General features: G+C 64.8%; 102 protein-coding genes (1 of these 102 only partly in view). 46 read left to right on the top strand and 56 right to left on the bottom strand.

Going from position 1 to position 113,895, the window contains the following annotated elements:
* From XI05_RS36450 to XI05_RS36430, 5 genes are all read left to right on the top strand, one after another.
* A protein-coding gene (locus XI05_RS36450) for a LysR family transcriptional regulator (RefSeq protein ID WP_271510767.1) crosses the window boundary here: on the top strand, nt 1-909 show its 3' portion. It extends 9 nt beyond the left edge of the window; only the last 909 of its 918 coding nucleotides appear in the window; its start codon lies beyond the left edge, outside the window; the stop codon is at nt 907-909.
* A 33-nt stretch (nt 910-942) separates the two neighbouring features.
* Nucleotides 943-2,193 (top strand): Zn-dependent hydrolase, encoded by a 1,251-nt coding sequence (locus tag XI05_RS36445; protein WP_271510765.1) that lies wholly within the window; start codon nt 943-945, stop codon nt 2,191-2,193.
* A 12-nt stretch (nt 2,194-2,205) separates the two neighbouring features.
* Nucleotides 2,206-3,117 carry an NAD(P)-dependent oxidoreductase gene (locus XI05_RS36440; protein WP_271510764.1) on the top strand — a complete coding sequence of 304 codons (912 nt, stop codon included), beginning with the start codon at nt 2,206-2,208 and terminating at the stop codon, nt 3,115-3,117.
* An 11-nt stretch (nt 3,118-3,128) separates the two neighbouring features.
* Complete coding sequence (locus XI05_RS36435; RefSeq protein ID WP_271510762.1) at nt 3,129-4,202, top strand: malate/lactate/ureidoglycolate dehydrogenase; 1,074 nt, start codon at nt 3,129-3,131, stop codon at nt 4,200-4,202.
* A gap of 167 nt (nt 4,203-4,369) precedes the next feature.
* Nucleotides 4,370-5,011 (top strand): suppressor of fused domain protein, encoded by a 642-nt coding sequence (locus tag XI05_RS36430; RefSeq protein WP_271510760.1) that lies wholly within the window; start codon nt 4,370-4,372, stop codon nt 5,009-5,011.
* 165 nt (nt 5,012-5,176) lie between these two features.
* Here the strand turns inward: XI05_RS36430 and XI05_RS36425 are convergent, their stop codons facing one another.
* Nucleotides 5,177-6,250 (bottom strand): tartrate dehydrogenase, encoded by a 1,074-nt coding sequence (locus XI05_RS36425; RefSeq protein WP_172784053.1) that lies wholly within the window; start codon nt 6,248-6,250, stop codon nt 5,177-5,179.
* 153 nt (nt 6,251-6,403) lie between these two features.
* Between XI05_RS36425 and XI05_RS36420 the strand changes: the two genes are divergently transcribed.
* Nucleotides 6,404-7,180: an SDR family oxidoreductase gene (locus XI05_RS36420; protein WP_271510758.1), complete on the top strand. Its 777-nt coding sequence runs from the start codon at nt 6,404-6,406 to the stop codon at nt 7,178-7,180.
* Nucleotides 7,181-7,307: 127 nt separating this feature from the next.
* Nucleotides 7,308-8,726: an amidase gene (locus tag XI05_RS36415; RefSeq protein ID WP_271510756.1), complete on the top strand. Its 1,419-nt coding sequence runs from the start codon at nt 7,308-7,310 to the stop codon at nt 8,724-8,726.
* A 175-nt stretch (nt 8,727-8,901) separates the two neighbouring features.
* Here the strand turns inward: XI05_RS36415 and XI05_RS36410 are convergent, their stop codons facing one another.
* Nucleotides 8,902-10,008: an amino acid ABC transporter permease gene (locus tag XI05_RS36410; protein ID WP_271510754.1), complete on the bottom strand. Its 1,107-nt coding sequence runs from the start codon at nt 10,006-10,008 to the stop codon at nt 8,902-8,904.
* 2 nt (nt 10,009-10,010) lie between these two features.
* Complete coding sequence (locus tag XI05_RS36405; RefSeq protein WP_271510752.1) at nt 10,011-11,192, bottom strand: amino acid ABC transporter permease; 1,182 nt, start codon at nt 11,190-11,192, stop codon at nt 10,011-10,013.
* A gap of 88 nt (nt 11,193-11,280) precedes the next feature.
* Here XI05_RS36405 and XI05_RS36400 point away from each other — a divergent pair, with 88 nt between their 5' ends.
* The 4 genes from XI05_RS36400 to XI05_RS36385 all read left to right on the top strand — a co-directional run bounded on the left by XI05_RS36400 (nt 11,281) and on the right by XI05_RS36385 (nt 15,329).
* A complete protein-coding gene (locus tag XI05_RS36400) occupies nt 11,281-12,153 on the top strand; it encodes a MurR/RpiR family transcriptional regulator (protein WP_271510750.1) in 873 nt (290 codons plus the stop codon).
* Nucleotides 12,154-12,156: 3 nt separating this feature from the next.
* A complete protein-coding gene (locus tag XI05_RS36395; RefSeq protein ID WP_271510748.1) occupies nt 12,157-13,506 on the top strand; it encodes an aspartate aminotransferase family protein in 1,350 nt (449 codons plus the stop codon).
* Between the two features lie 12 nt (nt 13,507-13,518).
* Nucleotides 13,519-14,529, top strand: coding sequence for an amino acid ABC transporter substrate-binding protein (locus XI05_RS36390; protein WP_271510746.1), 1,011 nt, complete (start codon nt 13,519-13,521; stop codon nt 14,527-14,529).
* Between the two features lie 149 nt (nt 14,530-14,678).
* Entirely contained in the window at nt 14,679-15,329 is a 651-nt protein-coding gene (locus XI05_RS36385) for an aspartate/glutamate racemase family protein (protein ID WP_271510744.1), read from the top strand.
* 95 nt (nt 15,330-15,424) lie between these two features.
* Here XI05_RS36385 and XI05_RS36380 read toward each other — a convergent pair whose 3' ends face one another.
* On the bottom strand, nt 15,425-16,072 hold the full coding sequence (locus XI05_RS36380) for a TetR/AcrR family transcriptional regulator (RefSeq protein WP_271510741.1): 648 nt from the start codon (nt 16,070-16,072) through the stop codon (nt 15,425-15,427).
* A gap of 139 nt (nt 16,073-16,211) precedes the next feature.
* Between XI05_RS36380 and XI05_RS36375 the strand changes: the two genes are divergently transcribed.
* The 4 genes from XI05_RS36375 (at nt 16,212) to XI05_RS36360 (ending at nt 19,700) form a co-directional block, all read left to right on the top strand.
* On the top strand, nt 16,212-16,421 hold the full coding sequence (locus tag XI05_RS36375) for a ferredoxin (RefSeq protein ID WP_018648108.1): 210 nt from the start codon (nt 16,212-16,214) through the stop codon (nt 16,419-16,421).
* 57 nt (nt 16,422-16,478) lie between these two features.
* Nucleotides 16,479-17,702, top strand: a complete 1,224-nt coding sequence (locus tag XI05_RS36370) for a cytochrome P450 (RefSeq protein WP_271510739.1) — start codon at nt 16,479-16,481, stop codon at nt 17,700-17,702.
* 89 nt (nt 17,703-17,791) lie between these two features.
* Nucleotides 17,792-18,451, top strand: a complete 660-nt coding sequence (locus tag XI05_RS36365) for a sulfite oxidase-like oxidoreductase (protein WP_271511920.1) — start codon at nt 17,792-17,794, stop codon at nt 18,449-18,451.
* A gap of 25 nt (nt 18,452-18,476) precedes the next feature.
* A complete protein-coding gene (locus XI05_RS36360; protein WP_271510737.1) occupies nt 18,477-19,700 on the top strand; it encodes a bifunctional alpha/beta hydrolase/OsmC family protein in 1,224 nt (407 codons plus the stop codon).
* A 1-nt stretch (nt 19,701) separates the two neighbouring features.
* Here the strand turns inward: XI05_RS36360 and XI05_RS36355 are convergent, their stop codons facing one another.
* The 16 genes from XI05_RS36355 to XI05_RS36280 form a co-directional block, all read right to left on the bottom strand.
* The gene (locus XI05_RS36355; protein ID WP_271510734.1) at nt 19,702-20,778 is read right to left on the bottom strand and encodes a YeeE/YedE family protein; all 1,077 of its coding nucleotides are present in this window, start codon (nt 20,776-20,778) and stop codon (nt 19,702-19,704) included.
* Between the two features lie 115 nt (nt 20,779-20,893).
* Complete coding sequence (locus XI05_RS36350; protein ID WP_271510731.1) at nt 20,894-21,895, bottom strand: quinone oxidoreductase family protein; 1,002 nt, start codon at nt 21,893-21,895, stop codon at nt 20,894-20,896.
* Between the two features lie 64 nt (nt 21,896-21,959).
* Nucleotides 21,960-23,291 (bottom strand): phenylacetate--CoA ligase PaaK, encoded by a 1,332-nt coding sequence (gene paaK / locus XI05_RS36345; RefSeq protein WP_271510729.1) that lies wholly within the window; start codon nt 23,289-23,291, stop codon nt 21,960-21,962.
* 40 nt (nt 23,292-23,331) lie between these two features.
* Nucleotides 23,332-23,781, bottom strand: coding sequence for a hydroxyphenylacetyl-CoA thioesterase PaaI (gene paaI, locus XI05_RS36340; RefSeq protein ID WP_271510727.1), 450 nt, complete (start codon nt 23,779-23,781; stop codon nt 23,332-23,334).
* A 51-nt stretch (nt 23,782-23,832) separates the two neighbouring features.
* Nucleotides 23,833-24,915: a 1,2-phenylacetyl-CoA epoxidase subunit PaaE gene (gene paaE, locus XI05_RS36335; RefSeq protein WP_271510725.1), complete on the bottom strand. Its 1,083-nt coding sequence runs from the start codon at nt 24,913-24,915 to the stop codon at nt 23,833-23,835.
* Between the two features lie 136 nt (nt 24,916-25,051).
* Entirely contained in the window at nt 25,052-25,555 is a 504-nt protein-coding gene (paaD, locus tag XI05_RS36330; RefSeq protein WP_271510723.1) for a 1,2-phenylacetyl-CoA epoxidase subunit PaaD, read from the bottom strand.
* Nucleotides 25,549-26,325, bottom strand: coding sequence for a 1,2-phenylacetyl-CoA epoxidase subunit PaaC (paaC, locus tag XI05_RS36325; RefSeq protein ID WP_271510719.1), 777 nt, complete (start codon nt 26,323-26,325; stop codon nt 25,549-25,551). The genes paaD and paaC overlap by 7 nt, the downstream gene beginning before the upstream one ends.
* Complete coding sequence (gene paaB, locus XI05_RS36320) at nt 26,325-26,612, bottom strand: 1,2-phenylacetyl-CoA epoxidase subunit PaaB (protein WP_015687593.1); 288 nt, start codon at nt 26,610-26,612, stop codon at nt 26,325-26,327. The genes paaC and paaB overlap by 1 nt, the downstream gene beginning before the upstream one ends.
* 9 nt (nt 26,613-26,621) lie before the next feature.
* Nucleotides 26,622-27,614 (bottom strand): 1,2-phenylacetyl-CoA epoxidase subunit PaaA, encoded by a 993-nt coding sequence (gene paaA / locus XI05_RS36315; RefSeq protein WP_271510716.1) that lies wholly within the window; start codon nt 27,612-27,614, stop codon nt 26,622-26,624.
* Nucleotides 27,615-27,690: 76 nt separating this feature from the next.
* A complete protein-coding gene (paaX, locus tag XI05_RS36310) occupies nt 27,691-28,557 on the bottom strand; it encodes a phenylacetic acid degradation operon negative regulatory protein PaaX (RefSeq protein WP_271510713.1) in 867 nt (288 codons plus the stop codon).
* A 201-nt stretch (nt 28,558-28,758) separates the two neighbouring features.
* Nucleotides 28,759-29,529, bottom strand: a complete 771-nt coding sequence (locus tag XI05_RS36305; protein ID WP_271510710.1) for an esterase/lipase family protein — start codon at nt 29,527-29,529, stop codon at nt 28,759-28,761.
* 202 nt (nt 29,530-29,731) lie between these two features.
* Nucleotides 29,732-31,018, bottom strand: coding sequence for a DUF445 domain-containing protein (locus XI05_RS36300; protein WP_271510707.1), 1,287 nt, complete (start codon nt 31,016-31,018; stop codon nt 29,732-29,734).
* 199 nt (nt 31,019-31,217) lie between these two features.
* Nucleotides 31,218-31,673, bottom strand: coding sequence for a phasin (locus tag XI05_RS36295; RefSeq protein WP_036043136.1), 456 nt, complete (start codon nt 31,671-31,673; stop codon nt 31,218-31,220).
* 215 nt (nt 31,674-31,888) lie between these two features.
* Complete coding sequence (locus tag XI05_RS36290) at nt 31,889-32,482, bottom strand: GNAT family N-acetyltransferase (RefSeq protein WP_271510704.1); 594 nt, start codon at nt 32,480-32,482, stop codon at nt 31,889-31,891.
* On the bottom strand, nt 32,479-33,561 hold the full coding sequence (locus tag XI05_RS36285) for a PHA/PHB synthase family protein (protein WP_271510701.1): 1,083 nt from the start codon (nt 33,559-33,561) through the stop codon (nt 32,479-32,481). The genes XI05_RS36290 and XI05_RS36285 overlap by 4 nt, the downstream gene beginning before the upstream one ends.
* Nucleotides 33,558-33,938, bottom strand: coding sequence for a hypothetical protein (locus XI05_RS36280; protein ID WP_212254843.1), 381 nt, complete (start codon nt 33,936-33,938; stop codon nt 33,558-33,560). Before XI05_RS36280 ends, XI05_RS36285 begins: the two co-directional genes overlap by 4 nt.
* Nucleotides 33,939-34,100: 162 nt before the next feature.
* On the opposite strand from XI05_RS36280, the gene XI05_RS36275 reads away from it, so the two are divergent.
* Nucleotides 34,101-35,015, top strand: a complete 915-nt coding sequence (locus XI05_RS36275) for an alpha/beta fold hydrolase (RefSeq protein WP_271510698.1) — start codon at nt 34,101-34,103, stop codon at nt 35,013-35,015.
* A gap of 122 nt (nt 35,016-35,137) precedes the next feature.
* Nucleotides 35,138-35,602 carry a nuclear transport factor 2 family protein gene (locus tag XI05_RS36270; protein ID WP_271510694.1) on the top strand — a complete coding sequence of 155 codons (465 nt, stop codon included), beginning with the start codon at nt 35,138-35,140 and terminating at the stop codon, nt 35,600-35,602.
* 138 nt (nt 35,603-35,740) lie between these two features.
* Here the strand turns inward: XI05_RS36270 and XI05_RS36265 are convergent, their stop codons facing one another.
* The 6 genes from XI05_RS36265 to XI05_RS36240 all read right to left on the bottom strand — a co-directional run bounded on the left by XI05_RS36265 (nt 35,741) and on the right by XI05_RS36240 (nt 43,471).
* On the bottom strand, nt 35,741-36,415 hold the full coding sequence (locus tag XI05_RS36265; protein ID WP_271510692.1) for a spermidine synthase: 675 nt from the start codon (nt 36,413-36,415) through the stop codon (nt 35,741-35,743).
* 30 nt (nt 36,416-36,445) lie between these two features.
* A complete protein-coding gene (locus XI05_RS36260; protein WP_271510689.1) occupies nt 36,446-39,685 on the bottom strand; it encodes a bifunctional cytochrome P450/NADPH--P450 reductase in 3,240 nt (1,079 codons plus the stop codon).
* 126 nt (nt 39,686-39,811) lie between these two features.
* Nucleotides 39,812-40,807 carry an alpha/beta fold hydrolase gene (locus XI05_RS36255; protein ID WP_271510686.1) on the bottom strand — a complete coding sequence of 332 codons (996 nt, stop codon included), beginning with the start codon at nt 40,805-40,807 and terminating at the stop codon, nt 39,812-39,814.
* A 10-nt stretch (nt 40,808-40,817) separates the two neighbouring features.
* A complete protein-coding gene (locus XI05_RS36250; protein WP_271510683.1) occupies nt 40,818-42,368 on the bottom strand; it encodes a WS/DGAT/MGAT family O-acyltransferase in 1,551 nt (516 codons plus the stop codon).
* Between the two features lie 45 nt (nt 42,369-42,413).
* On the bottom strand, nt 42,414-43,214 hold the full coding sequence (locus XI05_RS36245) for an esterase/lipase family protein (protein WP_271510681.1): 801 nt from the start codon (nt 43,212-43,214) through the stop codon (nt 42,414-42,416).
* On the bottom strand, nt 43,214-43,471 hold the full coding sequence (locus XI05_RS36240; RefSeq protein WP_172784021.1) for a DUF6489 family protein: 258 nt from the start codon (nt 43,469-43,471) through the stop codon (nt 43,214-43,216). Before XI05_RS36240 ends, XI05_RS36245 begins: the two co-directional genes overlap by 1 nt.
* Nucleotides 43,472-43,795: 324 nt before the next feature.
* Here XI05_RS36240 and XI05_RS36235 point away from each other — a divergent pair, with 324 nt between their 5' ends.
* The 12 genes from XI05_RS36235 (at nt 43,796) to XI05_RS36180 (ending at nt 57,821) form a co-directional block, all read left to right on the top strand.
* Nucleotides 43,796-45,391: an ABC transporter substrate-binding protein gene (locus XI05_RS36235; protein WP_271510677.1), complete on the top strand. Its 1,596-nt coding sequence runs from the start codon at nt 43,796-43,798 to the stop codon at nt 45,389-45,391.
* Nucleotides 45,392-45,495: 104 nt separating this feature from the next.
* Nucleotides 45,496-46,476 carry an ABC transporter permease gene (locus tag XI05_RS36230; RefSeq protein WP_271510672.1) on the top strand — a complete coding sequence of 327 codons (981 nt, stop codon included), beginning with the start codon at nt 45,496-45,498 and terminating at the stop codon, nt 46,474-46,476.
* 10 nt (nt 46,477-46,486) lie between these two features.
* The gene (locus XI05_RS36225; RefSeq protein ID WP_212254837.1) at nt 46,487-47,458 is read left to right on the top strand and encodes an ABC transporter permease; all 972 of its coding nucleotides are present in this window, start codon (nt 46,487-46,489) and stop codon (nt 47,456-47,458) included.
* Nucleotides 47,459-47,471: 13 nt separating this feature from the next.
* The gene (locus XI05_RS36220) at nt 47,472-48,458 is read left to right on the top strand and encodes an ABC transporter ATP-binding protein (protein ID WP_271510671.1); all 987 of its coding nucleotides are present in this window, start codon (nt 47,472-47,474) and stop codon (nt 48,456-48,458) included.
* Entirely contained in the window at nt 48,455-49,444 is a 990-nt protein-coding gene (locus XI05_RS36215; RefSeq protein WP_271510669.1) for an ABC transporter ATP-binding protein, read from the top strand. The genes XI05_RS36220 and XI05_RS36215 overlap by 4 nt, the downstream gene beginning before the upstream one ends.
* Before the next feature lie 87 nt (nt 49,445-49,531).
* Nucleotides 49,532-51,337, top strand: coding sequence for a gamma-glutamyltransferase family protein (locus XI05_RS36210; RefSeq protein ID WP_271510667.1), 1,806 nt, complete (start codon nt 49,532-49,534; stop codon nt 51,335-51,337).
* Nucleotides 51,338-51,346: 9 nt separating this feature from the next.
* The gene (locus XI05_RS36205) at nt 51,347-52,057 is read left to right on the top strand and encodes a DUF1028 domain-containing protein (protein ID WP_271510665.1); all 711 of its coding nucleotides are present in this window, start codon (nt 51,347-51,349) and stop codon (nt 52,055-52,057) included.
* Complete coding sequence (locus tag XI05_RS36200) at nt 52,054-53,043, top strand: ABC transporter ATP-binding protein (protein WP_271510663.1); 990 nt, start codon at nt 52,054-52,056, stop codon at nt 53,041-53,043. The genes XI05_RS36205 and XI05_RS36200 overlap by 4 nt, the downstream gene beginning before the upstream one ends.
* 142 nt (nt 53,044-53,185) lie before the next feature.
* Nucleotides 53,186-54,289, top strand: a complete 1,104-nt coding sequence (locus tag XI05_RS36195; protein ID WP_271510660.1) for an ABC transporter ATP-binding protein — start codon at nt 53,186-53,188, stop codon at nt 54,287-54,289.
* A 23-nt stretch (nt 54,290-54,312) separates the two neighbouring features.
* A complete protein-coding gene (locus XI05_RS36190; protein WP_271510658.1) occupies nt 54,313-55,824 on the top strand; it encodes an ABC transporter substrate-binding protein in 1,512 nt (503 codons plus the stop codon).
* Nucleotides 55,825-55,984: 160 nt separating this feature from the next.
* Nucleotides 55,985-56,926: an ABC transporter permease gene (locus XI05_RS36185; protein ID WP_271510655.1), complete on the top strand. Its 942-nt coding sequence runs from the start codon at nt 55,985-55,987 to the stop codon at nt 56,924-56,926.
* 4 nt (nt 56,927-56,930) lie between these two features.
* Nucleotides 56,931-57,821 carry an ABC transporter permease gene (locus XI05_RS36180; protein WP_271510652.1) on the top strand — a complete coding sequence of 297 codons (891 nt, stop codon included), beginning with the start codon at nt 56,931-56,933 and terminating at the stop codon, nt 57,819-57,821.
* 120 nt (nt 57,822-57,941) lie between these two features.
* Here the strand turns inward: XI05_RS36180 and cnbZ are convergent, their stop codons facing one another.
* The 9 genes from cnbZ to XI05_RS36135 all read right to left on the bottom strand — a co-directional run bounded on the left by cnbZ (nt 57,942) and on the right by XI05_RS36135 (nt 69,392).
* Entirely contained in the window at nt 57,942-58,688 is a 747-nt protein-coding gene (gene cnbZ / locus XI05_RS36175) for a 2-amino-5-chloromuconate deaminase CnbZ (protein ID WP_271510650.1), read from the bottom strand.
* Nucleotides 58,689-58,697: 9 nt separating this feature from the next.
* The gene (locus XI05_RS36170) at nt 58,698-59,948 is read right to left on the bottom strand and encodes an adenylate/guanylate cyclase domain-containing protein (RefSeq protein ID WP_271510647.1); all 1,251 of its coding nucleotides are present in this window, start codon (nt 59,946-59,948) and stop codon (nt 58,698-58,700) included.
* Complete coding sequence (locus tag XI05_RS36165) at nt 59,945-60,334, bottom strand: response regulator (RefSeq protein WP_025034870.1); 390 nt, start codon at nt 60,332-60,334, stop codon at nt 59,945-59,947. The genes XI05_RS36170 and XI05_RS36165 overlap by 4 nt, the downstream gene beginning before the upstream one ends.
* Nucleotides 60,331-62,934, bottom strand: coding sequence for an ATP-binding protein (locus XI05_RS36160; RefSeq protein WP_271510644.1), 2,604 nt, complete (start codon nt 62,932-62,934; stop codon nt 60,331-60,333). Before XI05_RS36160 ends, XI05_RS36165 begins: the two co-directional genes overlap by 4 nt.
* A gap of 128 nt (nt 62,935-63,062) precedes the next feature.
* Nucleotides 63,063-66,158 (bottom strand): MexW/MexI family multidrug efflux RND transporter permease subunit, encoded by a 3,096-nt coding sequence (locus tag XI05_RS36155; RefSeq protein ID WP_271510642.1) that lies wholly within the window; start codon nt 66,156-66,158, stop codon nt 63,063-63,065.
* Nucleotides 66,159-66,226: 68 nt separating this feature from the next.
* Nucleotides 66,227-67,420 (bottom strand): efflux RND transporter periplasmic adaptor subunit, encoded by a 1,194-nt coding sequence (locus XI05_RS36150; RefSeq protein WP_271510640.1) that lies wholly within the window; start codon nt 67,418-67,420, stop codon nt 66,227-66,229.
* A 1-nt stretch (nt 67,421) separates the two neighbouring features.
* Entirely contained in the window at nt 67,422-68,123 is a 702-nt protein-coding gene (locus XI05_RS36145; RefSeq protein WP_172784004.1) for a TetR/AcrR family transcriptional regulator, read from the bottom strand.
* Nucleotides 68,124-68,262: 139 nt separating this feature from the next.
* Complete coding sequence (locus XI05_RS36140) at nt 68,263-68,853, bottom strand: thiamine pyrophosphate-dependent enzyme (protein WP_271510638.1); 591 nt, start codon at nt 68,851-68,853, stop codon at nt 68,263-68,265.
* On the bottom strand, nt 68,850-69,392 hold the full coding sequence (locus tag XI05_RS36135; RefSeq protein ID WP_271510635.1) for a phosphonopyruvate decarboxylase: 543 nt from the start codon (nt 69,390-69,392) through the stop codon (nt 68,850-68,852). Before XI05_RS36135 ends, XI05_RS36140 begins: the two co-directional genes overlap by 4 nt.
* Before the next feature lie 105 nt (nt 69,393-69,497).
* Here XI05_RS36135 and XI05_RS36130 point away from each other — a divergent pair, with 105 nt between their 5' ends.
* Nucleotides 69,498-70,718: a cytochrome P450 gene (locus tag XI05_RS36130; protein ID WP_271510634.1), complete on the top strand. Its 1,221-nt coding sequence runs from the start codon at nt 69,498-69,500 to the stop codon at nt 70,716-70,718.
* Nucleotides 70,719-70,945: 227 nt separating this feature from the next.
* Nucleotides 70,946-72,160, top strand: coding sequence for an ornithine--oxo-acid transaminase (gene rocD / locus XI05_RS36125; protein ID WP_271510632.1), 1,215 nt, complete (start codon nt 70,946-70,948; stop codon nt 72,158-72,160).
* Between the two features lie 105 nt (nt 72,161-72,265).
* Here the strand turns inward: rocD and XI05_RS36120 are convergent, their stop codons facing one another.
* Entirely contained in the window at nt 72,266-72,607 is a 342-nt protein-coding gene (locus XI05_RS36120; RefSeq protein ID WP_271510630.1) for a hypothetical protein, read from the bottom strand.
* A 242-nt stretch (nt 72,608-72,849) separates the two neighbouring features.
* Between XI05_RS36120 and XI05_RS36115 the strand changes: the two genes are divergently transcribed.
* The 3 genes from XI05_RS36115 to XI05_RS36105 all read left to right on the top strand — a co-directional run bounded on the left by XI05_RS36115 (nt 72,850) and on the right by XI05_RS36105 (nt 78,202).
* Nucleotides 72,850-74,304, top strand: a complete 1,455-nt coding sequence (locus XI05_RS36115) for a Spy/CpxP family protein refolding chaperone (RefSeq protein ID WP_271510628.1) — start codon at nt 72,850-72,852, stop codon at nt 74,302-74,304.
* A 102-nt stretch (nt 74,305-74,406) separates the two neighbouring features.
* Nucleotides 74,407-74,793, top strand: a complete 387-nt coding sequence (locus XI05_RS36110) for a YybH family protein (protein WP_271510627.1) — start codon at nt 74,407-74,409, stop codon at nt 74,791-74,793.
* Between the two features lie 37 nt (nt 74,794-74,830).
* The gene (locus XI05_RS36105) at nt 74,831-78,202 is read left to right on the top strand and encodes an AAA family ATPase (protein WP_271510626.1); all 3,372 of its coding nucleotides are present in this window, start codon (nt 74,831-74,833) and stop codon (nt 78,200-78,202) included.
* 183 nt (nt 78,203-78,385) lie between these two features.
* On the opposite strand, the gene XI05_RS36100 is transcribed toward XI05_RS36105, so the two are convergent.
* Entirely contained in the window at nt 78,386-78,622 is a 237-nt protein-coding gene (locus XI05_RS36100) for a hypothetical protein (RefSeq protein WP_271510624.1), read from the bottom strand.
* 780 nt (nt 78,623-79,402) lie between these two features.
* On the opposite strand from XI05_RS36100, the gene XI05_RS36095 reads away from it, so the two are divergent.
* Nucleotides 79,403-80,788, top strand: a complete 1,386-nt coding sequence (locus XI05_RS36095; protein ID WP_271510622.1) for an FAD-binding oxidoreductase — start codon at nt 79,403-79,405, stop codon at nt 80,786-80,788.
* A gap of 96 nt (nt 80,789-80,884) precedes the next feature.
* Here XI05_RS36095 and XI05_RS36090 read toward each other — a convergent pair whose 3' ends face one another.
* The 9 genes from XI05_RS36090 to XI05_RS36050 form a co-directional block, all read right to left on the bottom strand.
* Entirely contained in the window at nt 80,885-81,748 is an 864-nt protein-coding gene (locus tag XI05_RS36090) for a sugar phosphate isomerase/epimerase family protein (protein WP_271510621.1), read from the bottom strand.
* A complete protein-coding gene (locus XI05_RS36085) occupies nt 81,748-82,938 on the bottom strand; it encodes a dihydrodipicolinate synthase family protein (protein WP_271510619.1) in 1,191 nt (396 codons plus the stop codon). The genes XI05_RS36090 and XI05_RS36085 overlap by 1 nt, the downstream gene beginning before the upstream one ends.
* A gap of 136 nt (nt 82,939-83,074) precedes the next feature.
* Nucleotides 83,075-84,226, bottom strand: a complete 1,152-nt coding sequence (locus XI05_RS36080; protein WP_271510617.1) for a Gfo/Idh/MocA family protein — start codon at nt 84,224-84,226, stop codon at nt 83,075-83,077.
* Entirely contained in the window at nt 84,223-85,620 is a 1,398-nt protein-coding gene (locus tag XI05_RS36075; protein WP_271510615.1) for a hypothetical protein, read from the bottom strand. The genes XI05_RS36080 and XI05_RS36075 overlap by 4 nt, the downstream gene beginning before the upstream one ends.
* Before the next feature lie 236 nt (nt 85,621-85,856).
* Nucleotides 85,857-86,699, bottom strand: coding sequence for an ABC transporter ATP-binding protein (locus XI05_RS36070; RefSeq protein ID WP_271510613.1), 843 nt, complete (start codon nt 86,697-86,699; stop codon nt 85,857-85,859).
* A 151-nt stretch (nt 86,700-86,850) separates the two neighbouring features.
* On the bottom strand, nt 86,851-87,843 hold the full coding sequence (locus XI05_RS36065; protein WP_172783986.1) for an ABC transporter substrate-binding protein: 993 nt from the start codon (nt 87,841-87,843) through the stop codon (nt 86,851-86,853).
* Nucleotides 87,844-87,900: 57 nt separating this feature from the next.
* Nucleotides 87,901-88,710: an ABC transporter permease gene (locus tag XI05_RS36060; RefSeq protein ID WP_271510611.1), complete on the bottom strand. Its 810-nt coding sequence runs from the start codon at nt 88,708-88,710 to the stop codon at nt 87,901-87,903.
* A gap of 326 nt (nt 88,711-89,036) precedes the next feature.
* Nucleotides 89,037-89,744 (bottom strand): TetR/AcrR family transcriptional regulator, encoded by a 708-nt coding sequence (locus XI05_RS36055; protein WP_271510609.1) that lies wholly within the window; start codon nt 89,742-89,744, stop codon nt 89,037-89,039.
* Nucleotides 89,745-89,919: 175 nt separating this feature from the next.
* Nucleotides 89,920-90,768 (bottom strand): VOC family protein, encoded by an 849-nt coding sequence (locus XI05_RS36050; RefSeq protein ID WP_271510607.1) that lies wholly within the window; start codon nt 90,766-90,768, stop codon nt 89,920-89,922.
* Nucleotides 90,769-90,981: 213 nt separating this feature from the next.
* Here XI05_RS36050 and XI05_RS36045 point away from each other — a divergent pair, with 213 nt between their 5' ends.
* A complete protein-coding gene (locus tag XI05_RS36045; RefSeq protein ID WP_157281072.1) occupies nt 90,982-91,875 on the top strand; it encodes a sugar kinase in 894 nt (297 codons plus the stop codon).
* A gap of 6 nt (nt 91,876-91,881) precedes the next feature.
* On the top strand, nt 91,882-92,790 hold the full coding sequence (locus XI05_RS36040; RefSeq protein ID WP_271510606.1) for a ribokinase: 909 nt from the start codon (nt 91,882-91,884) through the stop codon (nt 92,788-92,790).
* A 163-nt stretch (nt 92,791-92,953) separates the two neighbouring features.
* On the opposite strand, the gene XI05_RS36035 is transcribed toward XI05_RS36040, so the two are convergent.
* Nucleotides 92,954-94,174 (bottom strand): NAD(P)/FAD-dependent oxidoreductase, encoded by a 1,221-nt coding sequence (locus tag XI05_RS36035; RefSeq protein ID WP_271510603.1) that lies wholly within the window; start codon nt 94,172-94,174, stop codon nt 92,954-92,956.
* Between the two features lie 225 nt (nt 94,175-94,399).
* Between XI05_RS36035 and XI05_RS36030 the strand changes: the two genes are divergently transcribed.
* Nucleotides 94,400-95,194: an enoyl-CoA hydratase/isomerase family protein gene (locus tag XI05_RS36030; protein ID WP_271510602.1), complete on the top strand. Its 795-nt coding sequence runs from the start codon at nt 94,400-94,402 to the stop codon at nt 95,192-95,194.
* A 12-nt stretch (nt 95,195-95,206) separates the two neighbouring features.
* On the opposite strand, the gene XI05_RS36025 is transcribed toward XI05_RS36030, so the two are convergent.
* Nucleotides 95,207-96,919, bottom strand: coding sequence for an IlvD/Edd family dehydratase (locus XI05_RS36025; protein WP_271510601.1), 1,713 nt, complete (start codon nt 96,917-96,919; stop codon nt 95,207-95,209).
* 306 nt (nt 96,920-97,225) lie between these two features.
* Here XI05_RS36025 and XI05_RS36020 point away from each other — a divergent pair, with 306 nt between their 5' ends.
* Together XI05_RS36020 and XI05_RS36015 are read left to right on the top strand one after the other, a co-directional pair.
* The gene (locus XI05_RS36020; protein ID WP_271510599.1) at nt 97,226-98,401 is read left to right on the top strand and encodes a TAXI family TRAP transporter solute-binding subunit; all 1,176 of its coding nucleotides are present in this window, start codon (nt 97,226-97,228) and stop codon (nt 98,399-98,401) included.
* A gap of 34 nt (nt 98,402-98,435) precedes the next feature.
* Nucleotides 98,436-98,987, top strand: a complete 552-nt coding sequence (locus XI05_RS36015; RefSeq protein ID WP_271510598.1) for a hypothetical protein — start codon at nt 98,436-98,438, stop codon at nt 98,985-98,987.
* Between the two features lie 49 nt (nt 98,988-99,036).
* Here the strand turns inward: XI05_RS36015 and XI05_RS36010 are convergent, their stop codons facing one another.
* Nucleotides 99,037-100,830 carry a winged helix-turn-helix domain-containing protein gene (locus XI05_RS36010; protein WP_271510596.1) on the bottom strand — a complete coding sequence of 598 codons (1,794 nt, stop codon included), beginning with the start codon at nt 100,828-100,830 and terminating at the stop codon, nt 99,037-99,039.
* Between the two features lie 158 nt (nt 100,831-100,988).
* Between XI05_RS36010 and XI05_RS36005 the strand changes: the two genes are divergently transcribed.
* The 4 genes from XI05_RS36005 (at nt 100,989) to mddA (ending at nt 102,698) form a co-directional block, all read left to right on the top strand.
* Nucleotides 100,989-101,294: a nickel-binding protein gene (locus XI05_RS36005; protein WP_271510594.1), complete on the top strand. Its 306-nt coding sequence runs from the start codon at nt 100,989-100,991 to the stop codon at nt 101,292-101,294.
* 52 nt (nt 101,295-101,346) lie between these two features.
* The gene (locus XI05_RS36000) at nt 101,347-101,520 is read left to right on the top strand and encodes a hypothetical protein (protein WP_271510592.1); all 174 of its coding nucleotides are present in this window, start codon (nt 101,347-101,349) and stop codon (nt 101,518-101,520) included.
* Between the two features lie 74 nt (nt 101,521-101,594).
* Nucleotides 101,595-101,852: a hypothetical protein gene (locus XI05_RS35995; protein ID WP_271510590.1), complete on the top strand. Its 258-nt coding sequence runs from the start codon at nt 101,595-101,597 to the stop codon at nt 101,850-101,852.
* Nucleotides 101,853-101,936: 84 nt separating this feature from the next.
* Entirely contained in the window at nt 101,937-102,698 is a 762-nt protein-coding gene (gene mddA / locus XI05_RS35990) for a methanethiol S-methyltransferase (RefSeq protein ID WP_271511918.1), read from the top strand.
* A gap of 68 nt (nt 102,699-102,766) precedes the next feature.
* Here mddA and XI05_RS35985 read toward each other — a convergent pair whose 3' ends face one another.
* On the bottom strand, nt 102,767-103,591 hold the full coding sequence (locus tag XI05_RS35985) for an NAD-dependent epimerase/dehydratase family protein (protein ID WP_271510588.1): 825 nt from the start codon (nt 103,589-103,591) through the stop codon (nt 102,767-102,769).
* A gap of 90 nt (nt 103,592-103,681) precedes the next feature.
* On the opposite strand from XI05_RS35985, the gene XI05_RS35980 reads away from it, so the two are divergent.
* Nucleotides 103,682-104,659, top strand: a complete 978-nt coding sequence (locus XI05_RS35980; protein ID WP_271510587.1) for an SMP-30/gluconolactonase/LRE family protein — start codon at nt 103,682-103,684, stop codon at nt 104,657-104,659.
* A gap of 184 nt (nt 104,660-104,843) precedes the next feature.
* Here XI05_RS35980 and XI05_RS35975 read toward each other — a convergent pair whose 3' ends face one another.
* Nucleotides 104,844-106,274, bottom strand: a complete 1,431-nt coding sequence (locus XI05_RS35975; protein ID WP_271510585.1) for an aldehyde dehydrogenase family protein — start codon at nt 106,272-106,274, stop codon at nt 104,844-104,846.
* 312 nt (nt 106,275-106,586) lie between these two features.
* On the bottom strand, nt 106,587-108,950 hold the full coding sequence (locus XI05_RS35970; RefSeq protein ID WP_271510583.1) for a transketolase: 2,364 nt from the start codon (nt 108,948-108,950) through the stop codon (nt 106,587-106,589).
* A 131-nt stretch (nt 108,951-109,081) separates the two neighbouring features.
* Between XI05_RS35970 and XI05_RS35965 the strand changes: the two genes are divergently transcribed.
* Nucleotides 109,082-109,543 (top strand): Lrp/AsnC family transcriptional regulator, encoded by a 462-nt coding sequence (locus XI05_RS35965; protein WP_027571162.1) that lies wholly within the window; start codon nt 109,082-109,084, stop codon nt 109,541-109,543.
* A gap of 136 nt (nt 109,544-109,679) precedes the next feature.
* Here the strand turns inward: XI05_RS35965 and XI05_RS35960 are convergent, their stop codons facing one another.
* The 4 genes from XI05_RS35960 to XI05_RS35945 all read right to left on the bottom strand — a co-directional run bounded on the left by XI05_RS35960 (nt 109,680) and on the right by XI05_RS35945 (nt 113,703).
* Nucleotides 109,680-110,759: a zinc-binding dehydrogenase gene (locus XI05_RS35960; RefSeq protein ID WP_271510579.1), complete on the bottom strand. Its 1,080-nt coding sequence runs from the start codon at nt 110,757-110,759 to the stop codon at nt 109,680-109,682.
* Between the two features lie 60 nt (nt 110,760-110,819).
* A complete protein-coding gene (locus XI05_RS35955) occupies nt 110,820-111,761 on the bottom strand; it encodes a DMT family transporter (RefSeq protein ID WP_172784617.1) in 942 nt (313 codons plus the stop codon).
* A 186-nt stretch (nt 111,762-111,947) separates the two neighbouring features.
* Nucleotides 111,948-112,787 carry an aldo/keto reductase gene (locus XI05_RS35950; protein ID WP_271510577.1) on the bottom strand — a complete coding sequence of 280 codons (840 nt, stop codon included), beginning with the start codon at nt 112,785-112,787 and terminating at the stop codon, nt 111,948-111,950.
* Nucleotides 112,788-112,806: 19 nt separating this feature from the next.
* Nucleotides 112,807-113,703: an SMP-30/gluconolactonase/LRE family protein gene (locus XI05_RS35945; protein ID WP_271511916.1), complete on the bottom strand. Its 897-nt coding sequence runs from the start codon at nt 113,701-113,703 to the stop codon at nt 112,807-112,809.
* Nucleotides 113,704-113,895: the final 192 nt, after the last annotated feature.

The following is a 113,895-nucleotide window of genomic DNA, read 5'->3' as shown; positions in this document are numbered from 1 at the left end:
TTCAGGTCGATCGAGACGTTCCTGTGGGTTGTGAAGCTCGGCAGCTTCCGCGGCGCCGCGCAACGGCTCAACACCACCCAGCCGGCGATCTCCCAGCGCATCGCCCAGCTCGAGCGCGAGATGGGCGTGAAGCTGCTGAACCGCGATCATCGCGTGGCGTCACCGACACCGAGCGGCCGGCAGATGATGGTCTACGCGGAGAAGCTGATCGGCCTGCGCGCTGCGATGATGGCGGAGATCGGCGACCGCTCGGCGATGCGCGGCGTGATGCGGCTCGGCGTCGCCGAGACCATCGTGCACACCTGGCTGCCGCGGCTCGTCAAGAGCGTGAACGAAGTCTATCCGAACCTGTCGCTGGAGATCGAGGTCGACATCACGCCGAACCTCACCGCGCGCCTGCTCGCGCAGGAGATCGAGCTCGCTTTCGTCGTCGGACCGCTGTCCGCCTCCGGCGTGCACAACCGCGTGCTCGCCGATTATCCGATCGGCTTCCTCGCAAGTCCCTCGCTCGGGCTCGGCAAAGGCCCGCTGACGCCGGCGGAGCTCGCGCGGTTTCCGATCATCACCTTCCCGCGCAAGACCAAGCCTTACGAGGTCGTGCGCGAGGTGTTCGACCGGCCCGAGCTGCCGCCGATCCGCCTGCACGCGTCCGCCTCGCTGGCGACCGTCATCCACATGGCGGTCGAGGGACTCGGCATCGCCGTGATTCCCGACGCCATCGTCGAGAACGAGCTCGCCGACGGGCGCCTGCAGCTGCTCGACACCGACCTCGCCATCGCACCGCTGACCTTCACCGCGAGCTGGCTCGCCTCTCCCGACGTCGTCGCCGTGGAGCGCGTCGCCGAGCTTGCACGGCAAATTGCGCAGAGCAGCCTCGCGGTTGACGCGCCCGCACAGGCGCGTCATTGAAAAAGGCGCCGGACAAAAAGAGAGAACGACCGCATGAGCCGAGCCGCCACCAACCTGCAAATCGATTCCGCCCGCCTGTGGGGCTCCATCCACGAGACCGCGCAATTCGGCGCGACGGCTAAAGGCGGCGTGCGGCGGCTGACGCTGAGCAGCGAAGACAAGCAGGTGCGCGATTGGTTCCGCAAGGCCTGCGAGGATGCCGGACTGGAAGTCCACGTCGACGCGCTCGGATCACAGTTCGGCCTGCGCAAGGGCCGCGACATGTCGAAGCTGCCCGTCGGCATCGGCTCGCACCTCGATACCCAGCCGACCGGCGGCAAGTATGACGGCATCCTGGGAACGCTCGGCGCGCTGGAGGTGATCCGCACGCTGAACGATGCCGGCATCGAGACCGAGGCGCCGATCTGCGTCGTCAACTGGACCAACGAGGAAGGCTCGCGCTTCGCACCTGCGATGATGGCCTCCGCCGCCTATGTCGGCGACTTCACCACCGACGACATTTTGTCGCGCAAGGATATCGATGGCACCACCGTCGGCCAGGCGCTCGACAGCATCGGCTATCGCGGCGACAAGCCGGTCGGCTTCCAGAAGCTCGGCTGCTTCGTCGAGCTGCACATCGAGCAGGGTCCAATTCTGGAAGCGGAAGGCAAGACCATCGGCGTGGTCGATTCCGGCCAGGGCGTGCTCTGGTACGACGGCAAGATCTCCGGCTTCGAGAGTCATGCGGGCTCGACGCCGATGCCGCTGCGGCGCGATGCGCTGGCGACCTTGTCCGAAATCGTGCTGGCGATGGAGTCGATTGCGAAGAAGCACGGACCGAACGCGGTCGGCACCATCGGCGAGGCCGTGATCGCCAATCCCTCGCGCAACGTCATTCCCGGGGAGATCGCCTTCACCATGGATTGCCGCAGTGCCGACGGCGCCATCATGGATGCGCTCGATCGCGATCTGCGTGCGACAATCGCCGAGATCGGCGCGCGCCGCAAGGTCGAGGTCAAGATCGATCTCGTCTGGCGCAAGCCGCCGACGCATTTCGATCCGAAGCTGATTGCTGCCGTCGAGAATGCCGCGACGACGCTCGGCTATTCCTCGCGCCGCATCACCTCCGGCGCCGGCCACGACGCCTGCAACCTCAACACGGTCATGCCGGCCGCGATGGTGTTCGTGCCCTGCAAGGACGGCATCAGCCACAACGAGCTGGAGGATGCGACGCAAGGCGACTGCGCCGCGGGCACCAACGTCCTCATGCATACCGTGCTGGCGATCGCCGGCGTCGCGTCCTGACCGGAGAGAATTATGCGCGGAGTTTTCGTCGACGCCAATGAATCGCTGGCCGTGATCATGGAGCGGCTGGAGAAGCCCGGTGATCCCAAAGTGCGGATCAACAGGAACCCCGACATCACACCCGAGCAATATCCGGAAGTTCTCGACGGCGCCGAGATCGCGATCGTCGACCACACCGCACTGCCGACCGAGGTCGCGAAGAAATGCACCGGGCTGAAGCACGTCGTGTTCCTCGGCACTGGCGCGCGCAGCTACATGAATCCGGAAGAGCTCGCCGAGCTCGGCATCTCCGTGCATCTGATCAAGGGCTACGGCGACACGGCAGTTGCGGAATCCGCGATCGCGCTGATGTGGGCGTCGGCCCGCGTCATCGCGATGATGGACCGCGAGATGCGCGCCGGGAACTGGCTGCGCGAGGACGGCATGCAGCTCACCGGCAAGACGCTCGGCCTGATCGGCTTCGGCGGCATCGCCGCGGAGGTCGCGCGCATTGCGTCCGGTAGCGGCATGAAGGTGATCGCCTGGAACCGCTCGCCGAAGAGCCATCCCGCCGTCGAATTCACCGACCTCGACAGCGTGCTTGCCAGAAGCGACGTGGTGTCGTTGCACCTGCTGCTCAACGACGAGACGCGCGGCATGATCACGCGCGAGAAGATCTCTGCGATGAAACGCGGCGTCATCCTCATCAACACCGCCCGCGCCGCTGTGGTCGACGAGGCCGCCATGATCGACGCGCTGAAGTCGGGCCATATCCGCCACGCCGGCCTCGATGTCTTCAACATCGAGCCGCTGCCCGGCGATCATCCGCTGACGAAGCTGCCGAACGTGACGCTGTCGGCGCATTCGGCCTTCCGCACGCCGGAGGCGAGCGAGAACCTGATTGAAGCGGCGCTGGTTCACTGCCGCCGGATCGTGAAGGGATAAGAGCAACAACAATGGCCGACTATCGCATCGTCAAGGCTGAGCCGCTCACCAATGTGGTCCGTGCCATCGTCAAGGCCGGCGGCTCCTCGGAGCGCGAGGCCGAGCTCGTATCGACCAATCTGGTCGAGGCCAATCTGAGGGGACATGACTCCCACGGCGTCGGCATGATCCCGCGCTATGTCCAGAGCGTCACCAATGGCGGCCTCGCCGTGAACCAGCACGTCAAGATCGTGCTCGACACGGGTCCGCTTCTCACGCTCGACGGCCTCACCGGCTATGGCCAGGTGATCGGTCATGAGGCGATGGAGTTGGCGGCTGAGCGCGCCAAGCGCGACGGTGTGTGTCTCGTCGGCCTCTCCAACTCGCACCACATCGGCCGCATCGGCCACTGGGCCGAGCAGTGCATCGACCACGGGCTGGTCTCGATCCACTTCGTCAACGTGATCTCGCGTCCGATCGTGGCGCCCTGGGGCGGCAGCGACGCGCGTCACGGCACCAACCCGTTCTGCGTCGGCATCCCGCGCGCCGGCAAGGACCCCATCGTGCTCGACTTCGCCACCAGCAGGATCGCGCAAGGCAAGACCCGCGTTGCCCACAACAGGGGCGTCGAACTCGAGCCCGGCACCATCATCGACAACGAAGGCAAGCCCACGGTCAACCCGCGCTACACCGTGATCCCGCCGTACGGCGCCATCCTGCCCTTCGGCGAGCACAAGGGCTCGGGACTCGCGCTCGTGTGCGAGATCCTCGGCGGTGCGCTCTCCGGCGGACAGGTGGTCAAGGGCCCGTCCGACGGCAAGTACAACGTCCTCAACGGCATGCTGTCGATCGTCATCGACCCGACGAAGCTCGGGACCGCCGAAAACCTCGCGCGCGAGGTCGAAAGTTTCGTCGCCTGGCACACCGGCTCACCGCCCGCGCCCGGGGTCGACAAGGTGCTGATCGCCGGCGACCCGGAACGCGAGACCAGGAAGAAGCGCCTTGCCGAAGGCATTCCGGTCGATCCAACGACGTGGCAGGAGATTCTGGAGGCCGGGAAGAAGTTCGGGCTGGATCAGGCTGCGATCGAGAAGATCGCAGGCTAGTTGCGACCGCAGCGCATCCGCAGCGTCGTTACGACCTCATGGATGATTGCGCACGGGAGTGTGGACGACGGCGAAGCATCGGTTCGCCCGCGGGGCGAATTTGAACCGGCCCGCGTTGCCTCGCGACAACGCGGATATCCCGGCTCATATCCGCTTTCGAGGTTCACATGCTCTCCCGTCTCGCAAAGTTCATGTCCGGCTCCGCAGAGCCATCACCCGCAGCCGACCTCTACCGGCAACGGCTCGCCATCTATGAGAGCGAGCTTGGCGAGCCCGAGCACACGTTCGCGGACAACGCAGAGCGCCGGATCGACATCCACGCCTTCGGCCGCGATTTCGTCCCGGTCTGCCGGGAGGGCTCCGACGAAGGCTATGTCCTTCTCACCAACGGCATGAGCGAGCAACGGATGCACGGCGTCCCAGGGGACGCGAAGCCACGAGCCGAGCTGATGTGGTACGTCCGCGAGCCGACCGAGGAGGTCTGGGCCAATCTGCGCTGGCTGGCCAATCTGCCGTTCATCGACACGACCTGGTTCGGCTTCGGCCATCGCGTCGCGCTTCCGTGGCCGCCGGTTGCAGGAACAGACTTCCAGACGTTCCTGCTTCTCACACCGATCATCGGCCCCGACAAGGAGATCGCCGAGGCGCTGGAGATCGCGGGCGATCCCGTGGAGATTTTGACCGTGAACCTGATCTCGCATCAGGAGCTCGGGCTGATCAAGACCAGTGGGCTCGACCCGTTTCTCGACCTGCTCGATGACAACGACTACCCGCCGATCTTCGATCCGGCGCGGAAGTCGTATGTGTAATCGTAAGGTGGGCTAGCCGAGCGGATGCGCGAAGCGCAACCGCTTGGCGTAACCCACCACCGTTCGCATCCGCGGAGACAGAAGAGGCGGGTTACGCCCAGCGGACCACGCTTCGCGCGGCCGCAGGGCTAACCCAACCCACCCTACGGCAGGATCACTCCCGCCTCAGTCCACCATCTCGGCGACCGCCTTGCCGCACGCCGTCGTGTCGGCGTTGCCGCCGAGGTCCTTGGTGCGCAGCGTGCGCTCTGCCAGCGTGCGCTCGATCGCCTCGACGATCGACTTGCCGGCTTCCTTCTCGCCGAGATGCTCGAACATCATCGCGCCGGACCAGATCGCGCCGATCGGGTTGGCGATGCCCTGACCTGCGATGTCGGGCGCCGAGCCGTGCACCGGCTCGAACACCGAGGGGAAATCCCCCTCCGGGTTGATGTTGCCTGACGGCGCGATGCCGATCGTGCCGGTGCAGGCCGGGCCGAGATCGGAGAGGATGTCACCGAACAAATTCGAGCCGACCACGACGTCGAACCAGTCCGGATGCAGCACGAAGTTCGCCGTCAAGATGTCGATGTGGTACTTGTCCCACTTCACGCCGGGAAACTTCTTGGCCATCGCCTCCACGCGCTCGTCCCAATAGGGCATGGTGATGGAGATGCCGTTGGACTTGGTCGCCGAGGTCAGGTGCTTCTTGGGCCGCGACTGCGCGAGCTCGAAGGCGAATTTCAGGATGCGGTCGACGCCGGTGCGGGTCATCACCGTCTGCTGCGTCACGAACTCGCGGTCGGTGTCCGGGAACATGCGGCCGCCGACCGAGGAATATTCGCCTTCGGTGTTCTCCCGCACCACCCAGAAATCGATGTCGCCGGGCTTGCGCCCCGCCAGCGGCGACGGCACGCCGGGCATCAGCCGCACCGGGCGCAGGTTGACGTACTGGTCGAACTCGCGGCGGAACTTGATCAGCGAGCCCCACAGCGAGACGTGGTCCGGGATCTTGGCCGGCCAGCCGACCGCGCCGAAATAGATCGCATCGTGCTTGCCGATCTTCTCCTTCCAGTCGTCCGGCATCATCTGCCCGTGCTTCTCGTAATAGTCCCAGGACGAGAAGTCGAAATGGTCGAAATGCAGCGAGACGTTGTGCTTCTTCGCCGCCGCCTCCAAAACGCGCAGGCCCTCCGGCATCACCTCCTTGCCGATGCCGTCGCCGGGAATGACCGCGATCCGGTATTGTTTCTTGCTCATCGAGAACGTCCTTGGTTGGTCCGGCAGTCGCCGCCTTCTGACTGCACTGCAATGGACCAAACGCGGCGGCAGTGCAACGCTGCACTGCAATGTTGACCATGGCGCGGGCGAGCGCCTACTGATTTGATCCTGTTCCCACGAACGAGTACCCCCATGGATCTGCATCTGCGCGGCAAGCGCGTCCTGATCACCGGCGCGTCCAAGGGCATTGGCGCAGCCGCCGCCGAGGCCTTCGCCGAGGAAGGCGCGCATCTCCTCCTCGCGGCGCGCAGCGGCGATCAGCTCAAGGCGCTGGCCGACCGCTTGCGCGCCGCGCACCAGATCGACGCCGCAACGAGCATCGTCGATCTGCGCAAGGAGGACGACGTGGCCCGGCTGGCGAAAGAAGCCGCCGACATCGACGTGCTCGTCAACAATGCCGGCGACATCCCCGGCGGCTCGATCGACAAGATCGACGAGGCGGCCTGGCGGCACGCCTGGGAATTGAAGGTGTTCGGCTATATCAACCTGACGCGCTACATCTACGCGCAGATGAAAGCCAGGGGCGGCGGCGTCATCGTCAACGACATCGGCGCGGCCGGCGAAAAGTTCGACGCCAACTACATCTGCGGCAGCGCCGGCAATGCGGCGCTGATGGCGTTCACCCGTGCGCTCGGCGGCAAGAGCCTCGCCGACAACATCCGCGTCGTCGGCATCAATCCCGGCCCCGTCGGCACCGACCGTCACGTCACCCTTTTGAAGACGCGGGCCAGGCACCAATTCGGCGACGAGAGCCGCTACAAGGAATTCCAGAAGAGCCTGCCGCTCGGCAGGCCCGCGCATGCGCGCGAGATCGGCGACCTCATGGCGTTCCTCGCCTCGGATCGCGCCGGCTATACCTCGGGCGTGATCTACACGGTCGACGGCGGCATCAGCGCGGGGTGGGGTTAACTCTATCCTCGTCATTGCGAGCGCAGCGAAGCAATCCAGGAATGCCTCTGTAGCAACCAGTCTGGATTGCTTCGTCGCTTCGCTCCTCGCAATGACGAGCTTCGAAATAAGCACAGGAGTAAGCTAATTGTCCCAAGATCTGATCCGCGAAACCGCCTGCACCGTCGTCGACAAGCTGCGCTCCGGCGACGTCTCGCCGCTCGAGCTCTTGGACGTGCTGGAGAAGCGCATCAAGGAGGTCGACGGCAAGGTCAACGCGCTGCCGACGCTGTGCTTCGATCGCGCGCGGGAGAGCGCGAAGACACTTATGCAGAAGCCGGCGGGTGCGCGCGGACTGCTCGCCGGGCTGCCGGTGCCGATCAAGGATTTGACCGATGTCGCGGGCGTGTTGAACACGCAGGGCTCGCCGATCTTCAAGGACAACATCCCCGCGAAGTCCGACCTCATGGTCGAGAACCTCGAAGCCAACGGCGCGGTCGTCTACGCCAAGTCGAACACGCCGGAATTCGGCGCCGGCGCCAACACGTTCAACGAGGTGTTCGGCGCGACGCTCAATCCCTGGGATACGAGGAAATCGGCCGCGGGCTCCTCCGGCGGCGCAGCGGTGGCGCTTGCCACCGGCATGGCCTGGCTCGCGCAGGGCTCCGACATGGGCGGATCCTTGCGCAGCCCGGCGGCCTTCTGCGGCGTCGTCGGCATGCGGCCGAGCATCGGCCGCGTCGCACATACCCCGAAGTCGGGCATCGATCGCAATCTCGGCGTGGTCGGACCGATGGCGCGCAACGTCGAGGATCTCGCGCTGCTGCTGGATGCAATGAGCGGCGACTATGCCGACGATCCGCTGTCGCTGCCGGCTCCGGCAACCTCGTTCCTGTCGGCGGCCCAGGCGGGCAAGAGGCCGAAGCGCATCGCCTATTCGCCCGATCTCGGCATCACCCCGGTCGATCCCGAGGTGAAGGCGATCACGCGCAAGGCCGCCGAACGTTTCGCGGAGGCTGGCGCCATCGTCGAGGAGGCGCATCCGGACTGGCGCGAGGCGCATGAATGCTTCCACGTGCTGCGCGCCTTCGATTTCGCGATCACCAAGGCCAATCTGCTGCGCACCAAGCGCGACCTGCTCAAGCCCGAAGTGATCTGGAACATCGAGGAGGGCCTCAAGCTCAGGGTCGAGCAGCTCGCGCGCGCCGAGGCGCAGCGCGTCGGCATGACGGCGCGGGCGGTCGAGTTCTTCAAGAGCTACGATCTGCTGCTGACGCCGACCACGATCGTGCCGCCCTTTCCGATCGAGCATCGCTATGTCGCCGAATGCGCCGGCAAGAGGTTCGACAACTACATCGAATGGCTCGGCATCGTCTATGCCATCACGCTGGCCTGCTGCCCGTCTCTCTCCTTGCCCTGCGGCTTCACGGCCTCCGGCCTGCCGATCGGCATCCAGGTGGTCGGCGCGCCGCGTGCCGATGCGCAGGTGATTGCCGGGGCGAAGGTGCTGGAGGATATTCTGGGCCTGCGCGCGACGACGCCGATCGATCCGAAGGTGAAGAACTAGCTGCGCTCTCGTGCCCCGGACGCAGCGCAGCGCTATCCCGGCGATGCGAAGCATCGTCCGGTCAGCGTTGCGCTGCAGAGCCGGGGCCCATCTCTCCGCGACCTCCACTGCAGCCCTGGGTCCCGGCTCTGCGGCGCAGCGCTGAAGCGCTGCACCTTTTCCGGGACACGAGGCCTCACCTCCCGCGCGTCGCCTCCAGGCTCCGGCTGTAGCGCGACATCGCAAAGCAGAAGACGAAGTAGATCGCGGCAACGAAGATATAGACTTCGACGGAAAACTGCTGCCAGGCGGGATCGATGATCGCGGTCTTGGCCGTCGTCAGCAGGTCGAAGATGCCGATGATCAGCACCAGGCTGGTGTCCTTGAAGAAGGCGATGAAGGTGTTGACCAGCGGTGGGATGACGTGGCGGATCGCCTGCGGCAGCACGATCAAGCGGTGCTTACGCCAGTAGGACAGGCCGAGCGCGTCGGCGGCCTCATATTGCCCGCGCGGCACCGCCTGAAGCCCGCCGCGGATCACTTCGGCGAGGTAGGCGCCGGCGAACAGGATGATCGCGATCTGGGCGCGCAACAGCTTGTCGATGTTGAATCCGGCCGGCATGAACAGCGGGAACATCACGCTGGCCATGAACAGCAGGCTCACCAACGGCACGCCACGGATCAGCTCGACATAGAGCACGCTGAGCGAGCGGATCGCCGGCAGTTTTGAGCGCCGGCCGAGCGCGATCAGGATGCCGAGCGGGAAACCGAACGCCAATCCGAACGTCGCCAGGATCAGCGTCACGGGCAAGCCGCCCCAGCGGTCCTGCGAGACGAAGGACAGGCCGAACACGCCGCCCCACATCAGCACGCTGATCAGCGCAAGCGCACCGATCCAGAGATAAACCAACTCGCGTCGCCACAGCGCGCGGCGGGTCGAGAGGTAGTACAGCGCGATGAACAGCACGACCGACAGCGCCGGCCGCCACTGCTCGTCGAACGGATAGGTGCCGAACAGGATGAAGCGGTACTTTTCGGGGATGATGGCCCAGCAGGCGCCGAGGCCGCGCGCGGCGCGACAGGCGCTGGAATCGTTCGTGGGCGTCAGCCAGACCGCGTTGGCAATGCCCCATTGCACGAAGCTGAAAATGCCCTTGCCGAGCAGCGCCAGCAGCAGGACGGTGAGGATCCCATTCGGGATCGAGGAGAACAGGTTCTTGCGCAGCCAGTGCAGCACCGGATTGCCGGGCTGCGGACGGCGGGCAGCTCGGGGCGTCTCCGGCATGTCGGTGATTGCCGTCATGATCAGCGCTCCACCAGCGCGATACGCGAATTGTACCAGTTCATGAAGAAGCTGATGGACAGGCTGATGGTCAGGAACACCGCCATGATCAGCGCGATTGCTTCGATCGCCTGCCCGGTCTGGTTCAGCGTGGTGTTGGCGATCGAGACGACGTCCTGGTAGCCGATCGCGACCGCGAGCGAGGAGTTCTTGGTCAGGTTGAGATACTGGCTCGTCATCGGCGGCACGATCACGCGCAGCGCCTGCGGCAGGATGATCTGCCGCAGCATGAAGCTGCGGCGCAGGCCAAGCGCGTTGGCGGCATCCCACTGGCCGCGCGGCACGGACTGGATGCCGCTGCGCACGATCTCGGCGATGAAGGCCGAGGTGTAGGTCACCAGTGCGATCAGCAGCGCGAAATATTCCGGCGCGAGCGTCAACCCGCCGACGAAATTGAAGCCGCGCAGCTGCGGCCACTCGATGGTCCAGGACACGCCGAGCACCAGCGAGACCGCGGCCGGCACCACGACGATGAGGCCGAGCGCAGACGGCCAGACCGGCCGCGGCTTGCCGTCGCGCATCTGCTGCGCGACCAGCCACCGACGGAAGAGGAAGAACACCGCGCAGCCCAGCAACGCGGTGCCGAGCACCGTGAGCTGCGGCGGCCCGAACGGGATCGCCGGCAGGATCAGACCGCGATTCGACAGGAATACACCCTCGATCGGCCGCCACGCAGCGCGCGCGGCCGGCAGCGCCTGCATCAGCACGTACCAGAACAGCAACTGCAGCAGCAGCGGGATGTCGCGGAGCGTTTCGACATAGACCGCCGCAAGCCGCGACAACAGCCAGTTGGCCGACAGCCTGGAGATCCCGATCAGCGTGCCCAGGATCGTCGCGAGCACGATGCCGATAACGGCGACGCGCAAGGTGTTGGCGACGCCGACGACGAAGGCCCACAGATAACTATCCCTCGGATTGTAGGCGAGCAGGCTGTCGGCAATCGGCATGCCGGCCTCGCGGCCGAGAAAGGCGAAGCCGGTGGTGATGCGCCGCGCCGAGAGATTGGTGACGGTGTTGGACCAGAGGAAGGCGATCACCCCGACCGCGATGCCGACCACCAGGACCTGCCAGAACAGGCCCTTCAATTCGTTGCGCCCGAGCACAAAGCGGCGACGCGGCGGTGCTCTGGGATGATCGGCGGTCACAGCACAAAAATCCTTCTTCAAATGCAGCGATTTCCGGCGACGCACGTCAAGTGTTGCACCGAACTGTAATTCATGCAACAAATGTTTCATGGCCGAGCCCGCGAAATCCTCGCCCCTGAGCGAACTGCGCATCGCATTGCCATCGCTCCCCCTGCGCTTGCAGGAGGTCGGCCGTTTCGTCGCCGCCAATGATTACGACGCCACCACCCGTTCGATGCGCGATCTCGCGGCGGAAGCCGGCGCCGATCCCGCCGCGTTCACGCGGCTTGCGAAGGCGATCGGCTATTCCGGATGGGACGAGCTGCGCGCGGCGCTGACCGAGGCGCGCCGGCCGTCGCAGACCGCGCCCTTCTCCGGCCGCACAAGAGGCCGCCGTCACGGGCCGAACGCCGATGTTACGCTCGTCATCGACAAGCTCGAGGCCGAGGCCGCCGGGCTTCCGCGCATCCCGGCCCAGCCGATCGCGGAAGCGGCGCGCGCGCTGCACGAGGCCAAGCGGATCTGGATCGCGGGCTACCGCAGCTGCCGCAGCGTCGCGGAGCTCCTGAATTACGAGCTGCGCCTGTTCCGGCCCGAACAGGTGCAGCTCGTCGGCACGTCCGGGCCGGACGACCTCGATCTCGGCGCGTTCCGGCCCGGCGAAGCCGTCATCGTCATCGGTTTCCTGCCCTACACCCACGCCAGCGTCCGCGTCGCGCAGGCCGCTCATCGCAGCGGCGCAACGCTGATCGCGATCGCGGACAGCCTCGCGGCACCGATGGCCGAGGGCGCCGACCACGTGCTGCTGTTCGAGGCAGCGTCCTCGCCCGGCTTTTTCCCCAGCCTCACCGGTGCGATCGCGATCGCGCAGTCGCTCGCGGCGGTCACGTTCTCGCTCGGCGGCGCCGCCGCGAAAAAGCGTCTGGAAAATACCGAGGCGCGGCTCAGTGCTGTCTCCACCTACGTTTCGGAGAAAGGTTGACCCATGAGCACTCGCACCAGCCGCGTGCTGCATCGCTCGCTGCGCGAAACGCCGCCCAAGGCGATCGGCGGGGAAGGCGTTTATCTCTTCGCCGAGGACGGGCGTCGCATCATCGACGCCTCCGGCGGCGCGGCGGTGTCCTGCCTCGGCCACCAGCATCCGCGCGTGATCGCGGCGATGGCCAAACAGGCGTCCACCCTCGCCTATGCGCATACTGCTTTCTTCTCCTCGGAGCCGGCGGAAGCACTTGCTGAAACACTGGTCGGGCACGAGCCCGGCGGGCTCGCCTACGCCTATTTCGTCAGCGGCGGATCAGAGGCGATCGAAGCCAGCATCAAGCTGGCGCGGCAATATTTCATCGAGCGCGGCGAGCCGCAGCGGCAGCACTTCATCGCGCGGCGGCAAAGCTATCACGGCAACACGCTCGGCGCGCTCGCCGCCGGCGGCAATGCCTGGCGTCGCGCGCCCTATGCGCCGCTGCTGTCGACTGCTTTCAGCCACGTCACGCCGGCCTTCGCCTATCGCGAGAAGCGCGAGGGCGAGTCGGACGCACGGTTCGTCGCGCGCCTCGCCGCCGAGCTCGAAGCCGAATTCCAGCGGCTCGGGCCCGACACCGTCGCGGCGTTCCTCGCCGAGCCCGTCGTCGGCGCCACCGCCGGCGCGGTGACCGCCCCGGAGGGCTACTTCAAGGCGGTGCGCGAGATCTGCGACCGGCACGGTGCGTTGCTCATTCTCGACGAGGTCATGTCCGGCATGGGTCGCACCGGCACGACGCATGCCTGGGAGCAGGAGGGGGTCGCACCCGACATCCAGGCGATCGCAAAGGGGCTCGGCGGCGGCTACCAGCCGATCGGGGCCATGCTCGCAAGCGGCAAGATCATCGACATCATCCGCTCGGGCTCGGGCGCCTTCCAGCACGGCCACACTTATCTGGCACATCCCCTCGCCTGCGCCGCCGCGCTCGCGGTGCAGGACGTGATCCGCGAGGACGGCCTGCTCGACCAGGTCAAGGAGCGTGGCAGGCAGCTCGAGCAGCGCCTGATCGAGCGCTTCGGCAATCACCGCCATGTCGGCGACATCAGGGGCCGCGGCCTGTTCTGGGCGATCGAGCTCGTCGCCGATCGCGCTAGCCGCGCCTCGTTCGATCCGGCGCTCAAGCTGCACCAGAAGATCAAGGCGGAGGCCTTCGCAAACGGCCTCGGATGTTATCCTGGCGGCGGCACCGTGGACGGGGTGCGCGGCGACCATGTGCTGCTGGCGCCGCCCTATATCGCCTCGGCGGACGAAATCGACCTGATCGTCGACAAGCTCGGCACGGCCGTCGACAACGTGTTGCGTAGTGTCAATCACTGAGGGGAGAGTCATATGAGGAAAGTGGTTATCGCAGCGGGCCTGCTCACTGCATCGACGGTGATCGCATCGGCCGCGACGCTCGATACGGTGAAGAGCCGCGGCACGCTGGTGTGCGGCGTCAGCGCCGGCTTTGCCGGCTTCTCGGCACCGGACTCGCAGGGCAATTACAAGGGTCTCGACGTCGACTATTGCCGCGCGCTCGCGGCCGGCGTGCTCGGCGATCCCACCAAGGTGCGTTACGTCTCGCTGACGGCACAGAACCGCTTCACCGCCCTGCAATCGGGCGAGATCGACGTGCTCTACCGCAACTCGACGCAGACCTATTTGCGCGGCGTGACGCTGGGCCTGCGGCAGGGCCCGATCAACTTCTACGACGGCCAGGGTTTCGTCGTGAAGAAGGACCTCGGCGTGAAGGAGCTGAAGGACCTCAAGGGCGCCACCGTCTGCGTCGCGCAAGGCACCACGCACGAGGTCACGCTCGGCGATTACGGCCGTGCGAACGGCATCGATTGGAAGCCGCTGGTGTTCGACCGCATCGACACCATGTACCAGACGTTCTTCGGCGGCCGCTGCGATGCCATGACCCAGGACGCGTCCGCCCTCGCCGGCGCGGTGACCACGGCGGCGCCGAACGCGGCCGACTATGTCGTGCTGCCGCAGACCATCAGCAAGGAGCCGCTCGGACCCTTCACCCGCAACGGCGACGAGGTCTGGACCGACATCATCACCTGGCTGCATTACGGCCTGATCGAGGCCGAGGAGCTTGGCGTGACTCAAGCCAATGTCGAGGAGATGATGAAGTCGCAGACGCCCGCGATCCAGCGGCTGCTGGGCGCCAGCGGCGATCTCGGCTCGCGGCTCGGGCTCGACAACAAATGGCTGGTCACGGCGATCAAGGCCGGCGGCAATTACGGCGAGATCTTCGAGCGCAATGTCGGCAAGGCAAGCCCGCTCAAGCTCGATCGCGGCCTCAACGGCCTCTGGAGCAAGGGCGGCCTGATGTACGCCATTCCGTTCAAGTAAAGGTGCTCCGTGTCCCGGACGCGCTGCAGCGTGCAACGCTGCTGCGCAGAGCCGCGACCCAGCAACGACAATGGGCCCCCGCTCTGCAGCTCAATACTGCGCATTGCGCTGCGTCCGGGGCACGAGACCTCCCAAGGTAGTCACCTTCCATGACGACGTCCCCTCGCATCGCCCTGATCCACGCCCTCAAGCATTCCATCGCCCCGATCGAGGCGGCGTTTGCGCAGGCCTGGCCCGAGGCGCGGCTGATGAACCTGCTCGACGACAGCCTGTCTGCAGACCTGGCGCGCGACGGCACGCTCACTGATGCCATGACCGAACGCTTCCTGGCGCTCGGCGATTACGCGGCGGCGACGGGAGCGGATGGCATCCTGTTCACCTGCTCCGCCTTCGGCCCTTGCATCGAGGCCGTCGCGCGCGCGCATGCGCCGATGCCGGTGCTGAAGCCGAACGAGGCCATGATCGAGAGGGCGGTGACCATGGGCCAGCGCATCGGCCTGCTCTCGACCTTTCCGCCGACGCTGGCATCGATGCCGCCCGAATTTCCCGCTTCGGTCGAGGTCGTGCCGAAACTTGCCGAAGGCGCACTGGCCGCGCTCGACCGCGGCGACCGCGCCACGCATGACCGGCTGATCGCTGACGCCTCAAGGAGCTTGCGCGATTGCGACGTCATCGCGCTGGCGCAATTCAGCATCGCCGCGACCGCGCCGCTGGTCGCGGAGGCCACGGGCCGCCCCGTCGTGACCACGCCGAACAGCGCAGTCGAGAAGCTGATGAGGCTGTTGAAGGCGAAGCCCTAAAGCGCGATGCGATTGGGATGGATCGTCATCGCGCTTTAGGTTATGCTTGAGCATATCTTTTCGGAAAACCGCTACACACTTTTCCGGATCATGCCCTAAGCGCCGGCCTTGGTCCGACGCCGTGCATCCTTGATCGCGACCGCAAGCGCAGCCTTGGTCTCGTTGACGAAATCTTCGACCAGCTCCTCGCGCGTGGCGTGCGCCGCCTCGCCGGTGAACAGGCCCTGCTCGGCCAGCATCACCACCCCGTGCAGCGCCGCCCAGATCTTCAGCGCCTGCCGCTCGCGCAAATAACCCACGGCGGGCGCTTCCAAAGCTTCGATGACGAGCGCAAAGGTCTCCCGCGTCGCTGCGTGCAACTCGCTGCCCTTGGCCGCGCAGGACACCGTGCGTGAGGCGAACATCAAGCGGTAAATGCCATTCCGGCGCAGACCGAAATCGAGCGTCGCCTGTGCGAGCCGCGAGAGCTTCGATTGCTTCGACGGCTTTGCCATCGCTTCGCGCAACAGCGCTGAGAGCTGCCGGAATGCTTCCGCGGTGACGGCGGCGAGCAGCGCCTCGCGGTCGGCAAAATGCCGGTACGGCGCCGGCTGCGAGACGCCGAGCTTCTTGGCAAGCGCCTTGATGCTGATCGCCTCGGCGCCGCCCTGCTCCGCCTCGTGCAGCGCGGCCTCGATCAACGCATCGCGGAGATCGCCATGGTGGTAGGTCTTCTCGGGCTTGCGGGCTGGTCGTGAACGCATGTCGGGGCGGAGCCTATAAGTTTGCGCTTGACAGGGGAAGCCCGCCGCGAATGTAATAGCATATAACTTAAACAAAGCCGGGATGAGGAAACGCGCCGCCCTTCGGGCCCTCGCGCGCACACGACCAAGGAAGCCGAAAATGGCAGAGCGACTGAAGGTTCACGTCGATCCGGACAAATGCCAGGGCCATGCCCGCTGCAAGGCGCTCGCGCCGGAGCTTTTCGAGCTCGACGAATACGGCAACGCGCACGAAGCCGGTGACGGCACCGTCCCGCCGGGGCTCGAGGACAAGGCCTGGCTTGCGAAGTCCAACTGTCCGGAAATCGCAATCGATGTGATCGAGGAATAACGCGGCCGCGGCCGCCCCGCGTGCTTTCAGCGAACACGAGCCAAGGGATTCCCTGCCATGTCCGATGTCGACCAGCCCGCCGCCCATCCGCCCGTGACCGACTGGGTCCATGATTTCGACCACACCGATCCGCAATGGACGGAGGACCCCTTCCCGATCTGGGACGAGCTGCGAGCCGCAAGCCCCGTGGTGCACACGAAACGCTTCCTCGGCTGCTACCTTCCGACGACCTATGAGGCCGTGCGCGAGATCGCCAACGACTCCGAGCACTTCTCCTCACGCCGCATCATCGTCCGTGACGTGCGGCCGGAAATCACCAGCCGGAACGCGGCCCCGCCGATCACCTCCGATCCGCCCGAGCACAAGCCGGCCAAGCAATTGTTGCTGCCACCCTTCACGCCGGATGCGATGAAGAAGCTCGAGCCGCGGGTCCGCGCCATCTGCAACGAGCTGATCGACGACTTCATCGCCGAGCGGCGAGTGGACGCTGCGGCGCGCTACACCAAGCACATTCCGGTTCGGGCGATCGCGCACATGCTCGGCATTCCCGAGAGCGACAGCGACCTTTTCATCAATTGGATCCACATGATCCTCGAGCTCGGCATCAGGGACGAGAGCAAGCTGCTCCAGGCCGTGCAGGAGATGACGGCCTATTTCGGCGGCCACATCGAAGCGCGCAGGAACGAGCCCACCGACGACCTGATCTCCTACCTGATGAACGCCAGGGACAAGAACGGCAATCCGCTCGAGGACAGCCATGTGATGGGCTCGCTGCGCCTGCTGCTGATCGCCGGCATCGACACCACCTGGAGCGCGATCGGCTCCTCGCTCTGGCATCTTGCGAAGACGCCGGCCGACCGCGAGCGGCTGATCGCCGAGCCCGGGCTGATCCCGACCGCCGTGGAGGAGCTGCTGCGCGCCTATTCACCGGTGACGATGGCGCGCGAGGTGGTCAAGGAGACCACGGTGTCCGGCTGTCCGGTCAAGCCGGGCAACATGGTGCTGCTGTCGTTCCCGGCAGCCAACCGCGACCCCAAGATGTTTCCGGACGCTGACAAAGTCGTGATCGATCGGCGTGAGAATCGCCACGCCGCCTTCGGCCTCGGCATCCACCGCTGTGTCGGTTCCAACCTCGCGCGCATGGAAATGCAGGTGGCGCTGGAGGAATGGCTGAAGCGGATTCCCGACTTCCGGCTCGATCCGGCAGGCACCGTGACCTGGTCACAGGGAACGGTGCGAGGCCCGCGCCAGTTGCCATTTTTGCTCGGAAAGGCGATGTAAAGCCTTCCCGAAGCGAAGGAAGCGGACAGGCCTGTCATGGCATGCGCGACACCAAGCACGCCTCCGCCATGCATCGCCACGAGCTGGCCATGACCGACGAGACGCCATCCGACAGCAAGCTGACGCGCACCAAGGAGAAATGGGCGCGCGAGGGCCGCTTTCTCACCGGTAAGATCACACGGCCGGAGGATCAACGGCTTCCACCCGGGCAGCACCTCACCAAGGACTGGCCGGTGCTCGATCTCGGGGTCACCCCGCCGGTCTCGCGCGAGCGCTGGCGGCTCGACGTCTATGGCGCGGTCGAGGTGCCCGTGTTCTGGAGCTTTGCCGAGTTCGCCGCGCAGAAGCAGTCCCGGTTCACCTCGGACATCCATTGCGTCACGACCTGGTCGCGCTATGACAACGAGTGGGAAGGGCTCGCCACGCGTGAGCTGCTGGCGGCCTGCCAGCCGCGCGAGGATGCCCGCTTCGTCGTGCTGCATTCCTACGACGGTTACACCACCAACCTCGCGCTGGAGGATTTTGCCGCCGAGGACGCGCTGCTCGCCCACAGCTGGTCCGGCCAGCCGCTGACGGAGGAGCATGGTGGCCCGGTGCGGCTGGTGGTGCCGCACCTCTATTTCTGGAAGAGCGCGAAATGGCTCCAGGCCATCGAATTCCTGACCGAGGACGCGCCGGGCTTCTGGGAAGTCCGCGGCTACCATAACCGCGGCGATCCCTGGGCCGAGCAGCGCTATTCGGGCGATTAAATTCGAGCAAGAACGGGGGAAGCCCATGCCGACGGAACGCTTTCAATTCACTGGCGAAGGCGGCCATCAGCTCGCGGCCGCGCTGGAGCTGCCCGACGGCGAGCCCGCGGCTTTCGCGCTGTTCGCGCACTGCTTCACCTGCGGCAAGGACACACTGGCGGCCAAGCGGATTTCCGTGGCTCTGGCGGCCAGGGGCATCGCGGTGCTGCGCTTCGACTTCACCGGGCTCGGCTCCAGCGAAGGCGATTTCGCCAATTCGACGTTCTCCTCCAACGTCGCCGATCTCTTGCGCGCGGCCGATCATTTGCGTGACACCCGCAAAGCACCCTCGATCCTGATCGGCCATAGCCTCGGTGGCGCCGCGATCCTCGCCGCCGCCGAAAAAATTCCCGAGGCAAGAGCGGTGGCCACCATCGCGGCGCCCTCGGATCCCGCCCACGTCACCGGGCTGTTCAGGGAGCATCTCGACGACATCCGCGCGCAGGGCGAGGTCGAAGTCTCGCTCGCGGGACGGCCGTTCCGGATCAAGCGCGAATTCCTCGACGACATCGCCGAGCACGCGCTGATGAAGGACGTCACCGGCCTGCACAAGGCGCTGCTGGTGATGCATTCGCCTGTCGACGACACCGTCGGCATCGACAACGCGACGAAGATCTTCGTTGCGGCAAGACACCCCAAGAGCTTCGTCTCGCTCGACCATGCCGATCATCTTCTGACCAAGCCTGCCGACGCGCTCTATGCGGCCGACGTGATCGTGGCCTGGGCGAGCCGTTATGTCGATGCAGCGAAGCCCGCGAAGGCGATGGATCTACCGGAGGAGCCGCGGAAGGTCGTGGTGCAGGAGACCCGCAAGAGCAAGTTCAACCAGGCCATCACGGTCGGCCCACATCATCTGGTGGCTGACGAGCCGCTCGCGGCCGGCGGCGCCGATGCCGGACCCGGCCCGTACGATTTCCTGCTCGCCGGCTTGGGTGCCTGCACCTCCATGACCATGCGCCTTTATGCCGACCGCAAGTCGCTGCCGCTCGACCGCGTCACGGTTACGCTGAAGCATTCCAAGATCTACGCCAAGGATTGTGCGGAATGCGAAACCCGCGAGGGCATGCTCGACCAGATCGAGCGCGACATCGCGATCGACGGCGCGCTCGATGCCGAGCAGCGCAAGAAGCTGATGGAGATCGCGGACAAGTGCCCGGTGCACCGCACCCTGACATCGGAGATCCGCATCGTGACGAAGGCGGTGGAGTAGCTCAAGCGGCCCGCGAGTCGGCTTCGGCGGCCTGGAGCGGTTGAACCCGCAGCGCACCGCGCAGCCCTGCCGCGGTGCCGAGCAGGATGCCGGCAACCGCGACGAACGAGCCGAGCGCGAGCGTAGATACGCCCGTGAGGCCCTGCCCGATCGAGCAGCCGAATGCCATCACGCCGCCGATGCCCATCAGCGCAGCACCGGTCGCTGAGCGCAGCATGTGGCGTGGCGACGAATAGCCCTCGAGCTTGAAGCGGCGAGTTGCGACTGCCGTCACCAGACTGCCGGTGAAGACGCCGGCCACCGTCGCGATGCCGAAGTTGAGCGTCAGCCCGGTCGAGAGCATGGCGTATTGTAGGCTATCGGCGATCGGCGCGATGAAGGTGAGCGAAGTCACAGGGACCGGATTGAAGTCGTCGGCGCCGAGATAGCCGGTGACCAACCAGCCACCGGCGACGAGGAGGCCCACGATGATGCCCGCTGCGATCTGGCCGGGCGAGCGGCGGAACGCCGGATGCGCGAAAGCAAACAGGATCAACGCGAGGATTGTCGCGGCTGCGGCGAGCGCGCGCGAAAGCGATTCCGTGAAGCCGTGCGTCGTCAGCAACGACGGCAGCGAATTCACGGCGGCCGTGGTTTGCGTCGCCTGGACCAGCGCGATACGCCCCGGCGCGATCAAGCCCTTCAGCGTCATCTGCGCGGCGATCGCCAGCACGATCACGACCACGAAAGAGCGGAGATTGCCGCGGCCGAGCAGCACCAGCGCCCGCGAGCCGCAGCCGTTCGACAGCACCATGCCGTAACCGAACAGCAGGCCGCCGAGGAACAGCACCGCCGGCGAAAACGACGGCTGCAGATAGATCGACTTGCCGAGATCGACCGTGCCGCTGCCGGCAAGGAGCTGGCTGGCGGCGATCGCAACCGCAATCGCCAGCGCATAGCTCCGCACCAGTCGCCCATCACCCTCCGCGAGCCACCCGCGCATGCTGCTCATCAGGCAGAAGCCGCTGAGCAGGCCGACAGCGCCGTAGACGAGGCCGATGACGAGACCCGCGAGGATGACGAGTTGCGTGGATTCCATCGGTTGTTCTCAGACCTCTCGCCCTTCTCCGTCATTGCGAGCGCAGCGAAGCAATCCAGTCGGTCTCCGCGGATCCATTTCTGGATTGCTTCGCTGCGCTCGCAATGACGGTGGATTACGGCTTCAGTATCACCCTGTCGCGCGAAGAACCGGCGACGGCGACGTACGCCTCCTTCGCGCGCTCCAGCGGATAGATCGCGTTCGCCTTGATCGGAAACGGCTTCAGATGGCCGCTCGCAAAGCCCGGCCCAAGGTCGCGCAGCACCGCGCCCGTTGCGGCCGAGGATAGACCCAGCGTGTCGATGCCGACATAGGTGTGCTGGCCCCGATAGAACTCGAGGATGTTGAACTGCACGATGCGATCGATCGCGGCGATCAGGATCTGGCGGCCGCGAAGCGCAAGCGACTTGTGCGCGGCCTGAAAATAGGGATCGCCGACCGTGTTGAAGACGATGTCGGCGCCCTTGCCGCCGGTCAATTCGCGCACGCGCGCGGCGACGTCGGTGGCGGATGCGTCGATCACCTCGATGGGCGCTTTGGCGTGGCCCTCATAGGCTTCCGCCTTGCGCACCACGCCGATCACGCGCGCGCCCTGCCAGGTCGCGATCTGTACGGCGGCCTGGCCGACCTTGCCGTTGACGCCGAACACCAGGACGGTCTCGCCGCTCTTCGGCACGCCGGCGCGGCGAAAACCTTCCATCGCGGTAACGAAGGGCACGCCGATGCCGGCGGCCTCCTCCCAGGACACCGTCTTCGGCTTCTCCACGACCGCATCGGCTTCGACCACGAGATGGCTCGCATGGGTGCCGTCGCGGCGGATGCCGAGATCGCCGGAGGAGCCGAACACTTCGCGCTCCATTGTGCCCGTGGGCCCGTCGATCACCACGCCGGCATAGTCGCGGCCAGGGGTCCGCGGGAACACGGCATAGGGCATCAGCCCGGTCGCAGCCTTGACGTCGGACGGATTGACGGCGGCGGCCTTCACCTCGATCAGCAGATCGTTCGGCCCGCGCGCGAGCATCCGGCGCTCGACGATTGGCGCAAGCGCAGCGGGATTTTCAGCTTTGGCGCTGAGGCGCACGCAGCGCGCTTCGACGGTTTTGACATCGGCTGACATGAAAAGACCCGCGATTTCTCGCGGGCCTTGTCGCCTCTGGGGCGGGTCGAGTCAATCCGTCCCGTCAGTCCTTCGGACGCTTGTCGAAGAGCCGCTTGGCCTTGCCGAGCGAGCGCTCCAGCGTCGCGGGCGCAACCACCTGCACCCTGGAGCTGACGCCGATCGTGTTCTTGAGGTGGGTCGAAATCCGGTCCGCATGATCGAGGAGCCCGCGGCCGTCCCAGCTCTCGGGCCGCGCCTCCGCGATGATGGTCAGCTCGTCCATGCGGCCCTCGCGGGTGAGTTCCAGGATGAAGTGGCCGCCGCACCAGTCGGTCGCGAGCAGCACCTCCTCGATCTGGGTCGGGAACAGGTTGACACCGCGCAGGATGATCATGTCATCCGAGCGGCCCGTCACCTTCTCCATGCGCCGCATGCCCGGCCGTGCCGTGCCCGGCAGCAGCCGCGTCAGGTCGCGGGTGCGATAGCGGATCACCGGAAAGGCTTCCTTGGTGAGCGAGGTGAAGACCAACTCGCCCTTCTCGCCGTCGGGCAGCACCGCGCCGGTCTCGGGGTCGATCACTTCCGGGTAGAAATGATCCTCCCAGATGTGCAGGCCGTCTTTGGTCTCGATGCACTCCTGCGCGACGCCGGGGCCGATCACCTCGGACAGGCCGTAGATGTCGGTGGCGTCCATGTCGAAAGCGTCCTCGATCTCGGCGCGCATCGCGTTGGTCCAGGGCTCGGCGCCGAAGATGCCGATCTTGAGCGAGCACTGGCGCGGATCCAGCTTCTGGCGCTTGAACTCGTCGAGGATCGCGAGCATGTAGCTCGGCGTTACCGTGATGATGTCGGGCCGGAAATCGTTGATGAGCTGCACCTGCCGCTCGGTCATGCCACCGGAAATCGGCACCACCGTGCAGCCGAGCTTCTCAGCGCCGTAATGCACGCCGAGACCGCCGGTGAAGAGGCCATAGCCGTAGGCATTGTGGATGATCATGCCGGTGCGGCCGCCAGCGGCGCGGATCGAGCGCGCCATCACCTCGGACCAGGTGTCGATGTCGCGTTGCGTATAGCCCACCACGATCGGCTTGCCGGTCGTGCCCGATGAGGCATGCACCCGCACCAACTTCTCGCGCGGCACGGCGAACATGTTGAAGGGATAATTGTCGCGCAGATCCGTCTTCACCGTGAACGGAAATTTGGCAAGATCGGACAACTCGCGAAAGTCGGACGGATGCACGCCCGCCTTGTCGAAGACTTTACGATAATGCGCGACATTGTCGTAAGCGTGCTTCAGCGACCAGGCCAGCCGCTGCTTCTGCAGCGCCATGATCTCGTCGCGCGAGGCGCGCTCGTGCGCGTCCATCTCGGCGCTATAGGTGCTGGCACCTTCCTTGTGCCTCGTCAGAGCCATCCTCGTTTCCCCACATTGTTTGTTCTTTTCTTCGTTGGTCTTATTGATCTTGCGCCGGCAGCCATTTGCCGGGAATGACGCGCGAATGACCGCGGAATTCGGCGATGACGACCTCGCCCGCCGTGACACGCACGTCGTAGATGCCGGAACGGCCGCCGCGGGTGATTTCCCGCGCCTTGGCGATGAGACGATCCCCAAGCTTGCCCGGCTTGATGAAGGTGATCTGCCCCTGCGCGGCGACCACGCGCTCATTGTGCGAGTTGCAGGCGAACGCGAAGGCGGAATCGGCGAGCGTGAAGATGAAGCCGCCATGGGCAATGCGCTGGCCGTTGACCATGTCCGGCCGCACCATCATTGCGAGCGTCGCAAAGCCCGGGCCGATCTCGACGATCTCCATGCCGAGACCCTTGGAAGCATCGTCCTCGGCCCACATCGCATCGGCGCAGGCGCGGGCGATATCCTCAGGCGACAGGGCGGCTTTGACGTTCACGCGCTTCTCCCGGCTGTTTGCACGCAATGTTCTGCTGGTTGGACAACACTGTCAAACATGGTCGTAATCGACGACGACCCGCTCCGTGGATGGCTTGGCCTGGCAGGTGAGAACAAAACCGGCCTTCAGCTCCCACGGTTCCAGCGAATAGTTGATGTCCATCGGCGCCTCACCCTCGACCAGCTTGGCGCGGCAGGTCGAGCACATGCCGCCCTTGCAGGCGAAGGGCAGATCGACGCCGGCGCGCAGCGCAGCATCGAGGATCGCCTCGTCCTCGGCGACCGGCACGTCGCGGCGCTTGCCATCGATGATCAACGAGGCGATCGCCTTCGGCGGCGCGTCGGGCGCAACCGCCTTTCTCGGCCGCGGCTTGCCGCCGAATTCGGACACGAAGCGCTCGACATGGATACGCTCGTCGGCGATGCCGAGATCACGGCAGGTCGCCTCGATGTCCTCGCTCATGCCAAGGGGACCGCAGATGAAGACATGATCGACGCTTCCCGCCGGCACCAGCGAGCGGAGCAGCACCCTCACCTTCTCGCCGTCGAGTCGGCCATGCAGGATTGGGATGTCCTGCTCCTCGCCGGAGATGACGTGAAAGATCGAGAGACGATCGATGAAGCGGTCCTTGAGTTCCTCGAGCGCTTCGAGGAACATGATGTTGTCGGTGGTGCGGTTGCCGTAGAACAGAAAGAAGCGGCTGCCCGGCTCGCGCGCCAGCACGCCCTTGACGATCGACAGGATCGGCGTGATGCCGGAGCCGGCAGCGAAACCGACATGAACGCGCGCCCGATCTGCCGGCGGGACCACGCCGAAACGGCCGGTCGGCGTCATCACGTCGAGCTCGTCGCCGCATTTGAGATCGTCGGCTGCCCAGCTCGAAAACGCGCCGCCATCGACCTTCTTCACGGCGATGCGGATCTCGCCGTCATCGGGACCGGAACAGATCGAATAGGAGCGGCGCACCTCTTCGCCGTCGAGCATGGTGCGCAGCGTCAGGTACTGGCCGGGCGTGAAGGCGTAATCGCCGGCGAGTTCGCCCGGGATTGCGAAGGTCATCGACACGGCGTCCGTGGCCTCGCGGCGGAGGTCGCTGACGGCGAGGCGATGGAAGCGCGGTGCGGCTGCGGACATCACGGGCACCCTCGTTCGGTCTCTAAGTCGTCATTGCGAGCGAAGCGAAGCAATCCAGAGTCTTTCCGCGGAAGCAGTCTGGATTGCTTCGTCGCAAGAGCTCCTCGCAATGACGGCGGGGCGGGCATCGTGAGCCTCAATGACACTTGAAATAGTCGAAGGGTTCGCGGCAGGCCTTGCAGCGCCAGAGCGCCTTGCAGGAGGTCGAGCCGAACTCGGACAGCAGCTCGGTCTTGTCCGAGCCGCATTGCGGGCACGCCACCGTCTGCGCGCCGAACAGCGCGCGGCGCGAGCTCGAGGCTTGCGGCGGCGCGATGCCGTAGGCGCGCAGCTTCTCGCGCCCCTCCTCGCTCATCCAGTCCGTGGTCCAGGCCGGCGACAGCACGGTTCGTACCTTTGGATGATGGAAACCGGCGCGCTCCAGCGCAACCTCGATTTCGAGCGCGATCATGTTCATGGCCGGGCAGCCTGAATAAGTCGGTGTGATCGCGACCTCGACATGATCACCGTCGAGAACGACGTCGCGGAGAACGCCGAGATCGGCGATGGTCAACACCGGGATTTCGGGATCGACCACGCTAGCCGCAGCGTTCCAGGCACGCTGGCGCAGCTCGCCATCACGCTCCAGCACCGTCACCATGTCAGCCCCGGAAACGTTCGCTGCATCGATTGCAGCTCCGACAGGAGATGGCCGAGATGCTCGCTGTGGCGGCCGGAGCGGCCGCCCTGCTGCATCCAATCGTTCTGCGGCAGCGCGAGCGTTGCTTCGCGGGTGACATCGGTGAGCGTCGTCAACCAGCGCCCGCGCAAGCTCCCGGGATCGACAGCAATGCCGGCATCGATCAGGGCGCGCTCGCCGTCATCGACGGCAAACATCTCGCCGGTAAAAGCCCAGAGATGTTCGATGGCTCCTTGCCCGCGTCGATGGCTCTCGTCAGTGCCGTCGCCGAGCCGGATGATCCATTCCGAGGCATGGCGCAGATGGTAGGCACTCTCCTTCTCCGATTTCGCTGCGATCGCCGCCAGCGTCGCATCGCGCGAGCTCATCATCGCGCGCCAATAGAGATCGGCGAAGGCGGAATAGAAGAATTGCCGCACCAGGGTCTGGGCAAAGTCGCCGTTGGGCTGCTCGACCAGGAGCAGATTGCGGTACTGCCGCACGTCGCGCAAGTAAGCGAGCTTGTCCTCGTCGTTATCCCTGCCTTCGACCTTGGCGGCAAAGCTGTAGAGCTCCCGCGCCTGACCAATGAGGTCCAGCGCGATGTTGGAGAGCGCCATGTCCTCTTCCAGCATCGGCGCGTGCCCGCACCATTCCGACAGCCTGTGACCGAGGATCAGCGCATCGTCGGCGCGGCGCAGCACGTAGAGCACCAGCGGCGTTTCCGAGACCTGAATGTTGGCGACCGCCATCACATGTGCCCCACTTCTTCCGGCACTTCGTAGAACGTCGGGTGCCGGTAGATCTTGGATTCCGCCGGCTCGAACATCATGCCCTTCTCCGCGGGATCGCTCGCGGTGATCGCGCTCGAGGGCACGACCCAGATCGACAGGCCCTCGCCGCGGCGGGTGTAGATATCGCGGGCGGCCTGCAGCGCCATCGTCGCATCGCTCGCGTGCAGCGATCCCACATGCTTGTGCGCGAGCCCGTTGCGGCTGCGAATGAAGACTTCCCACAGCGGCGTGTTCGGCGTGGCCATATCGATCTCCTATTCGGCAGCTTGGGCGGTCCGACGCCGGGCGCGCTTGGCGGCATGGCTAGCTGCCGCCTCGCGCACCCAGGCGCCCTCCTCATGCGCCTTGCGGCGCGCGGCGATGCGGTCGCGGTTGCAGGGGCCGTTGCCGGCGAGCACCTGCTTGAATTCGGTCCAGTCGATCTCGCTGTAGCGCCAGTGCCCGTCGGCGTCCTGCGTCATGCCGGGATCGGGAATGGTGAGGCCGAGATATTGCGCCTGCGGCACGGTGGCGTCGACGAACTTCTGGCGCAGCTCGTCATTGGAGAAGCGCTTGATCTTCCACTTCGTCGAGGTGTCGCTGTGCTGGCTCGTCGCATCCGGGGGACCGAACATCATCAGCACCGGCCACCACCAGCGGTCCAATGCGTCTTGCGCCATCGCCTTCTGCTCGTCCGAGCCGCGGCACAGCGTCACCATGATCTCGTAACCCTGGCGCTGGTGGAACGATTCCTCCTTGCAGACGCGGATCATCGCACGCGCATAGGGTCCGTAGGAACAGCGGCACAGCGGGATCTGGTTCATGATCGCGGCGCCGTCGACCAGCCAGCCGATCGTGCCGATGTCCGCCCAAGTCAGCGTCGGATAGTTGAAGATCGAGGAGTACTTTGCTTTCCCCGCGAGCATAGCGTCGACCAGCGCCTCACGCGAGGAGCCGAGCGTCTCGGCGGCGGCGTAGAGATAGAGGCCGTGGCCGCATTCATCCTGCACCTTGGCGAGCAGCGCGGCCTTGCGGCGCAAGGTCGGCGCGCGCGTGATCCAGTTGCCTTCGGGCAGCATGCCGACGATTTCGGAATGGGCGTGCTGGGAGATCTGGCGGGTGAGCGTCTTGCGATAAGCCGCCGGCATCCAGTCGTTCGGCTCGATGCGCTCCTCGGCATCGATGCGGGCCTGGAATTGCGCAGCCTTGCCGGCGTCCTCCAGATCGCGGTCAGCGGTCTCGGCCGTGTTCAGCGCCTGGGTGTACATGCGCATCCTCCCGTTTTATTGGGAGATAATATATAACAAGATTTACGTCATGCAAGATATTTCTGTAACATAACGCTCAGGCGCCGAACCTCCGTTCCAGCAGCTTTCGCGCCGCCGGCAACGCCCCTTTTTCATTGGTTCCATGGCCGTCGAGCCATTGTTCGGACGGAGCAAGCAGCGCACGGTAGATCGCGCCGCAGAGTTCGCGGGCAGCCCTGCCCGGCCAATCCGGCGGCAGCAGGCTGTCGGGCAGCAGCGGATCGCGCAGCACGACGCGGCGGTAATAGTGGATCAAGAGGATCCGCGCGGTGAAGGCGTCGGCGTCGGACAAATCGGTGCCGCGCGCAATCGCGGCGCGCAGCGGCTCGAAGGTCTTCATGAATTTCAGGTAGGCATCGGCGGTGCGATCGAGCGGCCAGCTCGCGCTGAGCAGACGGCGGCCGCTGTCATCCTCCGCGGAGACCTCGAGGCGGATCGCGCCCGCTGCCTCCTCCGGCATCGGCACACCTGACGGCGCCACCCACACGCCCGGCAGCGGGCTGCCGAAGCCAGCATTGCGCAGCGCTTCGCGCGAGGCGTCGCGGTCCTCGCCATTGCCGATCAGTAGCAGCTCGAAGCGCCCGCTCCAGTCGGACGGCGGCGGATCGTAGATGTGGCGCGTCGCGGCCTCGAACGTCTGGCGGCCCTTGTCCGCCAGGCGATAGAAACTGTTGCGGCCGACCTTCTCGCGCGCCAGCCAGCCGTCGGCCGCAAGCCGCGACATCGCGGTGCGCACCACGCCGCTGTCGATATCCAGGCTTTCGAAGAATTCCAGCAGCGTGCCGAGCCACACCGAACCACCGCGCGGCACGATGGCGTCGCCGAATACGGTGATGACGATCGAGCCGGTGCGCGAGGGCTCGCGCTTGAGCTGGTCGATGATGCGGGAGAGCGGATGCGCCATGCGGCAGGCATAGCGCGTTTGGTGCGGCTGCGACAATGGAGGGAGGCGACCATCGAAGCAGGGGCCGGGCTCGATCTCTTCGAGACGGCGCTTCGCGCCTCCTCAGGATGAGGTCTGTCTGTCTTTGCGCGGCATCACTTGTTTCGACCCTCATGGTGAGGAGCGCGGCAAAGCCGCGCGTCTCGAACCATGCAGGCCCGACTATCGATGCGGGTCGGGATAGGCCAGGCTGCGCCAGCCGCTGCGATCGAACGGGCGCCACTGGCCTTCCTTCTGCGCGAGGCGATCGGCCACCGCATAGACGGCGGCGGGATGATGGCCCATGCCGCAATGGCTGCTTTCGACCTCGATGCTCTCGGTCTGTGCGCCCGACTTCTCCATGCAGCCCTGCCAGGCGCAGACGCCGTCGGAGCGGCTGAAGATGGCGGTGGTCGGCACCGGCGGCGGCACGGCGAGCTCGCCGCCAAAGCGCGGATCGACCTCGTCGGCCTTGCGTCCGCTCGCCCATTCATAGACGCGCCAGGCGTTGGTCGAGCGCGGATCGCCGGCAAAGGGGCTGCCGAGCGTGATCACCTGGCGCACACGCTCCGGCATCATCTTGGCGAGCTGGCGCGCGTAGAGGCCGCCAAGGCTCCAGCCGACCAGGCTGATCTTGCGGCCGTGCCTGTCGCTGAACTCATGAACCAGATCGACCATGGCGTCCTGAACGCCCTCGCGCAGACCATAGTTGCGCCCCTGACGCCAGCCGCTGACCGCATATCCCTTGCTGGTCAGAAACGCGCGTAGCGCGCGTGTCGAGACATCGGAAGCCACGAGGCCGGGCAGCACCAGCACCGGATGCCCGTCGCCGCGCGGCGCGAGGCTCAACAGCGGCAGCGCGCCGAGGAATGCGCCGAACTCGTGTATCGCGCGCCCCTCCAGAAACATCAAGGTGCGGGACGGCGGGCGCAGCATCTGGGCAGTTGCGGTCATCAATGTTTCCCCTGGGAAGAATTCCTGGAAAGGCCGCCGGCGCTGGGACCGGCAAATCGGCATGAATTCCAATGCACCGGCTTCTTGATCGTTCCGCAGCGCAACATGAATCAGCTAGGCGGCCGGTTCCCGATATTCAAGCGGGAGAGATGCGAGGCGACAATAGGCCCGCGCGTTAAAGCTAACGGCCGTGACGCAAAAGTCACAACAATCGGAGCAGGGATTCTACGGTGTAGAGCACGAGCCCGGCGAGCCCACCAATCAACGAGCCATTGAAGCGGATGTATTGCAGGTCGCGGCCGATGTTGATCTCGATCAGCGAAATCAGCTGCGCCATATTCCACGCCTTGACCTGATCGGAGATGAAGGTCGAGACGCCGCTCTTCTGGTCCGCGACGAAGCTGCGCAGCACGGTCACGAGACCCTTGTTGATCTCGCCGCGCAGCTCGGCATCGCTGGCGAGCGCCTCGCCAGCCGAGACGAACATCCCGGCGAGGTGATGTTGCAGCACCTGCGTCTCGCCGCTCGCGCTGCGCTCGATGAAGGAGCGCGTATTGGCCCAGACGGTGCGCGCGAGATCGGCAAGCTCCGGCCGCGCCAGCAGATCGCGCTTCAGGCCGTCTATGCGGTCGATATAGGCCTGGTCGGTGCCGAGCCGGTCGACGAAACTCAGCACCATGCGGTCGAACTCGCCGCGGAACGGATGCTTGGGATCGCTACGCACCTCATTGAAGAACGCGGTGGCGGAGGCCACGATCTTGTTCACCAGAAACTTGTCGGCGCGATAGAGCTTGAGCAGGGTCGGCAATTCCGCGCGCACCTTCTCGCGGATCATCGCCATCGTCTCTGTCTGGTTCAAGGTCTCGTGCATCACGCGCAGGAGATCGTCGAACAGGATCTGGTGCCGTCCCTCCGCGACGAAGCCGCGCAGCGTGCCGGCCGCGAGCGGAGCAAGGTCGATCGCCTGGAGCTGCGAGGACATGCGGCGGACGATGAAGGTCATCAAGCCGGAGCTTTCGGTTGCGGACACGGCTTCCGGCAACAGGCGCAGCGCAAAGCGCGCGAGGTCATCGCTGCGCTTGCGGTCGCGCAGCCAGTCGGCGACGAAGGAACCGAAATCGATCTCCTTCAGCTTGGCCTCGACGGGACCGGCCTCGAGGAAATGCACCTGGATGAATTCGCCGAGCTTGTCGGCGATGCGGGCCTGGTTGCTCTGGATGATTGCGGTGTGCGGGATCGGCAGGCCGAGCGGCCGCTTGAACAGCGCCACCACGGCATACCAATCGGCGAGCCCGCCGATGGTCGCGGCTTCGGCGAAGGCGGCAATGAAGCCGAACACGGGATGCACGGGCAGCAGCCACTTTGCGAGGACAAACAGCGCCAGCGTCGAGGCCAGCACCAATGTCGCCAGCGCCTTGACGCGGCGGAGCTCAGCCGCGCGTTCAGCATCGCCGGGGGCGTCGAAGGAGAAGGTGACAGACGAGTCCATGACTGCATCACAGTACTCGTCATTGCGAGCGAAGCGAAGCAATCCAGTCTGCCTCCGTGGAAAGGCTCTGGATTGCTTCGTCGCATCAGCGCAAAATTGCTACGCAATTTTGTCGCGAGCTCCTCGCAATGACGGCGTCGCAGAAAAACAAAGGCCCGCCGAAGCGGGCCTCAAATTCAGTTTGTGCTCAGGCGCCAGATCAGGCGGTCTTGCTGTAGACCTTGGCAAAGTTGTCCTGAGCGGACTTCGCACCGTTGGCGGCGAGCTTGCCGAGATAGTCGGCGGTCGCCTTGGCGCGCGAGACGAACACTTCGCCGCGGGAGCGGAGCAGGCTCGACTGGATCTCGACGGCTTCGCTGACCGACTTGGCGGACGCGAGCTTGTCGATGCCCGAGAAGAACGCCTCGGCGTCCTCGTAGATCGCCTGCTGGATGTTGCGGCTGATCTTGCCGGCTTCAGTGACGGACTCAGTCACCGCGTTCTCGACAGCGGCGGTCACGCGCTCGGAGCCAGCGAACACCTCGGCAGCACGGTCCTTGGCGGTGTTGGCGGTCTTCTTGACGAATTCGCGGGCGGCCTCGGGAACTTCCAGATTCTGGATGTTCTTGAAAGCGTCCTTGAAGCCCTCGAAAGCAGTGTTGGTTTCAGTGGTCATGGGGTTCTCTCCATCCTCAATGGTCTGAGCTATGGGCTCACCCCGTCCGCATTGGCCCGGGGCACGGCTTATATGGCACGGTTAATTGTGCGGCGCAATATTCGTGTTGCACCGCGATATCACGAAATCGTGAAGAGCGTTATCGGGAGGCATCGTGATGCCTCGGTAGCCATGGAGGCTGAGGATAGGATCGATCCGGCCCTAATGCCGGACGGCTAGTGCTGGACGGCGCCGGGCAGCCCATAGGCCTCCATCTGTGCCTGCACCTGCGAAATGTTATGGCCGAGCACAACGATGTCGTGGGTCTTGCCCCCAACGTCCCGGACATGATCGCGCAGCAGGGCCTCGGCCTTGAAGCCGAGGCTCTCGAACAGGGCGATCGCCGCCTGCTGGTCGACCGTCATCTGAACCGAGAGCTTTTCCAGGCCCGCCCCGAGCGCGAGGGCAAAGGTCTCCTGCGACAGCGCCTTGCCCACGCCCTTGCCGCGGACATCGGGCGACACCACCATGCGGATCTCACCGACATGGGGCGACCAGGAATGGGGATCGCGCACCAGCGTGCCGCAGCCGACGACCCTGCCCTCTCTGACCGCGAGCAGGCTCTGAATCGCGCCCCGCTCGATCTCCTTGACCCAGGCCGACAGCACCTTCGGTTCGCTGATGTTGCGCGGCAGGAACAACAGGTCGTGGGTCGGCAGGGCCTTGCCAAAGACCAGCACCGCGGCTTCGTCGGCGGGCGACATCAGGCGGATCTCGATAGCGCCGGCGTCGGTCTTGACGTGGCGCGGATAGGAACGCTGCTCGCTCATATCGATCTCTTTCCCAGCCAGGAATCCAGTTTCGGCCACAGCCGCTTCACCGCGTTGGCGCCGGCGACGAGCGAGACGTGACCGCCCTTCAGGATCACCTCTTCCTTGTCAGTCGAGCCGATCTTGGCGATCAGGTGTTTTGCGGCGTCATAGGGCACGATGTGGTCGTGCTCGGCGACCGCATGCAGGATCGGCACCTTGATGTCTTCGAGCTTGGCCGCACGGCCGCCGACCGACATGGTGTCGTTGAACAGCTTGTTGTCCCACATCAGGTCCTTGGTGATGGTGCGGAAATATTCGCCGGCCAGCGGCAGCGTGTCGGTCGCCCAGCGGTCGAACATGCGGTACGACTTCACGAACTCGTCGTTCCAGATGTTTTCCCAGAGCTGGATCTGGCTCACCGTGCGCGAGGCCGGGCGCAGCATCTCGAACGAGGACAGGATCATCTCCGGCGGCACGTTGCCGACGCTGTCGACCAGGTGGTCGACGTCGAAATAGCGGCGGTCGGAGAAATTCGAGAACAGCTTCATCTCGCGGAAGTCGATCGGCGTGGTGAAGCAGATCAGGTTCTTCATCGGCCCGTCCTGGTGGATCGAGCCGTAGAGCAGCGACAGCACGCCGCCAAAGCAATAGCCGACGACGGAGACGTCCTGCTCGCCGGAATCGGCCTGCACGCGGCGGACGCAGTCGGGGATGAAGTCGAGGACATAGTCCTCCATGCGCAGGCTCTTCTCCTCCGGCCGCGGCGCGCTCCAGTCCAGCATGTAGACGTCGTAGCCACGCCTCAGCAGGAATTCGATGAAGCTCTGGCCGGGCACGAGATCGAGGATGTAGCCGCGGTTGGTCGTGGCCATCACGATCAGCACCGGCACGCGGTAGATCTCGTCCGTCATCGGCCGGTAGTGATAGAGGTTCATGGTGCCGCGCGAGTGCAGCACGTCCTTTGGCGTCGAGCCGAGCGCGGGGCCTGAGGTCGAGAAATATTCGACGCCCTTGATGCTGCGCTGAATCGCGCGCTGCACCTCGGACTGGATGCGCTCCGGGATCGACGCAATATCAAGTCCCGCCGGCGCGTTCATTTTTGGTCTCCGCCTTCGGACGGCGGACGTTTGGTGCGCGGCGGCCGCGGTGCGGCGCCGGGTTGCTGCGCGCCCGAATTGGCCGACATCTGGCTCAGCATCGACTTGATCTCGCCGAGCTGGCCCTCGATCGACTGGAGCCGCTCCGCGATGCCGGTCATCTGCTCGCGGCTCGGCAGGTTCATCGAGAGCAGGTATCTCTCCATGAGATCGCCGAACTGCTTCTGAGCACCTGCAGCAACGCCGCCGGCGCGGTTCATGGCCTGCGAGAATTCGGGCGTCTCCATCGCCTTGGTCGCGAAGGAGTTGAAACCCTTCTCCATTTCGCCAACCATCTTCTGCCACAAGGCGACCGGATCGGTGATCTTGTCGGTCATCAGCGTCCTCCCAATGCGGAGGGCTTTGCACCCTTCTTGTCCCGCCATACCACACCGTTGCGCGGTGCCGGTCAACCGGCAAGCAGCAGGCGCGGCGTCGGACACGCCGCTTCTTCGCGGAACGAAACCGTGCGATACAGCATCGGTCAGCAGGAGGGACCCGTGACCGCCCATCAGCCGCCCCAGACCGTCCGCGCCAACGGCATCGACATCTGCTACGAAATCTTCGGCAACGACAATGCCGAGCCGCTGCTGCTGATCATGGGCCTCGGCGCGCAGATGATCCATTGGGACGATGCGTTCTGCGAGCAGCTCGCCGCCCGCGGCTTCCGTGTGATCCGTTTCGACAACCGCGACATCGGCAAGTCGAGCCATCTCAGCGGCGGCAAGCGCCTGACGCCGTTCGAGCTGCTGAAGCTGCGCTTCTTGCGGATCCCCGTGGCCGCCACCTACAAGCTGATCGACATGGCCAGGGACACGGTCGGCCTGATGGATGCGCTCGGCATCAAGTCGGCGCATCTCGTCGGGGCGTCCATGGGCGGCATGATCGCGCAGGAGGTGACGCTGTCGTTTCCGCACCGCGTGCGCTCGCTGACCTCGATCATGTCGACGACGGGCAATCCGCGCGTGCCGCCCCCGACCCGCGAGGCCGCCGCGATGCTGATGGCGCCGCCGCCGCGCAGCAAGGAGGAATTCATCGTCCGCTACGGCCAGACCTGGAACGTGTTGCGCGCCGGGCACTTCCCGGAAGAGGAAGCGCTCGACCCTGGCCGCGCCGAGCGCGTGTTCGCACGCGGGCTCAACCCGGCCGGCGTCGGCCGCCAGCTCCGCGCCGTGCTTGCCTCCGGCAGCCGCAAGGAGCGGCTGCACGCCGTGAAGGTTCCGACGCTCGTGATTCACGGTACCGTCGATCCGCTGGTCCGCCCCGAAGGCGGCAAGGACACGGCCGCGTCGATCCCGAACGCAAAGCTGCTGATGATCGAGGGCATGGGCCACGCGCTGCCCATGCGCTTCTGGCCGGAAATCATCGACGCGATCGACAAGCACGCGCACGGCGCGGCGGCGCAGGCGGCTTAGGCCGGCCGGTCTCCTCTCGGTGACCATGTGAGCTGCCGGTGCCTGTCTTAACGGGGGTTCCGATGAAGGCTATACAAGCCGTCTCAGACGCCAAACAGAGGCCGCGGCCTCTCGGAGCTCACATGCATTTCATCTTCCGATCCGCGGCAATGATGGCCGCTTCCATTCTCATGTTGTCTCTCGCCGGCGGCGCCGCGATGGCCGCCAGCGCGCAGGAAGAAGCCAACCGCCAAACCGTGCTGGCCTTCTATGAGAAAGGCCTCAATCAGAAGGACGCCGACGCCGCCCTCGCCTATGTCGGCAACCGCTACGTCCAGCACAATCCGACCGCTCCCGATGGCCCGGACGGCTTCCGGAAATTCATCGGCTTCCTGCGTGAGAAGTTTCCGAACTCGCGCAGCGAGATCAAGCGCAGTTTTGCGGAGGGTGACTTCGTCATCTTGCACGTTCATTCCGTGCGCGAGCCCGGCACCAGGGGCCGCGCGATCGTGGACATCTTCAAGCTGGAGAACGGCAAGATCGTCGAGCACTGGGACGTCGTTCAGGAGATTCCTGAAAACCCCGCGAACGGCAACACGATGTTCTGAGGCCGCAGCTGCGTAGGGTGGGCAAAGGCGCGCTCTTCGCGCGCCGTGCCCACGATACCTCCACATCGACGATAGGAATCGTGGGCACGCTTCCGCCTTCGCACTTCGAGCTACGGCGGACAAGTCGCTTTGCCCACCCTACGGTTTCCGCGCGATCCAGATCATGTGGCGCGCGCCGCCGCCTCTGCCGGTGGCGCGAACATTGACTTCGTTGACGTCGAAGCCGGCGCGCTTGAGGCGCCCTGTGAAGGCCGAATTGGGTCCCGACGACCAGACGGCCAGCACGCCTCCCGGCCGCAGCGCCGTCTTCGCGACCTGCAGCCCGCTCGCATCGTAGAGCGCGTCATTGCCCTTCCGGGTCAATCCCTCGGGCCCATTGTCGACGTCGAGCAGGATGGCGTCGAAGGCCGAACGCTTCGCCCGGATGACTTCGCCGACGTCGATCTCGCAAATGCTCACCCTGGCATCATCGAGGCTGTCGCCGAAGACCTCCGCCATCGGACCGCGCGCCCAGGCGACGACCGACGGGACCAACTCGGAGACGACGATCTTCGCCTGGGCTCCGAGCACGGCCAGCGCCGCACGTAGCGTGAAACCCATGCCGAGACCGCCGATGAGAACGACGGGTTTTGCGACTTTCTCGATCTGCTTCGCGGCAAGCGTGGCGAGCGCCGCTTCCGACCCCGACAGGCGGCTGTTCATCAGCTCGTTGGTGCCGAGCTTGATGGAGAACTCCTTGCCCCGCCGCATCAGGCGGAGCTCCTCGTCGGAACCGGGGATTTTGGCGGTGTCGAGCTTTTCCCAGGGAATCATGGGAGTGCTTTAGCACGAAAGGGCGAGCAATCACCCGCCCGCCCAGACGTCCAGCACATAGCGGTTGTTCGCGCCCATCTCCTCGATCCAGCGCGCGCTTGCCGCGGCATCGCTGCCGCTCTTCTCGCGGTGGATCGCGACCAACGCCGCCTTCACGTCGGGCTCCATCTTGCTGCCATCGCCGCAGACATAGATGATCGCGCCCTGCTCGATCAGCGGCCAGACCTTGTCCTTCTGCGCCGCGAGCACGTGCTGCACATAGGTCTTCGGTCCGTCCGCGCGCGAGAACGCCGTGAACAGCTCGGAGATGCCGCTCGCCGCCAATGCCTTCAATTCGTCAGCATAGAGAAAATCCTGGTCGGGATGGCGGCAGCCGAAGAACAGCACGGCCGGGCCGAGCGCCGCCCCTTTCGCCTTGCGCGCGGCGCGCTCCTGGAGAAAGCCGCGGAACGGCGCAAGTCCCGTGCCCGGACCGATCATGATGATCGGCACGGATGGATCATCCGGCAGGCGGAAGCCCGCCTTGGTCTCGCGCACGGTGGCATAGATCGTATCGCCCGGCCGCCGGTTGGCGAGATAGTTCGAGCAGATGCCCTTGTAGGTACCGCGGCCGGAGGCCGCCGGCCCCTCGACCACGCCGACCGTGACGCTGCAACGCGCCGGGTCGACCGACGGCGAGGACGAGATCGAGTAATAGCGCGGCGCCAGCAGCGAGAGCATTTCCAGATAGACGTGGAACGGCAATTCGCAGGCCGGATACTCGAGCAGCAGGTCGAACACCGATTTGCGCTTGGCCAGGATCTCGGTGCGATAACGCTCGAGCGGCTCCGCCTCCTCGCCGACGAAGGCCACCAGCTTCGGCTTGGTGACGGGGCAGCGGGTGTGCTCGGCCATGATTTGAATCTGCTTGCGCGTCGCCACCTGCTGCAGCTCGACGAACTCGCTGAGCAGGCGGCCGACCGACACGGCCGCGCCGACCGGCAACTGCGCGCGCCGGCCTTCAGCCACCTGGAGCCTGATCTGATCGGCCGGCAGGAAGCCGAAGCGGCGGGCAACCGAATCCACCAGCGTCGGATCGTTGCGCGGGACCACGCTCAAATGGTCGCCGACGCGATAGCCGACGTTGGCCGGCAGCTCCACCTCGATGTGGCGCGTCGAGCGCTCCGATGGATGGGGTCCGGCCTTGTTCTGGAGCTCGTCGTTGACCAGCACCTTCATCGCCACCGCACCACCCTGGGCGACGATGGTGTTGACCGCGGTCACCGCGACAGGCTCGATCGCGTAGAGCGGATCGTCCTCGGCGGTGCGGGTGAAGTTCCAGTCGATGCCGAATTCCTTGGTCGCGACTTGCGCGGCTGCGGGGAACCATTTCTGGAACTGGCCGTCGAGATCGCTGCGCGCATCTCCCTCGCCGCGCGGATAGACCGCGCGCGCGCCATGCTTCGACAATTGCTCGTCGATGAAGCGCGGCACCGATTGATAGGTCGCGGCCCAGTCGCTGTTGCCGCAGCCGAACACGGCGTAGCGCACGCCAGCGAAAGCGTCCTTCGGCAAATCGCCACCGAGCCATTTGACGAATTGCGTTGCGTTGTCGGGCGGCGCCCCGTTGTAGGAGGCGCAGATGATCAGCACGCCGCCCTCCTGCGGCAGCTTGCCGACATAGTCGTCGAGCGCGCCGAGATGCACGGCGAAGCCGTTGATCTCGGCAAGATCGGCCATGCGCGTCGCGAGCTCCTCGGCGGTGCCGAGATTGGAACCGTAGAGCACCAGCATCGGCGTGTTGTGGCCGGGCCGCGTGGTGGGCTTGCGCTGCGCCATTGGCGCCGAGGACGCAGCCGCAACCGGCCCGCCATAGGCGCCGCGCTCGCGATCGGCACGCGGCCGCACCTTGATCTTGAAGCCTTCCGGCTTGATCGTCAGCGTCTCCTTCAGATGCATCTGGTAGCGCTGGTGGTCGATCAGCTTGAAGCGCTGCAGGATCATGCCGAGCGCGAGCGCGGCCTCGTGCATGGCGAAGCCACGGCCGATGCAGGCGCGCTGGCCGTTGCCGAACGGCTTCCAGGCATTGATCGGCCGCTTCGCCTCCGCCTCGCGGCTGAAATTCCCGGGGTCGAACGCGTCGGGGTTGGGGCCCCACACGCTGGGATCACGATGCAGCGCCGTCACCAGGATGGTGACGAACGTCCCCTTCCTGAGCTTGTACTTGCCGCCGCCGATGGTCTCGTCGTTCAGCGGCGAGATGCCGTAGGCCGGCGCCGGCGGCCACAGCCGCAGCGACTCTTTCAGGATCTGCGTGATGTAGGTGAGCTGCGTCACCTGCTGATAGGTCGGCTTGGCGTTGACATCGGGGCCGAAGACGCGGTCGACCTCGTCATAGGCCTTCTTGAGGATCTCCGGATGCTTGAGCAGCGCATAGAGCGTATAGGACAACAGGCCGCTGGTGGTCTCGTGCCCTGCGATCAGAAACGTGTTGATCTGGTAGCGGATGTTGACGTCGTCGAGCTGCTCGCCGGTGGAACGGTCGACGCCGGTCATCATCGCGGCGAGCATGTCCTTCTTGTCGTCGATGCCTTCCGCGCTCTTGCGCCGCTCGGCGATGATCTCGTCGACCATCTTGTTCATGAAGGCGACGTCTTCGGCCAGCGTCTTGCGGCGCTTCTGCATCCAGAGCTGCTCGAACGGCAGGCCGCGCGTCATCATGATGGTTTCGAGCGAGCGCACCAGCGACTCGACGAAGGGATGGTAGTCGCGCCGATAGAACGAATTGAAGCGGTACTCGAAGCCGCACAGGCCGATCGTGTCCAGCGTCAGCGCGGTCATGTCGTGGACGACGTCGATCTCGTCGTCGGCGTTGAGCCGCTCCCATTTCTGGACGAGCTGCTCGGCGATGTCGACCATGCTCGGGTGATAGGACTGCATGGCGCGGTTGCCGAAGGGCTGCAGCAGGATGTTGTGCGCCTTGCTCCAGTTCGGCTCGCGGGTGTCGGCGGTGAACAGGCCGTCGCCGCCGACCGCACGTACACGCCGCAGCGCGCCGCGCACCGTCTTGTCGAACCGCTTCTCGTCCGAGAGCTCGTCGACGAGATCGTGGCCGGAGACGACGACGATCGGCGAGCCCATCATGTCGAGCCAGAAGATCGGACCGAGCTCCTTGGCCAGCCGCGTCAGGTGCTGCACGGGAGCGGCCGCGTCCAGCGACAGCATGTTGCCGACCACCGGTTTGGTCGGCGGCTGCGGAATCGGGTCCAGACGGTTCTTGGATGACGACATTAAATGCGCTTCCCCCTGCCTCGATATTCAACGTCGTCATTGCGAGGAGCCCTTGCGACGAAGCAATCCAGCGTGTCTCCGCGGAGGCATTCCTGGATTGCTTCGCTTCGCTCGCAATGACGAGCGCTAGCCAAACCGCCTTCTACGCCATTCGATCAGCTTGGCGCTGACCTCTTCCGGCTTCTCCTGCTGCGTCCAATGGCCGCTGTCCTTCACCAGATACTTCTCGAGGTCATCGACCAGCTTCTCCATGCCGTCGGCCGCCGATGGCGGCAGCACCGCATCGTTCTCGGCCATGATCATCAAGGAGGGCACGTGGATGTGGTGGTCCAGCCCGTTCGCGCGCTCCCAGTTGCGGGTGAAATTGCGGTACCAGTTGATGCCGCCGGTGAAGCCGGTCTTCGCGAACGTGTCGACGAACACCTTCTTCTCGTCGGCTGACAGGATCGGCGTGCGCGGATCATGTCTGGCGTCGTAATTCGCGATCATCTGCGGGAATGCCAGGTTGATGCGGGGCGAAGCACCAATGCCGGCAATCGGCTGTTCCTCAGGCGCACCCGGAGGGCGCGCGGCCGGCTTGCGCATGAAGGCGTCAAAAGTCTGCTCGACACGGCTGCTGAAGATCTTGTCCGGTCCGCGCGCGGGGTCCTGGAACTGGACGATGTACATCTGGTCGCCAAAACGTTGGCGAAACAGCGCGATCGGGTCGATCGGCGCGCGGTCCCAATGCGGCGTGTTGACGCCCACCACACCGGCGACGCGCGTGGGATGCCGCAGCGGCATCTGCCAGACGACGAAGCCGCCCCAGTCGTGGCCGACAAAGATCGCCTTGTCGATTCCGAGATGATCGAGCAAACCGACGAGATCGCCGGTCAAGTGCTCCATGTCATAGGCTTCGACCGGCTCGGGCCGGTCGGTCGCGCCGTAGCCGCGCTGGTCGGGCGCGATCACGCGGATGCCGGCCTCGCTCAGCGCCTTGATCTGATGGCGCCAGGAGAAGGCGAGCTCGGGCCAGCCGTGGCACAGCACGACCGGCGGCTTGTCGTCGGCCGGGCCTGCCTCGTAATAGCCCATGCGGATTCCGTTCGTCGTCGCGAACTTGAGCGGGGGCATTTCAATCATTGCAAATTCCTTACTCCGCAGCGCCCTTGATATCGGTGGCCGGCGGCATGTAGGCCGCCTCCAGCGCGGCGAACTCCTCGGGCAGCATGTCGCACATCACCTGGACGTGCGGAATGATGTTGGCGCCGACGATGAAGCCGAAATCGAGCTGGTCGCGATAGCTCTGCACGGTGATGTTGAGCGCCTGCCCGTGGGTCGAGATCGAAACCGGGAAGATGTGCAAGAGCTCGGCGCCGGCGGCATAGAGCGTCTGCCGCGGCCCGGGCACGTTGGACACGGTGACGTTGGCCGCGGGCGGCAGCACGTCGGAAAGGTTCGAGCGGCTGTAGAGCAACGCCAGGATCTGCACCATGATCGGCGCGCCCAGCATGGAGATGTTGGAGACCTGCGGCATCAAGGCGCGCAAGGGATGCGACATCTCCTTGGACTTGGTCGATTGCGCGATGATCGCCTCCAGCCGCGCCTTGGGATCCTCGATGTTGGTGGCGATCGAGCAGATCATGCCGAACACCTGGTTGTTGGCCTCGGTGTTGCCCTCCTCACGCAGCGAGATCGGCACGGCGGCGGTCAGGGATTTCGCCGGCAGCGTGCCATATTGCAGGAGATAGCGGCGAACCACGCCGGAGGCGAGCGCCAGCACGACGTCGTTGAGCTTGCCGCCGGCCTGCTTGGCCAACGCCTTGGCCCGCGACAGCGGGATCGACACGCCGGCAAAGCTCCGCTCCGAGGAGATCGTCTTGTTGAGCATGGTCGGCGGCGACACCATGCTGGCGAGGCTCTCGCGCGATTTGGGATCGGCGATCTTGCCGAGCACATCGGAGACGCTCTTGAGCACGGTCGGGATGTTGCCGGCGAAGCGCACAGCGCTCTCGATCTGGTACATCGCGTTGTCGAACAGGATCGAGCCGATATCGCTCTTGCCGGTGCGCGGCAGCTGCAGGTTCTTCGCCGCTTGCGAAGCCTCCAGCGGCTGGCTGAACAGCTGCTGATAGGAATCGAGCAGGTTCGCCGCGATATCGCGCGGCTCCTGTCCGGGCTTGCTGCCCGCGGTTGGCGGATCGACCTTCCGCGGGATCGGCGAGATGTCGTAGATCATGTTGGTCAGCGCCGCACCGGCGCCGCCGTCGATCGCGGCATGGTGCATCTTGGAATAGAGCCCGACCTCGTTGTCCTTCATGCCCTCGAACACGTAGAACTCCCAGAGCGGGCGGGCGCGGTTGAGCAGCTTGGCATGCATCCAGCCGACGATGCGCTCGAGCGTGGCGCGATCGCGCGGCTGCGGCAGGCTCGCGCGGAAGATGTGGCGGTCGATGTCGAACTGGTCGTCCTCGACCCAGGAGGGATGATCGATGTCGAGCGGCGCCTTCTCCAGCCGCGCCTTGAGAATCGGCGCGATGTGCAAGCGCGAGACGATCATCGCCTTGAAGTCTTCGAAGAAATCCCCCTTGTAGTCGTCAGGCAGGCGGAAGATCGCCATGCTGCCGACATGCATCGGCATCTCCGGTGTTTCCAGATAGAGAAACGACGCGTCAAGCGACGACAGCTTCTTACCGTCAGCCATGGTTCCCTCCCGTATATTCGACGGGCGCCTTGGCGGCGCTTCTCGTCAGGCCGATACTGCCCGCTCCGGCGGGGCATATGCAATGGCAAAGGGCCCCGCCCGGCCAAATGGCCAGAAGTCTCCCTCCGGTTGCGCCAGGCGGTCCGCCACGGCCCACAGCACCGCCGGGTTCACGCCGAGCCCGATATGGCTCGCCAGCAGCACCTCGATGTTCTCGGCACGCTCGGAAGGGCGGAGCAGACAGGTCCGCCAGTTCACAACACCGTCGGCGCGCGAATAGATCGACGTCGCCGGCACCGGCAGATCGCCGGCGATAGCCTCGCGCGCTTCCACAAAATCATCGACCCGCTCGCCGGACAGCGTCTCGTAGAGCCGCGTCGCGTTGGTCGCCCGTACGTCGCTGGCAAAAGGGCTGCCGAGCGTGACGACGTAACGGACCTTGTCCGGTGCCCAAAGCGCGAGATCGCGGGCATAGACGCCGCCGAGGCTCCACCCGACCAGGCTGACCTTGCGTCCCGTGGCGGCATGGATTTCGGCCAGGCGCATGCGCAGCGAATCCCGCATGCGCCCGAGCCCGCCGAGATTGCGGCCCATCCGCCAGGCATGCGCCTCATAACCGAGCTCGCTGAGATAGCGCCGTATCGGCACCATCGAGAGGTCGCTGGCGAGAAAGCCCGGCAGCGCCAGCACCGGATGGCCGTCGCCCCGCGGCGCCCGCATCAGGAGCGGCGACAGCAAGAGGCTCGCATTCAACTCGAACAGCCCACGGGCCTCGGCGAGCAGCAGGCCGAGACCCGGCGGACGAAGCCGGCCTTCTTGCAGCGCCCCGTCCGGTCCGGGCGACACTATTTTTTCTTGTCGCCGCTGCGCGGGCCGCCGAGGCCGGCCATCGCGACGAACATGTCCTGAAACCGCTCGGCGATCTTGGGATCGAAGGTGAACCAGCTCTGGATCAGCGATTCCGGCGAGACCTTCTCGATGTTACTGAGCACCTGCTGCTGCAACTTGTCCATCACCGCCGTCTGCATCGGCCCCACGTCAGGCAGACCGAAGAACTGGCGGGCCTCGAGGGGGGTGCAGTCGATTTCGATGTTAACCTTCATGTCCCCTCCAGATGAGATTCGAGCGGCCTGTCGGAGTATCACCGCGAGAAGGTCTGCAACGCAAGCGACCTGTGGGGAAGCCGTCAGGACCGGCTCCCCCGAACGACGGGTATGGTCAATCAAATTGTCCGGCCCGCGCCCCCGCGCTGAAGCTCGCCGGCCTGGCCGGGATTGGCGGGCAGCATTGCTGCACAGCGGTGCAACTTGGCGCGTTCCTTTGCTGGAATGACGCTTGCACGGGTCGAGAACTCTGGGCAACATGGATCGGTAAGCCCCGCCGAACAATCAAAAATCACCGGCGCGGCAGTGTGGAGAGGGTCAAGAATGTCAGTCGGTCAAAGTCTGTTTGCGGCGGCGCTCGCCGGTACGCTTGCGTTGGCGATCTCGCCAGCAGCCAGCCAGACGCTACGTTATGCCAATCAGGGTGACCTGAAGTCGCTCGATCCCTATACCCTGAACGAGAGCACCACCCACGCCCATCTCGGCCACGTCTATCAGGGCCTCACCGCGCGCGACAAGGACCTCAAGATCATTCCGGCACTGGCGGAAAGCTGGGAAACTCCGGAGCCGACCCGCTGGCGCTTTCATCTGCGCAAGGGCGTGAAATTCCACAACGGCGATCCCTTCACCGCCGACGACGTGGTGTTCTCGGCCGATCGTGTCCGCAAGAAGGGGTCCAACATGCAGACCCGTCTTGCGCCCGACGTCAAGGTCGTCAAGGTCGACGACTACACCGTCGATTTCGTCCTGCCCTCGCCCAATCCCATCCTGCATAATTCGTGGGATGTCTGGTACATCATGGACAAGAAATGGGCCGAGGAGAACAACGTCGTCGACCCGACACCGGTGGCGGCGACCACGCCGAGCTACGCCTCGCTGCACGAGAACGGCACCGGCCCCTTCATCATCGAAAGCCACCAGCCCGGCGTGAAGACGGTGTTCAAGGCCAATCCCAATTACTGGGGCAAGGTCGAAGGCAATTTGAAGGAGATCATCTTCACCCCGATCTCCTCCGACGCCACCCGCGTCGCGGCGCTGCTCTCGGGCGAGGTCGACGTCATCGAGCCGGTGCCGATCCAGGACATCTCCCGCGTCGATTCCAGCCCGAATGCCCAGGTGCTGAAGGGACCGGAGCTGCGCACCATCTTCATCGGCTTCGACCAGATGCGCGATGAGCTGCTCTACTCCAACATCAAGGGCAAGAACCCGTTCAAGGACGCCCGCGTCCGTGAGGCCTTCTACAAGGCGATCGACATCGAGCTGATCAAGACGCGCGTGATGCGTGGCCTGTCGACGCCGTCCGCGCTGATGATCGCGCCGGAGCTGTTCGCACTGTCCAAGAGCTTCACGCGGCCGAAATTCGATCCTGATGGAGCCAAGAAGCTGCTGACCGAAGCCGGCTACCCCGACGGCTTCGAGGTCACCATGGACTGCCCGAACGACCGCTACGTCAACGACGCCGCGATCTGCCAGGCCGTGGTCGGCATGCTTGCCCGCATCGGCGTCAAGATCAATCTCCTGGCGCAGCCGAAGGCGCAGTACTTCGCCAAGGTGCTGAAGCAGGGCGGCTACCAGACCTCGTTCTACCTGCTGGGCTGGACCCCAAGCACGATGGACTCCCACAACGTGCTCTACGACATCATGGGCTGCCGCGACGATGCGAAATCCTCGCGCGGCGAGGCCAATCTCGGCGGCTATTGCAACAAGGCGTTCGACGCCATCACCGACAAGGTGCTGGTCGAAGCCGACGCCGAGAAACGCAACCAACTGATCAAGGAGGCCTACGAGATCGGCATGAAGGACTGGTCCTACATCCCGCTGCACCAGCAGGCGCTGGCCTGGGGAGTCTCGAAGAAGGTCAACCTGCCGCAGCGCGCCGACAATCTCGTCATGTTCCACTGGGCAACCAAGAAGGAATAGCGTCGCTTGAACACGAGGTCCCGGCGGCATCTGCCTTCCGGGACCTTTCCTTTTCCGGCCGCCAAGGACGTCGGCCGTACGCTCACCCAAGGAAAGTGGAAGGCATGCTCGCTTTCACGCTTCGCCGCGCGGTTCAGGCCATCGGCGTCATGTTCGCCGTCGGCATCATCGCGTTCTCGATGTTCCGTTTCGCCGGCGACCCCGTCAATCAGATCGTCTCGATCGACACCTCGGCAGCCGAACGCGCGATCGTGCGCAAGTCGCTCGGCCTCGACGATCCCGTGCCGGTGCAGTTCGTGCGCTATTTCGCCGATGCGGCGCAGTTCAAGTTCGGCGTCTCCTACCAGTTCCGCCAGCCGGTCGCGGCCCTGTTGATGGAGCGCATGCCCGCGACGCTGGAACTTGCGATCTGTGCGACCGTGTTTGCGATGGTCTTCGGCATCCTGATGGGCGTCTATTCGGCGCTCAAGCGCGATACCGTGCTGGCCAAATTATTCCAGGCGGTCTCGCTGATCGGCATCTCGCTGCCGACCTTCCTGATCGGCATTCTCCTGATCTATCTGTTCGCGGTGACGTTGGGCTGGTTACCCTCGTTCGGCCGCGGTGAGGTGGTCAAGCTCGGCTGGTGGACCACGGGCCTGTTCACGGTGTCGGGACTGAAGGCGCTGATCATGCCTTCGATCACGCTCGGCCTGTTCCAGATGACCTTGATCATGCGGCTGGTGCGCGCGGAGATGCTGGAAGTGTTGCGGACCGACTATATCCGCTTCGCCCGCGCGAGGGGGCTGACCACGCGTGCCATCCATTTCGGCCACGCGCTGAAGAACACGCTGATTCCCGTGATCACCGTGGCCGGGCTTCAGTTTGGCTCGGTTATTGCATTTTCGATCATCACCGAAACCGTGTTCCAATGGCCCGGCATGGGGCTTCTGTTCGTCCAGGCCGTGCAAAACGTCGACATTCCGATCATGGCCGCCTACCTGCTGATGGTTTCACTGATTTTCGTCACCATCAACCTGGTGGTGGACATTCTTTACACCGTGGTCGATCCGCGCCTGCGCTCGACCGTCGGTCGCGCCGCATAAGGCAGCCTGCATGTCCGACGCAGTCGTCTCCAATTCCGACAAGCAAAGCGCACAGCCGGTGCAGGCCGCGCATGGCTGGTTCAGCCGCACGCTCGACAGCGACCTGTTCTATTCGTTCCGCCGCTCCAAGCTCACCATGGTGGCCGCGGCCATCACGGTCCTGTTCTTCCTGCTTGCGATCTTTGCATCCGTGCTCGCGGTGCAGAACCCGTTCGATCCGGCACAATTGCAATTGATGAATTCGCGGATTTCACCGCTGTGGACCGCGGACGGTCAGAGCCCGTTTTTGCTCGGCACCGACGAGCAGGGCCGCGACGTGTTCTCCGCCATTCTCTATGGCATGCGCATCTCGCTCGCCGTGGGCGTCGCCGGCGTGATCTTCGCCGGCGCGCTCGGCATCGCACTCGGCCTGATCGCCGGCTATTTCGGCGGCGCAGTCGACGGCGTCATCATGCGGATCGCCGACGTGCAGCTCACCTTCCCTGCCATCCTGATCGCGCTCCTGGTCAACGGCATCGCGAAGTCGATCCTCGGCAACCGGCTGGACGCCACCAGCATGCTGGCGGTGCTGGTGATCTCGATCGGCCTGAGCTTCTGGGTGGGCTATGCCCGCACCGTGCGCAGCTCCGTGATGGTGGAGAAGAACAAGGACTACGTGGCCGCCGCGCAGCTGATCGGCCTGCCGGCCCCGAAGATCATGCTGCGGCACGTGCTGCCGAACACGATGGGCCCGATCCTGGTCATCGCCACCATCAACCTCGCGCTCGCCATCATCACCGAGGCGACGCTGTCCTTCCTCGGCGTCGGCCTGCCCGACACCATGCCCTCGCTCGGCACGCTGATCCGTATCGGCAACAATTATCTGTTCGCCGGCGAATGGTGGATCGTCGCGTTCCCGGGGCTCGCGCTCGCGGCGCTGATCCTGTCGATCAATCTGCTCGGCGACTGGCTGCGCGATGCGCTCAATCCGAAGCTTCGATGAATACGCCTCGTCCATGACCGAACCCGTCCTTTCCGTACGCGATCTTCACGTGGAGTTCGCCTCCCGCCGCGGCACACTGTGCGCCATCGACGGCGTCTCCTTCGACATCGCCAAGGGCGAGGTGCTCGGGGTCGTCGGCGAGTCCGGAGCCGGCAAGTCCGTCACCGGGCTCGCGGTGATCGGCCTGATCGATCCGCCCGGCCGCATCGCCGGCGGCGAGATTCGTCTCGCGGGCCTGCGCATCGACAATCTGCCGCCGGAGGAGATGCGCCGCGTGCGCGGCAAGCGCATCGGGATGATCTTCCAGGATCCCCTGACATCGCTGAACCCGCTGTACAAGGTCGGCGACCAGATCGTGGAGACGATCCGGACCCACCTCAATCTTTCCGAGTCGGCCGCCCGCCGCCGCGCCATCGATCTGCTCGCCGAAGTCGGCATTCCCGCGCCGGAAAAGCGCATCGACGGCTATCCCCACGAGTTTTCCGGCGGCATGCGCCAGCGCGTCGTGATTGCGCTCGCGATCTGCGCCGAGCCGGAGCTGATCATCGCGGACGAGCCGACCACCGCGCTCGACGTCTCCGTGCAGGCGCAGATCATCTCGCTGATCAAGCGCCTCGGCCGCGACCACGGCACCGCGGTGATGCTGGTGACCCACGACATGGGCGTGATCGCGGAGACGTCGGACCGCGTGGCGGTGATGTATGCAGGCCGTGTCGCCGAGATCGGCCCGGTGCAAGACGTCGTGAAGAATCCGCTGCACCCTTACGCCAAGGGCCTGATGGGCGCGATCCCGACGCTTGCCGGCGAGGACAAGCGCCTGGTGCAGATCCCGGGCTCGATGCCGCGCCTGTCGGCGATCCCGCGCGGCTGCTCTTTCAATCCGCGCTGCGCCTTCGCCTTCGATCGTTGCCGGGTCGACCGGCCGGAGCCGCTGCCGCGCGGCGCGCAATCCGTCGCCTGCCACCTCTATGACGACGTGCCGGCGGAGAGCGTGGCATGAGCGCTCCCTTCGTCCAAGCCACAAACCTGCGCCGCGTCTTCGACGTCTCGAAGCCCTGGCTCAACCGTGTGCTCGAAGGCGGACATCTCGAATATCTCAAGGCGGTCGATCACGTCACTTTCGACATCAGGAAGGGCGAGACGTTTGCCCTCGTCGGCGAGTCCGGATCCGGCAAGACCACGGTGGCCCGCATGGTCGTCGGCCTGCTGCCGCCGAGCTCCGGCGACGTGCTGATCGACGGCGTCTCCATGACCGACCCGCGGCAGGCGCCTGCGCGGCGAAAGCTGCGCCGCCGGATCCAGATGATCTTCCAGGACCCCTATGCGAGCCTAAATCCGCGCTTCCGGGTCGATGCCATCATCTCCGAGCCGATCCGCGCCTTCGACCTGATCCAGGGCGAGCGCGACATCCAGGCCCGCGTCGGCGAGCTGCTCAGCCTCGTCGGCCTGCATCCGGACGACCGGTTGAAATACCCGCACGAATTCTCCGGCGGCCAGCGCCAGCGCATCGCGATCGCGCGGGCGCTCGCCTCCGACGCGGAATTCATCGTCTGCGACGAGCCGACCTCGGCGCTCGACGTCTCCGTGCAGGCGCAGATCCTGAATCTGATGCGCGACCTCCAGGACAAGTTCGGCCTGACCTACATGTTCATCAGCCACAACCTCGCCGTGGTGCGCCACATGGCGAGCCGCGTCGGCGTGATGTATCTCGGCCGCATCGTCGAGATCGCGGAGGGACGCGAGCTGTTCGCCAATCCGCGCATGCCCTACACCAAGATGCTGCTGGGCGCCGTGCCTGATCTCGCCATGAGCGGCCGCCAGCGCATTCCGGTCAAGGGCGAGATCCCGAACCCGATCAATCCGCCGCCCGGTTGCGCCTTCAATCCGCGCTGCCCGCTGGCGTTCGATCTCTGCCGCAAGGAGACGCCGGAGCTGATCGACGGCGTCGCCTGCCACGCCGTCAACACCGCGCCGGTCCCGGCGTGACGCGCGCGTGCCATGCAGCCTGCGCATTTGGCGGCGGCGTGGCCCTGTGATCAATTGCGCGCGCCGGAAATGAGGTGGTGAGGTCCCATGGGCAGCAATATCAATCCCGATCCGTTCACGACGAGGCCCGAGATCGAGGGCACGTTCGGGGTCGTCGCCTCGACGCACTGGATCGCGACGGCCGTGGGCATGGCCATCCTGGAAAAGGGCGGCAATGCCTTCGATGCCGGCGTCGCCACTGCCTTCACGCTCCAGGTGGTCGAGCCGCATCTGAACGGTCCCGGCGGCGACGTGCCCATCATCGTCCATGACGTCAAGCGCGCCCGCACCGAGGTGATCTGCGGCCAGGGCCCGGCGCCGGCGCGCGCCACAATCGCGCATTACAGAAACGAAGGCCTCGACATGGTGCCGGGCACGGGCCTGCTTGCCGCCTGCGTTCCCGGTACCTTCGAATCCTGGATGATGCTGCTGCGCGACTACGGCACGATGCGCGTGCGCGACGTGCTGGAGCCCGCGATCTCCTATGCCCGCGACGGTTATCCGCTGGTCGAGCGCGCCTGCGCCACGATCCAGACCGTCGAGCAATTGTTCCGCAAGCACTGGCCAACCTCGGCCGCCGTCTACCTGCCGAACGGCGAAGTGCCGAAGCCGGGCACGCTGTTCACCAACAAGACACTGGCTGCGACCTACGCCCGGATCCTAAGTGAGGCCGAGAGCGGCGGCGGAGGCCGCGACGCCGAAATCGAGCGCGCTCGCAAAGCCTGGTCCCAAGGTTTCGTCGCGGAAGCCATCGACAAGTTCTGCCGGACCCAGGAGGTGATGGACGTCAGCGGCTCGCCGCATCGCGGCGTGCTCTCCGCCGACGACATGGCGCGCTGGCAGCCGACGGTCGAGGCGCCACTCACCTACGACTACGGCCGCTACACCGTCTGCAAGGCCGGCGTCTGGAGCCAGGGTCCGGTGACGCTGCAGCAGCTCGCGCTGCTGAAGGGCTTTGCGCTCGACGGCCTCGACCCGACCGGTCCGGAGTTCATCCATCTCCAGATCGAATGCGCCAAGCTCGCCTTTGCCGACCGTGAAAAATTCTACGGCGATCCCAAATTCAGCGAGATCCCGATCGCGACGCTGCTGTCGGATGCCTACAACGACGAGCGCCGCAAGCTGGTCACCGATAAGGCTTCGCTCGATCTCCGGCCCGGCGCGGTCGAGGGCTTCGGCGGCGTGGTCAAGCTGCGCCGCGCCGAGGGACAGCGCGAGGCCGTCGGCGCACTCGGCGCCGGTGAACCAACCGTCGGGCGCTTTGGCGAGGTGCGCGGCGACACCGTGCATTTCGACATCATCGACAAGGCTGGCAACATGGTGTCCTCGACGCCTTCAGGGGGGTGGCTGCAATCTTCGCCTGTCATTCCTGAGCTGGGCTTCTGCCTTGGCAGCCGCGCACAAATGTTCGATTTGGAGGAGAACCAACCGGGCTCGCTCGCGCCGGGCAAGCGGCCGCGCACGACGCTGTCTCCGAGCATGGCGCTGCGCGATGGCGAGCCGTATCTCGCCTGGGGCTCGCCCGGCGGCGACCAGCAGGACCAGTGGATCACGCAATTCTTCCTGCGTCACGTCCATTGCAACCTCAATCTCCAGGAGGCGATCGACGCGCCGGCCTGGCATTCGGAGCATTTCCCGATCTCGTTCTGGCCGCGCACCGCGCGTCCCGGCGTGCTCGTGGTCGAGAACCGCGTGCCGAAGGCGACGATCGAGAACCTGCGCGAGCGCGGGCATATCGTCGAGGTCGGTCCCGACTGGTCGGAAGGCCGCCTCACCGCGGCCTCACGCGTCGGTCGCCGCCGCCGCGCCGCCGCCAATCCGCGCGGCATGCAGGGCTACGCGGCGGGGCGCTGAAGGCAGCACATGACCTGGTCGATCATCGCGCGCGATCCTGCCACCGGCCAGTTCGGCATCGCGGTTGCAACCCGCTTCTTCGCCGTCGGCGCGCGCGTGCCCTACATCGCCGCCGGCCTCGGCGCGATCGCAACGCAGGCCTTCGTCAATCCCTATTACGGCATCGACGGCGTCAAGCTGTTGCGCGAGGGCCTCAACGCGCACGACGTGCTCGCCGCGCTGCTGGCGACCGACGACGGAAGCGAGAGCCGCCAGATCCACATCATGGATGCCAGCGGCGCAAACGCCGCGCATACTGGGCGCGACTGCATAGATTGGTGCGGCCACGTCGCGGGCAGCGGTTTCTCGATCGCCGGAAACATGCTCACCGGGGCCGACGTGCTCGACGAGACCGCCAAGACCTACATCGCGAGCGACAGCCTGCCGTTCCCGCGCCGCCTGCTCGCGGCGATGCGCGCCGGCGAAGCCGCCGGCGGCGACAAGCGCGGCAAGCAGTCGGCGGCGCTCGTGATCCACGGCGAAGAGGAATGGCCGGCCCTCGACATTCGCGCCGACGATCATCCCGATCCGCTCGGAGAGCTCGAACGCCTCGAGCGCGTCAGCCACGAGCTGTGGGTCCACTTCCGGCCGTCCATGCCGACGCGGCAGAACCCGGCCGGCAACACCGATCGCAGCGTCATCGATGCCAGCATCGCTGCGGCGCGCGCGAGACGATCATGAGCACCAGTCCCCTCATCGAGATCAAGGACCTGCGTATCCGCTTTCATGGCGACGACGGCCGCATCACCCACGCCGTCGACAGCGTCGATCTCAGCGTCGCCAATGGCGCCACGCTCGGTCTCGTCGGCGAATCCGGCTGCGGCAAGAGCGTGACGTCGCTGGCGATCATGGGCCTGCTGCCGAAGCAGAGCACGGAAATATCCGGCGCGATCCGCTTCGACGGTTTCGACCTGCTGACGACGCCGGACCAGACGTTGCGCGATCTGCGCGGCAACCGGCTGGCGATGATCTTCCAGGAACCGATGACCTCGCTCAATCCGAGCTTTACGATCGGCGACCAAATCATCGAGACGATCCTGCGTCACCGGGGCGGCTCGCGGAAGAGCGCGCGCGAGCGCGCGATCGAGCTGTTGCGCCGCGTCCATATCCCCTCGCCCGAGCGGCGCATCGACGACTACCCGCACAAGCTCTCCGGCGGCATGCGCCAGCGCGTCATGATCGCGATGGCACTCGCCTGCGACCCGCGCCTGCTGATCGCGGACGAGCCGACCACCGCACTCGACGTCACCCTGCAGGCCCAGATCCTGGAGCTGATGCGCGAGCTGAAGGCCGCGAGCGGCGCCGCGATCATCCTGATCACCCACGATCTCGGCGTCGTCGCCGAGGTCTGCGACGAGGTCGCGGTGATGTATGCCGGCGAGATCGTCGAGCGCGCGCCGGTGGATGAATTGTTCTCGGCGCCACAGCATCCCTACACGGTCGGCCTGCTCGGCTCGATCCCGCGGCTCGACCACCGCGCCGAGCAGCTCGCGACGATCGAAGGCATGGTGCCGAACATGGCGCAGCCGCCCGCCGGTTGCCGCTTCGCCGCGCGTTGTCCCTTCGTGCTCGACGCCTGCACCAAGGTGCCGCCGCCGCTGGTAGAAGTCAGGGTAGGCCATGTCTCGCGCTGCATCCGCGCGCCGCTCGAATTGCTGGTGTCGTGATGGCGCTGCTCTCTCCTCTCGTGCCCCGGGCGCAGCGCAGCACAAGCGAAGCGCCGTGGTGCGGGTCCCGGTTCAGCGTCGCATCACTTCGTGCTGCGCCGCGCCCGGGACACGGGATCGCTGTTTGCGAGGAGCAAAGGCGATGACCGCTCTCCTCGAGGTCGAAGGCCTGGTCAAGCATTTCGTCGCCCAGCGCTCGCTGCTCGGCCGCGCGCTGGCGCACGTCAAGGCGGTCGATGGCGTGTCCTTCTCGCTGGAGGCCGGCAAGACGCTGGCCCTGGTCGGCGAATCCGGGTGCGGTAAATCCACCGTCAGCCGCCTGGTGCTGCGGCTGATCGAGCCGGATGCGGGCACGGTCCGCTTCGACGGCCGCGACCTGCTCGCGCTCGATGCCCGCGGCTTGCGCGCCTTCCGCCGCGAGGCGCAGATCATTTTCCAGGATCCCTACGCCTCGCTCAATCCGCGCATGACAGTCGGCCAGATCCTGACCGAGCCGCTGGCCCTGCACGATCTGGTGCCGCCGGCCCGGCGGGCAGAGCGCGTCGCCGAGCTGCTGCGGCTGGTCGGGCTGGAGCCGCGCCTCGCCCGGCGCTATCCGCACGAATTCTCCGGCGGTCAGCGCCAGCGCATCGCCATCGCCCGCGCGCTCGCGGTCGAGCCGAAGCTCATCATCTGCGACGAGCCGGTCTCGGCGCTCGACGTCTCGATCCGCTCGCAGATCCTCAATCTGCTGCGCGAGCTGCAGGACCGGCTCGGCCTCGCCTACATCTTCGTTTCGCACGACCTCGCCGTCGTCAAGCACATCGCCGACCACGTCGCAGTGATGAATCTCGGCCAGATCGTCGAGACCGCAGAAGCCGACGCGCTGTTCGCCGCTCCGCGCCATCCCTACAGCCGCGCGCTGCTGTCCGCGATCCCCGTGCCTAAACCGCGGGCAAAGCGCAGCCGGATTGTGCTGCAGGGGGAGATCCCTAGCGCGCTCAATCCGCCGCCGGGATGCCGCTTCCACACCCGCTGCCCCTATGTGATCGACCGCTGCCGAAGCGAAATGCCTCAGCTCGTTGCGGATGGCATCGGACATGCAACGGCCTGCCACCGAACGTCGGAACTGCCGTCCTCGGCGGCGATCGTTCCCATGGACGGCGGCTTCTCGCCGGTCCTGGAAAAATTGGTCGCAGCCTTCAGCGGCGGGCCGGAAGCAGCACGCGGCCGCGGGGTTAGTTCATTGGGGGCGGGCCCCGCATAGCCGTGAAACAGAGGTTGAGAGCGATGAGCTTCATGCGTTTGACAATCCTGGCGTCGGCCTTGCTGACGTCACTCGTAGGCACCGCCCAAGCCCAGAGCACCCTTCGCATCGGCATCGCCGAAGACCCCGACATTCTCGATCCCAGTGTCGGCCGAACCTATGTCGGCCGCATCGTTTTCTCCGCCTTCTGCGACAAGCTGTTCGACATCGACGAGAAGCTCAACATCGTGCCGCAGCTGGCCCTGTCCCATGAGACCTCGGCCGACGGCAAGGAGATGACGATCAAGCTCCGCCCGGGCGTCAAATTCCATGACGGCGAACCGCTCGATGCGGAAGCCGCAAAGTTCTCGCTCGAGCGTCACATGACTCTGCCGACCTCGTTCCGCAAATCCGAGCTTGCCAGCGTCGACCACGTCGAGGTGGTCGATCCCCTCACCATCAAGCTGGTGCTGAAGACTCCCTACTCGCCCCTGATCGCCCAGCTCACTGATCGTTCCGGCATGATGCTGTCGCCGAAGGCGGCTAAGGAAGCCGGCGACAAGTTCGGCCTGCATCCGGTCTGCGCCGGCCCGTACAAATTCGTCGAGCGCGTCCAGCAGGATCGCATGGTGTTCGAGAAATTCGCCGATTACTGGAACAAGGACAATATCCACATCGACCGCGTCGTGTTCCAGCCGATCGTCGACGCCACCGTGCGCCTCGCCAATCTGAAGTCCGGCGCGCTCGACCTGATCGAACGCGTGCTCGCCACCGACATCAAGGACGTGCGCGCCGATTCCCGACTCGTGCTGTCGACCGCACCCGAGCTCGGTTATTACGGCCTCACCGTCAACATCGGCAACGACAAGAACAAGGGGCCGTTGAGCCAGTCGGCCAAGGTCCGCCAGGCGCTCGACCTGTCGATCGACCGCGAAGCCGTCAACCAGGTGGTCTTCAACGGCGAGTTCACGCCCGGCAATCAATGGGTCAGCCCGGCTCATCCGTTTTACCAGAAGGCATTTCCGGTCCACGGCCGCGACGTCGCGAAGGCGAAGGCCCTGTTGAAGGAAGCTGGCGTCACGACGCCGGTGACCGTGGACTACATGATCCCCAAGGGCGCGGAAAACGAGGCCGTCGCCCAGGTCATCCAGTCGATGGCCGCGGAAGCCGGCTTCGAGATCAAGATTCGCGCCGTCGAGTTCGCGACCACGTTCAAGCAGGCGCAGGCGGGCGAGTTCCAGATATTCCAGATCAACTGGAGCGGCCGCATCGACCCTGACGGCAATTCCTACATTTTCACGCGCAGCAAGGCACCGCAGAACGACGGCGGGTATTCGAACCAGGACGCCGACAAGCTCTTGGAAGACGGACGCATGACGTCCAATGTCGAGGAGCGCAAGGCGATCTACGCGAAGCTGACGAAGATCCTGCTCGACGACTTGCCGATCATCTACATCTATCACCGCAAGCTCCTGATCGCGCACACCAAGAAGCTCGATGGCTACCGGCAGATGCCCGATGGCCTCGTGCGCGTGGTCGGGCTGAAGTTCAAGTGAGGAAGCTGACGATGTGCTCGTGTCCCGGAAGCGGCGCAGCGCGCAAGCGCTGCACCGCTGAGCCGGGACCCACGGCAGCAACAGCGAACTGCGGCTGCTGGGTCCCGGTTCAGCAGCGCAACATTGCATGTTGCGCAGCGCCCGGGACACGTGTGGCCTCATGCTGAACTTCCTCGCCCGCCGCATCGCGCAGATCGTGCCGACACTGTTCTTCGTGTCGGTGCTGATCTTCTCGCTGCAGCAATTGTTGCCGGGCGACCCGGCGCTGGTGATGGCCGGCGAGGAGCGCGATCCCGCCGTGATCGAGCAGATCCGCCAGCAATACAAGCTCGATCAGCCGATCCCCGTGCAATACGTCTATTGGCTCAAGGGCGTTCTGTCGGGCAACTTCGGCGAATCCCTGCGTAACAAGATGCCGGTACGCGAGCTGATCGCGCAGAAGCTGCCGGTCACGCTCCAGCTCGGCTCGATGGCGATCCTGATCGCGTTCTGCATCGGCATTCCCGCCGGCATCGTCTCCGCGGTGAAGAAGGGCACGGCCTGGGACTATGGCGCCAATCTGTTCGCGCTGTGGGGCATCTCGACGCCGAATTTCTGGCTCGGAATTTTGCTGATCTTCCTGTTCTCGATCGAGCTCGGCTGGCTGCCGGCCTCCGGCTACGTGCCGCTCACCGAAAACTGGCGCGCGAGTCTCGCCGCCACCATCATGCCGGCCTTCGTGCTCGGCAACGCGATCTCCGCGATCCTGATGCGGCATACGCGCAGCGCGATGCTCCAGGTACTGGAAAGCGACTATGTCCGCACCGCGCGCGCCAAGGGCCTCTCCGAGCGCTCCGTCATCCTCAAGCACGCCATGCGCAATGCGCTGACGCCCGTCATCACGCTCGGCGCGCTCGAGCTCGGCACGCTCCTTTCGGGCGCCGTGCTGACCGAGCAGATCTTCTCCATTCCCGGCTTCGGCAAGCTGATCGTCGACGCCGTATTCAATCGCGACTACGCGGTCGTGCAGGGCGTGGTGCTGGTGACGGCAACGGTCTACATCACGCTGAACCTCGTGGCCGACGTCGCCTATATCCTCGTCAATCCGCGGCTGCGAGGCTAGCGCCATGACCGACGCCGCGCTGCCCGCCGCCCCCTCCACCTCGCAGGCCTATGAGCTCGACAGCCCGGCGCGCCGTGCGCGACGGCGGCTGTTCAAACGCAAGGCCGCCGTGTTCGGGCTTGTCGTGATCACGATGTTCATCGCGCTTGCAGTCCTTGCGCCCATCGTCGTGCCCTACGACCCCCTCGCGACGAGCTGGAGCCTGGTGCGCAAGCCGCCCACAGCAGCCCACTGGTTCGGCACCGACGAGCTCGGCCGCGACATCCTGAGCCGCGTCGTCTACGGCGCGCGCGCCTCCCTGCTCGCGGGTCTGATCTCGGTCGCGATCGCGCTCGGCATCGGCGTGCCGCTCGGCCTGCTCGCCGGCTATCGCGGCGGCTTCACCGACGCGTTGATCAGCCGCATCACCGATGCGATGCTGGCCTGCCCGTTCCTGATCCTGGCGATTGCGCTCGCCGCGTTCCTCGGCCCGAGCCTCGGCAACGCCATGATCGCGATCGGCATCTCGGCGACGCCAATCTTCATCCGCCTGACCCGCGGCCAGGTGCTCGTCGTCAAGGCCGAAGACTATGTCGAGGCCGCGCGCGCGCTCGGCAATCCGCCGTGGCGGATCGCGTTCTCGCACATCCTGCCGAACATCCTGCCGGCGCTGCTGGTGCAGGCAACGCTCTCGATCGCAGCGGCCATCATCGCCGAGGCCGCCCTCTCCTTCCTCGGTCTTGGCCAGCAGCCGCCGGCGCCGTCCTGGGGCAGCATGCTCAACGCCGCGCAGCGCTTTCTGACCCAGGCGCCCTGGATGGCAATCTGGCCGGGTCTTGCGATCTTCCTCGTCGTGCTGTCACTGAACCTGCTCGGCGACGGCCTGCGCGACGCGCTGGACCCAAGGCAGCGCTAGTCTGATTAATCCTCATGGTGACGAGCACGTTATTACACGCATCTCGAACCATGAAGGCCCCGCTGCAACCCGCGGCCGTCCTTCGAGACGCGCCTCACGGCGCTCCTCAGGATGAGGACCTCAGATCACCACCTCCCGCAGCACGCGGCGGCAATCCATCTCGAATTCCAGATCGACCACCGGCGGACGGGCGAAATGCCAGGTCAGTCCGGAGCGGAGCGCGCCGCGGCGGACCAGCTCGTCCACCAGCGCGTGGTGAAAGTCGTGCACCGAATAGGCCTGCACGCCGGTCGTATCCTTCCAGCCGAAGCCGAAGGCCGCCATCCGGTTTTCCATCTGCGATGTGGTGGTGAAGCGCACCTTCTCGCGCAGCCCCTCCGGGCTGAGGTCGCGGTAGCGCACCGTGCGCTCGACATAGGTGCCGCCGCCCTCGCGCGCCTCGGCGCCGCCGGCGATGACGAAGCTCGGCAAATCTGTCCGCGTCGGACGCGTGAAGGAAAACGCATAGAACGACGGCTCGGACGGCGGATCGATCTCCGGACAGACATTGCTGCGCGCCACCGGATTGGTGGTGCCGTCGAAGATGCCCCATTCGGACAGCGTCTTCACATAGTGCAGGTTGAACGCGCGAAAACCTTCCTCGCTGAAGGCCGCCGGCGAGCGCAGCTCGCAGGCACAGAAAGCCGTCAGCGGACGCCCCGCCTCCTGAATGAATTTTGCGGCCTGCGCAAATCCTTCCGCGAGCGGCACCAGGCGGTCGAACCGGACCCGCTCGATCTCGTAGCCCGCATCCGCGGCGGCACCTGCGGAATATTGGAATACGGATGGAATGAAACGGTAGTTGCCGGCCGAGAATTCGCGCGTCATGACGGACTCCTATTCCAGTTGCATGCGGGTGCCCTTGGCGCCGTTGAGCAGGCGCTTGAGGTGAAACCCGGCCAAGGGATCGTCGGCGTGCATGCCGACCAGCGCGGCAAAGGCCGGCATGGCGGCGGCATCGCCGGCTTCCATCTTGGCAAAGGCTTCGGCATATTGCGCCGTCGCCGGCGCTTCGAATTTGGCCTGCAGCAGCGGTTCGAAGGCGCGCAGCGGCTCGCTGCGTCCGCGCAGCATCAGGTCGCCCACGGGACGGCCACGAAAATTTTCGGCCCCCTTTGCCACGCTGGCACTGACGCAAATGCGCGTTCCCAGATGCTTGTTCGCTGTCTCCAGCCGGGCCGCCGTATTGACGGTGTCGCCATAGGCCGTGTAATCGAAGAAGCGGTTGCCGCCGAAATTGCCGACCAGCGCCGGGCCGGCATGGGCACCGATGCGGGTGGCTCCGAAATTCACACCTCTTGCCTTCCAGCTCGCCGAGAAGTCCTCTGCCCAGGCGTCGAGGGCATGGGCACAGGCGACCGCACGCGTTGCATAGTCCGGCTGGTCGCCGGGGGCGTTGAACAGCACCTGGATCGCATCGCCGATGATCTTGGCGACCGTCCCCTCATGGGCAAACACGATCTCGGTCATGCCGCCGACATATTCGTTGAGGAGCTCGCCCAGCGTCTGCGGAGGGGCGGTCTCGACCAGCGAGGTGAAGCCGGTGATATCGGTGAAGAGGGTGGCGACATCGCGCCACTGCACCTCCATGTCGTCGCCATCGACGTCGCCGGCCAGCCGCCTTGCGATCTCCGGCGAGAAGAAGCGCGACAGCGAGGCATGGGCGCGCTCGGCTTCCATCTGGCGCCGCCGCACCTCGCGCAGCATCTCCACATGGCGGATGGTCTTCTCGATCGTAGCTTCGAGGTCGGCGAAGTCGATCGGCTTGGTCAGGAAGTCGAACGCACCGCGGTTCATGGCGGTGCGGATGTTGCTCATGTCGCCGTAGGCCGAGACGATGATGGTCGACTTCTTCTCCTCGGCCTCCTGGAGCTTTGCCAGCAGCGACAGACCGTCCATCCGCGGCATGTTGATGTCGGAGACCACCATGTCGACATGCGGATTCTGCTCCAGCGATTCCAGCGCCTCCAGGCCGTCGCGCGCGAAGATGAGCGCGAGCTGCCCATCGCGGATCTGCCTGCGGAATTTCTGCAGGATCAACGCCTCGAGGTCCGGCTCGTCGTCGACGAAGAGGATGGTCGCAGTCATGCGGCTTGCTCGAGCCTCGTATCGATCTCCTGGCGCAGCAGCGCAAAGTCGATCGGCTTGGTGAGGAGCCCGACGGCGCCCCGTTCGATCGCCTTGCGGCGCGTCTCGGCATCGCCATAGGCCGTGATCATGATGACGGGAACGTCCGGATGCGCGGCACGCACTTTCGGCAGCATGTCGAGCCCGCTCATGCCGGGCATGTTGATGTCGGACAGGATCAGGATCAGCGAGGGATCACGAACTTCGGCAGCGCGCTCGAGCGCCTCGGGGGCCGAGAGCGCAAACTCCATCTGGAAGCGGCCGGCGCGCAGGTCGCGCCGGAACTGCTGCCGAAACAAGGCCTCGACGTCGGGCTCGTCATCGACGACCAGGATGTAAACGTTCAAGACTTTCCTCCGGAAGTGTCGGCCGCTGCCATCGTCCGCGGCAGCGTGATGATGAATTCGGTGAATACACCTTGTGTGGTGTTCACGTCGATCGTGCCGCCGTGTTGTTTCACCACGATGTCGTGGCTCATTGAAAGGCCTAGGCCCGTGCCTTCGCCGGCCGGCTTGGTGGTGAAGAAAGGATTGAACATCTTCTCCTTCACCTCAGGCGGAATCCCCGAGCCGTTGTCGCGGATCCGGATCTCGACCCTGTCGCCGAGATTCTTCGTTGCCGCGCGCAAGGTGGGCTCGAACGCCTCGCCGTCGCTCTCCTTGCGCTTGTTCGCGGCATAGAAGCCGTTCGAGATCAGGTTGAGCAAGACGCGCGTGATCTCCTGCGGATAGATGTCGATCATGCCGGCAGCCGGGTCGAAATCGCGCTGGAGGGTAACGTTGAAGGCAGGCCTTTCGGCGCGCGCGCCGTGATAGGCGAGATTGAGACTCTCCTCCACCACCGCATTGATGTCGACGGCGCGATGTTCGCCGGAACCCTGACGCGAATGCAGCAGCATGTTCCTGACGATGGAATCGGCGCGCTTGCCGTGCTGCACCACCTTCTCCAGATTGGCCCTGAGCATGCCGGTCAGCTCGTCAACCTCCTGCTTCGTCTTGCCGTCGAGCGCGGCGGATTGCAGGGTCTCGTTGAGTTCGTCGATCAGCTCGGTCGAGACCGCGGAGAAATTATTGACGAAATTGAGCGGGTTCTTGATCTCGTGGGCAATGCCGGCGGTGAGCTGGCCGAGCGAGGCGAGCTTCTCCGTCTGAATCAGGCGGTCCTGAGCGGCGCGCAGGTCCTCGAGTGAGCGCGACAGCTCATCCGTGCGGTCCCGCAGTTCGTTGAGCAGGCGCGCATTTTCCATCGCGATCACAGCCTGCGCCGCAAAATTCGTCACCAACTCGATTTGCTTGCTGGAGAAGGCAAGAGGCCGCTGACGGTAGATCAGAAGCGCGCCGATCAGGTCGCCGTCCTTGAGCATGGGAACGCCAACCAGTGTCCGCGCCCCGGCGCGTAGCGCCAGTATTGGTCCGTCATATCCTTGAGGTGTTTCGAAGAAGTCCGGCTCCGTCCTCGTATCGACAACATGCACGGTTTCCCTGGTCCGAACGATGCGGCCGATGACGGTGTTCGGAGCGGGCCGTGTCGGCTTCTGGTAGATCTCGTCTTTCAGCTCGGCCGGAACACCGTGCATCGCGATGGCGCGGAACGTGTCTCCCTCTCGCAGATAAAGAGACCCGAACTCAGCCTGGCAGATGCGAGTGGCGTTCTCCAACATGATGCGAAATACCGGCCCCAATTGTCCGGGGGAAATGGAGATAACCTGGAGCACTTCGGAAGTTGCGGTCTGCTGTTGCAGCGATTCGCTCAATTCCGCCGTGCGCTGCTCGACCTTCCTTTCCAAGTCGGCATAGGATTCCTGCAGGCGCGCGCCCATCTCGTTGAACTGATCGGCGAGGCCTTCGAGCTCGTCGCCGGACTTGATCGAGATGCGTTGGGAGAAGTCGCCGCCGCCGATCCGCTCGGCGCCGCTGCGCAGCGCCTGGATCGGCCCGACCATGCGGCGCGCCAGGAATACCCCGGCGAGCACCGCGAAAATCGAGGCCGCGAGCAGCACGATGGCGAGCCGCTGCAACGAGGCGTAGAGCGAAGCATAGGCCTCCTCGACCGGAAGCTCCACGAACATGGTCCAGCCCAGCGGCGGGATCGGGGCTGAGGCTGTCAGGACCGTCTGTCCCTGGATGTTGTTCGCCTCTTGCAACGAGTCCGGCATGGTGCCGCCACCAGCTCGGGCACCCCTCACCTGGGCGAGGCCGGACATGTCGGTGTTGCGCAGCACGAGACTGATGTCGGGATGCGCGATCAGGCGGCCCTCCGGGCCGACCACGTAGGCATGGCCGTGCTCTCCGACCTTGATCTGGGACACGACGTCCCAGATCAGCTTGAGGTTGACCTCGGCGATGCTGACGCCGGCGTCCTTGCGCGCGCCCGCCAGCGCCAGCGTCATGTAAGGCTCGGACTCCCGGCGGAAATAGACAGGTCCGTAATAGACCTTGCGCGCGACCGCCTCGGTGAACTTCGGGTCGCTCGACAGGTCGATCCCGCTGTCGAGCGCGTCCATCGCCAGCCGCGAGACCCGCAGCCGCTCCTTGCCGGTCGAATCCACCTGGGCCAGCTCGGTGATCGCAGGCACCTGGCGCAACAGGCGCAGCGCGTCGAACCGGCGCTGCTCGATCGAGCCGCCCGACCAGGGCAGCTGCGTGGTCCAGCCGAGCTGACTCTCGATCTCCTTGACGAACTGGCCGATCTTGGCCGCGGCCGCCTCGGCCTGCTCGTGCTGGACCCGGATCAGCGAGGCCTTGTGCTCGCGATAATAGAAGTAGACCTCGAACAAGCCATTGGCGAGCAGCGCGATGGCGACGACGGCCACGAACAGCGCGACGTATTTGGCAAAGAGCCGAGTCCGGATTCCGCGGCCCGCCGTCTCACCGGAGCCGGCCTCGCCTCGGGCCGCGCTCGGCAGTGTCCCGGCTTGGCGGGTGTCGGGGTGAAGGGACAGGCTCATCCTGCGGAACCTAGCAAGAAGACCGGACCTTGTCTCTCGCAAGCGCGGGAAAGGGCTCACCCGAGGCGCAACGAAAAGGGCGGCAGCGGATGACCGCTGCCGCCCTTCGACTAGCCTTGCCAGCGGCCTCAGGTCGGCCGCAGCACCTTTGCATCGAGGTCGAGCTCGTTGACCTGCTTGTTCCGCTCGGAATCGGCCGCCGCGCGATGGTCGGTCGCCAGCACCACATAGACCGCCGGCAGCACGAACAGCGTGAACAGCGTGCCGATCGACATGCCGGCGACGACCACGAGGCCGATCGAGAAGCGGCTGGCCGCGCCCGCGCCCGTCGCGGTCAGCAGCGGGATCAGGCCGGTCACCATCGCCGCCGTGGTCATCAGGATCGGCCGCAGGCGGATGCGGGCCGACATCTCGATGGCCGAGCGGCGGTCGAGCCGCTCGTTGACCTGGAGCTCGTTGGCGAACTCCACCATCAGGATGCCGTGCTTGGTGATCAGGCCGACCAGGGTGAGCAGACCGACCTGGGTGTAGATGTTCATGGTCGCCACGCCGAAGAACAGTGGGATCAGAGCACCGACGATCGCCATCGGCACCGAGATCATGATGACCAGCGGGTCGCGCAGGCTCTCGAACTGCGCCGCCAGCACCAGGAAGATGATGATCAGCGCGAAGCAGAAAGTGATCGCGAGCTGATTGCCCTCCTGAACATATTGCCTGCTATCGGCAAGATAGTCGTGGCTGAAGCCCTGCGGCAGCTTCTTGGCCTCGCTTTCGAGGAAATCCACCGCAGCGCCGATGGTCACGCCGGGCATCGGCACGGCCGAGAACGTCGCCGAATTGAGCTGATTGTAATGCGTCAGCGAATTCGGGTCGGTCTTGGTCCTGATCGAGACCACGGTCGACAGCGGAAGCTGCTGGCCGGTGTTCGTGGTCACGTAATAGCCGCCGAGGGCTTCCGGCGAGAGCCGATTGACGCGTGGCACCTGCGGAATGACCTGATATGAGCGACCCTCGAGATTGAAGCGGTTGATGTAGTTGCCGCCCAGCAGGACCGCGAGCGTAGAGCCGAGGTTCTGCATGTTGACGCCGAGGTCCTGCGCCTTGGTGCGGTCGATCGTGACCTCAACGTTCGGCTGGTTATAGGCCAAGTCGCTGTCGGAGACGATGAACATGCCGCTCTTGCGCGCGGCGTCCTTCAACTTTTCCATCTGCTCATAGACCGCCTGGAATCCAGCGGTGGAGTTGATCACCATCTGCACCGGCAGGCCGCCAGGTCCGCCCGGCAGCGGCGGCAGGTTGAATGCGAATGCCTGCACTCCCTCGATCTTGGAGAGTTCGGCCTGCACCAGCGGCTTCAACTTGATTGACGAGCGTTTGCGCTCGTCCCAGGGTTTGAGCAACATGCCGGCAATGCCACCTTGCGGGCCGTTGATGCCGTTCAGGACGAAGCGCAGATCGGTCTCCGGAAATTTTTCGAATTCCTTGTCGAGCTTGTCGCCGTAGAAATCGAGATAATCGATGTTGGCGTATTTCGGCGCCTTGGTCACCGCGAACACGATGCCCTGATCCTCCTCAGGCGCCAGCTCCTTCGAGGTGTGCATGTAGAGGAAGCCGACGAGCCCGAGGATCGTGATCGCGAACAGGCCAGTGATGGCCTTGTAGTCCAACGAGCGGTCGAGCTTGCGCCCATACCAGCGCGTCATCGCGCCGAACACGTTGTTGACGAGCTTGGCGAAGCGGCCCTCTTCGGTGTTCTTCAGCAGCACCGAGCACATCATGGGCGACAACGTCAGCGCGATCACGCCCGACACGATCACGGAGCCTGCCAGCGTGAAGGCGAATTCGCGGAACAGCGAACCGGTGAGGCCGCCAAGGAAACCGATCGGCGCGTACACGGCCGCGAGCGTGATCGTCATCGAGACGACAGGACCCACGATCTCACGCGCGCCTTGCAGCGAAGCCTGGACCGGCGTCTTGCCCTCCTCCAGATGGCGGTGGATGTTCTCAACCACGACGATGGCGTCGTCGACCACGAGGCCGATCGCGAGCACCATCGCGAGCAGCGTCAAGAGATTGAAGCTGAAGCCGAACGCCAGCATCAGGGTGCAGACACCGATCATCGACAGGGGGATGGTGACGACGGGAATGATGACCGAGCGGAGCGAGGCCAGGAACAGGAAGATGACCACGATCACGATGATCACGGCCTCCCCCAGGGTCTTCTCCACCTCGTCGATCGAAGATTGAATGAACTTGGTCGAGTCGTAGGCGACCTTCATCTTCATCGACGGCGGCAGGTTGCGTTCGAGCTCGGGGAACAGCGCGCGGACACCCTTGACCAGCGTCAGCGGATTGCCTTGCGGCGTGGCCTGAACGCCGATGAAGATCGCGTGCTCTCCGTTGAAGGCGACGCTGGCGTTCGTGCTCTGGGCGGCAAGCTCGACGGTGGCGATGTCCTCCATCCGCACGAAGCCGCCGTCCTTCGCCTTGACGATCATTCTCTTGAATTGATCGACGTTGGTCAGGTCCGTGTTCGTCGAGATATTCGAGACGATCAGATAGCCCTTGGTCTGGCCCGCCGCGGATTGGAAGTTGTTGGCGGCGATCGCCGTCGCAACGTCGGAAGCCGACACATTGCGGCCGGCCATCTTCACAGGATCGAGCCAGAGCCGCATGGCGAAGGTCTGGCCGCCGAGAATGTCAGCCGACGCGACGCCGTCGACGGTGGAAAGCACCGGCTGCACCACGCGCGTGAGGTAGTCCGATATCGCCGAACCCGACAGTTCCTCGGACGAGAAGCCGAGATACATCACGGCCGTGGTCTGGCCCGTGGTCTTGGTGACGATCGGGTCGTTGGATTCCTTCGGGATCAGGTACTTCACCGAATTGGTCTTCGCCAGCACCTCGGTGAGCGCCTGGTTCGGATCGAAATTCAGCTTGATGTAGACCTGGATCGTCGAGGTGCCGAGCACCGAGGACGAGGTGATGTAGTCGACGCCCTCGGCGGAGGCGACCGCCTGCTCGATCGGCGTCGTGATGAAGCCCTGGATCAGATCTGCGGACGCGCCGGGATAGACGGTCGTGATGTTGATGACCGTGTTCGACAGCTTCGGATATTGCCGGATCGGCAGCACCATCGCCGCGCGCAGGCCGATCAGCAGGATCAGCAGGCTGACGACAACCGACAGAACCGGTCGTTTGATGAAAATGTCGGTAAAGGCCATCGCGGGCGATCTCGATTTCTTTTTTCAAGATGCGCGATCCGGCCGGGCCGGATCACGCGAGGATGTTGTCAGTAGCGCGGCGGCTGCGTCGGGATCGGGGGGGCCGGATCAGTCGAGATCGACACCGGCGCGCCCGATTGCAGCTTGAGCTGGCCGACGGCGACGACCTTGTCGCCTGCCTTCAGGCCCTTGACGATTTCGGTCCGACCCTCGACCCGGTTGCCGGTCTGCACGAAGGTTCGTACCGCCGACAGGCTGGTCTTGCCGTCCTCTTCCTTCTTTTCGGTGATCACGAACACGGAGTCGCCGTACAGCGTGTAATCGACTGCCGTTTCAGGCACTGTGATCACGGCCGGCTTTTCCGGCAGCACCACCGTCGTGGTCACGAACATGCCGGGCTTGAGGATCTTCTCCGGATTGGCGATCGTCGCCTGCACGCGGATGTTGCGGGTGTCGGTGGCGATCTGCGGCTCGATCGTGGTGATCTTGCCCTCGAAGGTGCGGCCGGGATAGGCGTCGACCTTCAGCCGGACGGTCTGGCCGACCTTGAGGCTGCCGGAATCCTTTTCCGTCACCGTGAAGTTGGCCCACAGCTCCGACAGATCGGTCAGCGACACGATCGCGGTGCCGGCGGTGAGATACTGACCGACCTCGACCTTGCGCATGCCGAGATCGCCGGCGAACGGCGCGCGCACCAGCTTCTGCGAGATTAACGCTTCGGTCTTGGCGATGCCCGCCTGCGCCTGGTCGTAGGCCGCCTGCGCGGTATCGACGGTCGCCTGCGGACCGAACTGGCGCGAGGCCAGCTGCTTGGCGCGATCAAGCGACAGCTGCGCGACGGTCGCCTGCGCCTTGTAATTGGCGAGGTCACCCTGCTCCGGCGCATCGAACAGCTGCACCAGCGGCGTGCCGGCCTCGACACGCGTGCCCGGCTCGAACTTGATCTCGGTGACGCGGCCGTTGACGTCGGCGCTGACGTCGACCTGGTGCACGGCGACGAGGCTGCCGACCGCGGTGAGCAGGTTCGGCACAACCTCGGACTTCGCCTCAGCCGCGCTGACCGGGGTCGGCGGCGGCTTGTTGTTGGCGAAGAACTGCTTGATCATCTGGCCGCGGAAGGAATTGAACCAGACGAGCCCACCGACGAGCACGGCCAGAAGCGTGCCGACGATGATGAACCAGCGTACCGGCCGGACCGGACGCTTGGGAGCCTTGTTGTCGATCGGTTGACCCGAAATCTTGTTTTCGGCCACGATGTTCATGTCATGCACTTTCTGCAATCGCCGCCTGGTTGGCATCCGCGGCCTGATTGCGGCCCAGATGCGAAGCAATTGCGGCGTCGTTAAGTCCGATACCCCTCAGGAGAAACTCACAGAGCTGCCGCTCCAGGTCGGTCGCCCTGCCGTAAGCAAGACAGGGCGTGGCCGGCAGCCTGGTCAGCGCCGCGGTCATCACCGCATGATGCGCAAACCAGAACAGGTTGAGCGGATCGCCAGCGCAGGGCCGCGCGTCACCGCTCGCAACCGCACGCTCGAGCGAGGCGACGAAGACGGCGCCGATCAGCGTCTCGATCTTGGCATAGAGCAAGCGGGCGAATTCGCCATCATCCAAATGGCTCGTGGCCATCAGCCGCAGGCGCTGGGCCTCTTCCTGATCGGGACCGTCGGCGATCTGGAGGAAGTGTTCGACCATCCCGCGGATCACTTCGACCAGCGTGGCGGTCGAGGGCTCCCGTTCGAGCAGCTCCATCAGAGCGGGATCCGCCTCGCATTCGTCGCTGAGGATCTCGGCATAGAGCGCCGCCTTGGACGGGAAATGCTTGAACAGCAGCGCCTCGGAAATGGCAGCCGCGGCCGCCACGCTCTTCGTCGTGGTGCCGGTATAGCCGTGTCGGGCAAAGCAGCGCTTTGCGGCGCCGAGGATCAATTGACGCCTCAGGTCGCTGGTCATACGCAATGAGCTCATGCTGGGTGAGTAAGCACTCACCCACGCAGGAGTCAAGTACTATGTTGCATCGCAACCTGCGTGCGATGTGGAATCAATGGAAATTGATCGAGCCTGCACGGCCCGCGTGCAAGAGTTCGGCAGGGGATGGACAAACCGCCTAGATCGGCTGGAAGCCGAGGTCAGCGCGGATCCGGTTGACGATGTAGGTCCCATCCCTGGTCGGCAGAATCCGCTCCAGACTGGCGCTGTCGATCTTCACATTGGCAAAGCGCGGACCCGCGGAAACGTCGTGGACGGCTTTGGCGAAGGCTTCGACTTCGGCAATGGTCGTGACAGCCCGGCTGTCGTGAATGCCGCAAGCCCTGGCGATGCCGACGAGGTCGGCGGCCGCGGAGGTGTGGCTGGTCTGGCCGCCGGTCTCGCCATAGGCCTCGTTGTCGAGCACTGCGATCGAGAGGTTGGCCGGCTTTTGCAGGCCGATTGTGGCGAGGCTGCCCATGCCCATCAGCATCTCGCCGTCGCCGGTGATGACCAGCACCGGCAGCTTCGGCTGCGCCAGCGCCAGACCCAGCCCGATCATCGCGGCGCCGCCCATGCCGCCCCAGAGGTAGAAGTTGCGGGCGTGGTCGCCGGCGGCGCACATGTCGTTGGTCGAGGCCCCGAGACCGCCGATCGCGACGACGTCCTTGCGGTTCGCCAGCAGCGTGGAGACGACCTGGCGACGGTCGAGGAGATTGGCCTTGCTCATTTGGTGAAAACCTTGGCCCCGATCAGGCGCTGCGACAGAAGGACGGCTGTGGGGGTCAGCGCGTTATAGGCCTGGGCTGCGGCGGCCTCCAGCACCGCCGGCACCTCGGCCGGGTGCGAGGCGCGCAGCACCTTGACGCCGGAGAGCTCGAACACGCCTTGCGTGGTCGAGCCCATCGGCACCTGCCATGGATTGAACTCGCCCCACTCGCCGCGCATGGTCACGAGCGTCAGGAACGGGAAGCGCAGGATCGGGATCAGCGACAGCATGTTGATGCAATTGCCGACGCCGCTCGACTGCATCAGCAAGACGCCGCGCTGTCCACCCGCCCAGGCGCCGGCGAGCAGCGCCACGCCCTCCTCCTCCGTCGTCAGCGCAATGCCGCGCATGGTGGAGGAGTCCAGCACGCGCTGGATCAGCCTGGAATGACCGGCGTCAGGCACGTAAGGCACCTGCCGGACGTCGAAGCGCTGCAGGATAGCGAAAATATCGTCGGGCCAGTTCGGCGCCGTGTCGGCAGCGTCAGCGCGTGCGTGCATTTTCCTGTCCGGTCGGCTAGCAAGGTGCAAAGACTGTAGACGCATGCACGCGTCGACCAGAACAACAAAAACGGCATATCGGCTTTAACCGGCGAGTATAACGGGATGAACGCAGATGCGAAGGCGCTGGCAGCAAGCTTCGACCTCGAGAAGCTGACGCCGGAGTTCTACGACAACCCCTATCCGACCTATCGTGCACTGCGGGAGAACGAGCCGGTCAAGCGCCTGCGCAGCGGCACCGTGTTCCTGACGCGCTACGACGATCTCGTCACCACCTACAAGAACACGAAATCCTTCAGCTCGGACAAGAAGCGTGAGTTCGCACCGAAATACGGCGACACGCCGCTCTACGAGCACCACACCACCAGCCTCGTGTTCAACGACCCGCCGGCCCACACCCGCGTGCGCCGCCTGATCATGGGTGCACTGTCGCCGCGCGCGATCGCGAGCATGGAGGGGGACCTCATCAAGCTCGTCGACGGCCTGCTCGATGCCATCGCCGCCAAGGGCGCTTGCGAACTGATCGAGGACTTTGCCGCTTCGATTCCGATCGAGGTGATCGGCAATCTGCTCGACGTGCCTCACGAGGAGCGAGGCCCGCTGCGCGACTGGTCGCTGGCGATCCTCGGCGCACTCGAACCGGTGGTGTCGACGGAGGCTGCGACGTGCGGCAACAAGGCGGTGGCGGACTTCCTCGCTTACCTGCAGACGCTGGTCGCGCGCCGGCGCGCCAAGCCCGGCAATCCAGAGCGCGACGTGCTGACGCGGCTCGTCCAGGGCGAGGAGAACGGCGAGCGGCTGACCGAGAAGGAGCTGCTGCACAATTGCATCTTCCTGCTCAATGCCGGCCACGAGACCACCACCAACCTGATCGGCAACGGGCTCGTGGCGCTGGACCGACATCCCGACCAGAAGCAGCGGCTGATCGAGAACCCGGACATGATCAAGACCGCGGTGGAGGAGATGCTGCGCTACGAGAGCTCCAACCAGCTCGGCAATCGCATGACCACCGAGAGGGTCGAGCTCGGCGGCGTCATGCTCGAAGCCGGCACGTCGGTGACGCTGTGCATCGGCGCGGCGAACCGCGACCCCGCGCAGTTTCCGGACCCTGAGCGTTTCGACATCGCGCGCACGCCGAACCGGCACCTCGCCTTCGCCACCGGCGCGCATCAATGCGCCGGCATGGCGCTGGCGCGGCTGGAAGGGGCGATTGCGATCTCGCGCTTCCTGGCGCGCTTCCCGAACTATGCCGTGACCGGCCAGCCGGTGCGCGGCGGACGGGTGCGGTTCCGCGGCTTCCTGAGCGTGCCCTGCGCGCTTCGCTGACGGGCTTGACAACAAAAACTGCGAAAACAACCCCATGCACAGTAGAGCCTGGATCGCCGAACGGCGTCCTGTGGCCCGGCAGAACCACCTGACATTTCGGGACTATCAGGCCGCGCCGCGCCATCGGCGTATCAAGGCTTCCGAGCTGGCAAACCGATACCCACATTCATTTGGGCGCGACCGCCGATGCAGTCGGTTGACGCCGCGCAGCAATGGAGTGACGGCAGATGAGCGCGTCGGTCATTGATTTCGTTGCGACGGAAGCACGCTTTGGCGCCCACAATTACGAGCCGATCGGGGTCGTCCTTGCGCGCGGCGAAGGTGTCTGGGTCTGGGATACCGAAGGCAACCGGTACCTCGATTGCCTGTCCGCCTATTCGGCGGTCAGCCAGGGTCACTGCCACCCCAAGATCCTGGCCGCGATGGTCGAACAGGCGCACAGGCTGACGCTCACCTCGCGCGCCTTCCACAACGACCAGCTCGCCTTGTTCTATGAGGAGGTCGCGGCGCTCACCGGCTCCCACAAGGTGCTGCCGATGAACAGCGGTGCCGAGGCCGTCGAAAGCGCGATCAAGTCGGTCCGCAAATGGGGCTACGAGGTGAAAGGCGTGCCGGACGGCCAGGCCGAGATCATCGTCTGCGCCAACAATTTCCACGGACGCACGCTGGGCATCGTCGGCTTTTCAACCGACCCCGAGACACGCGGACACTTCGGGCCGTTCGCGCCAGGCTTCAAGGTCATCCCGTTCGGCGACGCCGCGGCGCTTAAGGAAGCAATCAACCCAAATACGGTCGCCTTCCTGGTCGAGCCGATCCAGGGCGAAGCCGGTGTCGTCATTCCTCCCGCCGGCTATTTCACCGAGGTCCGGGAGCTCTGCACCGCCAACAATGTGATGCTGGTGCTCGACGAGATCCAGACCGGGCTCGGCCGCACCGGCAAGCTGCTCGCCGAACAGCACGAGGGTATAGAGGCGGACGTGACGCTGCTCGGCAAAGCCCTGTCCGGCGGCTTCTATCCGGTCTCGGCCGTGCTCTCGAACAACGAAGTGCTCGGGACATTGAGGCCCGGGCAGCACGGCTCGACCTTCGGCGGCAACCCGCTTGCCTGCGCGGTGGCCCGCGCGGCGATGCGCGTGCTGGTCGAGGAAGGCATGATCGATAACGCGGCGAGGCAAGGCGAACGCTTTCTGAGCGGCTTGAAGGACATCCGTGCCAATGCGATCCGCGAGGTACGCGGGCGCGGCTTGATGCTGGCGGTCGAGCTTCATCCCGAGGCCGGGCGGGCACGCCGCTACTGCGAGGCGCTCCAGGCCAAGGGCATCCTCGCCAAGGATACCCATGAGCATACGATCCGGATCGCCCCGCCGCTGGTGATCACAAGCGACCAGGTCGACTGGGCGCTGGAGCGGCTCGCCACCACCCTGACGCAGGATCTCTCTTGAGGCTGCCTGCGTCGGAAGATCGCAATGCCGGCAGTGGCCAGCAACGAACGATTCCGGCGGCCGTGCGTTGAAATGTCGTGGGCGATTACGAGCTGGGAGCGAGGATCATGCTTCCGCGTGGCGTTTGCCTGACGGCTGTTTTGGTTGGCGTCTCGATGCTGACGGCGAGCGCGTCGGCCCAGGGCCCCTTGGGACACGGACGGGGTGGACCACCAGGGCCAGCCGCAGCGCCACCATCAGCACCGCCGGCCATGGCCCGCCCGGCAGCACCACCGGCCATGGCTCGTCCGGCGGCACCGCCAGCCATGGCGCGTCCGGCGGCACCGCCAGCCATGGCGCGTCCGGCGGCGCCGCCAGCCATGGCGCGTCCCGCCGCGCCGGCATTCCATCCCCCTTCCGCGCAGCGGCCGGCAATGGCGCCACGTCCGGCGCCGCACATCGCATCACCGCCACCGCGCCCGAGCCCACAATTCAGTGCCCCGCGAGCCGCCCCGCAGGTGGCGGCACCGCGGCGCGAGTTCCAGCGCCCGCCGGCAGCGCCGCAACGTCCGGCCATGGCGCCGCGGCCGACGCCGCATATCGCCACCCCTTCGCGCCCAAGTGCACCCCCGGCCGTGAGCGAGCGATCGGGACCGCCGCGCCAGATGCTTTCGCGCCAATCCGCGGAACGCCAAGACCGCATCGACCGCTTGCAGCAGCGCGTGCAGCAATTGCAATCGCAGAAGCCGGAAGACGCAAGGGCGCGACAGCAGCAGCAGCGGTTGCTGCAGTCGCAGAGCCGTCTTCTTGAGCGCGAGCAACGTGTCCAACAGCGCTCGCAGCACGTCGAGCAGCGGCAGCGCGACATGCTGACGCGCCAGACGACGGAACGCCAGGCCCGCATCGAACGCCTGCAGCAGCGCGTGCAGCAATTGCAGTCGCAAAAGCCGGAAGGCGTGCGAGCGTTGCGCGAGCAGCAACGGACGCTCCAGGCGCAGAACCGTTTGCTTGGCCGAGAGCAGCGCGCGCAGCAAATTGACCTGGCGCGCCAGCAGCGGCTTGGATTGCAGGCTCCGGCCGGCGCGGCCGCGGCGACGGTGGCCGCAGTGCAGGCCGCCCAGCGCGGCCGGTTTGCGGAGCGCTTCCGCGACCAGGCCCCTGCGCAAGCCCAGGCGGCTCTCCTCACTCGTCAAAGCGGCTGGGCTCCCCGACAGGCCTGGCGTCACCGTCATCCCGCGGCGTTCGTGGCTTGGCTTGGGCCCGTGTTCTGGCCTTACGCCTATTCCGACATCTTCAACTACACGTTCTGGTCCTATGCCTACGAGCCCGGATATTGGGCGTACGCCTATGACGACTTCGTCGACACCGTGTTCTGGGGCGGTGACGGCCCTTACTCCGCTTATGCCAGCACCAGCCCGTATGACTACCCTCAAGCCGGCGGAGGCTACCGCGCGCGCCAGCGTGCCAGCGTGAGCCCGCAGACGGTTCAACAATTGTGCGCCACACCCGACAAGGGCGTGACCGCCTGGCCGCTTGCCGATATCGAAAAGGCGGTGCGGCCAACGCCGGAGCAACGCGCATTGTTGGACGAGCTGAAGACGGCGGCGGCCAACGCTGCCGGTGTGTTCAAGGACTCGTGCACGGAGACCTATGCACTGACTCCCCCTGGCCGCTTGCGCGCGATGATGAACCGCATCAGCGCTACGCTTGAAGCCGTCAAGATCGTTCGACCGGCACTGGAGAACTTCTACAATTCGCTCAGTGACGAGCAGCAGGCCCGCTTCAACGCGCTCGGTCCCAATGTCGGCGAGCGCTCGTCGCAGCAGCAGGAGGCGAGTAGCGAGGGCTGCGGCGATCCGAAGTCCGGCCTGACGCAGCTGCCGATCCAGAGGATCGAAGCCGTGCTCCACCCCGCTGGTAAGCAGAAGGAGGCGCTCGATCGGCTCAGCGAAGCGACGGCGAAGGGCGTTGAGGGCCTCCAGGCGGCCTGTCCGAACGATGCGCCGCTGACGCCTATTGGACGGCTCGAGACGATGCAGCACCGGCTCGAGGCCATGTTGACGGCCGCCAAGCTGGTCGAACCCGCCCTGGACGAATTCTATGCCACGCTGAGCAGCGAGCAGAAGGCGCGCTTCAACACCCTGCAACAGGTGGCAGGCCAATGAGGGCGTCGCGTTCTCTCGTTGCAGTTTTGTGCAGCGGTCGAGCGACGTCAGGTGACGTGATCGTTCTCCTGCGAAGGCAACCCCGCGATTGAGGGAGGGATCATGACAGCATTAGCTTCCTCCATAAAACACGACATTGCTGCGGCGTACGCCGCGTGGGATTCAGCATTCAACAAGGCAGATGCCAGGGCTATCGCGGCGACTTACGTGGCAGACGCCAAATTGTTGCCGCCGACGCATCAAGTGATATCCGGTCCGACAGAGATCGAGAGCTTCTTTGCTGGGCTGTTTTCAAGCGGATTCACCGATCACAGGTTAGTCGTCATAGACGCCGGTGGAGATGAGAAGATCGTCTACGGCACGGCCCATTGGAGCGCCAACGGTAAGACCGCGGATGGCGCCAGCCAACCTGCAGGCGGGATTGCAACCCACGTGTTTGAGCGTCAGGCAGATGGTTCGCTGAAGCTGAAGTTGCATACGTTCAATTGAGCTGACCGTTGCCTGATGCGGCACGAGGAGGCTTATCGTGGATATCGCGCAATGGCTTCGCGGTCTCGGTCTGGAGCGCTACATAAAGACGTTTCGTGACGCTGAAATCACGTCCGAGGTTTTGCCAGAACTGACCGAAGCCGACCTGCGGGAGCTTGGCTTGCCACTCGGCCCGCGCAAGGCTGTGCTAAGGGCAATCCATGCACTCGCTCCGCCGATCGCTCGGGTGGCTGTCGAGGGCAATGGACCTGCCGACCACGCGAAGCCATCGATCCCTTCGGACGCGGAGCGTCGGCAGCTCACAGTCATGTTCGTCGACCTGGTCGGCTCGACGGCACTTGCTTCAGGGCGCGATCCCGAGGAGCTGCGTGACCTCTTGCAGGCCTACCATAACACCGTGGTGGGCGAGATCGACCGATTCGAAGGCCACATAGCCAAATTCTTGGGCGATGGCGTTCTCGCTTATTTCGGCTGGCCGCGGGCGCACGAAGATGAGGCGGAGCGCGCCGTTCGCGCTGGGCTTCGAGTGACCAAGGCGGTCGCATCCCTTACCGAACCGGGTGGTGCAGCGCTCGCCGCCCGCGTCGGCATCGCAACCGGTCTGGTCGTGGTCGGCGAGCTGATTGGCGAGGGAGAGGCTCGCGAGCGCGCAGTCATCGGCGAAACACCAAACCTAGCCGCCCGACTGCAAGGTCTGGCCAAGCCGAGTGATGTGGTGATTGCCGAGTCGACCCGCCGCCTACTCGGCGAAGCTTTCACGTACCACGACCTCGGCACGGTGCCTCTCAAGGGTTTCCCGGAACTGATGCGGGCGTGGCTCGTCCTTGGTGAAGGCGCAGCAGAGAGCAGGTTCGAGGCCCAGCATGGCATGGCAACGACCGCACTGGTCGGACGGAATGAAGAACTTGCATTGCTCTTGGATCGCTGGGAGCGGGCGAAAGAGCGGGAAGGACAGATCGTCCTGCTCGGCGGCGAGGCCGGCATTGGCAAGTCGCGGCTCGTGCGAGCCTTACGCGACCAGGTCGCACGTGTGCCGCACACGCCTCTGAGCCATTTCTGTTCACCATTTCATACCAACACCGCCTTGTATCCCGTCGTTGGCCTCCTTGAACGGGCAGCGGCAATACGGCGGGAGGACGCTTCCGACGAACAGCTCGATAAACTCGAGGCCATGCTTGCTCTTGGTGCGGACGATGTGCATGAGAGCGCGCCGGTTCTCGCGGATCTCTTGGCAATCCCGACCGGGGAGAGATACCCGCCCCTTGCACTTAGTCCGCACCAGAAGAAGGAGCGAACCTTCCAGGCCCTTCTGGAACAGATACAAGGCTTGGCGGCAAGACAGCCAGTGCTTGCCGTTTACGAGGACGTCCATTGGGCAGACCCTTCTATGCTCGAACTCCTCGATCGGCTTGTCGACGAGGCGCAGCGACTTCCGATTTTGATGATCGTTACCTTCCGGCCCGAGTTCATTCCGCGCTGGACGGGTCATGGGCACGTGACAGCGCTCTTTCTAAGCCGGCTGGGACGTAGGCAAGGGGCGGCAGTCGTTGACCGGATCACGGGCGGCAAAATGCTCCCTCAGGAGGTGCTCGAGCAGATTTTGGCCAAGACCGACGGCGTGCCGCTGTTCGTCGAGGAGCTCACCAAGGCCGTCGTCGAATCCGGGCTGCTCAAAGATCAGGGCAGCCGCTATGAGTTGATCGGCCCATTACCGCCGCTGGCGATCCCGACGACGCTGCAGGACTCCTTGATGGCCCGCCTCGATCGATTGGCGCCGGTAAAGGAAGTTGCCCAGATAGCAGCTTGCATCGGACGCGAATTCGGACACGATCTTCTGCGCCTTGTAACGGCACTCGACGAGCACGCGCTCCAGCATGCTCTCAATGATCTATTGGCCGCGGAACTGATATTCCGTCGTGGCGCACCTCCGAATGTTGGCTACAGCTTCAAACATGCGCTGGTGCAGGACATCGCGCACGAGAGCCTCCTAAAGAGCAAGCGGCAGCAGATCCATGCCCGCATAGCTGCAGCTCTCGAACAACATTACCCTGCCCGTGCGGAGGCGGAGCCGGAGACGATCGCTCTGCATCTCACCGAGGGTGGACTGGCAGGAAAGGCGGTGGACTATTGGCTGCGGGCCGGCCGTATTGCGGCTGCGCGTTCCGCCAATCTCGAAGCGATCACTCATCTCACAAGGGGACTGGAAGCAATCAAGTCCAATCCACAAGGGCCGGAGCGCGATCGCCAGGAACTCGCTCTGCAAACAGCAATCGGAGGTCCACTGATTGCCATCCACGGATACACGGCTCCGCAGCTTGGCACAGCCTTCAGCAGGGCTCATGCGCTCTGCTATGAGCTCGACGACACGGGTGCCTTGTTTTCCACCCTTAGCGGCAAATTCATCTTCCACTTCGTGCGCGGCGACCTTGCTGCCATGCAGAGCCTCGTTGCCGAAGCGCAGCGCGCCGCCGAGCGCACCGGGCACACAGCACTGGAATTGGCTGCGCATCGTCTGGCCGCGCTCACCGCAATGCATGCCGGTGATTTTCTGACCGCACGCTCGGAGTTCGAAACGATCTTGAGTCGCTATCAGCCAGAGGAGCATCGGCCGCCGCCCGTGCACTACGTACATGACCCGAAGGCCTCGGCGCTACCCTACTTGGCGATTGTGCTTTGGGTTCTTGGTTACCCCGAACAGGCTCAGCGGACTAGCCGTGCCGCATCTCAATACGCCATGGAGTTGAATCAGACGAACCTTACCGCGCATGTGCAGGTCTATGGCGAGGCGGCTCCTGCGGAGCTAATGGGAAACGTGGCGGCCGTACATGCGCACGCCGACGCCATCATCCATCTCGCCGATCAGAACAGCTTGAACTATTGGCGCGTGAGCGGCCTCATTCTGCGGGGCTGGGCAATGGCGCAAGAGGGCAACGTGGAGGCCGGCCTGGCGCTCATGCGCCTCAGTCTGAACGAGCGGAACAGGCTCGGAGCCAGTTGGTACCAGGTTCGGTACTTGTGGATGCTCGCGGCCACCTACCTCCACTTGAGCGACTACGACAACGGCGTCGCTACCCTTGCCGAAGCAAAGGCCCTTGCCGCGCGCAGCGGCGAGCATATGTGGGAGGCAGAACTTGCATGCATCGACGGTGAACTGCACCGCTTTCGTGGTGCTCCAGCTGACGAGGTCGAGGGGTATTTGCAAACTGCACTCAAGGTCGCCCAAAGACAGAGCGCAAAGTCCTTTGAATTGCGTGCTGCAATGAATTTGGCTCGGCTTTGGCGCGACCAGGGCAGGACGGCCGACGCGCGGTGCCTTCTTGGCTCGGTTTACGGCTGGTTTACGGAAGGCTTCGAAACGCCGGACCTTCGTTCCGCCAAGGCGCTCATGGAGGAGCTTACCCGACCATGATCGCGCTTTTCCAAACTTCAGACGTTGCCGTACAGCAAGCACACGGGTGACACAGCAACCCTCTACTTGCGTTATTGGAACTGAACACGAGTCAACTCCGCTGTGAGGTCACAAGCAGTCATGCTCTGGACGATCAGCACTCAGAGCCGACCTTCCCTTCATGTGTGCACGGCCTTTCCGACCTCACGCGACGGAAATCGTCGTCGACCCAGCATCACTCGCGTTTGCGATCGATTGAGACTGCTCGGCCTCATTCGAGACAATGGCGTTGCATTGCTGGAAGTGAGACGACACCGCAACATCGGCCAGATGATCCCAGTATTCTGCTTCTGCGAGCAGCTTCCACTTGTTCATGCTGTTGTAGGCAGCTTGTTGGCGGCACAATGAGCCCATCGCACGCATGCGTCGCACTTGATCCACTGCGAACCTCCCTTCGCGCTCGCTTGCTTGGCAAGCGCATCTGTGTTGTCACAGCTTCGCAGATCGAATTGACGAGTGATAGCCCGGTGTTTGACGGTGAATCGATGACAGCGCAATCGTCTGACTTTTCACCGAACAAAGCGAGCCCGGCAAAATTGGATCTGAAACCAGTTTAGCCCGGCGCATTGAATTGCAGGATCGTCATTGGCGGTCTTTTCCCGCAATAACGTGCGCCGTTCGGCAAAGCTCGCCAGCCTCGTCACGCGATCACAACAATGGCCCCGACGGTTGCACGTCGGGGCCATGCAAGATCACCAGGCATGGGTGCATCCGCCGCGCCTGCTGATCGTTGATGCCGCTGATTACCATCTCCGATCTGGCACAGACTGTGGCGAGGCAGCGGCATCAGGATGATATTCTGCCTGAAAGCTGATGGCAGTCACTACATCATTGGTGGTACTTCCACCAGCTCGCGGCTTCGCATCCGCAACTGGGTCGATCGGACAGCAAGTCCAACCAATGTCCGTTCGACCGCCGAAAGCGGAGGCACACCACCTTCCCGTACCGTTCGATGCAGGTGCGCAGCACCTCGTTCATCGGCTTGCCCACCAGTCGTTGAAGAAGATCTCGATCTCCAAATAGAGGCATACGCGCAGTCGATTTGCGATGGCTATCGCGCTGCGCTTGATCTACCTTTTCATAACGGGCGGAGAACGCTCGAGGAGCCCTGCGAGCAACCTCCGACCCAATGACCGATCATGGGTGGAATAGGAGGACATCATGCAGAGCATGGCCACCGAAACCTTCATCGGCAATATGCGCGGCCCGGTTATCAGGCGAATGGATGCCGACTATGACGCTGTGCGCAGCCTCTACAACGGTATGATCGACAAGAGTCCAATGATGATCGCGCGATGCGCCGACGTCGCTGACGTCGTCGCGGCGGTCAATTTTGCAAGGGACAATGATCTCCAGGTCGCGATCCGCGGAGGCGGCCACAATGGGCCGGGCCTCAGCAGTGTCGAAGACGGACTGATGATCGACATGTCGATGATGAAAGGCGTGCGGGTCGATCCCGGCGCTCGTACCGTCCGCGTCGGACCCGGCTGCTCGCAAGGCGATGTCGACCACGCCACGCACATCTACGGGCTTGCCGTGCCGGCCGGCATTGTATCGACCACAGGGATCGCCGGCCTTACGCTCGGCGGCGGCACGGGATACCTCACCCGCAAGCATGGCCTCACCATCGACAATCTCCTCGAGGCGGATGTCGTGCTCGCGGATGGACGCATCGTCACCGCCAACAAGTCGGAGAACGCCGACCTTTACTGGGGATTGCGCGGGGGCGGCGGCAATTTCGGCATCGTCACGAGCTTCCTGTTCCAGGCTCATCCTGTGACGATGGTATATGCCGGTCCGATCTTCTGGGATCTCGAAAATGCCCGTACCGTGATGCAGAAGTACAGGGATTTCCTCCGCAGCGCTCCCGAGGAGCTCGGGGCCTTTGTCGGCTTGAAGACCGTTCCGCCGATGGACCCGTTCCCGCCGGATCATCAGGGCAAGCGCGCCTGCGCCATCATTGCCTGCTACAATGGTCCGACAGAAGACGGCAAGGCGGTCATAGCGGGGTTGCTCGGTGAGCTGCCCCCGCCGCTCTTCAATTGGATGGGCGAAATGCCCTATCCGGCCCTCCAGTCCATGTTCGATCCGTTCTTCCCGAAAGGTCTGCAGTGGTACTGGCGCGGCGATTTCGTGAAGGAACTGACCGACGAAGCAATCGACGCCCATATCGAGCAGGCCCGCAAAGCACCGAGCGCACTGTCGCTCATGCATCTCTATCCGATCGATGGCGCCGTCCATCGCGTCGGCAAGAGCGACACCGCCTGGAACACGCGCGACGCGACCTGGTCGATGGTCATCGCCGGTATAGATCCCAATCCGCAAAAAGCAGGCGAAATCACGCGCTGGACCAAGGACTATTGGGAAGCCGTGCACCCCTACTCGGCTGACGGCGGCTATGTGAATTTCATGATGGAGGATGGAGATGACAGCAGACTTAGGGCCACTTACGGCGACAACTACGACCGCCTCGCCGCCTTGAAGGCCAAGTACGATCCGACGAACTTCTTCCACATGAACCAGAACATCCGACCGCTGCACTCGTAGACGATCTACCTGCTGCACGGTTCGGGCGCCTCCAAAGTGCTGTCGGAGCGTTCTCTCGCTTCGAGGAACGAGGGAACGCTGTGGCGCTTGTGTTGACTATACCACCGTCCTGTGCCGCGCGATGCAGGTGCGCAGCACCTCGTCCATCGGCTTGCCCCACCAGTCGTTGGAGAAGATCTCGATCTCGGAATAGCCGGCAAAGCCCTGCGCTTCGACCGCCGCGCGCACCGATCTGATGTCGATGACGCCGTCGCCCATCATGCCGCGGTCGTTGAGAATGTCCTTGGTCGGCACCAGCCAGTCGCAGACATGGAAGGCGAGCAGGCGGTCCCGGCCGGCGCGCGCGATCTGGTCCATCAGCTCCGGATCCCACCAGATGTGATAGACGTCGAGCGCGACGCCGAGCATGCCGGTGCGGCCGGGGTCGAGCCGGTCGCAGATGTCGAGCGCCTGCTTTGTCGTGTTCACGCAGGCACGGTCAGCGGCATAGGCCGGATGCAACGGCTCGATCGCCAGCGGCAGCTTGGCTTGCCTCGCGTAGTCGAGCATGTCGGCAAGCGCGTCCTCGACCTGCCCGCGCGCCGCCACGAGATCCTTCGACGCCTCGCTGCCCGGCCGCGAATATTGCGGCAGGCCGCCGACGACGAGGACGATGCAGGGCGCGCCCAGCGCCTTGGCCTCGTCGACACAGCGGCGGTTGTCGTCGCGCACCTCGCCCCGGCGCGAGGCATCCGAGGTGAACATGCCGCCGCGGCAATAGCCTGAGAGATCGAGGCCGGCCTCGCGCACCGCGCGTGCGGCGCGGTCGAGACCGACGGCGGCGACCTGGTCGCGCCAGGGATCGATGGCACGGATACCTTGTCTTGCACAGGCATCGATGATTTCGACGAGGTCACCCTGCTTGCGGACGGTCGCCGCATTCAGCGAAAGCCAGCGGTGGTCGGACGAAAAATCGCGCATCAGGATTCGATACCGTGGGTGGCGAGCACGGTCTTCATCCGTTGCGTCGCGAGTTCAGGGTTGGCGAGCAGACCGGCCTTGTCGGCCAGACGGAACAGCTCGGCGAGATGAAGCGTCGAGCGCGTGCTCTCCTGTCCACCGACCATGGTGAAGTGATCCTGGTGTCCGTTGAGATAGGCCATGAACACGACGCCGGTCTTGTAGAAGCGCGTTGGCGCCTTGAAGATGTGGCGCGACAGCGGCACCGTCGGCCCCAGCACGTCGTGGAAGCCGGCCTCGTCTCCGGCAGCCAGCCGCGACAGCGCATAGGACGCCGCCGGCGCAATGGCATCGAAGATGCCGAGCAGCGCGTGGGAAAAGCCTTGGCTGTCGCCGGCGATCAGCTCCGCGTAGTTGAAATCGTCGCCGGTATACATCTTGATGCGCTTGTCGAGGCGCCGGCGCATGTCGATCTCGCGCTGCTTGTCGAGCAGCGAGACTTTGACGCCGTCGACCTTGGCGGCGTTGCCGTTGATGATGGCGACGGCAATGTCCATCGCCTTGTCGAGATCCCCGGTGCCCCAATATCCGGTCAGCGCCGGATCGAACATGTCGCCGAGCCAGTGGATGATGACCGGCTCGCGGACTTGCGAGAGCACGCGATCATAGACCTTCGCGTAATCGTCGGCGTTGCGACCGAGCTTTGCCAGGGCGCGCGAGGCCATCAGGATGATGCGGCCGCCGACCTTCTCGACCGCCGAGACCTGCTCTTCATAGGCGCGGATGACGTCGTCGAGGCTTCTGGCGTCCTCCACTGCGAGATGGTCGGTGCCTGCACCGGAGAACACCAGCGCGTTGCGGCGCTTGGCGGCGGCAACCGAGCGCGTGATCAGCTCCAGCGAGGTCGGCCAGTCCAGCCCCATGCCACGCTGGGCGGTGTCCATGGCTTCGGCAACGCCGAGGCCGAGGTCCCAGACGTGCTCGCGAAAGGCAATGGTCTTGTCCCAGTCGACCGCAACCGACAGCCAGGGATCGTTGTCCGCGAAGGGATCGGCCACGGTGTGCACGGCAGAGAAGGCGATGCGGTTGAGCGGTCCCTCGAGCTTTGCGGGAAACGTGCGCGAGGCCGCGAGCCGGTAGGTCTCGATCGAGCGATCGGCCTGCGGCAGCTTGAGCGACAATGACGACATTGGTTGGACGGGCTTGTTCATGATTTCGAACCTCTCCCCGTCATTGCGAGCGAAGCGAAGCAATCCAGAATGCCTCCGCGGCAACAGCCTGGATTGCTTCGTCGCTTCGCTCCTCGCAATGACGGCTTGGTAGACATCGGGGCTTATCCGACTGACCTCAGACCTTGATCGGGGCGACGTCGATCCAACGCCGCTCCTTCCAGCTCTTCAGCGCGCATTCGGCGAGCTGCACGCCCTTGGCGCCTTCGAGCAGCGTGAACTTGTAGGGCGCGTCCTCGTAGACGTGGCGGATGAACATTTCCCACTGCTCCTTGAAGCCGTTGTCGTAGGTGACGTTATCCGGCAGCTTCTGCCAGTCGCTGTAGAAATCGTGCAGCCGCTTCTCGTCGGGATTCCACACTGGCCGGGGCGTAGCCTGCCGCGCCTGGATCATGCAGTCGGAGAGGCCCGCCACCGCCGAGCCGAGCGTGCCGTCGACCTGGAAGGTGACGAGGTCGTCGCGATAGACGCGCGTCACCCAGGACATGTTGATGTGGGCGATGATGCCGCCGCCGAGCTGGAACGTGGCGTAGGCGGAATCATCGGCCGTCGCCTTGTACTTCTTGCCCTGCTCGTCATAGCGCTCGGGGATATCGGTGTTGCCGATGCAGCTCACGCTCTGGACGTTGCCGAACAGGTTGTCGAGCACGTAGCGCCAGTGGCAGACCATATCGAGGATGATGCCGCCGCCGTCCTCGTCGCGATAGTTCCAGGACGGCCGCTGCGCCTCCTGCCAGCCGCCCTCGAACACCCAATAGCCGAACTCGCCGCGCACCGAGAGGATGCGGCCGAAGAACCCGGAGTCGCGCAGGAAGGCGATCTTTTTCAACCCCGGAAGGAACAGCTTGTCCTGCACGGTGCCGTGCTTGACACCCTTGGCATTGGCGAGCTTCACGACCTCGAGGGCCTCTTCGAAATTGGTCGCGATCGGCTTCTCGCAATAGACATGCTTGCCGGCGTTGATGGCCTGGGTCAGCAGGCCGGGGCGCGCTTGCGTGGTCGCGGCATCGAAGAACATGGTGTCGTTCTTGTCGGCGAGCGCGGCATCGAGATCGGTGGTCCAGCGCGTGATGTTGTAGCGCTTGGCCAGCGCCTCGACCTTCTCGGCGTTGCGGCCGACGAGGATCGGATCGGGCATGACGCGGTCGCCGTTCTTCAGGCGAATGCCGCCCTGGTCGCGGATCGCGACGATCGAGCGGATCAGATGCTGGTTGAGCCCCATGCGGCCGGTGACGCCGTTCATGATGAGGCCGAGGCGTTGGGTGGTCATGCCAATTGCTCCCAGAGTGATTTTGGCTGTTCGGGCGGGCGCAGTGCGGACCAGTCCGGATGGACCGACGTCGCAAAGCCCGCAGAATGAAGCGATCCCGTCAGGAGATCGCCGTTGTGAATCTTGAGGCGGATGCCCTGCCCGGCATCGGCATAGAGATCGGAATGCGCGGCCGCGAAGGCCGCAGCTTCGGCGGCCGGCGTGTCGCCAAAGCCATCGACATAGTGATGGCCGTTGCGCTCGGCATGCGTGACGCCAATGAAGGCGCCGAGCGCGAGGTCCTGCTGCACGGCAAGACCGGCTTGGCAGGTCAGATCCTCGCCCGTCACGAAGAAGGTCTCGCCTTCCGTACTCCATTTCGCCGCGCGCGTGGCATTGATGACGGACTTGTAGAGGCCCTTGCAGGATTTCGAGGAGATGCCGCGATAGCCGAGGGCCCGCGCTGCCGGGAACGCATGGTAGGAATCGTCGGCCTCGTCGATGATGAAGCCGCGCGCGGCGAGCGAGCCGAGCGGCGATTGCCGCGTGATGTCGCGCGGCATCGGCTGTTCGACATAGAGCAAGCGCGTGGCGATCGGGCGCAGCGCGGCGTCATGATCGAGCCGGTCCATCAGGGCGTGCAACGCCGCGAGATCCGCGTATTGCTCGTTGGCGTCGAGTGTCACCTTGTAGTCGCGTCCAAGCGTATCGAGCTCCTTGCCGATCCGCGCGAGCCGCGCCGCATCGGCAGCCGGATCACCGGACAGCTTGAGCTTGAAGTACCGCGCACCGGTATTCTCGCGCGGATCGGCAACGCCGCCCTCGCCTTCAACGACATCATCGAGGCCGACCGTGTGCCTGATCGCAACACGCTCGAGCGGCACCCGGCCGGAGAGAAACGTCCTGATGTCCTTCTCGCTCAAATCAGGAGAAAGCCGCGCATCGATGCCGGCGATATTGCCGGACATGCCGTCAAAGAAATTGGTCTCGACGGCGCGCAGCAACGCATCGAGGATCGCCTTGTCAATTTCCGCCGGACCATAAGCGGCGGCGAGCGGCGGAATGTTCTCTTTTGCACAAGCAGCGACTTGGTGGCCGATGCAAGATGCATGCAGATGGAATGCCGTCTGGAATCCGGTCTGCGCCAGATAGAGCCCACGCGCGATCTGAAGCGAGCGTCGCAGACCGTCCACCGTCTGCGCCGGCGACAACTCCGGACGCTTGTCGAACCATTTCGGCACCAGCAACTCGGCACTGGCGCCGACCGCGCTTCCCCTGCCCTCGACCTCGATCTCGGCCCGCACGAACAGCTGCGGCGTCGCGTTGATCGTGATCGCGCCGAAGCGGAACGGCCGCGCGAATTGCACGGGACGTTCGAAGAAGGCGATGTCTCGCAGCTTCAGGCGCGGGGACATGGTGTTGCAGCTTGACGAAGTTGGTGAGCGAGGTCTGGCCACTGGCGCGGTGCACCTCTCCCGCTTGCGGGAGAGGTCGGCACGTTCCGGGCGATGCGAAGCATCGTCCCGTGCCGGGTGAGGGTTCTATCCTCTTGGCGAGTCCTGCCAGCGGAGACCCCCTCTCCCCAGCCCTCCCCCGCGGGCGGGGGAGGGAGCGCACCGGCGTCGTGGTGGCTAACGGCGGATCCCATAACCTAATCCAATGCACCTTGCGAGAAGAAGTGCTTGCGGATGCGCTGCACGAGCTCCGTAAACACCGGATCGGCCATCACGTCGAGCGAGCGCGGGCGCGGCAGCGGCACGTCGTAGATTGCCGCGATCGCACCGGGGCGCTCGGTCATGACCAGCACGCGGTCGGCGAGGAACACGGCTTCCGGGATCGAATGCGTGATCAGCAGAACCGTCTTCTTCGTCTCGCGCTGGATCCGCATCAGCTCGACATTCATGCGCTCGCGCGTCAGCGCATCGAGCGCGCCGAACGGCTCGTCCATCAGCATGATCCTGGGATCATGCACCAGCGCGCGGCAGATCGAGGCGCGCTGCTGCATGCCGCCGGAGAGCTGCCAGGGCAGCTTCTTCTCGAAGCCTTCGAGGCCGACCAGCTTCAACAGCTGCTTGGCGCGATCGAGATATTCCTGCCGCGGCAGGCGCTTCATGTCGATCGGGAGCATCACGTTGCCCAGGATGTTGCGCCAGGGCAAAAGCAGCGCGTTCTGGAACACGATGCCGACATTGCCGTGCGGCGTCGTCACCTTCTCGCCCTCGACCAGGATCTCGCCCGTGGTCGGCGCCAGCAGACCCGAGATCAGCTTGAGCAGCGTGGACTTGCCGCAGCCGGATGGGCCGACCACGACGAAGAACTCGCCGTCATTGATGTGGAAGTCGAGCGGCCGCAACGACGGCACGTCGCCGTCGCGCGTCCGATAGGTCTTCGACACGCCCGACAGCTTGATGCCCGAGGCATCGCCGGCCCGGTCGCTCACCAGTCTCAGATGGGAGGTGGGCTGATCTGTTGGACTGACCTTCTTCGGAATCATTCGGTTACACCCAATCGAACGCACAGGTTACATTCGTCATTCCGGGGCGCGACGAAGTCGCGAACCCGGAATCCATCGGGCAGCGGTTTCCGACTAAAAATGGATTCCGGGTTCGCCCTTCGGGCGCCCCGGAATGACGGGAGTGGATTTCTCACGAGCCGCTCTTCGGCAGGTAATCGTTGGTATAGAAGGCCTTCGGATTCTCCTTGGCCTTGGCATCGAGCCCGCCATATTCGACCAGCAGATTGACGGTCTCGGCCATGTTCTGGTCGGTGACCTGGAACGGCCGCTTGCCCTTGGTCTCCGCGGTCCGGTACAGCGGAATGGTCAGCTCAAAACCCTGCGTCAGCGTGTCGATCTTGCCGCCCTTCGGGTTGGCATCGAGGATCGACTGCGCCGCGGCCTTCGGCTCCTTCTCGGCGGCCTCGACCGCTTTCGTCGTTGCCGACATGAAGCGGCGGACGAGATCGGCATTGGCCTTCACATAGTCGGCGTTGGCGATAATGCCCGAGGAGACCATGTTGATGCCGTAGTCGGCGAACTTGATCGGGTAGACGTCCTTGCCCGTCGCGTCCTTGATCTTCATCGACTGGTCCATGACGTAGCCGAGCAACAGATCGGCCTGTCCGTTGATGACGGCGTTGAGCTTGGTCTGTCCGTCGCCGGCGACCGTCTGGAAGTCGCTCTCCTTCAGGCCCGTCTTCTTCAGGAACAACGGCCAGATCTGCGTCATGGAATCGGCCGGCGTGATCGCCACCGTCTTGCCCTTGATGTCCTCGGGCTTCCTGATGTTCTTGTCGGCGAAGCCCATGGCGGACATCGGCGAGGTCTGCAGCAGCACGCCGGTCGCGACCACCGGCGCGCCCTTGATCGCGGCGCGCATCATGGTGGGGACGTCGACATAGCCGAAATCGGCGGTCTTGGCAGCAACGGCCTGTGTGGTCGCAGCCGAGCCGCGGCCTTCCTGGATCTCGAGCTCGATGCCTTCGGCCGCGTAGATGCCCTTGGCCTTGCCGTAATAGAACGGCGCGTGCTCGCCATAGACGTACCAGTTCAGCATCAGCACGACCTTGTCGGCTGCCTGCGCCGGCATGGCTGCGAACGCCAGCAGTGCCACGGATGCAGCCCCAATCCACTTCCTCATCGTTTCTCTCCCTTGCCGTTTGTTGCGTCGGCCGTTGGTGGCCGCTCGTTGCTTTAGTCAGGATGCAAAGATCACGTCTTCGCGCTGGCTGACATGCCAGGGAATGACCAGCTTCTCGATCCGGTCGACGATCCAGAACAGGACTACGCCGAGCAGCGCGAGGATCACCAGCGCCGCAAACATCGTCGGCAGGTCGAACGTGCCGATCGAGCGCTGCATCACATAGCCGATGCCGGAATTGGAGCCGACGAACTCGCCGACCACCGCGCCGACGACGGCGAGCGTCACCGAAACTTTGAGGCCGGAGAAGATCGCGGGCAGCGCATGCGGCAGGTTCACCGCGCGGAACACCTGCAGGCGACTGCCCTGCATGGCACGGGCGAGATCGACCATGTCGGGGTCGACCGATTTGAAGCCCTGCACGGCGGAGACCACCACCGGAAAGAAGCCGAGCAGGAAGGCCGAGATCACTTTCGGAATGATGCCGAAGCCGAACCACACCACGAACAGCGGCGCGATCGCGATCTTCGGCACGGATTGGGAAAACACCAGCAGCGGATAGACGTAGCTCTCCACCGTTTTCGAGCCCGCGATCAGCATCGCGACGGGAATGCCGAACAGCGCCGACAGCAAGAAGCCGCAGACGGTCGCATAGGTGGTCGGCCAGGACTGACGCAGCAGCTCCGGCCATTCGGTGCGCAACACGGCGACGACATCGAGTGGCGACGGGATCTGGTAGGCGGGAATCCTGAAGATCCGGATCGCGAGATCCCAGGCGACGACGATGAAGACCAGGAACAAGAACGGCCGAACCCAGGCCGCATTCAGCAGCTTGGAAACAGCGTTTTGCGGCTTGGGCTCGGCCAATTTTCACTCCCGGCAGTCTTCTTCGTTATGGCGAGAAATTAACCCGTTGGATAAATACTGTCCAGAGCTTTCCCTGTGACGTTTTGCGCCGGGGTCCGGGAGCTTTTGGGAACGGGACTGTCGTGTCCCGGACGCGCTGCGACGCGAAGCGCACGCCAAGGGGGCGTGCGCTTCGTCCGGGGCACGAGAACGGAGTGAGAGGTGCGCCCGCCTCCACGTCGTCATTGCGAGCGCAGCGAAGCAATCCAGACTGTCTCCGCGGAAAGATTCTGGATTGCTTCGCTGCGCTCGCAATGACGGAGCAAGTCGCTCATCTGGGCTACAGGCTACACCGTCTGCACCACCGCAGCCGGCGACTTCGGGGCCTTCGCGACCTCGAACAGCGCGGCGGATTGCCCTGTCAGCGCGGCAAGAACGAGGCCCACCATGTGCGCCAGCCGCTCGTCCTTGGCCTTCTTGTCCAGGAGATCACGGCCGAAGATCACGCTGAGCGTTGCCGAGTTCGAGAGATAGAAGAAGCTGAGCGCCGCAATGGAGATGTAGAGCTGCACCGGATCGACCGCGACCTGGAAATCCCCGCTCTCGACGCCGCGGCGCACCACGGTGCGGATCATCTCGACGAAGGGCGAGTGCATCGACTTGACCTTGGTCGATTTCTTCAGGTGCTTGGCGCGCGCCAGATTCTCGGTCTGCAGCAGCGACAGGAACTCGGGGTTGCGCAGGAAGTAGTTCCAGGTGAACTCGATCAGGCGGCGGATGGCCTCGGGCGGATCGAGATGTTCGAGATCGAGCCCCCGCTCCTCGCTGCGGATCTTGTCATAGGCGCCTTCGAGCACGGCGAGATAGAGCTCGTCCTTGTTGCCGACGTGGTAGTAGAGCATGCGCTTGTTGGCGCCGGCCTTGGCCGCGATGCGGTCGACGCGCGCGCCGGCAAGGCCATGGGCGGAAAACTCCTGCTTGGCGGCTTCGAGAATGCGCAGCCGCATCCCCTCGGGGTCGCGCTGCCATTTCAGAGGTCGCTTTGCTTTCGCCAAACCGGGTGCTCGCTGGGTGCTCTGCATATGGCGTGTAACACGCGGGCGGGCGTTTGAGAACGATCGTCATTCCGGGGCGCGCCTCTTGGCGCGAGCCCGGAATCCATCGGGCGGCAGAATCGGTGGCGGAATGGATTCCGGGCTCGTCGCTTCGCGACGCCCCGGAATGACAGAATCACTCCACCGGCTTCGGCGAGCGCTCCAGAAGCACGGTCTGAATCCCGCAGGTGCCATTGCGCACCGTCATGATGCGCGTGCCCGGCTTGCGGCCGGTGCGCACCTCGGAGACGTCGAGTCCGCTCGCGATCAGGCGGGCGCGGGTGGCGTCGATGTCGGCGACGCGCCAGCTCAGGCCCCAGAGCCGGTCATGCGTGGCATCGCCACCCGCGACCGGGCGGCGCACCACCTCGACGATGAGGTCGCCGCAGCGGAAGAACATCAGCTGGCCCCAGTCCTGGTGCGAGCGGTCGAGCGCGAGATCAAGGCCAAGCCGGGCGCCGTAGAGCGCGGCGGCGCGCTCGGAATCCTCCGTGGTGACGACGACGTGGTCGAGCCCCTCAATCGGCGCGATGTCGGTGGCGACCGACTTCGGCCGCTCGTCGGCCAGCTCCAGGAAGAACATGCGGACGCCGCGCGTCAGCTCCGTCGCGGCCCGCGTGCGCTTCCAGTGCAGCACGGCATCGGTGACGGCATCACTGCTTTCGACCTCCGCGACCGGGTCCGGCCTCAGGGCCACCCGCTCCAGCCGGCGGTGCATCTTGCCGATGTCTGCGACACGAAAGCACAGGCTGGCGAGCACGCCCTCCCGGTCGCCGAGCAGTGCGCGCATGCGGTCGGCGGTGACGCTGAAGCCGTGAGGGGCCATCAGCTCGATGGTCATGTTGTCCAAGGTGAACAGCACCCGGTCGGCGCCCTCGCCCGAGTTCTGCCAGGCCGGCGCGCGGGCGAGCAGCGTCTGATAGGCCGCCCTGGCCGCACCGATATCGCCCACCAGAACGACGATGTGATCGAGCCCGGTGATCATTCTGCACCCTTTTGATGGACCTGGAACCCCCGGAAGCGAAAGACGGCGTTTGTCCGGGCTTGGCATTGGCCAGTGATGGTCGTATTCCCGGGCCATGCTGACCTCAAGCGCTTCGGGCGGCAGTTTTGCGAATAATTTCAGCGTCCCTCCGGAGCGGAACCGGTGCTACAGTCATCCCGCCCGCCGGGACCACAAGCGCATCACGGACAAGCAATGCAGGCTCTCTTCATCGGACAGACCTATATCGACGTCGTCTTCATCACCGACCACATGCCGACCGGCGACGAGAAGCACGTGGCGCGTGACTACGCGGTCTCCTTCGGCGGCAACGCGGTAACGGCGGCGTTCTGCTGTGCCAAGCTCGGCATCGTGCCGGACCTGATCGCGACCGCAGCCAATGACTGGCTCGGGCGCATGTTCCAGGACATGTGCGCGAAGTACGGTATCTCGCTGCATGGGCGCAAGGTCAACCAGTCCTCGCTCTCCTTCATCATGCCCAAGGACGGCAAGCGCGCCATCGTCCGCTGCCGTGATGACGAGCACATCCATCCCTTTCCGATGCTCAATCTCGGCGGCTGCCGCGCGCTGCATGTCGACGGCCACCAGCCGGATGCGGCGATCCACTATGCCAAGGTGTGCCGCGAGGCCGGCATCCTGACCTCGCTCGACGGCGGTGGCCTGCGCACCAACACCCATGAGCTGCTGGAATTCATCGACGTCGCCATCGTCGCCGAGCGCCTGTGCGAGCAGATGGATTTGACGCCGGAGAAGATGCTCGACTATCTCAAGAGCCGCGGCTGCAAGATCGGCGGCGTCACCATGGGCGAGAAGGGCCTGTTCTGGTACGACGAAACCGGGACGGTGCAGGTGATGCCGGCGATGCCGATCCCGCGCGAGCGCGTGATCGACACCAACGGCGCCGGCGACGTCTTCCACGGCGCCTATGTCTATTCCTACCTCGCCCATCCCGGCAAAAGCTGGCGCGAGCATTTCGATTTTGCCCGCGCCGCCTCGACCTTCAAGATCCAGCGCCTCGGCAACGAGGCCGGCTTGCCGACTCTGGTGGACATCGCCAAGGTTCGACACGAGTTCGAGGTCAGGGTCTAGAACAAGATGGGGCGCGTCTTCGTCGCCGGCAGCATCAACATGGATGTGGTGGCGACGGCCGATCGCCATCCACGCATCGGCGAGACCGTCGCCGGCCGCCAAGTGCTGTATTTTCCGGGCGGCAAGGGCGCGAACCAGGCGGTGGCGGCGTCACGGTTGGGGGCGCGGACCACGCTGATCGGACGGTTGGGCCGGGATTCGTTCGGCGCCGAGCTCAAGGCCTTTCTCGGCGAGCAGGGCATCGATCTCGGCTACGTCGTCGAGACGGCGGAGACGCACACCGGGACGGCCATCATCACAGTGGCCGAGGCCGACAACACCATCGTCGTCATTCCCGGGGCGAACGGGCTGGTCGGCGCTGATGACGTCAGCGTCGTGCCGCTGCTGAAGGGCGACGTCGCGGTCAGCCAGTTCGAGATTCCGCTGCCGACCATCGCCGCATTCTTCCACCGCGCCCACGCGGCGGGGGCAGTCACCGTGCTGAACCCGGCGCCGGCGCAGAAGATGCCGGGCGAGCTGCTGGCGCTGGTCGACATCCTCGTGCTCAACGAGACCGAGCTCGGCTTCCTCGCCGGCAGCGAGCTCTCCGAGAGCGACGCGGCCGCCCGCATCACCGAAGTCGCGCGACAGCTTCAGGCGCGCGAGGACCAGACCGTCTGCGTCACGCTGGGCAAGCGCGGCGTGCTGGCGCTCGCCGGGCGCGACGAGATTGCGGTGGCCGGCCGTGTGGTGAAGGCGCTTGATACCACAGGCGCCGGCGACTGCTTTGTCGGCGCGCTCGCCGCGCAACTGGCTGACGGCGCAGCCTTGCGCGAGGCGCTGACGTTCGCCAACGCCGCCGCCTCGATCAGCGTGCAGCGCATGGGCGCCGGGCCGTCGATGCCGACGGCGGCGGAAGTGGCGGTGGTTTTATAGGCGCTGCGCTTTCTTCACCTCGCCCCGCTTGCGGGGAGAGGTCGGTTTGCATCGCAGATGCAATCCGGGTGAGGGGGTACAGGTCTCGCGATCATCTCATCTGCGGATAGAGCCCCTCACCCCGACCCTCTCCCCGTAAGAACGGGGAGAGGGAGAAGAAAGATCACGCCAGCGCGCTCTTCAGGTCGAAGCTTTCGTCAGCGGCCTGCTCCGGCGTGATCGAGCGGTTCATGGCCTGCAATCTCCGGCCAAACATGTGATCGCCGGCGCGGTTGATCGATTCGATGCCGAGCAGCTTGTCGCCATGATAGCAGAACGCCGAAAAGGCCTTCTTGGCGGGATCGCCGCGCAGCACGACGCGGTCGTAACCGGTCGTCAGCCCCGCGATCTGGAGCTTGTCCTCGCCCTGGTCGCTCCAGAACCAGGGATGGCTGTCGTACGGCTTCTTGTCGCCGGTCAGCTTTGCTGCGAGGCAGCGGGCGTGATCGGTGGCGTTCTGCACCGATTCCAGCCGCAGCGAGCCGCCGAAGCGTGGGCTTGCGAACAGCGCGCAATCGCCGATCGCGGAGATGTTGGGGTCAGCCGTCGACAGATATTCATCCACGATGATGCCGGCCGCGACCGGCAGCCCCGCCACGGCCGCGAGCTCGATGTTCGGCAGCACGCCGACGCCGACCACGACGAGGTCGGCGGGCAGATGCCGCCCGTCGCTCAAGGAGACGCCGGTGACCTTGCCATTCTCGGCTTCGATGGAGGTGGCCTGCACGCCGAGATGGATGCGGATGCCGGCCTCGCGGTGGCGATCCTGAAAATACTCCGAGACCTCCGCCGTCACCGCCCGCGCCATCACGCGCGGGGCGAGCTCGAGCACGTCGACCTCGAGGCCCTTGATGCGGGCGGTCGCGGCAAACTCAAGGCCGATGAAGCCGGCGCCGATGATCACGGCGCGCGTCTTCGACGGCATGATCGCGCGCAGCGCCTCGCTGTCGTCGAGGATGCGCAAATACTTCACGTCGGGCAGGTTGGCGTTGGGCAAATCGAGCAGGCGGTTGCGCGCGCCGGTCGCCAGCACGAGATGGCCGTAATCCAGCGTCCCGCCCGAGGCAAGATGCACCTTGCGCGCGGCACGGTCGATCGAGGTGGCGCGGCCGGCGATCAGCTCGATGGTCTGGTCCTGATAAAACTTCTCAGGCCGGAACATCAGGCTCTCCGGACCCGCGGAGCCCTTGATGTAGGCCTTGGACAGCGGCGGCCGCTGATAGGGCAGATGCGCTTCGTCGTTGACCAGGCAGATGCGCTCGGAAAAGCCCGCCTGGCGCAGGGATGCCGCGACCTGGTAGCCGCCATGGCCGGCACCGACGATGATCACCGGACCGCCAGTCATTGCAACAGCCCACTTCCGGAGACACGAGCGTGACCCATGTCGTCTCCTCTCTCACTGATTTTGGTTGCAGGCCTTTCGAGGAGCCGGCGCTCGTGTCCGTCCCTTGGCGAAGGCGGGCCTATTTGAGCCTATCGTTCCGCCCGGCGCAAGAGCGGCCGGGGATTGTCTCCCCTCGCCTTCTGCGATTTAGTCGTACGAACGTACCTCATGCCGGGGATATTCCAGATGCCAGCTCCCGTCTCAAAGCCCGACGATCCCGCCCTGCTGCGGATCGACGGCCCGATTGCAACCATCACGCTCAACCGCCCCACAGCGTTCAACTCGATCAATCTTCCGATCGCGCAGAAGCTCGAGCAGCTCGCGGCCTATATCGAAGGCGACGACGCCATCAAGGTTTTGGTAATCGAAGGCGAAGGCCGCGCCTTCTCGGCCGGCGGCGATCTGCAGACGATCGGGGCCGCCGCCGAGGCCAACACGGTGACGCCCGTCGTCGGCGAGCTGCTCAAGCACTATCATGCCTTCATCGAGATCGTCAGGCGCATGCCAAAAATCTCGCTGTCGAGCGTTCACGGTTCGGCTGCCGGCGCCGGCATGGGCCTCGCCTTCGTCACCGATCTCTGCATTGCCGCCGAGGATGCCAAGTTCACGCCGGCCTATGCCAAGATCGGCGTGTCGCCGGACGGCGGCTCCACGGTCGGCATCGTCGGCACGGTCGGCTCGCGCCGCGCGCTGCAGATCTTTCTCGCCGAAGACAATTTTACCGCGCAGCAGGCCTATGAATGGGGCCTGGTCGCCAAGACCGTTCCCGCAACCGAGCTGAAGGCGGCAACGCGGCAGCTTGCCGAGCGTCTCGCCCAGAACCCGCCGGCTTCGATCGCCGGCACCAAGCAGCTGGTCTATCAGGCTGCGACCACGCCGGTGAAGCAGCAGCTCGATGCCGAGGAGCACAAGATCATCATGGCGATGAACACGGAAGACTTCCGCACCGCCGTGAAGAAGTTCACGAGCAAGAGCAAGTAGCGCGGCGGCGGCTCAGCCCTTCGCGGGGCCCGTCCTCTGCATGAAATCGAAATCGCAGCCCTCGTCGGCCTGCAGGATGGTCTCGTTGAACAGCCAGGCGTAGCCGCGCCGTGCTTGCTCCGGCGCTGCGGCCGGCTTCAACGCAGCACGGCGGCGGTCGAGCTCGGCGGCGTCAACCAGCAGCTCGATGCTGCGCTTGGCCACGTCGAGGCGGATCATGTCGCCGTTCTCGACAAGCGCCAGCGGCCCGCCGTCGGCGGATTCCGGGGTGATGTGCAGCACGATGGTGCCGAACGCGGTGCCGCTCATGCGCGCATCCGAGATACGCACCATGTCCTTGGTGCCGCCGCGCGCGAGCTTCTTCGGGATTGGCAGATAGCCGGCTTCCGGCATGCCGGGTGCGCCCTTCGGGCCGGCATTGCGCAACACCAGCACGTCGTCGGCGGTGACGTCGAGATCGGGATCGTCGACCCGCAAGGTCATGTCCTCGACGGACTCGAACACGACGGCGCGCCCGGTGTGCTGCAGCAACTTCGGGCTCGCGGCCGATTGCTTGATGACAGCACCGCGCGGGGCGAGATTGCCGTGCAGGATGGCGAGGCCGCCCTCTTTCTTGATCGGATCATTGCGCGGGCGGATGGCATCCTGGCCCGGCACGTCCTCCGCATTCGCCGCGATCTCGCGCAACGTCTGGCCGCTGATCGTTCTGGCATCGAGATCGATGAGATCGCCGAGCTGCGCCAGCAGCTTCGGCACGCCGCCGGCGTGGTGGAAGTGCTCCATGTAGTGCTCGCCGGATGGCTTGAGGTCGATCAGCACCGGCACTTCGCGGCCGATCTGGTCGAATGCTGCGAGATCGAGCCGATGCGGCGAGCGATGCGCCATTGCGGTCAGATGGATCAGGCCGTTGGTCGAGCCGCCGATCGCCTGCAGCACGACCTGCGCGTTCCTGAACGAGGCCGGCGTCAACACTTCGCTCGGCTTCGGTCCCTTGGCCTTGGCCATCTCTGCGGCGACCTTGCCGCTGGCCTCGGCGAGACGGAAGCGCTCGGCATGCGGCGCGGGTATCGTCGCGCTCATCGGCAGCGCCAGGCCCATCGCCTCGATCATGCAGGCCATGGTCGAGGCCGTCCCCATCACCATGCAGGTACCAACCGACGGCGCGAGGCGGCCATTCACCGCCTCGATCTCGGCATCGTCCATGTCGCCGGCGCGATATTTGGCCCAGAGCCGGCGGCAGTCGGTGCAGGCGCCCAGCACCTCGCCCTTGTGATGACCGACCACCATCGGGCCGACCGGGATGACCACGGTCGGCAGGTCGGCGCTGATCGCGGCCATCACCTGCGCCGGCAGCGTCTTGTCGCAGCCGCCGATCACGATCACCGCATCCATCGGCTGAGCGCGGATCATCTCCTCGGTGTCCATCGCCATCAGATTGCGCAGATACATCGAGGTCGGATGCGCAAAGCTCTCGGCGATCGAGATGGTCGGGAACACGAACGGCATCGCACCCGACAGCATCACGCCGCGCTTGGCGGCCTCGATGATCTCAGGGACGTTGCCGTGGCAGGGATTGTAGTCGCTATAGGTATTGGTGATGCCGACGATCGGGCGCTCCAGCGCGTCGTCGGAATAGCCCATGGCCTTGATGAACGCCTTGCGCAGGAACAGCGAGAAGCCGGCATCGCCATAGCTCGTCAAACCCTTGCGCAAGCCACTCGTCATCGTGCCACTCCTTTTGGCTTACCACCGTGGTACAGCGCGCTCCTCGATTGTCAATAAGCCCGGGCGATAGCGTCGCACTTTCCGGCTTAGAGCACCGCTTGGCACACGAATGGATTGCAGGCGAGGCCTTGCGCCTCGGCAAACTTCAGCTGCAGGCATCACGGAACGGCACTGCCCCGGCGGCGTTGGAAGGCCAAGCATTTGTTTCGACCTTGCTTCGGACGCGGTAGATGGCAGTCTCTCGGGTCATGTCACGTCCCAGCGAGAGCTGACCGAGCAAGTTGAACATTGAGGGTCTGCGGAGCGATGCGGGCCGGTTTGTTCATCGCATTGATTGCAGCGGCCTACTTTGGCGGGCAGGTCCAGGTTTGTTTCGCGCAACAGCGACTGTCGGCTTCTCCGAGCGAAGCCACGAAAGTGTCTCCAAGAAAGGAAGGCACCCCCAGGAAGGAGACCGGGCGATCTGCGGACCCGTATACGGTGGGCTTCGTGACCGGTACGCCGCAATGCACTGAATTCGCGCTCGCTCAGGACATTGCGACCACGCTCGCCGGCGGCCAAGAGACCGGCCCTCGGGGCCAAGTCGCATTAAGGGTCCTGCCGATAGTGGGAAACGGCGGTATCCGCAACGTTCTCGATGTGCTCACCCTCGCAGGTGCCGACGTGGCGATCGCGCCCGTCGTTCTGGTCGACCGCCTCCGGGAGACAAGGACCTTCGGGGACATTTCAGACAGACTGACCTACATTGCACCGCTCCATATCGAAGAGTTCCACCTCCTTGCGCGGCCGGAGATCGGAAGCCTGGCGGAACTTTCGGGAAAGAGAGTCAATCTCGGAGAGGACGGCAGTGCCGGCGCCATCCTCGGCCGCGAAGTGTTGAACCGTCTGGGCATCAAGATCAGCGAGTCGAACTTGGGACCGGAGGCCGCGCTGGATGGTCTGAGGAAAGGAGATCTCTCCGCCGCTCTGCTGGTCTCAGGAAAACCGGTCAGCTTCCTGGCGCAGGTCTCGCAATTCGACAATATTCACCTCCTGCCAATCCCCTACTTCAAGGAGCTGCTGCAACAAGATTATCTGCCATCGACGCTCCGCCATAAGGACTATCCAAATATGATCGCCGCCGAAGCAAGCGTCGACACGATCGCGATCAAATCCGCTCTCTTCGCCTACAACTGGCCGAGTGGCAGCGAGCGGTTTCGGTTGCTGGAATTCTTCGTCCAGACATTGTTCACGCGCTTTCCTGAATTCCTGGCTGGCGCACATCACCCCAAATGGCGCGAGGTGAACCTGGCCGCGCAGCTCCCCGGATGGCGACGATTTCGGCCGGCAGAGCGGTGGCTCCAGCAGCAATCGGGCAGCGAGGCCGCACTTCGCAAGGCGTTCGGCAGATTCCTCGAAGGAAAGCCGACCGCCAATCCGCCAGACCCGGAAGATTTATTCCGGGAGTTCCTGCGCTGGCGAGAACGCAATCCGGATAAATGAGCAAGATTTGGCAGTCAAATGTCGGGAGGTGTCGATGCGCAACGCGCTTGTGAGCGCAGCCTTGGCTGCGTTGCTGGCCTTGATCGCCGACGTGCGGCACCCTGCAGCCCAATTTGCTCCCTTCTTTCCATCAACACCGCAGACACTCGCGCCGCCGGCCGACACGACCGAGCGCATCAAGACAGCCCCTCGCCGAAGCACCAAGGCGCACAGGAAGCGCGACATCGTTCGTTCGCCGCCCAATCAGCGGAAAGTCGCCGAGAAAAACGGATACAAGCGGGTCAGCGATCTCGTGAATTTCCCAAAGTTCTTTCCGGGCCTCGGCATCATTTTCGTGAAGCCCGACACGTTGCCGCTGGGGCCGTTCCTGTGCTTCGATCGCAGGGATCGTCTGGTGGCGACCGTGTACATGGTTCCGAACAAGGACATCGACGATCACAAATCATGGGAGGGAGCGGGATCCGCAGCACCAGTTGACCACGTCAGTCTCTACTTCAACCCGGGTCACCCTGGCGTGGACGTGCCGCATTACCACGTGGTGCTCTGGCATGTGACCAGGAAACAGGAAGCGCGCGTTGCAAAATGACGTGCAACACCCCTGCGATGACAGGCGAGGTACGGAGCACGGACCGTCCTTAGGCAGCACGTCCCGGCGTTCGCGTATCGACCTCGCGTCGCAAAGCGGCACATGCAGCCTCGAACTTCCGCGAGCCCAGTTCGCCGGCCGCCAGCTGGGCTGCGTGAATTTCCGCTGAAGCGCCTCGAACGTCATCATGCGCCAATTGCAGCTTGGCGATACGGAGTCTCAGCCTGACCGCCTGCACTCGCCCGTCGATGCTCGACCACAGCTGCCGGGCCAGGTGCAGATGCCGCAGCGCAGAGTCGTACTCGTCGCGCACATCTGCGAGAACCGACTGCGCTTCGTTCGTCAATGCCCGAATCGAAGGCATCGGCCATCGGTCCGGGCTTCCGGAAAGCTCTTCGATCAGCTCCAGGGCCTGCTCATGGCGGCCTGTATGCGCGGCGGCGAGCGCCAGATGCGCGAACAATATTCCTCGGCGCTGCAGGGTCCACCAGGTCTTTCCGATCAAGCTGCGTTCGAGACTGGTGTAGGCGGCTTCAGCCTCGCCACGTTCCAGCAAAAGCATGGCATGGCCGGGCTCCGGGCACCAGCCGAGAGCATAGGCCTTTTCGTAGGCTTCGAGCGCGGCGTCGTCATTGCCGATCGCAGCCTGGACGTCCGCCAGAACGCGATTGGCATCGCCGATCGCCCATGGTGCATCGCTGGTCAGCCGTGCCAGCGAATCTTGAATGCGCGACAAGGCCTCGCCAAGCGAGCCCCTGACGCCAAGGACTTCCGACCGATGAAGCTGACAGGAGCCGGTCAATTCCATCCCGCTCTCGGTGCAATATTTCTGATAGCCCAGCGTCCACTGGTCGGCCCTCGCCCAATCTCCGAACATCCGCGCCGCCCACAGGATGTTGCAGTAGAGGATGCCTCCGACGATCGGATCGATATCGCCGCTGGAGAGCGCCATCGCAGCGGCGAGGTCCTGATCCGCCAGTCCTGCGCGCGTATCGCCGAGACACAGCCGGTAGAACCCGCGATAGGCCAGACTCAGCGCCTCGATGCCAACAGCGTCCCGGTGCCGGACCGTGCTGTACGCGGCATCGGCAAGCGAAAGCGCCTGCTCAGGCTCGCCGTCGAACGCGGCGACCTTCGACTTCATCCAGAGAGTTAGCGCAGTCGTGGCGGGATCCTCGATCTCGGAGGCCCAATCCTCCGCCCGCGCCAGCCACCCCTTGGCAATCGCCGCCTGGCCGCGCTCGAAGTGCAAGCAGGAGAGTGTGACGGCGTCGACGACGGCCAGCGACACGTTGCCGGCCTTGGTATGGGCGGCGACCGCGCGAGCCAGGAGAGGCAGCGCCGCATCGGCCTTGCCGGTGCACTGCAAGGCTAGCGCCCATTGGTGCAAGTCGGCGCCTTCGAGCGGTCGGATCATATCGGCCGCCTCGAACAGCGCTGCGGCTTCGTCCCAGGCTTGCGCGGCAGCGGCGCGCTGCGCTTGCACCCACACGTCCGGGGCTTGCCCGTCCGTCGTCTCGGGAGCGGCAACCCGTGGCTCCGATCCGCCGTCGATGCAGAAACGATATCCCCTGCCCGGCATGTTCCGGATGGCACCATCCATGCCACCCTTGCGCAGCACGCCACGCAGCATGCTCACTGCCCGCTGCAAGGAGTTGTCGGTGACGGTTACGTCAGGCCAGAGGGTATCGAGCAGCTCTTCCTTGGTGACGACTCGGTCCCGGTTACGCGTCAGGTAGACCAGCAGATCGAACACGCGCGGCTGCAACGCGACTTCCCGCTGCGCGCGCATAAGCGCGCGGCCCGCTTCGTCGAGTTCGAAGGGTCCGAACCTGAGGGTCATATCGTTCTGTCTGCGAGAGACGGAAAAGGTTCAGACAGAGATCAGGCAATGATCAGGCCCCGGTCAGGACGATCAGCGCCGACCGCGCCTATAGCTTCTCACGGCCTTCGGTCACGACGGACCGAATGGCAGCAAGCATCAACCCGAGGAGATACCTTATGGAACTCTATGTCATTCGCCGTCCAAGCGCCTGGGCAAACCTGAGCGAACTGGAAGCCGCAGGCGCGAAGTCCGCGCGGATCGGCAACGAGCAGATGTCCGATCGCGTTCGCTGGATCCGCAGCTATGTGGTCCATGAGGCCGACGGTCGCATCGGCACCTTCTGTATCTATGAAGCCCGCGACGGGGAGTCGATCCGCGAGCATGCACGGCGCGTCGGCATGCCGGGCGAGGAATTCTACAAAGTCGCCACGACGGTCGTTGTTCGCGGCGATCCCAACCCGCAGACGGCCGCCGCCGAATAGCAGATCAGCGCGGGCGGCGTCCTCAACTCGTGCTTCCGTGAAAGGATGAGAGATGTCCATTCAGTCTCAGGCGCCGCCCGCACTGAGCCCCTCGCAGCGATATCTCGCCGGCATCCTGCTGCGGCTTCGCCGGCTCATCAATCGGTCTGTCGCCAGCATGCTGGCAAACCGCGAGAAGGCCGCAATGCAGTTCGCGAAGGGTTGCGGCGACCATGGCCAACGGTGACGACACGGTTCGAGACCCGAGGCACCATCGGAAGATTTGCATTCCCCGCGACAGTTTCAATCGAGGAAATAGTCATGAATACTTTCTTCCCATCCGACGCTTCCGAAGCCAAGACCTCCGATTTCAAGGCTTTCAGGCTCGGAATTTCCAAGTCCAGAACCGCCGCGCTGGCGATCGGGACGATCGGTGCCGTCATGATGTCGCTCGTTCTGGCTTCGGCTGCAACGACGCTCGGCGACCATCGCAGCGAGAGCGTGAGCGGCGGCGCCGCCGTCCAGAAAAGCCCAGGCAAATGCAAGGCCGCGAGGGTCCCAAAAGCCTTTGCAACGTGACGAAGGCGGCGGTGAACACCGCCCGTTGAAACAGCCGTTTCAATCCCTCACCACTGAACTGGAAGATTCATCATGTCCATCACCATGCAAAACAGACCCACTCAGACCGCAACCTCGCTCGCTGCACGAAGCTTCGTGCTCGGCTACGGCGTCCTCGCCTATTTCATCTTCTTCGGGACCTTTCTCTACGCCGTCGGCTTCATGACGCAGTTCGTTGTGCCCAAGACGATCGACGGCGGCGCGGCGGGCTCGATCGGACAGGCGCTGATGATCGACCTCGCGTTGATGTCACTTTTTGCCGTCCAGCACAGCGGCATGGCTCGCCAGGGCTTCAAGAAGCTGTTCGCCGCCTTCGCCTCACCTGCCCTCGAGCGCAGCACCTATGTCCTGCTCGCAAGCCTGAGCCTGATCCTGCTGTTCTGGCAATGGCGTCCCATCACAACCGTCGTTTGGGCGATCGAGACGCCGATGGCAGCCTACGCCGCGGTCGCCGGCAGCTTCGCCGGCTGGCTCATCGTGCTGTACAGCACGTTCCTGATCAGCCATTTCGAGTTGTTCGGACTGACGCAAGTCGTCAGCCACTTTGCAGGTAGGCTCGCCGAGCCGATGAAGTTCAGGACGCCGGGACTCTACCGCCTGGTCCGGCATCCGATCTATCTCGGCTTCATCATCGCGTTCTGGTCGACGCCGACCATGACGCTCGGGCACTTGCTGTTCGCGATGGTGACGACGGCCTACATCTTCGTCGGCATCTGGTTGGAGGAGCGCGACCTGGTCACTCTGTTCGGAGATCAGTACCGGCACTACAGGGAGAAGGTGGCGATGTTGATCCCGGGCCTGTTCTGATCCGGCGCCACCGTACGGCTTGAGCGGCCAAGCAGAGCTTCGGCCGCTCTCGCCATGTCGCACGCTCCCTAGCGCTTATTCCAATCGATGACCCGGCTCGGATCGGCGTCGAACTCCATGCTGCAGAACGTGCCGCCCTGGAAATAATCGCCGACCGGATCCGGCTTCAGCTTGGCCTGCTCGGCCATGGCGTGCTCGCGGAAATCTTCGGCGCGGCCGGTGGGGCGATAGCCGAATTCGTAGGCGCGGTGGTTGTCCCACCAGGCGCGCTCGTTGAAGGAGGCGCCGTAGAAGATCTCGAAATGGATGTCGGGATGCTCCAGCCCAATGCGGCAGAGCTGCACGAGGTCGTCGGGCTTGAGCCAGATCGAGAGCCGGCGCTGGTCGAGCGGCATGTCGCCGAAGTTGCCGATGCGCAGGCAAGTTACCTTGAATCCGTGCTTGTCGGCATAGAGCGCACCGACGGCCTCGCCGAACACCTTGCTGACGCCGTAGCGGCCGTCGGGACGCGGGGTGACGTCGGTGCCGATCTTGTGGTGGCGCGGATAGAAGCCGACGGCGTGGTTCGACGAGGCGAACACCACGCGCTTGACGCCCTTGCGGTACGCCGCCTCGAAAAGATTGTAGCCGCCGATGATGTTGGCCTGGAGGATCTGATCCCAGGTGCCCTCGACCGAATAGCCGCCGAAATGCAGGATGCCGTCGACACCCTCGCAGATCGCCTCGCATTGCGCGAGGTCGGCAAGGTCCGCTGCCTTGAACTGCTCGTTCGCGCCGAGATCGGTCGGCGGCTTGATGTCGGAGAGCAGGAGATCCGGATAAATCGGCGGCAGTAGTTTCCGCAGGCTCGTGCCGATTCCGCCCGAAGCTCCCGTCATCAAAATACGCGGCATGTTGTCCCTCACCGTTAGTGACTGAATTTGCGGTCACGTGTCTCTAATGATAGCAGGATTGTCCAGAGGGAACGAAACGAGAGAACCGGCATGAATGAGGCATCGTCCCACACCCAGGAGCGGCCAGGCTGGCGGCCGGCAAGCTATTATCCCGATCCGGCGATCCGTGCGCTCGATCCCCGCTTCGAAAAATACTGGCTGAAACTGTCGGCGGTGGAGCGGCTGGCGACCGGCCTGCGCTGGGCCGAGGGGCCGGTGTGGTTCGGTGACGGACGCTATCTGCTGTGCAGCGATATCCCGAACCAGCGCATCCTCAAATGGGAGGAAGAGACCGGCGCGGTCAGCGTGTTCCGCAAGCCCTCGAATTTTGCCAACGGCAACACGCGCGACCGGCAGGGCCGGCTGATCACCTGCGAGCACGGCGGCCGGCGCGTGGTGCGCACCGAATATGACGGCAGCATCACCGTGCTGATGGATCAATTCAACGGCAAGCGGTTGAACTCGCCGAACGATGTCGTTGTTAAATCGGACGGCTCGATCTGGTTCACCGATCCGACCTTCGGCCTGCTCGGCAATTACGAGGGCTACAAGGCCGAGCCCGAGATCGAGCCGAACGTCTACAGGCTCGATCCCGAGACCGGCAAAGCGACGATCGTCGCCGAGGGCGTGCTCGGGCCGAACGGCCTGTGCTTCTCGCCGGACGAGAAGATCCTCTATGTCGTGGAATCGCGCGGTGTGCCGAACCGCAATATCCTCGCCTATGACGTCTCGCCCGAGGGCACCACGCTCTCGAACAAGCGTATCCATATCGATGCCGGGCCGGGCACGCCCGACGGCATGCGCTGCGACATCGACGGCAATCTCTGGTGCGGCTGGGGCATGGGAGATCCCGAGCTCGACGGCGTCGTGGTGTTCGCGCCCGACGGCGTCATGATCGGCCGCATCGCCCTGCCCGAGCGCTGCGCCAACGTCTGCTTCGGCGGCGTCAAGCGCAATCGCCTGTTCATGGCCGCGAGCCAGTCGATCTACGCGCTGTATGTGAACACGCAGGGGGCGTTCGGGGGATAGTTTCTCGTCATTCCGGGGCGCGCCGTCTTCGGCGCGAGCCCGGAATCCATCCGGCAACGGAGTCGGTGGATGAATGGATTCCGGGCTCGTCGCTTCGCGACGCCCCGGAATGACGGGAGAGAGATCAACAAAAAACGCCGGAGCGGTTGCCCGCTCCGGCGTCACGTTCTTTCAAGCGATAAACCTACGCCGCGTTGAAGCCGGCAACTGCCTTCACTTCGAGGAAGTCCTCGAGGCCGTACTTGCCCCATTCGCGGCCGTTGCCGGACTGCTTGTAGCCTCCGAACGGCGCGGTGCGGTCGTTGGGCACGCCTTGCAAGTTGACGTTGCCGGCGCGGATCTGGCGGCCGACGCGCTTGGCGTCCTCGACCGTCGCCCCCGTGACGTAGCCGGCGAGGCCATACGGCGTATCGTTGGCGATCTTGACCGCGTCGGCTTCGTCCTTGGCGCCGATGATGGTCAGCACCGGCCCGAAGATCTCCTCGCGCGCGATCGTCATGTCAGGGGTGACGTCGGCGAAGATGGTCGGACGGACATAGAAGCCCTTGTTGACGCCTTCGGGCAGGCCCGGGCCGCCGGCGACGAGCGTTGCGCCCTCGTCGATACCCTTCTTGATCAGCCCCTGGATCTTGTCCCACTGGCCGCGATTGACCACCGGGCCGATGGTGGTGCCTTCGCCGCGCGGATCGCCCGCCTTGGTCTTGTCGGCCACGGCCTTCGCGATCGCGGCGACTTCCTTCATTTTCGACAGCGGCACGATCATGCGCGAGGGCGCGTTGCAGGACTGGCCGGAATTGTTGAACATGTGCATCACGCCGCCGGTCACCGCCTTGGTGAGGTCGGCGCCTTCGAGGATGACGTTCGGCGACTTGCCGCCGAGCTCCTGGCTGACGCGCTTCACGGTGGGGGCCGCGCGCTTCGCAACGTCGATGCCGGCGCGGGTCGAGCCGGTGAAGGAGATCATGTCGATATCAGGGTGCTCGCTCATGGCGGCGCCGACCTCGGGGCCGAGGCCGTTGACGAGGTTGAACACGCCCTTGGGCACGCCGGCCTCATGGAGGATCTCCGCGAAGATCAGCGCCGAGGTCGGCGTGAACTCGCTGGGCTTCAGGATCATGGTGCAGCCGGCGGCGAGCGCGGGCGCGACCTTGCAGGCGATCTGGTTCAGCGGCCAGTTCCAGGGCGTGATCATGCCGACCACGCCGATCGGCTCGCGCAGCACCATGGCGGTGCCGACCGGCTCCTCGAAATGATAGTTCTTGAGCACGTCGAGCGTGGTCATGAGATGGCCGAGGCCGGCGCCGGCCTGCAGCTTCTCCGCCATCGGCAGAGGCGCGCCCATCTCGTCGGAGACGGCAGCGCCGATCTCCTTGAGGCGGCCCTTGTAGACCTCGATCACTTTGCTGAGCAGCGCGACGCGCTCCTCGCGGCTGGTCTGGGAGAACGTCGCGAAGGCGCGCTTGGCGGCGGCAACCGCCTTGTCCACGTCGGCCTTGGAGCCCAGCGCAACCTCGTACATCGCCTCTTCCGTCGCCGGATTGACCACGGCGGTGGACTTCTTGACGGCGGGATCGACCCAGGCGCCGTCGATGTAGAATTGCATGCGATTGACCATCGTTAACCTCTTCTTGGGGGCTTGGAGGGGGCGTTTCGGCAGGCATCCTTGCACGAAAGCGCCGGCAATTGAACCCGCCATATGCGGGACCAGCGTTGCGGCGAGCGGAATATGTGACGCGATTTGAAGCGAGGCAAGCGGCCCTAATCGCAAGAACCTGGGTCCCGGCTCTGCGTCGCGACATTTCATGTCGCGCCGCGTCCGGGACACGAGATTGTAACGAGTCTAGACAGTCTCGTGCCCCGGACGCAGCGCAGCACTTCTTCAGTGAGGCGCTGCAGAGCCGGGGCCCACGCGACGGGTCACCCCCTACTACACCGCCATCTTCCGATGCAGCACCGGCGCGCCGGTGGTGAGGCTTTCGGCCGCATCGATGATGGCGTTGGCGTCGATGCCGTAGTGCCGATAAAGGTCCGCGATGCTGCCGGTCTGGCCGAACTGCTCGACACCGAGCGCCTCGACACGGTGGCCGCGGACGCTGCCGAGCCAGCCGAGCGCGGCGGGATGGCCATCGATCACGGTCACGAGGCCGCAGTCGCGCGGCAGCGGCGCCAGCAGCTTTTCGATGTGGCTGAGATGCTGCACGCCGCGGCGGTCGCGCCGCAATTTACGCGCGGCGGTCCACCCCGCATGCAGGCGATCCGCCGAGGTGATCGCGAGCAGGCCGACGTCGCGGCGGCTCTCGCCGATGAAGCCGGTCGCCTCGATCGCTTCGGGCGCGACCGCGCCGGTATAGGCGATCACGACCTCGGCATTCGGGCCCGGCTTGCGCAGCCAATAGGCGCCATCGGTGATGCCCTGTCGCAGCTCGCCCGTCATGATCCGCTGCGCCTGCTCGATGGCGCGCGTCGAGAGCCGCAAATAGACCGAGCCGCCCTCGCCCGGATCGCGCTGCATGTGCTCGAAACCGTAAGCCATGATCACGGCGAGCTCGTCGACGAAGGCCGGCTCGAACGAGGCGAGCCCATCCTGCGCCAAGCCGATCAAGGGCGTTGCGATCGACTGATGCGCCCCGCCCTCGGGCGCGAGCGTGAGGCCGGACGGCGTCGCCGCCACCATGAAGCGCGCGTCCTGGTAGCAGGCGTAGTTCAGCGCATCGAGGCCGCGCTCGATGAAGGGATCGTAGAGCGTGCCGACCGGCAAGAGCCGCTCGCCGTTGATCTGGTGCGACAGACCGAGCGCCGAGAGCATGATGAACAGGTTCATCTCGGCGATGCCGAGCTCCAGATGCTGCCCCTTCGGCGAAGCATCCCAATTGTAGGTCGAGGGAATTTTCTCGCTGCGGAATAAATCCGCCTTCTCGGCCCGCGCGAACAGGCCGCGGCGGTTGACCCAGGGGCCGAGATTGGTCGAGACGGTGACGTCGGGCGAGGTCGTGACGATTCGCCTGGCGAGCTCGCTGTCGCTGCGTGCGATCTCGTTCAGGACGAGGCCAAAGCCCTGCTGGGTCGACATCTGCGGCGATGGCTTGAAGGCGAGCTGTTGCGGCACCTCGACGACGGGCGCGGTGAGCCGGCGACCGTCCTGGTTGAACGGCACGCGCGCGAGGAAGGCCTCGAGCTCGGCTGCATCCTGCGATAGCCCTTCGAACTTGTCCCATTCATGGCCGGGACGGATGTTCTGGCTGTCGCGGTATTTCTCCATCTGCGCGACCGTCATCAGGCCGGCGTGGTTGTCCTTGTGACCCTGGAACGGCAGGCCGACGCCCTTGATGGTGTAGGCGATGAAGCAGACGGGGCGGTCGTGATCGATGGAATCGAACGCCTCCAGCATGCTCGCCATGTCGTGGCCGCCGAGGTTCGACATCAGCGCCAGAAGCTCCTCGTCACTGCGCTTGTCGATCAGTTTCGTGATCGGGCCCTGGTCGCCGATCTCGTCATGCAGATGTTTGCGGAAGGCCGCGCCGCCCTGGAAGCAGAGCGCCGCATAGAGCGCGTTCGGGCAATTGTCGATCCAGCGCTTGAGCGCCTCCCCGCCGGGCTCGGCAAAAGCCTCGCGCATCAGGCGGCCGTATTTCACGATGACGACGTCCCAGCCGAAATTGCGGAACATGGTCTCGAACTTTTCCCAGAGACCTTCACGCACGACGGCGTCGAGCGACTGCCTGTTGTAGTCGACCACCCACCAGGTGTTGCGCAGGCCGTGCTTCCAGCCCTCCGCGAGCGCCTCGAAGATGTTGCCCTCGTCCATCTCGGCATCGCCGACGAGCGCGATCATCCGCCCCTCGCGGCGATCCTTCATCCAGCCATGCGCCTTGACGTAATCCTGCACCAGCGAAGAGAACAGCGTCTGTGCGACGCCGAGGCCGACCGAGCCGGTGGAGAAATCGACGTCGTCGACATCCTTGGTGCGCGAGGGATAGGACTGCGCGCCCTTGAAGCCGCGAAAGTTCTCCAGCTTCTCGCGGCTCTGCCGGCCGAACAGGTACTGGATGGCGTGGAACACCGGGCTCGCATGCGGCTTCACCGCGACGCGGTCCTCGGGGCGCAGCACGTGGAAGTACAGCGCCGACATGATGGTGGCGAGCGAGGCGGACGAGGCCTGGTGGCCGCCGACCTTGAGGCCGTCCGCGTTGGGGCGGATGTGGTTGGCGTGGTGGATGGTCCAGGACGACAGCCACAGCGCCTTGCGGCTGAGAGCGGTCAGGGTGTCGAGACGGGGGGGGGCAACGGGCATGGCGATGCTCCGGGAAATATGCACCGATCATACGCCTGCGGGCCGCGGCAAACTTCTCAATTTTTCGCGCCATACCCGCCGATATTGGGATATTTTACCAACGTAGCCGACCAGAAGCAGGTTCCATCCCAATGCCCGAGCTCGACGCCATCGACCGCAAGATCCTCAGCCACCTTCAGAACGATAGCCGCCTGACCATGCAGGAGCTTGCCGACAAGGTCGGACTCTCGGTGTCGCCCTGCCACCGCCGGGTCAAGCTCCTGGAGGAGCGCGGCGTCATCTCGCGCTATGTCGCGACCGTCGACCAGAAGGCGCTGGGACTGCATGTCAGCGTGTTCATCTCGATCAAGCTGGCACGGCAGAAGGAGGAGGACCTCAACCGCTTCGCGCGCGCCATCTCGAAATGGGACGAGGTGCTGGAATGCTATCTGATGACGGGCAACCGCGATTATCTGCTTCGCGTCGTCGCCGCCGACCTCGCCTCCTACGAGACGTTCCTGAAGACCAAGCTGACCCGCCTCGACGGCATCGCCTCGATCGAATCGAGCTTTGCGCTGAGCCAGGTGAAGTACTCGATCGCGCTGCCGGTGTAGCCGCAAGCTCCGGCCTGGTAGGGTGGGCAAAGCGTAGCGTGCCCACCATTCTCACCGCGAACGCGGATGCATGGTGGGCACGGCGCTTTGCGCCTTTGCCCACCCTACGGCGCCCTTGCTCCTCGCATGACGAGCGTCACCGCCAAGGCTGCACGATGATCTTGGTGTGGGCTTCGGGGTTGGCGAGATCGGCGAAGGCCTTTGCGACGCCGTCGAGGCCGACTTCGGCGGTGACCATCGCAGCCGCATCCACCTGCCCTTCCGCGATCAGGCGCAGCGAGCTTGCGAACTCCTCCGGCGTGTAGCCGAGCACATATTGGACGTTGAGCTCCTTCATGATGCCGAGCATGGGCTCGCTTCTGTCGCTCTCCATGCAGACGCCGACCACGACGATGCGCGCATCGCGCGGAGCCCCCTCGAACACCTGCTGCAACAGCCCGGGCACGCCGACGCATTCGAAGATGATCGCGGGCTTCAGTGCGGGCAGCATGGCCTGGAACGGCGGCCGTGCGGCCTTCTCGGCGTCCGACATCTGGGCATGCTCGGCCCAGGTCGCATAGGGCTGCGACCCCCTGGGATCGACGACGATGTCGGCACCGAGCTTTGCGGCGAGCGCGCGCCGCGCCGGCGAATAGTCGGCCGCGATGATCGGATGCAGCCGCTTGAGCTTCAGCGCGGCGATCACCGCGAGCCCGACCGGACCGCAGCCGATCACCAGCGGCACCTCGCCGCCACGAATATTTGCCTTGGCGACGGCGTGAACGCCGACCGCCAGCGGCTCGGTGAGCGCGGCATGCTCCGGCGCGAGGCCATTGGGGACTTCGAGCAGCAGCGCTTCGCTCAGCAGCATCGCCTCGGCGTAGCCGCCGACATTGTCGTTGGAATAGCCGATGCCTTCGATGCCCTGCGGCGTCACCAGCGCGGGCAGCGAGCAAACGTGCGTGCCCGGCTTGAGCTTGCGCGATGTGCCCGGACCGTAATCGACGATCTCGCAGCAGAACTCGTGGCCGAACACGACGTCGCGGCCGAGGTCCATCGGCTTTCGCCCGGTCTTCGTCGCCATCTCCACCATGCGGTGGGCGTGCTGGCGCGCATGCAGGTCGGAGCCGCAGATGCCGCAGGCGAGCGTCTTGACCAGAACCAGGCCGGGGCCCGGCGTCGGCTCGGCCATCCGGCCTACGACAATCTCACCGTTCCTGAAAATCGCGGCGCGCATCCGGCTCCTCCCTGATCGTTGGAGCCCTTGATAGCACGACGCGGAACCCGCGAACTTGCGTCAGGCGTTCGGAGAGCGCTCTTCCAGCACCAAGAGCTGAGCGCGGCGGACGCGCTCGCGATGGGCGATGTAGAGGCCGCTGGCGACGATGAAGGCCGCACCGACGATGGTCCAGATGCTCGGGACCTCGCCAAAGATGAAGAAGCCGAGAATGCTGACCCACAACAATTGCGAGTAGGAGAACGGCGCCAGCACGGAGGCATCGCCGTAGCGATAGGCCAGCACGACGATCCACTGGCCCGCGGTCGAAGCGACGCCGATGAAGATGCCGAGCGCGATCGCGGTCCAGGACGGCGTCACCCAGACGAACGGCACGATTGCGGTGAGGATGGCAAGGCCGGTGAGCGAGGAATAGGCCATGGTGGTGACGACGGCTTCCCGTCCGCTCATCATGCGCGTCAGGATCAGCGTGCCGGCCCAGCACGCCGCCGAGACTAACGGAAAGACAGCGGCGGGGTGAAACGCGCTGGTGCCCGGGCGCAGGATGATCAGCACGCCGATGAGGCCGAGCGCGGTGGCGAGCCAGCGGCGCATGCCGACCTTCTCGCCGAGGAACACGATCGAGAGCGCCGTGACGAACAGCGGCGCGACGAAGCCGGTGGCGGACGCCTCCGCGATCGGCAGGAAGCCGAGACCCGTGATGAAGAACAGCGAGGAGCCGAGCAGTGCCGCCCCGCGCATCACGTGCAGGCCGGGACGCTTGGTGCGCATCGCATAGAACGGGGAGGCGGGCAGCATCACCGGCGTGAACAGCAGCGTGAAGGTGAGGAACCGGATCCAGGTGATCTCGATCGAGGGCAGGCTGGTCGAGAGATATTTCGCAGTGACGTCGGAGCAGCCGAGAAACACCGTCGAGAGCAGGATCAGCGCGATGCCCTTGAAGGGATGATCGACGCGCGCAGGCGCGCGGCGAGCCTGCTGCTTCTTCTCCGGCACAGGCATGGGAATACTGTCGAGCCTTGCGGCTGCGGCGGGCGGCGGTGTCACGGCTGGAACCCGGGCAAAATGCGAATCGAGAACAGCCGTAAAAAACGACAAATGCCCCGCGTTCACAACTTCCGAAAACAGGATGCCGATATGCGCAGGCCGCCGCGGCGTCAATGCTCCGTTAATATTGCCCGTTGTGCACTACAGCATGGGCAAGCCGCGCGGCTTAGGTCCGCGCGGAAACGCTGCATCGAGCGCGGTAACCTCGTCTTTCGTCAGCACGAGATCGCCTGCAGCCGCATTTTCGCCGGCATGTTCCGCGGACGAGGCCTTCGGAATCGCGAACACCGTAGTCGCACGGGTCAGGAAGCTCAGCGCGACCTGACGCGGCGTCGCACGATGCGCCTCCGCGATGCGCGCCAGCACGGCGCCGCCCTTGCTGCTGCTTGCGGGAAAATCGTCGTGCCCGAACGGCGAGTAGGCGACGACGGCGACATTGTGCTGCTCGCACCACGGGATCACCGCATGCTCGATCGCGCGTTCTTTCAAATGATAGAGCACCTGGTTACAGGCGATCCGGCCCTCGTCTGAGACTTCGAGAATCTCGTCGAGATCGTCGGCATCGAAATTGGAGACGCCCCAGGATTTGATCTTGCCTGATTGCACCAGCTCTTCGAACGCAGCGACGGTGTCCTCCAGCGGATAGGAGCCGCGCCAATGCAAGAGATAACAGTCGAGCCGATCGGTCTTCAGTCGCTTCAGCGAGCGCTCGCAGGCGGTGATGGTGCCGCGGCGCGAGGCGTTGCTCGGCAGCACTTTCGAGACGAGGAACACCTCATCGCGCCGGCCCGCGATCGCATCCGCAATGACGAGCTCGGCATCGCCATACATCTCGGCGGTGTCGATGTGGGTCATGCCGAGATCGAGCCCGCGATGAAGCGCCGCGATCGCGCGCTTGCGGTCGCCGTGGTCGAGATACCAGGTGCCCTGCCCGATGACGGAAACGTTGACGCCGGTCTTGCCGAAGGGCTTTGATTTCATGTTTGTTCCTTCAGATGCTCTAGAGCCCGCCGATATCGGCCACCAGCACGCTGCCGGTCGAGGACTCCGTGATATAAAGCCGATCCTTGTTGGCGCCACCGATCGCGACATTGGTGCAATTCGGTCCGGCGCACGACTTGATCCGCGCGATCAATTCGCCGTTCGGCGCGAACACGAAGACGTGGCCGAGCGAGGCGTGGCCGACGAACAGGCGGCCCTTCGCATCCATGGTCAAACCGTCAGGGCCGCTGGTGCCGAACAGCGAGCAGAAGCGGCCGACCTTGGACACGCTGCCGTCCCTCATGAACGGCAGCCGCCACACCGCGTTGTCGCGCGTCATCGCGACGAACAGCACGGTTTCGGTCGGGTCGAGCACGAGACCGTTGGGGCTGATGCCGGTGTCGAGCAGGCAATCCAACCGGCCGTTCGCAGCCAGCCGATAGACGCGCCCGCTCGGATCGTGCAGGCCGGTCTGGCCCTGGTCGGTGAAATAGATGTCGCCGTTGGAGACGAGATGCAGATCGTTGCAGCCGCGAAACGATTCCGAATTGCGCCCGGTCAGCACCGGCTTGACGCGGCCGGCTTCAACATCGAGCTCCATGATGCCATGCTTATAGTCGGCGACAAGAATGCGGCCGTCGGCAGCGATCTTCAGCCCGTTCGGCCACCCCTCATATTCGATCACGAGCGACCATTCGCCGTCAGGCGCGATGCGAAAGATGCGGCCGAACGGAATGTCGACGATGTAGAGGTTGCCATCCCTGTCGAAGGATGGCCCCTCGATGAAGCAGTCGGTCGGCACGTTCGGCCGGTTGGCATCGGCCCAATCGGTTCGCATGCCCTTGCGGCGGAACTTTTCGGGCATTGCGGAGAACAGCCTGGTCTCGATCAGGCGCGGCGGCGTTTCCAGGTACATCATTGTTGTTGTGGGTGCTGAGGGAGAAGCCGCGGCACCATAGGGCACAATCGACGGCGCGTCGATTGGCGCGGGCGGCATGGCTGCGTCCACGTCGCTCTCGTGTCCCGGACGCGCTGCAACGTGAAACGCTGCTGCGCAGAGCCGGGACCCATATGTGGACGGCCCCCGTGGCACAAGAGCATTTTTGAG

It is taken from the genome of Bradyrhizobium sp. CCBAU 11357 (assembly GCF_028128865.1).
Lineage (GTDB): Bacteria > Pseudomonadota > Alphaproteobacteria > Rhizobiales > Xanthobacteraceae > Bradyrhizobium.
The sequence above is the reverse complement of the archived record's forward strand: the minus strand, read 5'-3'. Positions and strand labels throughout refer to the sequence as shown.

What these genes read in the sequence shown, in the direction of transcription:
- XI05_RS36445 (WP_271510765.1), top strand. Translation starts at nt 943, where the DNA reads ATGAGCCGAGCCGCCACCAACCTGCAAATCGATTCCGCCCGCCTGTGG.
- XI05_RS36440 (WP_271510764.1), top strand. Translation starts at nt 2,206, where the DNA reads ATGCGCGGAGTTTTCGTCGACGCCAATGAATCGCTGGCCGTGATCATG.
- XI05_RS36435 (WP_271510762.1), top strand. Translation starts at nt 3,129, where the DNA reads ATGGCCGACTATCGCATCGTCAAGGCTGAGCCGCTCACCAATGTGGTC.
- XI05_RS36430 (WP_271510760.1), top strand. Translation starts at nt 4,370, where the DNA reads ATGCTCTCCCGTCTCGCAAAGTTCATGTCCGGCTCCGCAGAGCCATCA.
- XI05_RS36425 (WP_172784053.1), bottom strand. Translation starts at nt 6,250, where the DNA reads ATGAGCAAGAAACAATACCGGATCGCGGTCATTCCCGGCGACGGCATC.
- XI05_RS36420 (WP_271510758.1), top strand. Translation starts at nt 6,404, where the DNA reads ATGGATCTGCATCTGCGCGGCAAGCGCGTCCTGATCACCGGCGCGTCC.
- XI05_RS36410 (WP_271510754.1), bottom strand. Translation starts at nt 10,008, where the DNA reads ATGACGGCAATCACCGACATGCCGGAGACGCCCCGAGCTGCCCGCCGT.
- XI05_RS36400 (WP_271510750.1), top strand. Translation starts at nt 11,281, where the DNA reads ATGGCCGAGCCCGCGAAATCCTCGCCCCTGAGCGAACTGCGCATCGCA.
- XI05_RS36395 (WP_271510748.1), top strand. Translation starts at nt 12,157, where the DNA reads ATGAGCACTCGCACCAGCCGCGTGCTGCATCGCTCGCTGCGCGAAACG.
- XI05_RS36390 (WP_271510746.1), top strand. Translation starts at nt 13,519, where the DNA reads ATGAGGAAAGTGGTTATCGCAGCGGGCCTGCTCACTGCATCGACGGTG.
- XI05_RS36385 (WP_271510744.1), top strand. Translation starts at nt 14,679, where the DNA reads ATGACGACGTCCCCTCGCATCGCCCTGATCCACGCCCTCAAGCATTCC.
- XI05_RS36380 (WP_271510741.1), bottom strand. Translation starts at nt 16,072, where the DNA reads ATGCGTTCACGACCAGCCCGCAAGCCCGAGAAGACCTACCACCATGGC.
- XI05_RS36375 (WP_018648108.1), top strand. Translation starts at nt 16,212, where the DNA reads ATGGCAGAGCGACTGAAGGTTCACGTCGATCCGGACAAATGCCAGGGC.
- XI05_RS36370 (WP_271510739.1), top strand. Translation starts at nt 16,479, where the DNA reads ATGTCCGATGTCGACCAGCCCGCCGCCCATCCGCCCGTGACCGACTGG.
- XI05_RS36365 (WP_271511920.1), top strand. Translation starts at nt 17,792, where the DNA reads ATGACCGACGAGACGCCATCCGACAGCAAGCTGACGCGCACCAAGGAG.
- XI05_RS36360 (WP_271510737.1), top strand. Translation starts at nt 18,477, where the DNA reads ATGCCGACGGAACGCTTTCAATTCACTGGCGAAGGCGGCCATCAGCTC.
- XI05_RS36355 (WP_271510734.1), bottom strand. Translation starts at nt 20,778, where the DNA reads ATGGAATCCACGCAACTCGTCATCCTCGCGGGTCTCGTCATCGGCCTC.
- XI05_RS36350 (WP_271510731.1), bottom strand. Translation starts at nt 21,895, where the DNA reads ATGTCAGCCGATGTCAAAACCGTCGAAGCGCGCTGCGTGCGCCTCAGC.
- paaK (WP_271510729.1), bottom strand. Translation starts at nt 23,291, where the DNA reads ATGGCTCTGACGAGGCACAAGGAAGGTGCCAGCACCTATAGCGCCGAG.
- paaE (WP_271510725.1), bottom strand. Translation starts at nt 24,915, where the DNA reads ATGTCCGCAGCCGCACCGCGCTTCCATCGCCTCGCCGTCAGCGACCTC.
- paaD (WP_271510723.1), bottom strand. Translation starts at nt 25,555, where the DNA reads ATGGTGACGGTGCTGGAGCGTGATGGCGAGCTGCGCCAGCGTGCCTGG.
- paaC (WP_271510719.1), bottom strand. Translation starts at nt 26,325, where the DNA reads ATGGCGGTCGCCAACATTCAGGTCTCGGAAACGCCGCTGGTGCTCTAC.
- paaB (WP_015687593.1), bottom strand. Translation starts at nt 26,612, where the DNA reads ATGGCCACGCCGAACACGCCGCTGTGGGAAGTCTTCATTCGCAGCCGC.
- paaA (WP_271510716.1), bottom strand. Translation starts at nt 27,614, where the DNA reads ATGTACACCCAGGCGCTGAACACGGCCGAGACCGCTGACCGCGATCTG.
- paaX (WP_271510713.1), bottom strand. Translation starts at nt 28,557, where the DNA reads ATGGCGCATCCGCTCTCCCGCATCATCGACCAGCTCAAGCGCGAGCCC.
- XI05_RS36305 (WP_271510710.1), bottom strand. Translation starts at nt 29,529, where the DNA reads ATGACCGCAACTGCCCAGATGCTGCGCCCGCCGTCCCGCACCTTGATG.
- XI05_RS36300 (WP_271510707.1), bottom strand. Translation starts at nt 31,018, where the DNA reads ATGGACTCGTCTGTCACCTTCTCCTTCGACGCCCCCGGCGATGCTGAA.
- XI05_RS36295 (WP_036043136.1), bottom strand. Translation starts at nt 31,673, where the DNA reads ATGACCACTGAAACCAACACTGCTTTCGAGGGCTTCAAGGACGCTTTC.
- XI05_RS36290 (WP_271510704.1), bottom strand. Translation starts at nt 32,482, where the DNA reads ATGAGCGAGCAGCGTTCCTATCCGCGCCACGTCAAGACCGACGCCGGC.
- XI05_RS36285 (WP_271510701.1), bottom strand. Translation starts at nt 33,561, where the DNA reads ATGAACGCGCCGGCGGGACTTGATATTGCGTCGATCCCGGAGCGCATC.
- XI05_RS36280 (WP_212254843.1), bottom strand. Translation starts at nt 33,938, where the DNA reads ATGACCGACAAGATCACCGATCCGGTCGCCTTGTGGCAGAAGATGGTT.
- XI05_RS36270 (WP_271510694.1), top strand. Translation starts at nt 35,138, where the DNA reads ATGCATTTCATCTTCCGATCCGCGGCAATGATGGCCGCTTCCATTCTC.
- XI05_RS36265 (WP_271510692.1), bottom strand. Translation starts at nt 36,415, where the DNA reads ATGATTCCCTGGGAAAAGCTCGACACCGCCAAAATCCCCGGTTCCGAC.
- XI05_RS36260 (WP_271510689.1), bottom strand. Translation starts at nt 39,685, where the DNA reads ATGTCGTCATCCAAGAACCGTCTGGACCCGATTCCGCAGCCGCCGACC.
- XI05_RS36255 (WP_271510686.1), bottom strand. Translation starts at nt 40,807, where the DNA reads ATGATTGAAATGCCCCCGCTCAAGTTCGCGACGACGAACGGAATCCGC.
- XI05_RS36250 (WP_271510683.1), bottom strand. Translation starts at nt 42,368, where the DNA reads ATGGCTGACGGTAAGAAGCTGTCGTCGCTTGACGCGTCGTTTCTCTAT.
- XI05_RS36240 (WP_172784021.1), bottom strand. Translation starts at nt 43,471, where the DNA reads ATGAAGGTTAACATCGAAATCGACTGCACCCCCCTCGAGGCCCGCCAG.
- XI05_RS36235 (WP_271510677.1), top strand. Translation starts at nt 43,796, where the DNA reads ATGTCAGTCGGTCAAAGTCTGTTTGCGGCGGCGCTCGCCGGTACGCTT.
- XI05_RS36230 (WP_271510672.1), top strand. Translation starts at nt 45,496, where the DNA reads ATGCTCGCTTTCACGCTTCGCCGCGCGGTTCAGGCCATCGGCGTCATG.
- XI05_RS36225 (WP_212254837.1), top strand. Translation starts at nt 46,487, where the DNA reads ATGTCCGACGCAGTCGTCTCCAATTCCGACAAGCAAAGCGCACAGCCG.
- XI05_RS36220 (WP_271510671.1), top strand. Translation starts at nt 47,472, where the DNA reads ATGACCGAACCCGTCCTTTCCGTACGCGATCTTCACGTGGAGTTCGCC.
- XI05_RS36215 (WP_271510669.1), top strand. Translation starts at nt 48,455, where the DNA reads ATGAGCGCTCCCTTCGTCCAAGCCACAAACCTGCGCCGCGTCTTCGAC.
- XI05_RS36210 (WP_271510667.1), top strand. Translation starts at nt 49,532, where the DNA reads ATGGGCAGCAATATCAATCCCGATCCGTTCACGACGAGGCCCGAGATC.
- XI05_RS36205 (WP_271510665.1), top strand. Translation starts at nt 51,347, where the DNA reads ATGACCTGGTCGATCATCGCGCGCGATCCTGCCACCGGCCAGTTCGGC.
- XI05_RS36200 (WP_271510663.1), top strand. Translation starts at nt 52,054, where the DNA reads ATGAGCACCAGTCCCCTCATCGAGATCAAGGACCTGCGTATCCGCTTT.
- XI05_RS36195 (WP_271510660.1), top strand. Translation starts at nt 53,186, where the DNA reads ATGACCGCTCTCCTCGAGGTCGAAGGCCTGGTCAAGCATTTCGTCGCC.
- XI05_RS36190 (WP_271510658.1), top strand. Translation starts at nt 54,313, where the DNA reads ATGAGCTTCATGCGTTTGACAATCCTGGCGTCGGCCTTGCTGACGTCA.
- XI05_RS36185 (WP_271510655.1), top strand. Translation starts at nt 55,985, where the DNA reads ATGCTGAACTTCCTCGCCCGCCGCATCGCGCAGATCGTGCCGACACTG.
- XI05_RS36180 (WP_271510652.1), top strand. Translation starts at nt 56,931, where the DNA reads ATGACCGACGCCGCGCTGCCCGCCGCCCCCTCCACCTCGCAGGCCTAT.
- cnbZ (WP_271510650.1), bottom strand. Translation starts at nt 58,688, where the DNA reads ATGACGCGCGAATTCTCGGCCGGCAACTACCGTTTCATTCCATCCGTA.
- XI05_RS36170 (WP_271510647.1), bottom strand. Translation starts at nt 59,948, where the DNA reads ATGACTGCGACCATCCTCTTCGTCGACGACGAGCCGGACCTCGAGGCG.
- XI05_RS36160 (WP_271510644.1), bottom strand. Translation starts at nt 62,934, where the DNA reads ATGAGCCTGTCCCTTCACCCCGACACCCGCCAAGCCGGGACACTGCCG.
- XI05_RS36155 (WP_271510642.1), bottom strand. Translation starts at nt 66,158, where the DNA reads ATGGCCTTTACCGACATTTTCATCAAACGACCGGTTCTGTCGGTTGTC.
- XI05_RS36150 (WP_271510640.1), bottom strand. Translation starts at nt 67,420, where the DNA reads ATGAACATCGTGGCCGAAAACAAGATTTCGGGTCAACCGATCGACAAC.
- XI05_RS36145 (WP_172784004.1), bottom strand. Translation starts at nt 68,123, where the DNA reads ATGAGCTCATTGCGTATGACCAGCGACCTGAGGCGTCAATTGATCCTC.
- XI05_RS36140 (WP_271510638.1), bottom strand. Translation starts at nt 68,853, where the DNA reads ATGAGCAAGGCCAATCTCCTCGACCGTCGCCAGGTCGTCTCCACGCTG.
- XI05_RS36135 (WP_271510635.1), bottom strand. Translation starts at nt 69,392, where the DNA reads ATGCACGCACGCGCTGACGCTGCCGACACGGCGCCGAACTGGCCCGAC.
- XI05_RS36130 (WP_271510634.1), top strand. Translation starts at nt 69,498, where the DNA reads ATGAACGCAGATGCGAAGGCGCTGGCAGCAAGCTTCGACCTCGAGAAG.
- rocD (WP_271510632.1), top strand. Translation starts at nt 70,946, where the DNA reads ATGAGCGCGTCGGTCATTGATTTCGTTGCGACGGAAGCACGCTTTGGC.
- XI05_RS36110 (WP_271510627.1), top strand. Translation starts at nt 74,407, where the DNA reads ATGACAGCATTAGCTTCCTCCATAAAACACGACATTGCTGCGGCGTAC.
- XI05_RS36095 (WP_271510622.1), top strand. Translation starts at nt 79,403, where the DNA reads ATGCAGAGCATGGCCACCGAAACCTTCATCGGCAATATGCGCGGCCCG.
- XI05_RS36090 (WP_271510621.1), bottom strand. Translation starts at nt 81,748, where the DNA reads ATGCGCGATTTTTCGTCCGACCACCGCTGGCTTTCGCTGAATGCGGCG.
- XI05_RS36085 (WP_271510619.1), bottom strand. Translation starts at nt 82,938, where the DNA reads ATGAACAAGCCCGTCCAACCAATGTCGTCATTGTCGCTCAAGCTGCCG.
- XI05_RS36080 (WP_271510617.1), bottom strand. Translation starts at nt 84,226, where the DNA reads ATGACCACCCAACGCCTCGGCCTCATCATGAACGGCGTCACCGGCCGC.
- XI05_RS36075 (WP_271510615.1), bottom strand. Translation starts at nt 85,620, where the DNA reads ATGTCCCCGCGCCTGAAGCTGCGAGACATCGCCTTCTTCGAACGTCCC.
- XI05_RS36070 (WP_271510613.1), bottom strand. Translation starts at nt 86,699, where the DNA reads ATGATTCCGAAGAAGGTCAGTCCAACAGATCAGCCCACCTCCCATCTG.
- XI05_RS36065 (WP_172783986.1), bottom strand. Translation starts at nt 87,843, where the DNA reads ATGAGGAAGTGGATTGGGGCTGCATCCGTGGCACTGCTGGCGTTCGCA.
- XI05_RS36050 (WP_271510607.1), bottom strand. Translation starts at nt 90,768, where the DNA reads ATGATCACCGGGCTCGATCACATCGTCGTTCTGGTGGGCGATATCGGT.
- XI05_RS36045 (WP_157281072.1), top strand. Translation starts at nt 90,982, where the DNA reads ATGCAGGCTCTCTTCATCGGACAGACCTATATCGACGTCGTCTTCATC.
- XI05_RS36040 (WP_271510606.1), top strand. Translation starts at nt 91,882, where the DNA reads ATGGGGCGCGTCTTCGTCGCCGGCAGCATCAACATGGATGTGGTGGCG.
- XI05_RS36035 (WP_271510603.1), bottom strand. Translation starts at nt 94,174, where the DNA reads ATGACTGGCGGTCCGGTGATCATCGTCGGTGCCGGCCATGGCGGCTAC.
- XI05_RS36030 (WP_271510602.1), top strand. Translation starts at nt 94,400, where the DNA reads ATGCCAGCTCCCGTCTCAAAGCCCGACGATCCCGCCCTGCTGCGGATC.
- XI05_RS36025 (WP_271510601.1), bottom strand. Translation starts at nt 96,919, where the DNA reads ATGACGAGTGGCTTGCGCAAGGGTTTGACGAGCTATGGCGATGCCGGC.
- XI05_RS36020 (WP_271510599.1), top strand. Translation starts at nt 97,226, where the DNA reads ATGCGGGCCGGTTTGTTCATCGCATTGATTGCAGCGGCCTACTTTGGC.
- XI05_RS36015 (WP_271510598.1), top strand. Translation starts at nt 98,436, where the DNA reads ATGCGCAACGCGCTTGTGAGCGCAGCCTTGGCTGCGTTGCTGGCCTTG.
- XI05_RS36010 (WP_271510596.1), bottom strand. Translation starts at nt 100,830, where the DNA reads ATGACCCTCAGGTTCGGACCCTTCGAACTCGACGAAGCGGGCCGCGCG.
- XI05_RS36005 (WP_271510594.1), top strand. Translation starts at nt 100,989, where the DNA reads ATGGAACTCTATGTCATTCGCCGTCCAAGCGCCTGGGCAAACCTGAGC.
- XI05_RS36000 (WP_271510592.1), top strand. Translation starts at nt 101,347, where the DNA reads ATGTCCATTCAGTCTCAGGCGCCGCCCGCACTGAGCCCCTCGCAGCGA.
- XI05_RS35995 (WP_271510590.1), top strand. Translation starts at nt 101,595, where the DNA reads ATGAATACTTTCTTCCCATCCGACGCTTCCGAAGCCAAGACCTCCGAT.
- mddA (WP_271511918.1), top strand. Translation starts at nt 101,937, where the DNA reads ATGCAAAACAGACCCACTCAGACCGCAACCTCGCTCGCTGCACGAAGC.
- XI05_RS35985 (WP_271510588.1), bottom strand. Translation starts at nt 103,591, where the DNA reads ATGCCGCGTATTTTGATGACGGGAGCTTCGGGCGGAATCGGCACGAGC.
- XI05_RS35980 (WP_271510587.1), top strand. Translation starts at nt 103,682, where the DNA reads ATGAATGAGGCATCGTCCCACACCCAGGAGCGGCCAGGCTGGCGGCCG.
- XI05_RS35975 (WP_271510585.1), bottom strand. Translation starts at nt 106,274, where the DNA reads ATGGTCAATCGCATGCAATTCTACATCGACGGCGCCTGGGTCGATCCC.
- XI05_RS35970 (WP_271510583.1), bottom strand. Translation starts at nt 108,950, where the DNA reads ATGCCCGTTGCCCCCCCCCGTCTCGACACCCTGACCGCTCTCAGCCGC.
- XI05_RS35965 (WP_027571162.1), top strand. Translation starts at nt 109,082, where the DNA reads ATGCCCGAGCTCGACGCCATCGACCGCAAGATCCTCAGCCACCTTCAG.
- XI05_RS35960 (WP_271510579.1), bottom strand. Translation starts at nt 110,759, where the DNA reads ATGCGCGCCGCGATTTTCAGGAACGGTGAGATTGTCGTAGGCCGGATG.
- XI05_RS35955 (WP_172784617.1), bottom strand. Translation starts at nt 111,761, where the DNA reads ATGCCTGTGCCGGAGAAGAAGCAGCAGGCTCGCCGCGCGCCTGCGCGC.
- XI05_RS35950 (WP_271510577.1), bottom strand. Translation starts at nt 112,787, where the DNA reads ATGAAATCAAAGCCCTTCGGCAAGACCGGCGTCAACGTTTCCGTCATC.
- XI05_RS35945 (WP_271511916.1), bottom strand. Translation starts at nt 113,703, where the DNA reads ATGTACCTGGAAACGCCGCCGCGCCTGATCGAGACCAGGCTGTTCTCC.